108 protein-coding genes and 1 tRNA gene (1 of these 109 running past the window's edge) are annotated in these 115,343 nt (G+C 51.4%); 59 read left to right on the forward strand and 50 right to left on the reverse strand.

What is annotated here, in order from left to right; all coding sequences use genetic code 11:
* Positions 1–543 precede the first annotated feature (543 nt).
* The 8 genes from rimP to INP78_RS05145 all read left to right on the forward strand — a co-directional run bounded on the left by rimP (position 544) and on the right by INP78_RS05145 (position 10,340).
* Entirely contained in the window at positions 544–1,032 is a 489-nt protein-coding gene (rimP, locus tag INP78_RS05110) for a ribosome maturation factor RimP (RefSeq protein ID WP_194741150.1), read from the forward strand.
* 39 nt (positions 1,033–1,071) lie between these two features.
* Positions 1,072–2,538, forward strand: coding sequence for a transcription termination factor NusA (gene nusA, locus INP78_RS05115; RefSeq protein ID WP_194741151.1), 1,467 nt, complete (start codon positions 1,072–1,074; stop codon positions 2,536–2,538).
* Positions 2,539–2,605: 67 nt separating this feature from the next.
* Positions 2,606–5,308, forward strand: a complete 2,703-nt coding sequence (gene infB / locus INP78_RS05120) for a translation initiation factor IF-2 (RefSeq protein WP_194741152.1) — start codon at positions 2,606–2,608, stop codon at positions 5,306–5,308.
* A gap of 126 nt (positions 5,309–5,434) precedes the next feature.
* The gene (rbfA, locus tag INP78_RS05125) at positions 5,435–5,791 is read left to right on the forward strand and encodes a 30S ribosome-binding factor RbfA (RefSeq protein ID WP_194741153.1); all 357 of its coding nucleotides are present in this window, start codon (positions 5,435–5,437) and stop codon (positions 5,789–5,791) included.
* 18 nt (positions 5,792–5,809) lie between these two features.
* Positions 5,810–6,709, forward strand: a complete 900-nt coding sequence (gene truB, locus INP78_RS05130; protein WP_194741154.1) for a tRNA pseudouridine(55) synthase TruB — start codon at positions 5,810–5,812, stop codon at positions 6,707–6,709.
* A gap of 102 nt (positions 6,710–6,811) precedes the next feature.
* Positions 6,812–7,849 (forward strand): histone deacetylase, encoded by a 1,038-nt coding sequence (locus INP78_RS05135; RefSeq protein ID WP_228522681.1) that lies wholly within the window; start codon positions 6,812–6,814, stop codon positions 7,847–7,849.
* 48 nt (positions 7,850–7,897) lie between these two features.
* A complete protein-coding gene (locus INP78_RS05140) occupies positions 7,898–8,212 on the forward strand; it encodes a hypothetical protein (protein WP_194741155.1) in 315 nt (104 codons plus the stop codon).
* 97 nt (positions 8,213–8,309) lie between these two features.
* The gene (locus tag INP78_RS05145) at positions 8,310–10,340 is read left to right on the forward strand and encodes a TonB-dependent receptor (protein WP_194741156.1); all 2,031 of its coding nucleotides are present in this window, start codon (positions 8,310–8,312) and stop codon (positions 10,338–10,340) included.
* A 61-nt stretch (positions 10,341–10,401) separates the two neighbouring features.
* On the opposite strand, the gene INP78_RS05150 is transcribed toward INP78_RS05145, so the two are convergent.
* Complete coding sequence (locus INP78_RS05150) at positions 10,402–10,797, reverse strand: diacylglycerol kinase (protein ID WP_024930965.1); 396 nt, start codon at positions 10,795–10,797, stop codon at positions 10,402–10,404.
* A 77-nt stretch (positions 10,798–10,874) separates the two neighbouring features.
* On the opposite strand from INP78_RS05150, the gene INP78_RS05155 reads away from it, so the two are divergent.
* Positions 10,875–11,147, forward strand: a complete 273-nt coding sequence (locus INP78_RS05155) for an oxidative damage protection protein (RefSeq protein ID WP_194741157.1) — start codon at positions 10,875–10,877, stop codon at positions 11,145–11,147.
* A 61-nt stretch (positions 11,148–11,208) separates the two neighbouring features.
* On the opposite strand, the gene phoU is transcribed toward INP78_RS05155, so the two are convergent.
* On the reverse strand, positions 11,209–11,913 hold the full coding sequence (phoU, locus tag INP78_RS05160; protein ID WP_194741158.1) for a phosphate signaling complex protein PhoU: 705 nt from the start codon (positions 11,911–11,913) through the stop codon (positions 11,209–11,211).
* 72 nt (positions 11,914–11,985) lie between these two features.
* Positions 11,986–12,648 (reverse strand): ribose-5-phosphate isomerase RpiA, encoded by a 663-nt coding sequence (gene rpiA / locus INP78_RS05165; protein ID WP_194741699.1) that lies wholly within the window; start codon positions 12,646–12,648, stop codon positions 11,986–11,988.
* Between the two features lie 95 nt (positions 12,649–12,743).
* Here rpiA and ilvA point away from each other — a divergent pair, with 95 nt between their 5' ends.
* Both ilvA and INP78_RS05175 read left to right on the forward strand, forming a co-directional pair.
* Positions 12,744–14,255, forward strand: coding sequence for a threonine ammonia-lyase, biosynthetic (gene ilvA, locus INP78_RS05170; protein ID WP_194741159.1), 1,512 nt, complete (start codon positions 12,744–12,746; stop codon positions 14,253–14,255).
* A gap of 141 nt (positions 14,256–14,396) precedes the next feature.
* Entirely contained in the window at positions 14,397–15,524 is a 1,128-nt protein-coding gene (locus INP78_RS05175; protein WP_194741160.1) for a cytochrome D1 domain-containing protein, read from the forward strand.
* 62 nt (positions 15,525–15,586) lie between these two features.
* On the opposite strand, the gene INP78_RS05180 is transcribed toward INP78_RS05175, so the two are convergent.
* The 3 genes from INP78_RS05180 to INP78_RS05190 form a co-directional block, all read right to left on the reverse strand.
* Positions 15,587–15,820, reverse strand: a complete 234-nt coding sequence (locus INP78_RS05180) for a sulfurtransferase TusA family protein (protein ID WP_194741161.1) — start codon at positions 15,818–15,820, stop codon at positions 15,587–15,589.
* A gap of 22 nt (positions 15,821–15,842) precedes the next feature.
* Positions 15,843–16,160: a rhodanese-like domain-containing protein gene (locus tag INP78_RS05185; RefSeq protein ID WP_194741162.1), complete on the reverse strand. Its 318-nt coding sequence runs from the start codon at positions 16,158–16,160 to the stop codon at positions 15,843–15,845.
* A 44-nt stretch (positions 16,161–16,204) separates the two neighbouring features.
* Positions 16,205–16,280: transfer RNA gene (locus INP78_RS05190), tRNA-Phe, on the reverse strand.
* A gap of 248 nt (positions 16,281–16,528) precedes the next feature.
* On the opposite strand from INP78_RS05190, the gene INP78_RS05195 reads away from it, so the two are divergent.
* The 5 genes from INP78_RS05195 (at position 16,529) to nikR (ending at position 23,024) form a co-directional block, all read left to right on the forward strand.
* Entirely contained in the window at positions 16,529–17,419 is an 891-nt protein-coding gene (locus INP78_RS05195) for a PfkB family carbohydrate kinase (RefSeq protein WP_228522682.1), read from the forward strand.
* A 182-nt stretch (positions 17,420–17,601) separates the two neighbouring features.
* On the forward strand, positions 17,602–17,871 hold the full coding sequence (rpsO, locus tag INP78_RS05200) for a 30S ribosomal protein S15 (RefSeq protein ID WP_194741164.1): 270 nt from the start codon (positions 17,602–17,604) through the stop codon (positions 17,869–17,871).
* A gap of 303 nt (positions 17,872–18,174) precedes the next feature.
* Positions 18,175–20,295: a polyribonucleotide nucleotidyltransferase gene (pnp, locus tag INP78_RS05205; RefSeq protein ID WP_194741165.1), complete on the forward strand. Its 2,121-nt coding sequence runs from the start codon at positions 18,175–18,177 to the stop codon at positions 20,293–20,295.
* A 167-nt stretch (positions 20,296–20,462) separates the two neighbouring features.
* Positions 20,463–22,520: a TonB-dependent receptor gene (locus INP78_RS05210; protein ID WP_194741166.1), complete on the forward strand. Its 2,058-nt coding sequence runs from the start codon at positions 20,463–20,465 to the stop codon at positions 22,518–22,520.
* 99 nt (positions 22,521–22,619) lie between these two features.
* The gene (gene nikR / locus INP78_RS05215; protein ID WP_194741167.1) at positions 22,620–23,024 is read left to right on the forward strand and encodes a nickel-responsive transcriptional regulator NikR; all 405 of its coding nucleotides are present in this window, start codon (positions 22,620–22,622) and stop codon (positions 23,022–23,024) included.
* Between the two features lie 17 nt (positions 23,025–23,041).
* On the opposite strand, the gene INP78_RS05220 is transcribed toward nikR, so the two are convergent.
* Together INP78_RS05220 and INP78_RS05225 are read right to left on the reverse strand one after the other, a co-directional pair.
* Positions 23,042–23,401: a DUF86 domain-containing protein gene (locus INP78_RS05220; RefSeq protein WP_194741168.1), complete on the reverse strand. Its 360-nt coding sequence runs from the start codon at positions 23,399–23,401 to the stop codon at positions 23,042–23,044.
* Positions 23,398–23,688, reverse strand: a complete 291-nt coding sequence (locus INP78_RS05225; protein ID WP_194741169.1) for a nucleotidyltransferase family protein — start codon at positions 23,686–23,688, stop codon at positions 23,398–23,400. The genes INP78_RS05220 and INP78_RS05225 overlap by 4 nt, the downstream gene beginning before the upstream one ends.
* A 393-nt stretch (positions 23,689–24,081) precedes the next feature.
* Between INP78_RS05225 and INP78_RS05230 the strand changes: the two genes are divergently transcribed.
* The 4 genes from INP78_RS05230 to INP78_RS05245 are packed head-to-tail and all read left to right on the forward strand — an operon-like array spanning position 24,082 to position 27,815.
* Entirely contained in the window at positions 24,082–25,104 is a 1,023-nt protein-coding gene (locus tag INP78_RS05230; RefSeq protein WP_194741170.1) for a hypothetical protein, read from the forward strand.
* Between the two features lie 7 nt (positions 25,105–25,111).
* On the forward strand, positions 25,112–25,759 hold the full coding sequence (locus tag INP78_RS05235; RefSeq protein WP_194741171.1) for an NUDIX domain-containing protein: 648 nt from the start codon (positions 25,112–25,114) through the stop codon (positions 25,757–25,759).
* Entirely contained in the window at positions 25,756–26,508 is a 753-nt protein-coding gene (locus INP78_RS05240) for a bifunctional 2-polyprenyl-6-hydroxyphenol methylase/3-demethylubiquinol 3-O-methyltransferase UbiG (RefSeq protein WP_194741172.1), read from the forward strand. Before INP78_RS05235 ends, INP78_RS05240 begins: the two co-directional genes overlap by 4 nt.
* A 5-nt stretch (positions 26,509–26,513) precedes the next feature.
* Positions 26,514–27,815, forward strand: coding sequence for a histidine phosphatase family protein (locus tag INP78_RS05245; RefSeq protein WP_194741173.1), 1,302 nt, complete (start codon positions 26,514–26,516; stop codon positions 27,813–27,815).
* Between the two features lie 91 nt (positions 27,816–27,906).
* On the opposite strand, the gene INP78_RS05250 is transcribed toward INP78_RS05245, so the two are convergent.
* The 9 genes from INP78_RS05250 to INP78_RS05290 all read right to left on the reverse strand — a co-directional run bounded on the left by INP78_RS05250 (position 27,907) and on the right by INP78_RS05290 (position 36,936).
* Positions 27,907–28,245 (reverse strand): tRNA-binding protein, encoded by a 339-nt coding sequence (locus tag INP78_RS05250; RefSeq protein WP_194741174.1) that lies wholly within the window; start codon positions 28,243–28,245, stop codon positions 27,907–27,909.
* A 337-nt stretch (positions 28,246–28,582) separates the two neighbouring features.
* Positions 28,583–28,990, reverse strand: coding sequence for a type II toxin-antitoxin system VapC family toxin (locus INP78_RS05255; protein ID WP_194741175.1), 408 nt, complete (start codon positions 28,988–28,990; stop codon positions 28,583–28,585).
* A complete protein-coding gene (locus INP78_RS05260) occupies positions 28,987–29,274 on the reverse strand; it encodes an antitoxin (protein ID WP_194741176.1) in 288 nt (95 codons plus the stop codon). Before INP78_RS05260 ends, INP78_RS05255 begins: the two co-directional genes overlap by 4 nt.
* Positions 29,275–29,351: 77 nt before the next feature.
* Positions 29,352–29,906: an isochorismatase family protein gene (locus tag INP78_RS05265; RefSeq protein WP_194741177.1), complete on the reverse strand. Its 555-nt coding sequence runs from the start codon at positions 29,904–29,906 to the stop codon at positions 29,352–29,354.
* 3 nt (positions 29,907–29,909) lie between these two features.
* Positions 29,910–31,256, reverse strand: a complete 1,347-nt coding sequence (locus INP78_RS05270; protein WP_194741178.1) for a TolC family outer membrane protein — start codon at positions 31,254–31,256, stop codon at positions 29,910–29,912.
* A gap of 11 nt (positions 31,257–31,267) precedes the next feature.
* Positions 31,268–31,924, reverse strand: coding sequence for a protein-L-isoaspartate O-methyltransferase (locus INP78_RS05275; RefSeq protein WP_194741179.1), 657 nt, complete (start codon positions 31,922–31,924; stop codon positions 31,268–31,270).
* A 134-nt stretch (positions 31,925–32,058) separates the two neighbouring features.
* Positions 32,059–35,223 carry an efflux RND transporter permease subunit gene (locus INP78_RS05280; protein ID WP_194741180.1) on the reverse strand — a complete coding sequence of 1,055 codons (3,165 nt, stop codon included), beginning with the start codon at positions 35,221–35,223 and terminating at the stop codon, positions 32,059–32,061.
* Positions 35,223–36,305, reverse strand: a complete 1,083-nt coding sequence (locus INP78_RS05285) for an efflux RND transporter periplasmic adaptor subunit (protein ID WP_194741181.1) — start codon at positions 36,303–36,305, stop codon at positions 35,223–35,225. Before INP78_RS05285 ends, INP78_RS05280 begins: the two co-directional genes overlap by 1 nt.
* Positions 36,298–36,936 carry a TetR/AcrR family transcriptional regulator gene (locus INP78_RS05290; protein ID WP_194741182.1) on the reverse strand — a complete coding sequence of 213 codons (639 nt, stop codon included), beginning with the start codon at positions 36,934–36,936 and terminating at the stop codon, positions 36,298–36,300. The genes INP78_RS05285 and INP78_RS05290 overlap by 8 nt, the downstream gene beginning before the upstream one ends.
* Before the next feature lie 216 nt (positions 36,937–37,152).
* Between INP78_RS05290 and INP78_RS05295 the strand changes: the two genes are divergently transcribed.
* Positions 37,153–37,557, forward strand: a complete 405-nt coding sequence (locus tag INP78_RS05295) for a DoxX family protein (RefSeq protein ID WP_194741183.1) — start codon at positions 37,153–37,155, stop codon at positions 37,555–37,557.
* Positions 37,558–37,565: 8 nt separating this feature from the next.
* On the opposite strand, the gene INP78_RS05300 is transcribed toward INP78_RS05295, so the two are convergent.
* Positions 37,566–38,447: a LysR family transcriptional regulator gene (locus INP78_RS05300; protein ID WP_228522683.1), complete on the reverse strand. Its 882-nt coding sequence runs from the start codon at positions 38,445–38,447 to the stop codon at positions 37,566–37,568.
* 173 nt (positions 38,448–38,620) lie between these two features.
* On the opposite strand from INP78_RS05300, the gene INP78_RS05305 reads away from it, so the two are divergent.
* Positions 38,621–39,010 (forward strand): DoxX family protein, encoded by a 390-nt coding sequence (locus tag INP78_RS05305; RefSeq protein WP_194741184.1) that lies wholly within the window; start codon positions 38,621–38,623, stop codon positions 39,008–39,010.
* Positions 39,011–39,030: 20 nt separating this feature from the next.
* A complete protein-coding gene (locus INP78_RS05310) occupies positions 39,031–39,801 on the forward strand; it encodes a class III extradiol ring-cleavage dioxygenase (RefSeq protein ID WP_194741185.1) in 771 nt (256 codons plus the stop codon).
* 24 nt (positions 39,802–39,825) lie between these two features.
* Here the strand turns inward: INP78_RS05310 and INP78_RS05315 are convergent, their stop codons facing one another.
* Positions 39,826–41,184: a sigma-54 dependent transcriptional regulator gene (locus INP78_RS05315; protein WP_194741186.1), complete on the reverse strand. Its 1,359-nt coding sequence runs from the start codon at positions 41,182–41,184 to the stop codon at positions 39,826–39,828.
* A 2-nt stretch (positions 41,185–41,186) separates the two neighbouring features.
* The gene (locus INP78_RS05320) at positions 41,187–42,911 is read right to left on the reverse strand and encodes a HAMP domain-containing sensor histidine kinase (RefSeq protein ID WP_228522684.1); all 1,725 of its coding nucleotides are present in this window, start codon (positions 42,909–42,911) and stop codon (positions 41,187–41,189) included.
* 72 nt (positions 42,912–42,983) lie between these two features.
* Here INP78_RS05320 and INP78_RS05325 point away from each other — a divergent pair, with 72 nt between their 5' ends.
* Both INP78_RS05325 and INP78_RS05330 read left to right on the forward strand, forming a co-directional pair.
* Positions 42,984–43,958 (forward strand): hypothetical protein, encoded by a 975-nt coding sequence (locus INP78_RS05325; RefSeq protein ID WP_228522685.1) that lies wholly within the window; start codon positions 42,984–42,986, stop codon positions 43,956–43,958.
* Positions 43,958–44,470 carry a hypothetical protein gene (locus INP78_RS05330; RefSeq protein WP_228522686.1) on the forward strand — a complete coding sequence of 171 codons (513 nt, stop codon included), beginning with the start codon at positions 43,958–43,960 and terminating at the stop codon, positions 44,468–44,470. The genes INP78_RS05325 and INP78_RS05330 overlap by 1 nt, the downstream gene beginning before the upstream one ends.
* Here INP78_RS05330 and INP78_RS05335 read toward each other — a convergent pair.
* Complete coding sequence (locus INP78_RS05335; protein WP_228522687.1) at positions 44,467–46,146, reverse strand: phosphoethanolamine transferase; 1,680 nt, start codon at positions 46,144–46,146, stop codon at positions 44,467–44,469. The genes INP78_RS05330 and INP78_RS05335 overlap by 4 nt on opposite strands.
* Positions 46,143–46,844 (reverse strand): phosphatase PAP2 family protein, encoded by a 702-nt coding sequence (locus INP78_RS05340; RefSeq protein WP_194741187.1) that lies wholly within the window; start codon positions 46,842–46,844, stop codon positions 46,143–46,145. Before INP78_RS05340 ends, INP78_RS05335 begins: the two co-directional genes overlap by 4 nt.
* Before the next feature lie 391 nt (positions 46,845–47,235).
* Between INP78_RS05340 and INP78_RS05345 the strand changes: the two genes are divergently transcribed.
* From INP78_RS05345 to INP78_RS05360, 4 genes are read left to right on the forward strand one after another with little or no spacing between them, the layout of a single operon-like run.
* Positions 47,236–47,877 carry a thermostable hemolysin gene (locus tag INP78_RS05345; protein WP_194741188.1) on the forward strand — a complete coding sequence of 214 codons (642 nt, stop codon included), beginning with the start codon at positions 47,236–47,238 and terminating at the stop codon, positions 47,875–47,877.
* A gap of 24 nt (positions 47,878–47,901) precedes the next feature.
* Positions 47,902–49,392: an AMP-binding protein gene (locus INP78_RS05350; RefSeq protein WP_194741189.1), complete on the forward strand. Its 1,491-nt coding sequence runs from the start codon at positions 47,902–47,904 to the stop codon at positions 49,390–49,392.
* Positions 49,393–50,088 (forward strand): TenA family transcriptional regulator, encoded by a 696-nt coding sequence (locus tag INP78_RS05355; RefSeq protein ID WP_194741190.1) that lies wholly within the window; start codon positions 49,393–49,395, stop codon positions 50,086–50,088. It abuts the gene before it with no gap.
* Between the two features lie 9 nt (positions 50,089–50,097).
* The gene (locus tag INP78_RS05360) at positions 50,098–50,889 is read left to right on the forward strand and encodes an SDR family oxidoreductase (protein ID WP_194741191.1); all 792 of its coding nucleotides are present in this window, start codon (positions 50,098–50,100) and stop codon (positions 50,887–50,889) included.
* On the opposite strand, the gene INP78_RS05365 is transcribed toward INP78_RS05360, so the two are convergent.
* The 5 genes from INP78_RS05365 to INP78_RS05385 form a co-directional block, all read right to left on the reverse strand.
* Positions 50,852–51,409 carry a M23 family metallopeptidase gene (locus INP78_RS05365; RefSeq protein WP_194741192.1) on the reverse strand — a complete coding sequence of 186 codons (558 nt, stop codon included), beginning with the start codon at positions 51,407–51,409 and terminating at the stop codon, positions 50,852–50,854. The genes INP78_RS05360 and INP78_RS05365 overlap by 38 nt on opposite strands.
* A 42-nt stretch (positions 51,410–51,451) precedes the next feature.
* Positions 51,452–52,780: a cell envelope integrity protein CreD gene (creD, locus tag INP78_RS05370; protein WP_228522688.1), complete on the reverse strand. Its 1,329-nt coding sequence runs from the start codon at positions 52,778–52,780 to the stop codon at positions 51,452–51,454.
* Positions 52,781–52,879: 99 nt separating this feature from the next.
* Entirely contained in the window at positions 52,880–54,319 is a 1,440-nt protein-coding gene (gene creC, locus INP78_RS05375) for a two-component system sensor histidine kinase CreC (protein WP_194741193.1), read from the reverse strand.
* Between the two features lie 7 nt (positions 54,320–54,326).
* Entirely contained in the window at positions 54,327–55,010 is a 684-nt protein-coding gene (gene creB / locus INP78_RS05380; protein WP_194741194.1) for a two-component system response regulator CreB, read from the reverse strand.
* A gap of 73 nt (positions 55,011–55,083) precedes the next feature.
* Positions 55,084–56,037, reverse strand: coding sequence for a quinoprotein relay system zinc metallohydrolase 2 (locus tag INP78_RS05385; RefSeq protein ID WP_228522689.1), 954 nt, complete (start codon positions 56,035–56,037; stop codon positions 55,084–55,086).
* A 66-nt stretch (positions 56,038–56,103) separates the two neighbouring features.
* Between INP78_RS05385 and INP78_RS05390 the strand changes: the two genes are divergently transcribed.
* A complete protein-coding gene (locus INP78_RS05390; protein ID WP_194741195.1) occupies positions 56,104–56,700 on the forward strand; it encodes a cytochrome b in 597 nt (198 codons plus the stop codon).
* Between the two features lie 61 nt (positions 56,701–56,761).
* Here INP78_RS05390 and hemE read toward each other — a convergent pair whose 3' ends face one another.
* The 5 genes from hemE to INP78_RS05415 form a co-directional block, all read right to left on the reverse strand.
* The gene (gene hemE / locus INP78_RS05395) at positions 56,762–57,826 is read right to left on the reverse strand and encodes a uroporphyrinogen decarboxylase (RefSeq protein WP_194741196.1); all 1,065 of its coding nucleotides are present in this window, start codon (positions 57,824–57,826) and stop codon (positions 56,762–56,764) included.
* A 173-nt stretch (positions 57,827–57,999) separates the two neighbouring features.
* On the reverse strand, positions 58,000–59,427 hold the full coding sequence (locus tag INP78_RS05400) for a glutamate synthase subunit beta (protein ID WP_194741197.1): 1,428 nt from the start codon (positions 59,425–59,427) through the stop codon (positions 58,000–58,002).
* 89 nt (positions 59,428–59,516) lie between these two features.
* The gene (gene gltB / locus INP78_RS05405; RefSeq protein ID WP_194741706.1) at positions 59,517–64,187 is read right to left on the reverse strand and encodes a glutamate synthase large subunit; all 4,671 of its coding nucleotides are present in this window, start codon (positions 64,185–64,187) and stop codon (positions 59,517–59,519) included.
* A 363-nt stretch (positions 64,188–64,550) separates the two neighbouring features.
* Entirely contained in the window at positions 64,551–65,831 is a 1,281-nt protein-coding gene (gene hemL / locus INP78_RS05410; RefSeq protein WP_194741198.1) for a glutamate-1-semialdehyde 2,1-aminomutase, read from the reverse strand.
* Positions 65,832–65,894: 63 nt separating this feature from the next.
* Complete coding sequence (locus tag INP78_RS05415) at positions 65,895–66,878, reverse strand: serine protease (protein ID WP_194741199.1); 984 nt, start codon at positions 66,876–66,878, stop codon at positions 65,895–65,897.
* Between the two features lie 149 nt (positions 66,879–67,027).
* Between INP78_RS05415 and INP78_RS05420 the strand changes: the two genes are divergently transcribed.
* Positions 67,028–67,768: a dienelactone hydrolase family protein gene (locus INP78_RS05420; protein ID WP_019883731.1), complete on the forward strand. Its 741-nt coding sequence runs from the start codon at positions 67,028–67,030 to the stop codon at positions 67,766–67,768.
* A 170-nt stretch (positions 67,769–67,938) separates the two neighbouring features.
* The gene (gene gndA, locus INP78_RS05425; RefSeq protein WP_194741200.1) at positions 67,939–69,453 is read left to right on the forward strand and encodes an NADP-dependent phosphogluconate dehydrogenase; all 1,515 of its coding nucleotides are present in this window, start codon (positions 67,939–67,941) and stop codon (positions 69,451–69,453) included.
* Between the two features lie 224 nt (positions 69,454–69,677).
* Here the strand turns inward: gndA and INP78_RS05430 are convergent, their stop codons facing one another.
* The gene (locus tag INP78_RS05430; RefSeq protein WP_194741201.1) at positions 69,678–69,866 is read right to left on the reverse strand and encodes a hypothetical protein; all 189 of its coding nucleotides are present in this window, start codon (positions 69,864–69,866) and stop codon (positions 69,678–69,680) included.
* Between the two features lie 351 nt (positions 69,867–70,217).
* Between INP78_RS05430 and thiS the strand changes: the two genes are divergently transcribed.
* From thiS to ubiA, 6 genes are all read left to right on the forward strand, one after another.
* On the forward strand, positions 70,218–70,421 hold the full coding sequence (thiS, locus tag INP78_RS05435) for a sulfur carrier protein ThiS (protein ID WP_194741202.1): 204 nt from the start codon (positions 70,218–70,220) through the stop codon (positions 70,419–70,421).
* A gap of 47 nt (positions 70,422–70,468) precedes the next feature.
* Positions 70,469–71,251 (forward strand): thiazole synthase, encoded by a 783-nt coding sequence (locus tag INP78_RS05440; RefSeq protein WP_194741203.1) that lies wholly within the window; start codon positions 70,469–70,471, stop codon positions 71,249–71,251.
* Positions 71,252–71,253: 2 nt separating this feature from the next.
* Positions 71,254–71,637 carry a Co2+/Mg2+ efflux protein ApaG gene (apaG, locus tag INP78_RS05445; RefSeq protein WP_194741204.1) on the forward strand — a complete coding sequence of 128 codons (384 nt, stop codon included), beginning with the start codon at positions 71,254–71,256 and terminating at the stop codon, positions 71,635–71,637.
* An 85-nt stretch (positions 71,638–71,722) separates the two neighbouring features.
* Positions 71,723–72,928, forward strand: coding sequence for a murein transglycosylase A (locus tag INP78_RS05450; RefSeq protein WP_228522690.1), 1,206 nt, complete (start codon positions 71,723–71,725; stop codon positions 72,926–72,928).
* Positions 72,929–72,933: 5 nt separating this feature from the next.
* Entirely contained in the window at positions 72,934–73,488 is a 555-nt protein-coding gene (locus INP78_RS05455; RefSeq protein WP_194741205.1) for a chorismate lyase, read from the forward strand.
* 22 nt (positions 73,489–73,510) lie between these two features.
* The gene (gene ubiA, locus INP78_RS05460; protein WP_194741206.1) at positions 73,511–74,383 is read left to right on the forward strand and encodes a 4-hydroxybenzoate octaprenyltransferase; all 873 of its coding nucleotides are present in this window, start codon (positions 73,511–73,513) and stop codon (positions 74,381–74,383) included.
* Here ubiA and INP78_RS05465 read toward each other — a convergent pair.
* Entirely contained in the window at positions 74,366–75,931 is a 1,566-nt protein-coding gene (locus tag INP78_RS05465; protein ID WP_228522691.1) for a FimV family protein, read from the reverse strand. The genes ubiA and INP78_RS05465 overlap by 18 nt on opposite strands.
* A gap of 427 nt (positions 75,932–76,358) precedes the next feature.
* On the opposite strand from INP78_RS05465, the gene rplM reads away from it, so the two are divergent.
* From rplM to erpA, 6 genes are all read left to right on the forward strand, one after another.
* Positions 76,359–76,787 carry a 50S ribosomal protein L13 gene (rplM, locus tag INP78_RS05470; RefSeq protein ID WP_019883720.1) on the forward strand — a complete coding sequence of 143 codons (429 nt, stop codon included), beginning with the start codon at positions 76,359–76,361 and terminating at the stop codon, positions 76,785–76,787.
* A 22-nt stretch (positions 76,788–76,809) separates the two neighbouring features.
* Positions 76,810–77,202 carry a 30S ribosomal protein S9 gene (gene rpsI / locus INP78_RS05475; RefSeq protein WP_194741207.1) on the forward strand — a complete coding sequence of 131 codons (393 nt, stop codon included), beginning with the start codon at positions 76,810–76,812 and terminating at the stop codon, positions 77,200–77,202.
* Positions 77,203–77,320: 118 nt separating this feature from the next.
* Complete coding sequence (gene argC, locus INP78_RS05480) at positions 77,321–78,367, forward strand: N-acetyl-gamma-glutamyl-phosphate reductase (protein ID WP_194741208.1); 1,047 nt, start codon at positions 77,321–77,323, stop codon at positions 78,365–78,367.
* The gene (locus tag INP78_RS05485; protein WP_194741209.1) at positions 78,367–78,729 is read left to right on the forward strand and encodes a hypothetical protein; all 363 of its coding nucleotides are present in this window, start codon (positions 78,367–78,369) and stop codon (positions 78,727–78,729) included. Before argC ends, INP78_RS05485 begins: the two co-directional genes overlap by 1 nt.
* Before the next feature lie 68 nt (positions 78,730–78,797).
* On the forward strand, positions 78,798–79,190 hold the full coding sequence (locus tag INP78_RS05490; RefSeq protein WP_194741210.1) for a polymer-forming cytoskeletal protein: 393 nt from the start codon (positions 78,798–78,800) through the stop codon (positions 79,188–79,190).
* A 52-nt stretch (positions 79,191–79,242) separates the two neighbouring features.
* Positions 79,243–79,599, forward strand: coding sequence for an iron-sulfur cluster insertion protein ErpA (erpA, locus tag INP78_RS05495; RefSeq protein ID WP_019883715.1), 357 nt, complete (start codon positions 79,243–79,245; stop codon positions 79,597–79,599).
* A gap of 46 nt (positions 79,600–79,645) precedes the next feature.
* On the opposite strand, the gene INP78_RS05500 is transcribed toward erpA, so the two are convergent.
* The 5 genes from INP78_RS05500 to INP78_RS05520 form a co-directional block, all read right to left on the reverse strand.
* Positions 79,646–81,253 (reverse strand): FAD-dependent oxidoreductase, encoded by a 1,608-nt coding sequence (locus INP78_RS05500; RefSeq protein WP_194741211.1) that lies wholly within the window; start codon positions 81,251–81,253, stop codon positions 79,646–79,648.
* Between the two features lie 7 nt (positions 81,254–81,260).
* Positions 81,261–82,826 carry a polyamine aminopropyltransferase gene (locus INP78_RS05505; protein ID WP_228522692.1) on the reverse strand — a complete coding sequence of 522 codons (1,566 nt, stop codon included), beginning with the start codon at positions 82,824–82,826 and terminating at the stop codon, positions 81,261–81,263.
* On the reverse strand, positions 82,819–83,034 hold the full coding sequence (locus INP78_RS05510) for a DUF350 domain-containing protein (protein ID WP_194741212.1): 216 nt from the start codon (positions 83,032–83,034) through the stop codon (positions 82,819–82,821). Before INP78_RS05510 ends, INP78_RS05505 begins: the two co-directional genes overlap by 8 nt.
* Positions 83,035–83,206: 172 nt before the next feature.
* The gene (locus tag INP78_RS05515) at positions 83,207–85,105 is read right to left on the reverse strand and encodes a DUF4178 domain-containing protein (RefSeq protein ID WP_194741213.1); all 1,899 of its coding nucleotides are present in this window, start codon (positions 85,103–85,105) and stop codon (positions 83,207–83,209) included.
* 75 nt (positions 85,106–85,180) lie between these two features.
* Positions 85,181–86,182 carry an SPFH domain-containing protein gene (locus INP78_RS05520; RefSeq protein ID WP_194741214.1) on the reverse strand — a complete coding sequence of 334 codons (1,002 nt, stop codon included), beginning with the start codon at positions 86,180–86,182 and terminating at the stop codon, positions 85,181–85,183.
* Between the two features lie 126 nt (positions 86,183–86,308).
* Between INP78_RS05520 and speD the strand changes: the two genes are divergently transcribed.
* A complete protein-coding gene (speD, locus tag INP78_RS05525; RefSeq protein ID WP_194741215.1) occupies positions 86,309–86,680 on the forward strand; it encodes an adenosylmethionine decarboxylase in 372 nt (123 codons plus the stop codon).
* A 60-nt stretch (positions 86,681–86,740) separates the two neighbouring features.
* On the opposite strand, the gene gltA is transcribed toward speD, so the two are convergent.
* Positions 86,741–88,030 carry a citrate synthase gene (gene gltA, locus INP78_RS05530; RefSeq protein WP_194741216.1) on the reverse strand — a complete coding sequence of 430 codons (1,290 nt, stop codon included), beginning with the start codon at positions 88,028–88,030 and terminating at the stop codon, positions 86,741–86,743.
* 167 nt (positions 88,031–88,197) lie between these two features.
* Positions 88,198–89,325 (reverse strand): anhydro-N-acetylmuramic acid kinase, encoded by a 1,128-nt coding sequence (locus INP78_RS05535; RefSeq protein WP_194741217.1) that lies wholly within the window; start codon positions 89,323–89,325, stop codon positions 88,198–88,200.
* Positions 89,326–89,446: 121 nt separating this feature from the next.
* Between INP78_RS05535 and tyrS the strand changes: the two genes are divergently transcribed.
* The gene (gene tyrS / locus INP78_RS05540; protein ID WP_228522693.1) at positions 89,447–90,703 is read left to right on the forward strand and encodes a tyrosine--tRNA ligase; all 1,257 of its coding nucleotides are present in this window, start codon (positions 89,447–89,449) and stop codon (positions 90,701–90,703) included.
* Positions 90,704–90,762: 59 nt separating this feature from the next.
* Here the strand turns inward: tyrS and INP78_RS05545 are convergent, their stop codons facing one another.
* Genes INP78_RS05545 through INP78_RS05565 form a run of 5 tightly spaced genes read right to left on the reverse strand, consistent with a single transcriptional unit; the run spans position 90,763 to position 95,422 of the window.
* Positions 90,763–92,310, reverse strand: coding sequence for an RNA polymerase factor sigma-54 (locus INP78_RS05545; RefSeq protein WP_194741218.1), 1,548 nt, complete (start codon positions 92,308–92,310; stop codon positions 90,763–90,765).
* Positions 92,311–92,316: 6 nt separating this feature from the next.
* Positions 92,317–93,063 (reverse strand): LPS export ABC transporter ATP-binding protein, encoded by a 747-nt coding sequence (gene lptB, locus INP78_RS05550; protein WP_194741219.1) that lies wholly within the window; start codon positions 93,061–93,063, stop codon positions 92,317–92,319.
* A gap of 11 nt (positions 93,064–93,074) precedes the next feature.
* Complete coding sequence (gene lptA, locus INP78_RS05555) at positions 93,075–93,731, reverse strand: lipopolysaccharide transport periplasmic protein LptA (protein ID WP_194741220.1); 657 nt, start codon at positions 93,729–93,731, stop codon at positions 93,075–93,077.
* Between the two features lie 31 nt (positions 93,732–93,762).
* Positions 93,763–94,395: an LPS export ABC transporter periplasmic protein LptC gene (gene lptC, locus INP78_RS05560; protein ID WP_194741221.1), complete on the reverse strand. Its 633-nt coding sequence runs from the start codon at positions 94,393–94,395 to the stop codon at positions 93,763–93,765.
* 25 nt (positions 94,396–94,420) lie between these two features.
* Positions 94,421–95,422, reverse strand: a complete 1,002-nt coding sequence (locus INP78_RS05565; RefSeq protein WP_194741222.1) for an SIS domain-containing protein — start codon at positions 95,420–95,422, stop codon at positions 94,421–94,423.
* Positions 95,423–95,651: 229 nt separating this feature from the next.
* Between INP78_RS05565 and INP78_RS05570 the strand changes: the two genes are divergently transcribed.
* Both INP78_RS05570 and INP78_RS05575 read left to right on the forward strand, forming a co-directional pair.
* Positions 95,652–97,628, forward strand: coding sequence for a cation:proton antiporter (locus tag INP78_RS05570; RefSeq protein ID WP_194741223.1), 1,977 nt, complete (start codon positions 95,652–95,654; stop codon positions 97,626–97,628).
* 12 nt (positions 97,629–97,640) lie between these two features.
* The gene (locus INP78_RS05575) at positions 97,641–98,651 is read left to right on the forward strand and encodes an FAD-binding oxidoreductase (RefSeq protein ID WP_194741224.1); all 1,011 of its coding nucleotides are present in this window, start codon (positions 97,641–97,643) and stop codon (positions 98,649–98,651) included.
* Positions 98,652–99,432: 781 nt separating this feature from the next.
* Here the strand turns inward: INP78_RS05575 and moaC are convergent.
* Positions 99,433–99,924, reverse strand: a complete 492-nt coding sequence (gene moaC / locus INP78_RS05580; protein ID WP_228522694.1) for a cyclic pyranopterin monophosphate synthase MoaC — start codon at positions 99,922–99,924, stop codon at positions 99,433–99,435.
* Between the two features lie 114 nt (positions 99,925–100,038).
* Between moaC and INP78_RS05585 the strand changes: the two genes are divergently transcribed.
* The 5 genes from INP78_RS05585 to INP78_RS05605 all read left to right on the forward strand — a co-directional run bounded on the left by INP78_RS05585 (position 100,039) and on the right by INP78_RS05605 (position 105,710).
* The gene (locus INP78_RS05585; RefSeq protein WP_194741225.1) at positions 100,039–101,607 is read left to right on the forward strand and encodes a M48 family metalloprotease; all 1,569 of its coding nucleotides are present in this window, start codon (positions 100,039–100,041) and stop codon (positions 101,605–101,607) included.
* An 11-nt stretch (positions 101,608–101,618) separates the two neighbouring features.
* On the forward strand, positions 101,619–102,443 hold the full coding sequence (gene soxZ, locus INP78_RS05590) for a thiosulfate oxidation carrier complex protein SoxZ (RefSeq protein ID WP_194741226.1): 825 nt from the start codon (positions 101,619–101,621) through the stop codon (positions 102,441–102,443).
* A gap of 150 nt (positions 102,444–102,593) precedes the next feature.
* Entirely contained in the window at positions 102,594–103,157 is a 564-nt protein-coding gene (gene ahpC / locus INP78_RS05595; protein WP_194741227.1) for an alkyl hydroperoxide reductase subunit C, read from the forward strand.
* Between the two features lie 174 nt (positions 103,158–103,331).
* A complete protein-coding gene (ahpF, locus tag INP78_RS05600) occupies positions 103,332–104,897 on the forward strand; it encodes an alkyl hydroperoxide reductase subunit F (RefSeq protein WP_194741228.1) in 1,566 nt (521 codons plus the stop codon).
* 189 nt (positions 104,898–105,086) lie between these two features.
* Entirely contained in the window at positions 105,087–105,710 is a 624-nt protein-coding gene (locus tag INP78_RS05605; protein ID WP_194741229.1) for a hypothetical protein, read from the forward strand.
* 16 nt (positions 105,711–105,726) lie between these two features.
* Here INP78_RS05605 and INP78_RS05610 read toward each other — a convergent pair whose 3' ends face one another.
* Complete coding sequence (locus INP78_RS05610; protein WP_194741230.1) at positions 105,727–107,373, reverse strand: NAD(P)/FAD-dependent oxidoreductase; 1,647 nt, start codon at positions 107,371–107,373, stop codon at positions 105,727–105,729.
* A gap of 184 nt (positions 107,374–107,557) precedes the next feature.
* On the opposite strand from INP78_RS05610, the gene INP78_RS05615 reads away from it, so the two are divergent.
* Entirely contained in the window at positions 107,558–108,655 is a 1,098-nt protein-coding gene (locus tag INP78_RS05615; RefSeq protein ID WP_194741231.1) for a diguanylate cyclase, read from the forward strand.
* A gap of 22 nt (positions 108,656–108,677) precedes the next feature.
* On the opposite strand, the gene INP78_RS05620 is transcribed toward INP78_RS05615, so the two are convergent.
* Together INP78_RS05620 and INP78_RS05625 are read right to left on the reverse strand one after the other, a co-directional pair.
* A complete protein-coding gene (locus tag INP78_RS05620) occupies positions 108,678–109,274 on the reverse strand; it encodes a DnaA/Hda family protein (RefSeq protein WP_194741232.1) in 597 nt (198 codons plus the stop codon).
* Positions 109,275–109,299: 25 nt separating this feature from the next.
* Positions 109,300–110,430, reverse strand: a complete 1,131-nt coding sequence (locus INP78_RS05625; protein ID WP_194741712.1) for an AI-2E family transporter — start codon at positions 110,428–110,430, stop codon at positions 109,300–109,302.
* Positions 110,431–110,659: 229 nt separating this feature from the next.
* On the opposite strand from INP78_RS05625, the gene purM reads away from it, so the two are divergent.
* The 5 genes from purM to INP78_RS05650 all read left to right on the forward strand — a co-directional run.
* Positions 110,660–111,652, forward strand: coding sequence for a phosphoribosylformylglycinamidine cyclo-ligase (gene purM / locus INP78_RS05630; protein ID WP_255526783.1), 993 nt, complete (start codon positions 110,660–110,662; stop codon positions 111,650–111,652).
* On the forward strand, positions 111,652–112,368 hold the full coding sequence (locus INP78_RS05635; RefSeq protein WP_194741234.1) for a DUF3108 domain-containing protein: 717 nt from the start codon (positions 111,652–111,654) through the stop codon (positions 112,366–112,368). The genes purM and INP78_RS05635 overlap by 1 nt, the downstream gene beginning before the upstream one ends.
* A 24-nt stretch (positions 112,369–112,392) precedes the next feature.
* A complete protein-coding gene (locus tag INP78_RS05640; protein WP_194741235.1) occupies positions 112,393–113,478 on the forward strand; it encodes a DUF3108 domain-containing protein in 1,086 nt (361 codons plus the stop codon).
* A gap of 22 nt (positions 113,479–113,500) precedes the next feature.
* Positions 113,501–114,778 carry an RsmB/NOP family class I SAM-dependent RNA methyltransferase gene (locus INP78_RS05645; RefSeq protein ID WP_194741236.1) on the forward strand — a complete coding sequence of 426 codons (1,278 nt, stop codon included), beginning with the start codon at positions 113,501–113,503 and terminating at the stop codon, positions 114,776–114,778.
* Between the two features lie 90 nt (positions 114,779–114,868).
* Positions 114,869–115,343, forward strand: the start of a protein-coding gene (locus INP78_RS05650; protein ID WP_194741237.1) for a dicarboxylate/amino acid:cation symporter. The gene runs 761 nt beyond the window's last position; 475 of the gene's 1,236 nt are visible here — the first part of the coding sequence; it begins with the start codon at positions 114,869–114,871; the stop codon falls past the right edge of the window.

Raw genomic sequence — 115,343 nt, forward strand, 5'->3', positions numbered from 1 at the left:
GAACAGGGCCGTGAAACGAACTTGCGCCAATGATAGTGTACTCTTCGTATGCGAAAGTAGGTCATCCCCAAGCTCCTATTCTAAAAAGCCCTAACAGTCTCCTGTTGGGGCTTTTTTATTGCTCAAAATAAATAAGATAGAGCGCTAAAAGAAACCAGACAGCTGATGCCCTGCAGATAGCAGGCAGAAAAAAACCCGGTGCAAGCACCGGGTTAAAGTCTATTTAGAGAAACTCAAAATAGACTGCCATGAAATCTGTACTGCTTATTGTTTGCACCGCTTAGACGGTTGTTGATTAGAGTCTTCTCCCTCGTTTTATGTATAGTAAAAGAGTCACATGCTGCTGTCATTGACCCATGTGGGCTATTAAGAAATGAGCCGGAATGGCTGCTGATTTGCGGATGGTTAGCTGTGCCATGTTGACTGAGGAGTATCGTATCTGCAGCTTTGAATTTAAACGGAAATTTGGTATAATCGAAATGATAGATGGGCTTTACGCCCATTTTTTGTTTTCGGACGTAACGTTTTGAATTAAGGGTGCGTATGCAAAATTTGCATTCGGTGGTTGAAAAGACGGTTACCCAGTTAGGGTATGAGTTGGTTGATTTTGAAACCTCCAATCGTGGCAAGTTGCTGCGCGTGTTTATCGACAAGCTCACGCCTAAAGACAATAAAGACAGCGTGACGATTGATGATTGCGTGTTGGTGAGTAATCAGCTTGGCAATGTGCTCACCGTTGAGCTGGACATTGATTATGACCGTCTTGAAGTGTCGTCTGCCGGTTTGGATCGTGTGCTGAGTAAAGAAGCAGATTTTGTGCGCTTTGCCGGTGAGCGTGCGCAAATCAAATTGCGCGTCGGTATTCAGGATGATGGCCCTAAAGCGACTAAAACCAGCTTGCCAAGAAAGACTTTCTTGGGGCTGTTGCAAGGGGTTGAAGCAGGTAAAGTAGTAGTTGAGTGCGATGGCTGGGTTTATAGATTGTCGCTGGATAATATTGATAAGGCTCGTTTGAGCCCTGTCTTTGATTAATTTGTTATAGCTAATCCGTACGGTGAGTTGGAGATTACGATGAGTCGTGAATTATTGTTGTTGGTTGATGCCCTAGCCCACGAAAAAAATGTGGATAAAGAGGTGATTTTTACTGCCTTGGAGCTGGCATTGGCTTCTGCAACGAAAAAGAACCATGAAGAGGGTGCCGATATTCGCGTTGAGATTGACCGCGAAACAGGTGACTATAAAACCTTCAGACGTTGGCAATATGTGGAATACGACCTGCTGGAAAGCTCTGCTTACCAATTCGATGAAGAAGATGAGCGTGCTGCTAGCAGACAAATTGGTGATTATGCCGAAGAGCCTTTAGAGTCTATCTCCTTTGGGCGAATCGGCGCACAGGCGGCCAAACAAGTCATTTTGCAAAAAGTGCGCGAAGCTGAACGCGAACAAATGATCCAGGACTTCCTGGCGCGTGGTGAGAGCTTGGTGACTGGCGTGATCAAGCGTATGGAAAAAGGCAATGCGATCATTGAAGTTGGTCGTATCGAGTGCCTGTTGCCACGTGAAGCCATGATCCAGAAGGAAAACCTGCGCGTGGGTGACCGTGTGCGTGCCTACCTGTCTCGCGTTGACCGCGGTGGCCGTGGCCCACAACTGATTCTGTCACGTGTGGCACCAGATTTCCTCAAGCGTTTGTTTGAGTTGGAAGTGCCCGAAATTGAAGAAGGTTTATTAGAGATTCGCTCTGCGGCGCGTGATCCAGGTTTGCGTTCTAAAATTGCAGTGAAAACCAATGACCAGCGTCTGGACCCAGTGGGTACTTGCGTGGGTATGCGTGGTTCACGTGTACAGGCGGTAACGTCTGAACTCGGTGGCGAGCGTGTGGACATCGTTTTGTGGAGCATGGATCCAGCACAGTTTGTGATCAATGCACTGGCACCTGCTGAAGTCAGCTCTATCGTTGTCGATGAAGATGCGCACAGCATGGACGTGGTGGTGAGCGAAGAGCAATTGGCAGTCGCGATTGGCCGTAACGGTCAAAACGTGCGTCTGGCATCGGAGCTGACTGGTTGGAATTTGAATATTCTGACCGAAGAAGCCGCTGCACAGAAGAGCCAGGACGAATACGCCAAAATCAGCCAGCTGTTTATCGAAAAACTGGATGTGGATGAGGAAGTGGCTGACATCCTGGTGCAAGAAGGCTTTAGCACCCTGGAAGAAATCGCTTACGTACCTTTGGCGGAAATGGCTGAAATCGAAGCCTTTGATGAAGATACCATCAATGAGCTGCGCTCACGTGCGCGTGCGGCTTTGCTGACAGAAGCGATTGCCAAAGAAGAGAAGGTCGAAGAAGACACCAATGATTTGATGACGCTGGAAGGCATGGACGCGGATACGGCGCATAAGCTGGCTGCGAGCGAAATCCATACCAGTGAAGATCTGGCTGAGCTGGCCGTCGATGAGTTGGTCGAATTGACAGGAATAGATGAAGAGCGTGCCAAGTCGTTGATTATGACCGCGCGTGCACCTTGGTTTAAGTAACCTATGCGGTTAAGACATCATGCATACATCTTAATTAAAAAATAAAGTAATTGAACTGGAGCAGTACATGGCACTTTCAACCGTCGCACAATTTGCCGCAGAGCTGGGTCTTCCAACGACTCTGCTCATCGAGCAACTGAAAAGCGCAGGCGTTAACAAAACGTCTGTGGATGATTTTTTGGAAGAAGGTGACAAGGCTGCCTTGCTGGATTACTTGCGTAAAGAGCATGGTGCGGCAAATGCCCCCAAGAACAAAATCACCCTAACCCGCAAACAAAACACCGAGATCAAAAAACTCGATAGTTCAGGTAAAGCACGTACGATTCAGGTAGAAGTGCGCAAAAAACGCGTGCTGGAGCGCCCGGAAATTGGCTATGAGCAGCCAGCCGATGCGGCCTACGATGAAGCTGAAAGTGCCTTGCCTGATGTGCTGGAAGAGTTGCCAGTAGAGGTTGAAGAGGTCGTCGCTGAAGCCCCTGTGGTTGAAGAGGTGGTTGAAGTATTGCCTGAGCCAGAACCTGAGCCCGTTGAGGCCCCGGTTGCAGAGCCTGCGCCAGCCCCAGCGGTTGAAGCGCCTGTTGTGGCGAAAAAAGCGGCTGTGCTTTCTGCACAGGAAATTGCTTTGCGTGAGCATGAAGCGGTACGTGCGGCCAAACTGGCGGCGTTGCAGGCTGAAGATGTGAAACGTAAGCAGGCGTTGACCCAGCGTCGTGCTGAGGAAGAAGCAAAACGCCAGGCTGAAGCAGAAGCGGCTAAAAACAAGCCCGCTGCGACCAAGTTGTCTGAAGGCACATTGCACAAGCCAGCCAACAAAGTGGCTGACAAACCTGAAAGCAAAGACAAAAAAGCCAAGACCGATAACCGCGACTGGACAGATAACGAAAACAAAAAACGCGGTATTAAAACCCGCGGTGATGCACCTGCTGGTGGCGCCCAAGGCTGGCGTACACCAAAAGGCAAGCACCACAAATCAAGCAAAGATGAGCAACATGCATTCAATGCGCCGACTGAGCCATTGATCAAAGAGGTCATGGTGCCTGAGACCATTTCTGTGGCTGACCTGGCGCATAAGATGTCAGTCAAGGCCGCGGAAGTGATTAAAGCCTTGATGAAAATGGGCATGATGGTCACTATCAACCAAGTTCTGGATCAAGACACCGCGATCATTCTGGTCGAAGAAATGGGCCATAAAGCGCAAGCTGCCGCAGCTAACGACCCGGAAAGCTTCCTGGAAGAGGCCGATACTGTTGAAGCCGTGATGGAAGCACGTCCGCCAGTGGTGACCGTGATGGGTCACGTTGACCATGGTAAAACATCCTTGCTGGACTACATCCGCCGCAGCCGTGTGGCTTCAGGCGAAGCCGGTGGCATTACGCAGCACATTGGTGCTTACCACGTAGAAACCCCGCGCGGTATGGTGACTTTCCTCGACACCCCTGGTCACGAGGCGTTTACCGCCATGCGTGCACGCGGTGCCAAAGCCACCGATATCGTGATTCTGGTGGTGTCTGCCGATGACGGCGTCATGCCACAAACCATTGAAGCGATTCACCACGCCAAAGCCGGTAACGTGCCTATCGTGGTGGCGATCAACAAGATTGATAAGCCGGAAGCACAGCCAGAGCGCGTTAAAAACGAATTGATTACGCACGAAGTGGTGCCCGAAGAGTACGGTGGTGACACTATGTTCCGTGAAGTGTCTGCCAAAACAGGTAAAGGTATTGATGAACTGCTGGAAGCTGTTCTGTTGCAGGCAGAAGTGCTGGAGCTGACTTCTCCACAAAATACCCCGGCCAAAGGCCTGGTGATTGAAGGCCGCCTGGATAAAGGCCGCGGTCCCGTGTCTACCGTGCTGGTACAGTCTGGTGTACTGCGCCGTGGCGACATGTTGCTGGCAGGCACTGCTTATGGCCGTGTACGTGCCATGCTGGACGAAAACGGTAATGACATTAAAGAAGCCGGTCCTTCGATTCCGGTGGAAGTATTGGGCTTGTCCGACGTACCAAGTGCCGGTGAAGAAACCATTGTATTGAACGATGAGCGCAAGGCGCGTGAAATCGCCCTGTTCCGCCAAGGCAAGTTCCGTGATGTAAAACTGGCCAAACAACAAGCCGCTAAACTGGAAAACATGTTTGAGCAAATGGCTGAAGGCGAAGTGCAGACACTGAACCTGATTATCAAGTCAGATGTTCAGGGTTCTTTCGAAGCCTTGACCACCAGCTTGCAGAAACTGTCTACCAGCGAAGTACGCGTCAATATCATTCACACTGCGGTAGGTGCGATCAGCGAGTCTGACGTCAACCTGGCTGCAGCGTCTAAAGCAGTGTTGATCGGTTTTAACGTGCGTGCTGACGCCGGTGCCCGTAAACTGGTTGAAAACCTGGATGTAGACTTGCGCTACTACAACATCATTTACGAAGCGGTTGATGAAATCAAGGCGGCTTTGGGTGGCATGTTGGCACCAGAGCAAAAAGAACAAATGATTGGTACCGTTGAGATTCGCGAAGTTTACCGTATCTCTAAAGTCGGTGCTGTGGCTGGTTGTTACGTACAGGATGGTGTGGTTAAACGTAACTCCAAAGTACGTGTACTGCGTAACAATGTAATTATTCACACCGGTGAGCTGGACTCTCTGAAGCGCTTTAAAGACGACGTTAAAGAAGTCAAAAACAACTTCGAGTGCGGCCTGTCGCTCAAGAACTATAACGAGATCGAAGTGGGCGATATTCTGGAAGTCTATGAAGTCGTGGAAGTGGCACGTACCCTGTGACTTTAAAATCCGTCATGATGCGTTGTTGTCATCCAAAAAATGTTCGCTTACATATGTCTAATATGCCGCGCTCCATTTTTTTGATGACGCCTAGCCTCATTTAGTCTTTTAAAGTCAGGAAACTCAATGGCTAAAGCATTTTCAAGAAACGACCGTGTCTCAGAGCAAATGCGCCGTGAACTGGCGGATTTGCTCATGTTCGAGGTCAAAGACCCGCGTGTGCAGATGGTGACCTTGACTGGTGTTGAGGTCGCTGGCGACATGGCACACGCCAAGGTGTTTTATACGGCGCAAAAAAACAGCAAGGGCTTGCAGGCCGGGCTGGAAAAAGCGGCTGGTTTTCTGCGGTCGCAATTGGGCAAGCGCATGATGATCCGTACCGTGCCACAATTGCATTTCGTCTATGATGAATCCATAGACCGCGGCATGCATATGGACAAGCTGATCAATCAGGCTTTGTCCGATACCCCTCCGCAAGACTAATTTTTATCTTCTTTCGCCATGCAAACCAAACGCATTAAACGCGCTGTGAGCGGCGTGTTATTGCTCGATAAGCCGTATGGCTTCTCCTCCAACCAGGCCCTGCAAAAGGTCAAGTGGTTATATCAGGCGCAAAAGGCCGGGCATACCGGCACGCTGGATCCATTGGCGACAGGCGTGTTGCCTATCTGCTTGGGCGAAGCCACCAAGTTTGCCCAGCATCTCACCGACGAAAATAAAACCTATGTCGCTACAGTCAAGTTTGGTGTGACCACCACGACTGGTGACAAAGAAGGCGATATCATCCACCAGGTGGACTGTCATGTCACCCGCGCAGAGATTGAGCAGGTGTTGCCGCAATTTATGGGTGAAATTACGCAGGTGCCGCCCATGTATTCTGCGCTCAAGGTGAATGGCAAGCCTTTGTATGAATACGCGCGTGATGGCGTTGAGCTGGAGCGCAAACCACGCCAAGTGACTATTTATGCGTTACGTGTGTTGGGCTGTGCGGATAACAGTGCAGAGATTGAAGTCACCTGCAGCAAAGGCACTTACATCCGCACCCTGGGCGAGGATATCGGTAAAGCCTTGCAGGCCGGCGCGCATTTAACTGCCTTACGCCGCACGGCGACCGCCACCTACCAGATTGCACATACGGTGACTATTGAAGCACTGGAGCAGATGACCGCTGAACAACGTGATGCCTTGTTGCTGCCGGTCGATACTGCGATCACCGCATTACCTAAAGTCTTGTTGCAAGAAGATGCTGCCTATTATTTCAAACAGGGCAATCCGGTGTGGGTATCAGGCAGTATTCCGGCAGGCGAACTGCGTATTTATAGTGAGGCCGGCCTGTTTCTGGGCGTCGGTTTTCAGCAGCGTGATGGCCGCATCGCGCCCAAACGCGTCGTCAACCTCTAAGCAAGCCAATTTGGCTGCTTGACTTGCCACCGCAGCGGCAAGTTCCTACAATCATTGGATCACCCTATTTGAGCGGTATCCATGCAGCGATGTTTTTCCCCCATGATGTTGAGCCTATTGGTGCTTAGCCTGCCATGCATGCCTGCGGCGGCTGCGCAGGACGGCGCACCTCTTATCTCGGGCAAGCCGCCCATCACCATGCTTTATGACGCACGCTTTGAAGCACATGACCCAGGGCCTGAGCATCCTGAGCAAGCGGGACGTGTCCGTGCGATTGTGGAGCGATTGCAACAAAGTGCTGCGTGGCAACCCTTGTTACGCTGGCCTGCTTTTTCTGCAGCCACGCGTGCAGATTTATTGCGCGTACACAGTGCCGCCTATCTGGATTTGCTAGATACGGAACAGGCAGGTGTTCATGCTGGTGAGCACAACTTACTGAGTACTGGCGACACCGTGATTTCGCCGCACTCGTTGGCGGTGGCGACACTGGCTTCTGGCGCGGGCATGGCAGGTGTGGATGCCGTGATGTCTCAGCCATCCGCGACCGCATTTGCCCTGGTGCGCCCACCCGGACATCACGCCACCCGCGATCGCGGTATGGGTTTCTGCCTGACCAACCATATCGCTGTTGCTGCGCGTTATGCCCAGCAGCGTTACGCCATTCAACGCATTTTAATTATTGATATCGACGTGCATCATGGCAATGGCACGCAGGCGATTTTTGAGGCAGATAACAGCGTCTTTTATTTTAGTGCCCATCAGCATCCCTTGTATCCCGGCAGTGGTCGTCCGGCTGAGCGAGGTGTCGGTGCAGGGCTAGGATATACGATGAATATAGACGTGCCCCCAGGTAGCAACGAACAAGTGCTTTTGCATGCCTTGGACCAGCAACTGGCACCAGCCATGCAGCAATTTCGGCCAGAACTCATTCTGGTATCAGCCGGGCTGGATGCGCATGCGGGTGATCGTTTAGGGGCGTTGCAATATTCTGATGCGGGCTATGGCAACATCGCCACCCGCATTAAACAGCTGGCAGATGCGTATGCGCAGGGGCGTATGCTGTGGATGCTGGAAGGGGGCTATGTGCCCGTGCAAAATGCCAATGCCGTGGAAGCGATTCTTGCGGCTTTGTTGCGTTAGCGGTGGCAGTTCATTCGATTGTCATAAATATATGTTAATATATTCAAGATGTTAAAGCGTTTTTATGTCTATTTCCTGTTGTCGGTGCTGTTTGCCATTGCGCAAACCGGCATTGTCACGCATGAAATCAGCCATATCAACGAGCTGACCCAGCAGTCGCAACCAGACAAAAAACAAGGCAATGAGCCTTGTACCTTGTGTATCAGCCTGGCGCACGCTGCTGGGGCGCTCACACAAACGCCGCAATGGCATTTGCCGCCACTTTCTCAGGTTACCCTCCCCGCCGCTGCTGTTATTGCGGTCAATACTTATCATGTTGCTGTTTATTCTGCACGCGCGCCACCCTTCATTATTTCCGCCTGATTATTAAACGCGCCCTGACTGGCTTGAGCCATGTCTGGTGCACATTTATTTTGAGTGCAGTGCATCAAGCACTGTCTCTATCATGTCTGGAACTACAATGAATATGATGAAACAGATGGCGCCTGCCTGGCGTCACAAACCGCTATGGCTGGCGATGATGGCCGCATTAACAACGCCTGTATTAGCGGCAGATAACGCTTCAAATATCGATCTTGATCAGATCCCGGTGACGGGTAACCCTTTAGGGGTCGCGTCGGATGATATGGTCGTCCCGGTGTCCGTGCTTGGTGGCCGCGAATTAAGCCTGCGTCGCCAGGGCACGCTGGGTGAAACACTCAATGGGATTCCTGGAGTCACTGCGACGCAGTTCGGCCCCAATGCTTCGCGTCCGATTATCCGCGGCATGGATGGTGAACGTGTTCGCATCATGCAAAACGGCGTCGGTGTGCTGGATGCTTCTTCTTTGAGTTTTGACCATGCCGTGGGCATAGATCCGCTGATTATTGAACAGATTGACGTGGTGCGCGGACCTGCCGCCTTGCTCTACGGCGGTAGCGCCATGGGTGGCGTGGTCAACGCCATTGACCATCGTATCCCCAAAGAGTCATTGGATGGTTACACCGGCCGTGCCGAAGCGCGTTTTGGCGGGCCGGATAATACGCGTAACGGCGCGGCGGTGATGGATGTCGGTAACGGCACATTTGCATTGCATGCCGATGTCTATAGCCGTGAAACCAGCAACCTGGAGATTCCAGGCTATGCCGTGTCCAAGCGTAAAAGCCGGGCAGATGGGACACCGCGCGACAGCAAGGGCAATGGTAAGTTGAATAATAGCGATGCGCTGGCGAATGGCGGTGCGTTGGGCGCGGCCTGGACCTTTGATACCGGCTACCTGGGTGTGTCTTATGCGGACTCCAATAATAACTATGGCACGGTGGCCGAAGACAGTGTGCGCATCGACATGCAAAACAAACGCCTGGAGCTGGCGGGTGAAGTGCGCGATTTAAAAGGACCGTTGCAAAAACTCAAATTGCGCATGGCCCATACGGATTATCAGCACGTTGAGCTGGAAGATGGTGTGGTTGGAACGACCTTTAAAAATCGCGGCGTTCAGGGCAGCCTGGAAGCGACGCACGCGCCGATTGCCGGTATTAATGGGGTGTTAGGTTACCAGTTCCAGAATACGCGTTTCCAGGCCTTGGGCGAAGAGGCCTTTGTACCGAGTGTGACCACGCAAGATCAGTCGGTGTATGTGTATGAAGAGTATGCGATTAACCAGCACAAGCTCACGTTTGGTGGCCGCACGGGTCAAACCACGGTGAATTCCGCTGACAGTGCCAATTTTGGTGCTGGGCAAAACAACAGCTTTAACCCGAACAGCTTTGCACTGGGCGGGTTGTATGCGATCAATGACAACTGGAACGCGACATTTAACTTGTCACACAATGAGCGTGCGCCAAGTTATTTTGAGTTGTATGCCAACGGTGCGCATATTGCGACCGGTCAATATGAGGTGGGTAGCACGCAGCTGAAAAAAGAGCGTTCGAATGGTATCGATGCGCAATTGAAGTGGAAGTCCGGTGGCAATAGCGTCACTTTGGGCGCTTATGCCACCAGGTTTAAAAACTTTATTGGCCTGTTTAACACGGGCAACGATGTGCTGGTCGATGGTGAGCTGTTGCCGGAAGCTGAGTTCAGGGCCGTCCCTGCCTTATTTAAAGGCCTTGAGCTGGAAGGCAAGTTTGCCTTGAATGATGAGTGGGCGCTCAAGTTGCGCGGTGACTATGTGCATGCCAAAGATACGCGCAACAATCAGTATCTGCCGCGTATCTCGCCATTACGTTTGGGTGGCGGGCTGGATTATCACCTGGGCAATTGGAATGCACGTGTCGATGTCATGCATGCTTTCAAGCAAAACGATGTGGCAGAAAACGAACTGAAAACGGATGGGTATACCAACCTCAGTGCCTTGGTCGCCTTCAAGCTGCCGGTGAAATATCATGTGGAATTGTTTGCCAAAGCGAATAACCTGCTCAATGATGAAATTCGCGAGCATGCGTCTTTCCTCAAGGATATTTCGCCAGCAGGTGCGCGCTCCATCCTGGTTGGTGCAAGGGCTGACTTCTAAGGTGGATTGATAAATAAAAAAAGGTTGGCAATGCCAACCTTTTTTTATTAGTGAGTGAATATTAACCCAGCAGGATCAAGCCCCATACCACGCCCAGGTTAATCAGCGCCAGTAATACGGCCGCACTGCCAATATCCTTGGCGCGTTTGGCCAGCGCGTGACGTTCGATGGAGACGCGGTCAACCACGGCTTCTACGGCAGAGTTGAGCAGTTCAACAATCATGACCAGCAGCACGCTGCCGACCATTAAGATACGGTGCAAGGCTTCTGCTTCCAGGTAAAACGCCAGCGGAATCAATACCAGTGACAGCCAGACCTCCTGGCGGAAGGCATCTTCATGCTGGTAGGCGGCTTTAAAGCCATCCATGGAGTAGCCAAAGGCATTGATTAAACGGCGGAGTCCAGTTTTGCCTTTAAACGGGCTTTCCTGGTGGCTGGATGATTGATTGTTTTGCATGGTTTATCTCTAAATTGCGACATCACATTTTAACATGCGCTATGATAGCGCTTTTAGCAGTATAGTGAGGAACGAACATGGCAAGAATGGTGCAATGTGTGAAACTGGGCAAAGAGCTCGAAGGCATGGATTTCCCGCCTTATCCCGGTGAGTTGGGCAAAAAGATTTATATGCAGGTCTCTAAAGAGGCCTGGGCGGGCTGGTTAAAACAACAGACCATGCTGGTGAACGAAAACCGCTTGAGCCTGGCAGATGCCAGCGCCAGAAAATACCTGGCGGAGCAGACTGAAAAATACTTTTTTGGCGATGGTGCCGATGTGGCCAGTGGTTATGTCCCGCCTAGCGCTTAACTGCAAGCAATAGCCGCCAAATAAAAAGCACTCCTGAGAGTGCTTTTTATGTTTGTACGCCTTAAGACTGTGTTTCGCGCTGGATATCTTCCAGGCTGGTGTGGCGGATATCTTTGCCCTTCACCATATACACCACATATTCTGAGATGTTTTTGGCATGGTCGCCAATACGCTCAATTGCTTTTGCCACAAACAGTACTTCCAGTGACATGGAAATCGTGCGTGGGTCTTCCAGCATAAACGTAATCAGCTGGCGCATGGCGGCGCGGAACTGCTCATCCACTTGCTCATCTTGCTTGGCGACTTCAACGGTCTGGCTCACGTCCAGGCGGGCGAAAGAGTCCAGTGAAGTGCGCAACATTTCACGCACAATACCGACCATGGTTTTAATCTCGTTAAAACGCGGTTTGTACATGCGGTCTTGTTCGTAGATGCGCTGGGCCGTACGGGCAATTTTGGTCGCCTCATCGCCAATACGCTCGAGGTCGGTGATGGTTTTCACCATCATCATGATCATGCGCAAATCACGGGCTGCAGGTTGTCGGCGGGCAATGATATGGCTGCAATCTTCGTCCACTTGCACTTCCAGCGCGTTGACGCGTGTGTCACGCTCCATGACATCTTTGGCCAGCTTAACATCGGCACTGGTCAGTGCTTCCAGTGCATTCACAATCTGCTGCTCAACCAGTCCCCCCATTTCCAGAACCTTGGCACGTACCGATTCCAGTTCAACATCGTATTGCTTAGAGGTATGTTCAAATTGCATGACAAATTTTCCTAATTATTGTGCCGGTGCAGGTTACCAGCACAATATGACAACTTCATGATAATTTTGCAATTACTTTGTCAGTGTCTTGACGCCGTCAGGGGTCGCCAGTAACAAGACGTTTGCTGGGCGTGCTGCAAACAGGCCATTGGTCACAACACCGACGATGGCGTTGATTTTGGCTTCCAGTTCGATAGGGTCGCTAATGGTCAAACCATGCACGTCCAGGATCAGGTTGCCGTTATCGGTGGTGAAGTCGCGCAGTTTTGGCTGGCCGCCCAGTTTCACCAGTTCACGTGCCACATGGCTGCGCGCCATCGGCAACACTTCTACTGGCAGTGGGAACTTACCCAACACAGGCACGAATTTGCTTTCGTCACAGATACAGATAAAGGATTTGGCGACGGCTGCCACGATTTTTTCACGCGTTAATGCACCGCCACCACCTTTGAGCATGTGCATGTGCTCGGTGATTTCGTCCGCGCCATCCACGTAAATATCCAGACTGTCTACACTGTTCAAGTCAAACACTTCAATGCCGTGACCACGCAAGCGTTCTGCTGTCGCTTCTGAGCTGGCCACCGCGCCGGTGATTTTGTGTTTTACTTTGGCCAGTTCATCAATAAAAAAGTTGGCGGTTGAGCCGGTGCCCACGCCGATAATGCCGTCTTTAACATAGGTGACCGCGGCCTTCGCGACTTCCAGTTTCAGTGCATCTTGTTGTGCTTTATCCATTGCCATTTGCTTCAATCCTTGATTAATTCTTTATAATACAAACAATTCTCTATCATACACTGCAACCCTGCGGTTTTAAAATCTTAACGTATTTCATGACCATCAATTACCGCGAAAAAATCGAACACTCCCAAGTCTATGCTGTGGCCAGGCACACGCCTCTGGATGAGATGCCCAACCTGTCTGCGCGCTTTAAAAACCGGGTGTTATTAAAGCGCGAAGATATGCAGCCGGTGTTTTCGTTCAAGCTGCGCGGTGCCTATAACAAAATGGCCAACCTGTCGCCTGAGGCGCTGGCACGCGGCGTGATTTGCGCTAGTGCTGGTAACCATGCGCAAGGCGTTGCGCTCAGCGCGCAAAAGATGGGTTGCCGAGCCGTGATTGTGATGCCCACAACCACCCCGGCGATCAAGGTTAATGCCGTGCGCTCGCGTGGGGCTGAGGTGGTGTTGTTTGGCGACAGTTATTCCGACGCCTATGCGCATGCCCTCCAAGTTGAGCAAACCGAGGGCCTGACGTTTGTACACCCTTATGATGACCCGGATGTGATTGCCGGGCAGGGCACCATCGCGCTGGAAATTGTGCAGGATCATCCGGAGCCGATAGAAGCGATTTTCTGCTGCGTCGGCGGCGGCGGTTTGCTGGCTGGCATTGCCGCGTACATTAAAGCCGTGCGGCCAGACATCAAGGTGATAGGTGTAGAAGCGCAAGATGCCGAAGCCATGACCGAGTCAGTGAAGCTCGGCAAGCGTGTGATGCTGGAGCAAGTGGGTTTGTTCGCAGACGGTGCTGCGGTGAAGCAGGTCGGTGAGCACACCTTTGCCTTGGTGCAGCAATATGTAGACGAAATGATCGTGGTCGACAACGATGAAGTGTGTGCCGCGATTAAAGATGTGTTTGAAGACACACGCAGCATACTCGAACCTGCCGGTGCCTTGGCACTGGCAGGGTTAAAGGCCTACGCTGAAAAACATCAGTTGCGAGGCAAAACCATGATTGCGATCGCTTCAGGTGCCAATATGAACTTTGACCGCCTGCGCTTTATTGCCGAGCGCGCCGAGTTGGGTGAACATCGCGAGGCCGTGTTTGCGGTGACGATTCCGGAAACGCCGGGCGCTTTCAAGGCCTTCTGTCGCCAATTAGGTAACCGTAATATCACCGAATTCAATTACCGTTTTTCTGATGCCAAGCAGGCGCATATTTTTGTCGGCCTGGCCGTGCAAAATCCGGCTGAGGCGGCGGAGATTGCCAATACGCTTGAAGCGGCAGGCTTGCCAACCTTGAATCTCAGTGACAATGAAATGGCCAAATTGCACCTGCGCCACCTGGTGGGTGGTCACGCGCCACAAGCGCAAAATGAGGTGGTTTACCGCTTTGAGTTCCCGGAAAAACCAGGCGCTTTAATGAACTTTCTCGAATCCATGGGTCACAACTGGAACATCAGCTTGTTTCACTACCGTAATCATGGCGCCGATTTTGGCCGTGTGCTGGTGGGGATGCAGGTGCCGCCAGAGGATAAAGTGGCGTTTGAGCAATTCCTGCAGCAACTGGGTTACCCTTATTGGGATGAAAGCCAGAACCCGGCCTATCGCTTGTTCCTGGGGTAGGTGGTTGTAAATAGCCGTTGTGGTGGCTGTTTTCAGCCAGCCCTGGTGTGCTGATGTGTAAAAAGCAATCATGGGCCATGGTTTGTCAGTAAGTATGATTCTTGCTGGAATCATAAGCTTTAATAAAAAATCAGGAGATAAATGCAAATGTTGAATTCATCATTCGCGCGTCGTACGCGCATGAGCCTGCTGTTGTTGGCTTTGATTGCCAGCGTGGCGGCTTGTAACAAGCAGGAAGAGCCAGCCGCCGAAGCTGCTGCGCCCGCCACTGAGGCGGCAGGTGGTGTCGCTTACGTGTCTACACAAGATGCTGGCGTGAACGTGATTGACCTGGTGACCATGCAAGTCACCAAACAGTTGGATGTGAAAGCGCAAGGCCCGCGTGGTCTGGCGGTCACTGATGATGGTAAGCAACTGGTGGTGGCAACACGTGAGAATGGCAGTGTTTCCGTGATTGATACCGCCACAGGCGAGGTTGTGAAGCAAATTGAGGTCGGTAAAAACCCTGAGTTTGTTCGTGTGAGTGGCAACTTTGCATTTGTGTCGTCTGAGCCTAGCGCCAAGGGTGGCCCGCCACCTAAGCCAGGTGAGAAACCGGCGGAAGATGACGATGACGACGATGAGGAAAAAATCCCAGCCAAAATCGCCGTGATTGATTTGACCAAGGGTGAGAAGATTCGTGAAATCACCGGTGGCCCTGAAACCGAAGGGGTGGAGTTTTCGGCGGACGGTAAACAATTGGTGATTACGAATGAAGCGGATAACACCGTGACTGTGCACAATATTGAGACCGGTGAGTTACTGAAAACCGTCTCTACACATGAGTATGGCGACAGGCCGCGTGGCATTAAAGTCTCGCCTGATGGCAACACTTATTTGGCCACGCTGGAGTTTGGCAACAAGATTATGGTGATGGACAAAGACTTCAATGTGGTGCGTACAGTAGATACGGCTGAAACGCCGTATGGCATTGCTTATGACAGCAAAGGCGAGCGCATCTTTGTGGCAACCAACAAAGCCAAATTGCTGCAAGTGTTTGATGCTAAATCCTTTGAAAAGCTGAAAGAAGTGCCGACAGCTAACCGTTGCTGGCATTTCAGCTTTACGCCGGACAACAAGAATATCTTGCTGGCGTGTGGTAAGTCTGATGCTGTGCTAGTCATCGATGCTGACAAGCTGGAAGTGACTAGCCAGGTGGAAGTGAAAAACATGCCTTGGGGCGTGGTCACCTTCCCGAAAGCCATGGGTAGTCTGGAACGTGCCAAATAAGCTTATTGCTTAGCCAAAAAGAAGCCCGCAATTGCGGGCTTTTTTATTGGAATGTGTGCAATTTATGCGCTGCGTTTGCGGATCCAGAAGGTGAACACGCCTTCGGCTTCTTGCATGTCCAGTAAGGTATGGCCGGTTTGGCGGCAAAAGGCGTCAAAGTCTTTTTTTGAGCCAGGGTCGGTGGCGGTGATTTTCAGTACTTGCTCGGCCGTCAGCTCATTGAGGGCCTTTTTACAGCGCAAGATAGGCAACGGGCAATTTAAATTGCGGGCATCGAGGTCTTTATCACTATGCATGAGCATTTCCTGAATGAAGGGTTCAAGCGGCGTTGATGGGCAGTCCGGCACTTGCCCAGGCCAGAATACCGCCTGCCAGGTGTGAGACGTCCGTGCGGCCTTGTGCCAGCGCGAATTCCCCGGCGGCCACCGAGCGTACACCGCTGCGGCAATAAAATACAATTTTTTTGTCTTGTGGAAACTGGTCGAAGACTGCGGTCAGGTTGCCTAAAGGCACATGCAGTGCGCCGGGCAATATGCCGGACACCAGCTCGTGATCATTGCGGATATCAACAAGCAGCAATGACGGGTCATTCAGTAATGGGTGTAATTCATCCGGTGTTAAGTGTTTTAATGACATCAACAAACCCAGAAATATTAGGTGCCGAGAGGCAGGAAAGGAAGTGGTGGCCAGAGGCAGAATCGAACTGCCGACACGAGGATTTTCAATCCTCTGCTCTACCGACTGAGCTATCTGGCCATCAGCAATTTGGGCATGTCCCGAATTGCAAGACGCGCATTATAGCAAAGAACGCCAAGAATGCACACAAAAGATAAAAAAAATCCTGATATGCTGCATATACGTTATTTTATGCAGGTTCCCAGGCGGTCATCTGTGAGTGTGCGAGACCAGTTTGAGGCGATGCGGAAACAATCTGTGTCTGGGTGAGTCACAAAAGTCAGGGGTTGTTAATGGTGTGGGATGGTGTAGAAAATAGGATGAAGCGTATGTCGAATACCATCATGATTCTGGGTGAGGTGCTGGGGGATGTGTTTCCTGAGCAAACAATCATAGGCGGCGCCCCTTATAACGTCGCCAGGCATTGCCATGCCTTTGGGCTGGATGTGCACTTACTCACAGCGGTGGGCAACGATGTGCTGGGCGAGCGTATTCTGGCCGAGATGCAGGATTGCGGTTTGTCGATTGCCGGCGTGCAGCAGTCTGCAACCCTGCCCAGCGGGCAGGTCATGGTGCATTTGGCCGCGCACGGCCACCGTTTTGAAATCCTTGATCAGCAAGCCTACGATGATATGCAATGGTCGCCGGTAGAGGCGTTAACGACGCAGCATCCGCCGCGCCTGGTGTATCTTGGCTCGCTGGCATTAAGGCATGCGCCCATGCAGGCGCTGGCCGATCAGTGGTTGAACATGTGTACGGCGACGGTGTTTTGCGATATTAACCTGCGTGCACCGTGGTATGACGCGCACAGCCTGCGTCAGGTGTTACAGGCGGCGGATATCCTGAAGATCAACCATGAAGAGTTGCCCGAAGTGTGCAAGTTGCTGGGCCTGCCAGGCTCGCCGGATATCAATGAATTGGCGCGGCAGCTATTGATGGTGTTTGGCTTGAGTGAGATGTTTGTCACCTGCGGCGAGCAAGGCAGCTTTTGGCTGGATGCCTATGGTAACGGTTTTCGTGCGCCGCCAATGAAGTTGCAGGCGCCTTTTGTGGATAGCGTAGGCGCGGGCGATGCCTATACTGCCGTGGTGATTCGCGGCTTGCTGGCCGGGTGGTCGCGGCAGACCATGCTGACGCGCGCTGCCTGGTTTGCCGCTTCTATTTGCGGTATTCGTGGCGCGGTGCCTGCGGAGACGGATTTTTATGATGACTTTTTATAGTCAGCATCTGGGTGCGTAGCCACAAATTAATTCATAAAAACAGAAACTTAATCTGATAAAAGGCTATGCAAGGCATGGACTTGCCGATATAATGCGCGGTTGGTGTAAATTGAATGTCGGCGTGGTAAGGCAAATAGGTTGTCTGGCTGCCGCGACATTGACGCTAACTCAAAGGAAAAAAGATGGCTGTTACCGCAGAACAATCCGCAAAAATCATTAAAGAATACCAACGCAGTGAAGGCGATACCGCGAGCCCAGAAGTACAAGTGGCTTTGTTGACTAATCGTATCACTTACCTGACTGAGCACTTCAAATCCAACAAAAAAGACAACCACTCACGCCGTGGTCTGTTGGCTCTGGTTAGCCAACGTCGTCGTTTGCTGGACTACCTGAAGGGTAAAGATGTTAGCCGCTATCAAACGCTGATCGAGCGCTTGAACCTGCGTAAATAATTTGGTTTAAAGTGTGACACTTAATCCTGTTCACTTTTAACGAAATAAAAGCCGATGGCATGGTGATTGCCTCGGCTTTTTTGCTTTAAAAAATCACCAAAACGCGGTGGCTTCTGTGAGTGCGTTGCAACTGGTTGAATGGATGCAGCGTGTTGATGGAAGTCACCACAAATCAGGAAATACAGTCGTTGCGCGTGAGGCAAATGCATTGATACCGCCCAAACGCAGACACTAAATGCTGTATTTTCATTGTTGAGATTGGCTATTAGGTAGTGAATAGCCATGGTAGAGAAAAGGAAAAATATGTTTGAAATTACTAAAAAAAGCATCCCGTTTGGTGCGCATACCCTGACATTGGAAACAGGTGAAATTGCACGCCAATCTGATGCTGCAGTGATTGTTAGCTACGGCGATACCGTTGTGCTGGTGGCTGTGACTGCCAAGCGTGAAGTTAAAGAAGGCCAGGATTTCTTTCCATTAACCGTGGATTACCAAGAGAAAACCTATGCAGCTGGCCGTATTCCAGGTGGTTTCTTCAAGCGTGAAGGCCGTCCTTCTGAAAAAGAAACCCTGACTGCACGTTTGATCGACCGTCCATTGCGCCCGCTGTTCCCTGATGCCTTCTATAACGAAGTGCAGGTCGTGGCCACTGTATTGTCACTGGATCCAGAAATTGATTCCGATATCCCGGCTGTGATCGGTGCTTCTGCTGCGCTGGCATTGTCTGGTATTCCTTTCTACGGCCCACTGGGTGCGGCACGTGTAGGTTATATCAATGGTGAATACGTATTGAACCCTGACGTTTCATTGCTCAAAGACTCCGCGTTAGACCTGGTGGTTGGCGCGACTGAATCTGCCGTGATGATGGTTGAATCTGAAGCCAAAGAGCTGTCTGAAGAAGTGATGTTGGGCGCTGTCGTGTTTGGTCACGAGCAAATGCAACCAGTGATCAAGGCGATCAACGAAATGGCTGCCGAAGCTGGTAAAGATGCCTGGGACTGGACACCACCAGAGCCAGACACTGCTTTGATCGACAAAGTCGCTGCGATTGCCGCGGATGACATCAATGCGGCGTTTAAAATTAAATCCAAAGGTGAGCGCTCTTCCAAGCTGGACGAAATTAAGTCCCGCGTGATGAGCACCTTGATCACTGAAGAAACGTCTACGCTGGAAGCCAACAAGATTAAAGACGAGTTCTTTAAACTGGAAGCTAAAACCGTACGTAGCCAGATTTTGAACGGTGAGCCACGTATCGATGGCCGCGACACACGTACTGTGCGCCCGATCACTATCCGCTCTGGCGTGTTGCCGCGTACACACGGCTCCGCCCTGTTTACACGCGGTGAAACGCAAGCGCTGGTGGTGGCCACATTGGGTACTGGCCGCGACGAACAAATCATCGACGCATTGTCTGGTGAATATACTGACCGCTTCATGCTGCACTACAACATGCCTCCCTATGCGACGGGTGAGACCGGCCGTGTGGGTACGCCTAAGCGCCGCGAAATCGGTCACGGCAACCTGGCAAAGCGCGCCTTGAAAGCCGTGCTACCTAAGAAAGAAGACTTTGACTACACCATGCGTGTGGTGTCCGAGATCACCGAGTCTAACGGTTCCAGCTCTATGGCATCTGTCTGTGGTGGCTGCTTGTCCTTGCTGGACGCTGGTGTGCCATTGACAGCGCACGTGGCTGGCGTAGCGATGGGCCTGATCAAAGAAGGCAACCGCGTCGCGGTATTGACCGACATCTTGGGTGACGAAGACCACCTGGGTGATATGGACTTTAAAGTAGCGGGTACCGACAACGGCGTGACCGCGCTGCAAATGGACATCAAAATCACCGGTATCACGGCACAAATCATGCAAGTGGCCTTGGCACAAGCCAAAGAAGGCCGTGCGCACATTCTGGGCCTGATGAAGCAAGCCGTGTCTGGTGTGAACACCGAAATGTCACAGTTTGCGCCACGCATCATCACCATGAAGATCAATCCGGACAAGATCCGTGACGTGATTGGTAAAGGTGGTGCAGTGATTCAGGCATTGACCAAAGAAACCAACACCAGCATCGATATCGAAGATGACGGTACCGTGAAAATTGCGTGTACCAATGCGGATGAAGGTGCTGAAGCACAACGCCGTATTGCACAAATCACGGCTGAGGTTGAAGTTGGCCAGATCTACGAAGGTCCAGTGGTTAAGATTCTGGACTTCGGTGCGGTGGTGACTTTGTTGCCAGGTAAAGATGGTCTGGTACACATTTCACAAATCGCCCACGAGCGCGTTAAAGCGGTGGGTGATTACCTCAAAGAAGGTGATATTGTGAAGGTGAAAGTGGTTGAGCTCGATGACAAAGGTAAAGTGCGTTTGAGCATGAAAGCCCTGATCGACCCACCTGCAAAAGAAGAAGCACCAGCGGCTGAGTAAGTCGTCTGTTGTAAGAAAAAGCCCGCGTCAGCGGGCTTTTTTGTGGCTGTTTGCCAGCGCCAACCGGCAATTGCGTCAATTTACTTATAAAGGGTTTTAGGGTTTTGCCGCATAATGCCGTCGTATGAACAATTAAAAAAAAATCATACGAGAGGCGAGTGGTACACATGATAAAAAAATCAGCTATTCCTATGTTGCTGGCAGGGCTGTTTACCAGCATGCCCAGCCTGGCAAACGAGGCGCTAAATGCGGAGATGGACCTGGACGAGGTGCAAGTGCGCGCGCACTATGATAACGCTGTCGGCACCTCAGATGCGGCCAGTGAGGGCAAGGTCAATGCCAGCCTGATTAAAAACCGCCCCATTTCGCGCATTGGCGAGATTCTCGAGTTTGTGCCCGGCATGATCGTGACGCAGCATAGCGGCAGCGGCAAAGCCAACCAGTTTTACCTGCGCGGCTTTAACCTCGACCACGGCACCGACTTTGCCACCTATGTGGACGAGATGCCGGTCAATATGCGCACCCATGCCCATGGCCAGGGCTACACTGATTTGAATTTCCTGATCCCTGAGCTGGCGGGGCATATCCACTACAAAAAAGGCCCTTATTCGGCCGAGGAAGGCGATTTTTCCTCGGCAGGCGCCGCCCGCTTGCATCTGGTCAATCAGTTGCCGCAAGGCATCGCCAGTTTGACGGTCGGGAGTTATGATTACCAGCGACTGTTGCTGGCTAACTCTACCGCTGTGCACGACGGGCATGTACTCTATGCGCTGGATGTGAACCACTACGATGGCCCATGGCAGCTGGCCGAGGGTGTTAAAAAATACAATGGCTTGCTACGCTACAGCGAAGGCGATGCGCGCGATGGCATGACGCTCACTGCCATGGCGTATCACAACCAGTGGAACTCTACCGACCAGATTCCGCTGCGCGCTGTGCGTAGTGGGCAACTTGGGCGTTTTGACGCGGTTGATCCGACCGATGGCGGCGATTCATCGCGTTATAGCCTGTCGTTTTCCAAGCACCACCGCGACCAGCACGGCGGCTGGCAAGTCAGCGCTTATGCAGTACGCTCCGAGCTCGATTTATATAGCAACTTCACCTATTTTCTCAATGACCCGGTGAATGGTGACCAGTTTAATCAGAGCGAGAAACGCACCATGCTGGGTATTAACGCCAGCAAGTCCTGGCTGGGTGAGTTGGCAGGCATGCCGATGGAAAACAAGCTGGGCATACAAACCCGCTACGACAAACTCTCCCCAGTCGCACTCTATAACACCGCACAAGCACAGCGCTTGTCGCTGATCCGCTCAGATAAGGTCGAAGAAAGCAGTGCCGGATTGTTTGCGGAAAACACCCTGTGGTGGCATGAAAAATTGCGCACGGTGGCGGGTTTGCGTTACGACCGTTATCAGTTCGACGTCAAAAGCAGCATCAACGGCAACTCAGGCAACACGAGTGACGGCATTACCTCGCCCAAACTGTCGGTGATTTTTGGGCCATGGGCCAGCACCGAGTTTTTCTACAATATCGGCAAAGGTTTTCACAGCAACGACGCGCGTGGCACCACCCAAACCCGCTTGCCCAATGGCAACCCCGCATCGCCTGTCACGCCCTTGGTCGGCACGCGTGGCAGCGAGGTTGGCGTGCGTAGCGAGTGGATTCCAGGCTTACAAAGCTCGCTCGCTGTGTGGCAGCTGGACATCGATTCTGAACTGGTGTTTGTCGGCGACGCTGGCGAAACCGAGCCCAGCCGCGCCAGCCGACGCTATGGGGTGGAGTGGAATAACCACTACGTGGTGAATGACTGGTTATTGTTTGATATGGACCTCGCCCTTTCCAAAGCGCGCTTTACGCATACAGACCCTGCTGGCCAATATATCCCTGGCGCCATCAATAAAGTGGCCTCAGTAGGCGCCACCGTGACTAATTGGGGCAACTGGTTTGGCAGTGTGCAATTGCGCTATTTCGGGCCAAGGCCACTAATCGAAGATAACTCGGTACGTTCCAATTCAACCTTCCTCACTTACGCACGCGTCGGCTACCGCATCAACCCAAAAACCACCATGACGCTGGATGTGTTTAACCTGTTTAACCGCAAAGCCAGCGATATCGATTATTACTATGAATCGCAACTGCGCGGCGAGACAACCGCAGTTGAAGGCAAACATTTTCACCCGGTGGAGCCACGCTCCGCCCGCCTGACACTCACTTATAACTTTTGATTCACGTAGTTAGCGCGGCCCAATTTGCGGTATATTAAAAGCATGCGCTCCAAAGAGGGGCGCATGCTTTTTAACTCCAATGAATTGCAGAGAGAGTGTATGCGCCGCATTACTATTTCGGTCGAAGACGACCTGGCCGATGCCTTTGACCAACTGGTTGCCGTGAAAGCCTACCTAAACCGCTCAGAAGCCTTTCGTGACCTGGTGCGCAAAGCGCTGGACGAATCCGTGATGGCCGATGCCGACCACCAACAAGCAGACTGTGTTGCGTCACTCAGTTACGTCTACGATCACCACGAGCGACAGCTCGCCAGTCGGGTCAATCAACTACAACACGACCACCATGACGTAATTATCACTGCCCAGCATGTGCACTTGGATCATGATAACTGTATGGAAACGGTGATATTGAAAGGCAAAATTGCCGAGGTGGAGGCGTGCGTGAATGCGATTTCGTCACAGACGGGCGTGACGCATGCGAAGGTGCATATTATTCCTAGATAATGCTTTTGAGCATCACCCTACTTGAGATCATCAAGCAGGCGTGTGACTGTGCTCTCTAAATTAGGTAAATCATTAAACATGGTTTTCCAGACCATTTCCAGGTCAACCTTGAAGTATCCATGCGCCACTGCATTGCGCATTTCATAAGCAATTCTGAGCGGGATTTCAGGGTGTGCCTGCGCAAACTCAGGAAAGTGTTTTTGAATGTTATTGCTAGCTTCACCAATGATTTCTATATTGCGAATCACTGCATCTTGAATCAATGGGCTTTTGAGAAAACCAAGTTGATCAATATCTTCGGTGTATTGATGAATGCGCTGAATAGCCTGCTGGATGTGTGCCAGATAATCTACCAGTCTCTGCGGTGAGGACCTCATATCAGAATCGCTTCAGACATCACCTGTTGTCTGAATGACTCAGGCAAGGCACCTGGCGTTAACACATCGACTGGTACGCCAAGCAAATCACGTAACTCCATCCGAATAGCACCTATATCCATTAAGGTCATATCATGGTGGGGCTCGACCAGAATATCCAGATCGCTACCTTCAATGTCTTGTGCATGCAAAACAGAGCCAAATACGCGCGCATTGTCAGCACGATGTGCACGGACTATTTCGCGAATCGCGTCTCGGTGTTCGTTTAATGCGATGGATGGTTTCATGGTTTAAATCCTGTCGGCTGAATTTGATACTAGCCAACAATATGCAGTATTGTCAATTAACAGGATTTCTCAGCTAATCGGCGTGATAAACATGTAATTTTACTCTGACCCCAATTATTGCCCCAATTATTGTATTACTCTGACCCCAATTATTTCAATTATTTGCGAAGGTGCATATTATTCCGAGGTGATTAAGAGTGCAGGTTATTTAATCAGTCGAGTCTGAACCTGTTGATTCGCAGAGCAAAAATAAAAACAAATGAGCGCCTTAAATTACGGTGACACCATATAACTGGGCGTCTGAGCATGTATGACGTAATTGGTAGATTAATTGAAACCACAGGTAATACACGTATACTCCAACTTATTATGCATAAACGGTAACCGCTTATTATGAACATTAACTTTAAGTTTATAGGTACACTAATCTTCAAGTGTGTTCTGATATTTGGTATTCCGTACGGAATTAATGAGGTCTTAACCAAGTTTGGCTATGATTTAATTAAAAAATTTGATATCGACTTGTTGCACTACATCCTGTTGTGCGTGATTCTTGCGTTATTTGAAATTCGTAAATCACCAGGTCAAAAAAATCCCCCTAAAGAGGACTTTGCAAAAGCAATATTAATGTATGTGACTTATCTCAAGAGCTCAGGAAGGCACAAAATTGTTGTAGAGCTTAGAAATAAATTAAGTCACCTATTTCACCTGTTAAATTTACAGTCAGATAGAGAGCGACTTGGTGAAATAGCCTTCGCCTCAGCTGTTGCAACTCAAGACAAATTGTCTAAAGCTGAAATTCTAATTGATGACCTTGGTTGGTCTCTGCATTTACAAAATAGAAGTTTAGATGCTAAAAGAAATATTACATTAGCGCTTGATGAGCTTAGTCAGCTGACACCTCAGACTATTGACGAAAAGGAAAGATGTGAAGGAGCTAAAGCTAAGGCATATAGGCATTTAGCTTTTCTTTCAGAGTCAGAAAATGAAGAGTTTTCAAACCTAGCTAGCTGTGAAACTATTATCAACACACTACTTGCTGACTCTTCCTTAATGGAAAGTTGTGCGTCAAAAATTTACTGTCACCAAGCGCAGTTACTTCATGGAAAAGCTTTTTTACAAGTGAAACGAATTGGCTTGCACATAAGTGGAACTGTTATGGCTAACGAGGCGCATAAAGTTGGCGTCTTAAATAATGCAATACACGAACTTGAGAGTGCACTGCAATTATTCAAAAAGATTGATGATACTGAGCGTGTTATTAAAACTTTACTTCACTATGAAAGATTCTTTGATGCACTTGGAGAAAAGACTAAAGCTAATGCCGCTAAAGCAGAAAAAGAAAGTTATTTAACTCGATCTGGATTTGATGGATCTATACAAGATGGTGCAATCACACAATCCCAACTAGCATAAGCAACTTATGACTGAACTGATTGACATTTATGACGCAAATTTGAATCTATTGGGTTCAGAGTTAAGTTTGATAGTTCATCAAGAGGGGTTATGGCATATAACGTTTCATTTATGGCTTGTATCTGCAAATGATGGTGGAAAAGTTCTTTACCAACTTAGAGCAAAAAATTTAGATAACTACCCGGATATATTAGATGCGAGCGCTGCTGGGCATTTGCAAGCTGGAGAAACTATTTCTGATGGGGTTAGAGAGGCCGTAGAGGAGCTTGGGGTTTCTATAGAGTCAACTAAACTGCATTCTCTAGGATTTCGAGTAGAGGTTTCAGATGAGGGGCACAATTACAAAAACAGAGAATACCAAGCTGTGCACATGGCATTAACTGAATTAACACTGGATGATTTTAACCCTGACACAAAAGAAGTCTCAGGGCTGTACTGGATACCCATTAAGGAAGGAATAGACTTATTTACTGGAAAAAGCGATTCTGTTGATTGTGAGGGTATTTATTTTGATGAATCTACAGAGTCATGGATTAAACAAAAATGCAATTTATCTCGCAAGCACTTTTTACCAAGAATCCAACAATACTATTTGACCACACACATCATGGCTGAGCGGTTGCTAAATGGAGATGCAGCGTTGGCTATCTCATGAATGATTTCAATAACTACTATCAAACGGCCGCAATAAACTTTGATAAGTACAGGCTTGATGATGATTCCGAGATTGAGTCTCACACCTCATGGTTTATAAATAATTTAAATCCTAAAAATATCAAATTATTAGATATAGGGTGTGGAACTGGAAGGTACGGACTATCTTTTTATAATAAAGGGATGACAGTACTTGGAGTGGATAAATCACCAGATCAAATTCTTATTGCATCAAAGAGAATACCGACGATTTGTTCCGAAGTTTTTCAGGCTGAATTTCCTAATCAATCTTACGATGCAGTATGCTTGATTATGGTGATCCATCAGTTTAAGCCGCTTGAACTTCCTACCCTCTTTAAAAAAATTGCACATGCCCTTAAACCAGAAGGCAGGCTATGGATTAAAACATGTAGTCATAAGGATCTATCAAAGCGTCCATTTAACGATGAGTTTCCGTCAGCTCTGAAGATTAATATTGAAAGATACCCATCAATTGAATGTTTGGTAGAGTTGGCCATTAAGTATGGTTTTGAATGTTCAAGGCAAGAGTCGATCTGCAATGAATTCAACCTGTCAGGAAATGAAATACTTCAGCGATTTAAGGGTAAGCATAATTCCACGCTCTATTTAATGTCAGAAGGTGATGTCGCTGCTGGATTGAGCTTGCTTGAAACAAAATACGATAAGCATAAAGATTACTCCTTCACGCATTCACATACTTTATTAGAGTTTAAAAAACTAAATAATTAACTTAAATGAGAGCTGATTTTTTTGGTAAAAATGTGCACATTGCTAGACATGTTGAAACTAATAAAAACGTATTAGGAATCCATGGCTCATCAGATGAATGCTCAATGTCTGAGCATACAGTCAAGCAATTGAATTGGCTTGCTAGATATATTCAATCTCATAACATCAAGAGAATCATCTTTGGAAAAACAACACAATGCGAATTTACAAGTGATTGGTTAGCCAAAGAACTCAATATTGAACAACACGCATTCGAAATAGCACCGTTTAATATGGGTGATTATGCTGGGTTAACGCACACTCAATTGCGGGAGAGAAACTTAAACCTCTCAATTGCAATGGAACAGTTCCGATATAGAGTCCTACCTTACAAGCGAACTCTACTTACTGAATTAGACGATCCTGATTCAATGTCTCAAGAGCTCCTGCTATGGTCTGAGAGCGTTCCTAAAAAATTCTTGAATGATTCAATTTACATTTTATCAAGCTCTCTCGTAAATAAACTGCTCAACTTCTCCAAAGGTGTTCTACCAAATAGTGATTTGTATTTTAATATTGGGTTCGATACATCTTGCGCTATAAATATTCATTCATGGCGTAATTCAAAAAAGCAGTGGCCTTATATTGAACACAAAACGTTGACTACTAGACTGGGTAATGTTGTTGTTGCTGAGCATAAACCAGCCTTGTCTGCATTTAAAAAATCCACAGTTATTATCTACCCAGGGGTTTTTGGATGCTCTAGGTTTGGACCTTATAATTTGTTTAATCGATTGGCTAAAAGATTAGCTCAGATGGGAATAAGATGTATTATTTTTGACCCAATCGGATCAGGTGAATCGTCAGATATTTATCGATCTTTAGAAACAGAAATTGAGAGCCTAAATGCTGTCGTGGGGAGCTACTCCCGAACCAGTTATTTAACTATTTGTGCTCATAGCATTTCAGCAAACATTGTAAGTCGACATAATTTCGATGCCGCATTAAAAAGACATTTTATTTCGCCGCTACTTAATATTTCAAAATTGAAAAAGTTGTGGGGAGTTACAGATAAGCCTTTCTCGCGCCATGGTTTGAACTTCTCGGGAAGTTTACTTGATGGATTGAGAATGCAAGAAAATAGTAATACTTCATATTATTTTGGAACAAATGATGAGTACGTAGATTTATCTCAGATAAACGACCTATCAAGAAATGCGCAAGTAAATGTCTTTAAACTAGCTGGCCATAATTTCTCTGAAGTTGATACATCTATCGATTTAATTAACTTGATTTCTGAAAATATTAAAGCTGAAAATACTCAATAAGCACCCACCGTAGGCCTTCAACCAATTAGCCCTTGCCTCAACTTACATAAGAAATTGATGGAGTACCTATCTGACACTTTGTTGCAAACAATTATAGTAGCTTTGTACCCAGCGGGACTTCGTGTTCAGGTACACATAAAGTCACTCTTCCATCCGCATCATGAAAGCCAGTCACCAAGCATTCTGACATCAATGGGCCGATTTGCTTGGGCGGGAAATTCACTACGGCGACCACTTGTTTGCCGATCAGGCTTTCTGGTGTGTAAAGCGCGGTGATTTGGGCGCTGGATTTACGCACGCCGATTTCTGGGCCAAAGTCGATCTGCAGTTTGTAAGCAGGTTTGCGAGCCTCGGCAAATACTTCGGCTGCAATCACGCGCCCAACTCTTAACTCCACTTTGGTAAAGTCGTTCCATTCGATTTGATTCATATCACCATATCCTTAAAGATCATCTGGCGATGATCGTTGAAGCTTTAAACCAACGTTAATGGGCGTATTCTGCAAGTATTTATTTCCAGAGTATTTCAACGTGCGTGGTGTGCTAAAAAGGTGTCAATGATTACCGCATTTTTTGCGGTAATTAAAAGAACTGATTACCGCATGAGGGGATTCTTGCTAATGGGTTGATGGGGTCGGAGTAAAGTGATTCGCTTATTTTCAATGGGTTAATTGAACTCAGCCTGCATCGAGTCATTGCGTCCAATCTTCCATTTTGGTGACTGGTGGGGTCAGAGTAAAGTCATTAACTTATTTTCACTCAGTACATTCATTGCGTCCAATCTTCCATTTTCAAGCCTTCAATCCGCTCAAAATGCTTGGTGTTATGCGTCACTAAAATCAAGTTTTCGGAAAGTGCATGGGCGGCGATCATGACATCTAGGTCGCCAATGGGTAGGCCGGTTTTGCGCAGTTGGGCGTTAATGGTGCCGTATAAATCTGCGGCCTGTGTGGTCCAAACTAATGTGGGGGTGGCTTCTAGCAGCAGATCAATCGTGGCGTTGCGTTTGTCGTTCTCATTAAGTAAGGCTTGCCCGAAGCGAATTTCAGCGCGAGTGACCACAGAAATAGCTAATTCATGGGCTCTTAATGTAGATTCAACGCGCTGCTGCAATCCGATATGTTGTTGCCGCGTAAAGTAGCCAATAATGTTGGTGTCCGCCAAATAGCGAATCATGATTGTATGTTTGCTTGAGGATTGGCTTGGTCGTCGTCAGCAAACGGGTTGCGCGGTGGTGCGTAGCTGCGTTCAGCTAAAAAATCGTCTGGCAAAGGATTTTCTTTCAGCATTCTAAACAGCGTATCTAATTTAGATTCGTCGTTGACCACAGGCTTTAAGGTAATTTCGCCTGTGATTTCATTTTTGCTAATCCACATTTCGGTTGCATCGACACGAAAAGCCTTGGGTAAGCGCACGGCTTGGCTGTGACCTGTATTAAACACTTTGGCGGTGGCTTGCATGATGCACTCCTATTTGTATCTACATAATCATAGATACATTAGCACATTTTTTGTTCATCAGCTATTTGGTAGCGTGTTTATCTGATCAGCGCCGACACTGCCTTGAACTGCGCATGCCTGGCGCCTTGCATAGGTTCAAACAACATAGACTCTGTGTTTGTAATGATGCAACCTGCTGCGCGTAGTCTTTCAATCGCGTTTTTGCGGTTGGCCTCACTGCGTGAAATCACGGCGTCTTCAACGATAAACACCTGTTTGCCCGCAGCGAGTGCATCGAGGGCTGTTTGTAATACGCAGATATGGGTTTCCAGTCCGAACAGCACCACTTGCGGCGCAACGCTGATGGAGGATTCCTGCAAGGCGGGTTCATGCCAGGCAGAGAAGGCGAGTTTGGCGGTGCGTGGGGTGTATTCGGGTAGCAGGGCTTGCAGCGCTGGCAACGTCTCGCCTAGTTTTTCCGGGTACTGCTCAGTGACCCATAGCGGAATATTCAGTAATTGCGCACCTTGCAGCAGGCGCTGGATGTTTTTGACCACCGTTGCCATGGTGGCTTCTGGCATCGCGTCACACAGCCGCGTTTGCACATCAATCAATATCCAAACAGCTTCTGTGCTGGCAATTGCAGATTTCATGGCTTATCTCTTGGCGAGTTGTTGGTCTATGTCTTGTAAATCGGCTTCGGAGACGATGCCGCTGGCGGTTTTCAGGCGGATGATATTGACCAGGTAGTTATAGCGCGCCTGCAATAAATCGCGGTTGGCGCTGTAATACTGTTGTTGCGCATTAAGCACGTCGACGCTGGTACGTATGCCGACTTCGTAGCCCAGTTTGGTGGAGTCGAGCTGGCTTTGGCTGCTCTTGAGCGCTTGTTCCAAGGCTTTGACCTGCGCAATGCTGGTGCTCAGGTTGAGGTAGGCGCGTTGTGTTTCGAGTGAGGTCTGGCGCATGGTGTTTTGCAGGTCATCCAGCGCTTTTTGCCGGTTGTAGGCTGCCTGGCGCACGCGCGAGGTGACTGCACCCCCTTGGTAGAGCGGCACGGAGACTTCCACGCCTATGCTGGCACTTTTCAGGTCGGCGCCAAACCCATACTGGCCGCCGTTGGCGTAACTGTCCTGATAGTTCGCGACGGCATCCACCGTTGGGTAATGCCCGGCCCGCGCGATTTCAATATCCTTTTCATTCACCTGCACCGTTTCTTGCTGTATCTGGAGTGTCAGGTTGCTGGCATTGGTCACGTCTTGCCATTCCTGCATGGGTTTCAGGCTAGGCGCGATCTGTATATCGTCGCGTACATTGGCCAGTTGTTCAGGCAATTTGCCAGTAATCGCCTGCAGGCTGCGTTTGGCGATTTCCATGTCGTTCACAGCCGATAAGGTTTGGGCCTCGATGAGGTCGTCACGCGCTTGCGCTTCGTTGACGTCGGTGATGGTGGCGGTGCCCACATCAAAGTTGGCCTTGGCCTGTTGCAACTGGCGTTGAATAGCCGCTTTTTGCGCGGCCATGAGGGTGATGCGGTCTTGTGCCAGCAACACCTCAAAATAGGCCTGAGTGGTGCGTAACATCAGGTTTTGTTGCGCCAGATGATATTGCTTGTCGGCAATGCTGACTTGCACTTTGCTCTGGTCTATGCGCTCCAGATTTTCTTTGCGGAAAATCGGTTGCCTGGCTTGCAGTTGGGCCTGGTAGCCCTCGAAATTATTGCGGCCGCCCGGGAAGGGGGCCGGGCTGCCAATGATTTTTAAATCGGTACGATTGGCATTGGCGCCAGCAGTTAAATTGACTGATGGCCGATAAGCCGCCTTAGCCTGCTCAATGATTTCCTGCGCGGCCAGATTAGCGCTACCTGCCGATGCCAGCACCGGGTCGTTGGCTTTGGCTTCCTGGTAAATGTCGACCAGGCTTTGTGAGGCTGCAAACGCCAGTTGTGGCAGCCCTGTGCTGCTCACAAGCACTAATAACCGGAACCAGGAAGTGATCGACATGGATATGCGCTTTAGAATGAGAACGCTTGTGCCTGCGGTGCGTTTTGCAGTTCTGTCAGGCTGGTTTCAAACAGCACATCTTGCTTGTAGCTGTGCTCTGCCAGGCGCTGAATCAGCGTGGCCTGCATCACGGGTGCCTGGCCGAGGACGATGAGCAGTCTGCCACCGATGCTGAGCTGGTAGCGCACGCCTTCAGGCTCTACCGGGCTGGACGCAGTAAAGACAATCGCATCGTAAGGGGCTTGTGATTCGTAACCATTGTGGCCGTCTAACTCGATGACTTGTGCGTTTTGAATCCCTTGTTTGGTCAGGTTGTGTGTCGCCAGGGCAGCCAGCTCCGGGAAGATTTCCAGTGCCGTCACTTGCGCGCAATGTTGCGCCATCAAGGCCGCCAAGTAGCCGCTGCCAGCGCCTACCAGTAATACTTTATCTTTGGCTTGCAGTTGCAGTGCCTGCAAAAAACGGCCTTCTACTTTGGGGCTCAGCATTTGCTGGCTGTGTGCCAACGGGATCTCGATATCGGCAAACGCCAGGCCGCGGTAGGCTTCGGGCACAAAGTTCTCCCTTGGCATATTGTTCAACGTCGCCAATACTTGCGGGTCCAGCACCTCCCAGGTGCGAATCTGTTGCTCAATCATGTTAAAACGTGCGGTTGCCTGATCTGTCATGTCTTGAATCCCAATGTCGATTATTGATAAGCCGTATTATAGGGCACTTCTATAAATTCAATTTGCGTCGCGATACTGCGTTGCTCATAAAAAATGCTTCCTGACATATAAGCCATATGCGGCGTCATCATTTTTTAATCGCGCCGTGATTGCATGGCGCTTGCCGTGAGTCCGGCCCAGAATGTATACAGGGCCGGCACAAACAAAATGGTGAGCACGGTGGCGACGGCTAGCCCGCCCATAATGGCCACTGCCATCGGGCCAAAGAACACGCTGCGGGTGAGCGGGATCATGGCCAAAATGGCGGCAGCAGCGGTTAACACAATCGGCCGGAAGCGACGCACGGTCGATTGCACCACGGCTTGTTCCAGCGAGGCACCTTCGGCAATATCCTGTTTGATCTGATCAACCAGGATCACCGAGTTACGCATGATCATGCCAGACAAGGCAATGCTGCCCAGCATGGCGACAAAGCCGAACGGCATGTTGAAAATGAGCAGCGCGAAGGTGATGCCTATCATGCCCAGTGGCGCGGTGAGCACCACCAGAATCACGTTAGAAATACTGCGCAATTGCAGCATGAGCAGCGTGAATACCACGGCTAAGAACAGCGGCGCGCCTTTCGCCACCGATGCGGCGCCCTTGGCCGCCTCTTCAATCGCACCGCCGGTTTCTACCGTCACGCCTGCTGGCAGTTGCTGCAAAATGGGCGCTATGGCCTGCTGAATTTGCGCAGACACCACGGGCGCCTGCATATTGCCGCGTAAATGCGCACGCACGGTGAGTGAGGGCACGCGGTTGCGTCGCCAGATCACGCCTTCTTCAAAGCCGTGGTGGATATTGGCTACCTGCGCCAATGGCACACGCTCGCCGCGCTGGCTTAATACCGTGAGTTGCGCCAGTTGCGATAACTTGGCGTGGTCTGCCTGGCTGCTACGCATGACCAGGTCTATGCGCTCGTTACCTTCCCTAAACTCGCTGACCATCTGCTCAAAGTATTGGGTATTCAGGAGCTGTGCAATGTCTGTCGAGCTCACTCCCAGCAATCTGGCCTTGTGCTGGTCGATGTCGACATGGATTACTTTGCTTGGCTCTTCCCAGCCCAGTTGCACGTTGCGCAGATGCGGATTGGCACGCATGGCCTCTGCAATTTTGTGCGCGACGTCTCGAATCGCTGGCAGGTTTTGTCCATCGACCCGGAACTGCACTGGGAAGCCAACGGGCGGGCCATTTTCCAGGCGCAACACCGAGGCGCGCAATTGCGGGAAATCGTGTTCAAACAAACTCAGCAAGTCGTTACGCAGGGCTTCGCGCTGTTCCAGGCTATTGGTCAAGATCACCAGTTGCGCAAAGGCGCGATGCGGCAGTTGTACATCGAGTGGCAGGTAGTAGCGCGGTGCGCCAGAGCCGACGTAAGACACTACATTTTGCAGTGCGCCATGTTTTTTTTGCCAGCCTTGCAGCCATTGTTCCAGTTGGCTGACGGCGGTATCTGTTGATTGGTCGCTGGCATTTTCGGCCAGGCGCAAGTCGACCACGACTTCGAGTCGCGTGGAGTCGGGGAAAAACTGTTGTTGTACTTTGCCAAAGCTGAGCATGGATACCACAAACAGGCCGATGGTCGCCACAATGACACTGCCTTTGTGTTGTACGCACCAGCTAATGATGCTCTCCAGCCGTTGGTAAAACGGCGTTTGATAGAGGCCTGCATGATTGTGAGTGCTTGCTTCGATATTTGTGTTTGCTTCGGCGTTTTTGATTGCTACGCTGTGCTGACTGGCCTTGGGCAGTAAGTGGTAGCCCAGAAAAGGAATCACAATCACGGCGGCAATCCACGACAAGGTGAGCGCAATGGCAGAAACCTGGAAAATGGAGCGCGTGTATTCGCCGGTGGACGACACGGCGGTGGCGATTGGCAAGAAGCCCGCCACCGTGACCAGGGTGCCTGTGAGCATGGGCATGGCGGTGGAGGTATAGGCGAATGAGGCTGCTTGCAGGCGGTCCCAGCCTTGTTCCATTTTGGCGGCCATCATTTCAACTGCAATGATGGCGTCGTCGACCAGTAGGCCGAGTGCCAGAATCAGCGCCCCCAGCGAGATTTTGTGCAGGCCGATGTTCAGCCAGTCCATGAGCAGGAAAGTGCCTGCCAGCACAATGGGAATCGCCACCGCGACCACAATGCCGGTGCGCCAGCCTAATGACAGCAGGCTCACGGCCAGCACGATAATCAGCGCCTCGCTAAGTGAGCGCACAAAGTCATGGACCGAGTGTTGCACGATATCTGGTTGTGAGGTGACCAGGTGTAGTTGCACGCCGACCGGTAACTGTTTTTGTACGCTGGTGATGGTGTGTTGCATGGCTTCGCCCAGCGCGATGACGTCACCGCCTTGCTGCATACTGACGCCAATCAACAGGGCCGAGGTGCCGTTAAAGTGGATGCGCTGTGCAGGCGGATTGGCATAACCGTGTTTGATGGTAGCGATGTCGCCCAATGTCAGGTTCTGGTTGCCCGCGCGAATCGGGAACTGGCGCAGCTCTTCCAGCGTCTGTAAGCGCCCACTCACGCTCAGGCGGATTCTCTCTGGGCCGGTATCAAAGGTGCCCGCGCCGACGACCGCGTTTTGCTGTTGCAGCAGTTGCGCTAATTGCGCCGGGCTGATGCCAAGGGAGGTCAGTTTCTGGTTAGAAATCTCGATAATGATTTTTTGTGGCTGCTCGCCAAATAAATCGACTTTTTCCACATCGGCCAGTTTGAGCAGGCGCGCACGCACCCACTCCGCCTGTCTTTTTAATTGTTGCTGCGTCAGGCCGTCGGCTGTGATGGCATACATGGTGCCGTAAACATCGCTAAACTCATCGTTAAAGGTCAGGCTTTGCAGGTCACTGGGGAAGGTATGGCGGATATCGCCGATTTTTTTGCGCACCTGATACCACAGCTCGGGGATTTTCTCCGAAAAGGTGTTGTCGCGAATAACGATAAACACCACCGATTCCCCGGGTCTGGAGTAGCTGCTGGTGTAGTCGATAGACGGTATTTCTTGCAGTTTTTTTTCGATTTTGTCGGTGACTTGCTGTTCGACCTCCAGGGCAGAGGCGCCAGGCCAACTGCTGCGGATCAGCATCACTTTAAAGGTGAAGGGCGGGTCTTCTGATTGACCAAGGTGGGTATAGGCCAACACCCCGGCCAGCACGGTCAGGATAATAAAATACAACACCAGGACCTGGTTTTTGAGCGCCCAGGTCGACAGGTTGAAGCCTGGAGAGGCCTGCGCTTCGTCGCTGTGGTGTGGCGTGCTCATTAGCGCAATACCTCTGGACTTGGCGTCACGGCTTGTACACGCATGCCTTCGGTCAGCGTGTGTATGCCTATGGTGGCGATGGTTTCACCTGCCTGCAGGCCGCTGGTAATCTCGATGCCGTTTTCAGTGAGTGCGCCTGTTGTCACCTGGCGTAAATGAGCCTGATGCTTGGCGTCAATCACCCATACACCGGCTTGTTCGCCATGGCGGGTGACGGCAGTGGAAGGCACGATGATGGTAGGGGCTGTGGTGGAAGGCGCAAAACTCACTTGCGCCGTCATGCCGAGCTTGATGCGCTGATCGGCATTGAGCAGTTGAATGCGCAGGTCAAAGGCGTGGGTTTGGCTATTGGCCGCCGGAGAGATTTCACGGATGCGCCCTTGGTAGCGCTGTGGCATATCGCCCAAACTGACCTGGGTGGCGTCACCCACATGCAGGCGGTCTATCAATGTTTCTGGTACTGCAATCATCACTTCCAGCATTTGTAAGTCATAAATTTGCGCAATGGTTTGCCCGGCGGCAACCACCTGACCTGGCTCGGCCTGGATCATGCCAATCACACCGGCGCGGTCGGCCACCAGTTGCGTATAGCCGGTCTGGTGCTGGCTGACGGCAGCTTGTGATTTGGTTTGCGCCAGACGCGCCTGGGCAGTTTTGACTTGCGTGTCGTAACTGTCTAGCGCCGATTTTGAAATAAATTTCTGGCTATATAACTGCTGGCGGCGCGCCAGTTCTGCCTGCGCCAATGCCAGGTTGGCTTGTGCAGTTTGCACTTCGGCATCCGCCGCTTGTGCATTGAGGCGGCTGTCGTTAGGGTCGAGTTGAGCGATTAGCTGGCCTTTTTTGACGGTCTCACCGACGTTGACTGCGCGTGAAATGATTTTGCCTGCGATGCGAAAGCCGATATTCGACTCATAACGTGTTTTCACTTCACCGGTATAGCTGGCGCTGGCCTGGTGGCTGGCGCTGCCTACGGTCATCACCCATACCGGGCGCGGTGCAGCGGCCTCTTCGGTTTGCTGCTGGCAGGCGCTGGCAAGCAGGGCCAGGCAGAGGCTAGTCATCATCAACGGCTTATTCATGTGTCGTTTCTTTCATTAATCCATGCATGCACATGCTGACCATCGCCTGCATGCGCGCCTCTAGCGGGCGCCAGTTAATCCAGGCGTCATCTGCCAGGTTGATTTGTAGCGCACACAGGCCATGCATGGCCGCCCAAACGGTTTGTGCAATCAGCACCGGGTCAGTCAATGTCGGTTTAAACACGCCCGCATGCCAGGCGCTGGTGACCACGTCTATCAGTTGCGAGTAAGCATCCTGCTCGTGGTTGTTTTGCTCAATGCTCGAAAACGCCGGGTCGCAGGGCAGATGCTGGGTCATAAACATCATGCGGTAATGGTTGGGGTTGGTGAGCGCGAACTGCACATAATGTTGCCCAAATTGCAAAAAACGCTGTAACGGATCGCTGATGCTGAGGGTCGATTTTAAGGATTGTGCCAGTTTGATCACATCTGCGTCTACCACCGCTCTTAATAACTGGTCTTTGTCGCTAAAGTACAGATAGAGGCTGGTGGCCGAGTAGCCGACCTGCTGCGCCACGGCACGCATGGTCACGGCTTCTACGCCCTGGTGAATAAACAGCTCGCGCGCCGCATCCATGATGGCGGTGCGTACGGCCTGTTTTTCAGCGCTGGTTTTAACCTTAGGTGGCATGCAAATACATGGATTGTTTAATATAACATCGTTAACTTAACATTGTTATTTTTAAATGTCAAATCGTGCTGGTGTTTCTGTCGAGAATGGTTCAGAGTAACAAATGTGATACATATTTGGCAGGAGTTGGTGCTGAGCCGATATGCATCACACCGATGCCTGATTCGCTGACCGGGCGATGAGGCACGCGTTCAATAATGACAAGGAGCGATCAGTATGAATGTACGGCAGCGTTGGGTCAGTTTTTTGGGGCGTGTATTGTTATCTTTGATTTTTATTATTAGCGGCATCGCCAAAATCATGGACCCGGCCGGGACCATTGCCTATATTGAAAGTGCCCACTTGCCTTTGCCGCAGGTGGCTTATGTGGTGGCGCTGGTGGTTGAGTTAGGCCTGGGCATCGCCCTGTTGGTCGGCTTTAAGGCGCAGTTGGCCGCCGCGGGCATCGCCGTGTTTACCTTTGTCACCGCCTTGATGTTTCACAGCAATATGGCCGACCCGATGCAGGTGATTATGTTTCTTAAAAATATCACCATTATTGGTGGCCTCTTAGTGATTATTGCGTTTGGCCCGGGCGGCTACAGTATCGATGGCGGTAAACGCGTCACACTTATGGAGTAGGACTCCGCTTAGGCGGCCGTGGGTTGAAACCACTGCCGCAAGTGCTCAATTAAGGCCAGCGCATTGGCCGACACCTGCTTGTGGTAAGGATACATGGCATAAATGCCCGCCTGCTGCATGCGATAGTCTGCCAGCACTTCTACCAGACGGCCACGTAGCAAATCTTCCAGCACATAAAAAGCCGGTAGGCCGGTAATGCCCAACCCGGCCACGGCAGCGTCGCGCAAGACCTCGCCGTGGTTAGATTTTAAGTGCGCGTGAATCGGGATACGGTGTATCTGGTCATGTTCGCTGAACAGCCACTCACTGGCGCGGTGCGTTAAACATGCATGTTTGGACAGTGCCTGCGGCGAGGCGGGCACGCCATGGCGCGCAATGTAATCCGGGCTGCAACAATAACGCATTGCCGCGTCTTCGAGCTTGCGCGCCACCATGCCGTCTTCGGGTTGATCGGTCACCCGTATCACCATGTCATAGCCTTCGCTAATCATATCCACATGCCGATTATCTGCATCCAGCCACACATCCACCAAGGGGTGTTGTTGCATAAAAGCGGTGAGCGCTGGCGCCAGCCGCAGGTTGGCGTAAGACAATGGCACAGAGATCTTGAGCAAGCCACGTAGCGCATCCGAGCGATTGCTCACCTCTAATTCAGCATCATGGATGGCTTGCAAAATGTGTTGCGCGCGCTGAAAAAACACTTTGCCGGTTTCTGTTGGCGACAGTTTGCGCGTCGTGCGCAGTAGCAATCGCACGCCCAGACGGGCCTCCAGCGCGATGATGCGACGGCTGACCAGTTGCTTTGAGATGCCCAGTGCCTGGGCTGCGCTGGTGAAATTGCCGTGTTTTACCACTTCGACAAAAAAATGCATTTCTTCTAATGAGGCCATAGATTGTCAACCTATATGAGACAGTTTTACTAATTTTAGTGGGATTATCATTTTTTTGTTTCAGGAATACAATGCCATTCATCAGCTAAACCAATACCGTCACTATTTTCTCAGGGAAGTGTGCGATGTCCGGCTGATGATCACATCGCACAAACAACATAAAGGAGCACAACATGAACGCAATCCAATCCGCAGCCAGTGTGGCTGGCCGTATTTTGTTATCACAGATTTTTATTATCAGCGGCTTGAGTAAAGCGGCCAACCCTGCGGGCACCATCGGTTATATCCAGAGCGTGGGTGCACCATTGCCCGAGGTGGCTTATGCCATTGCCTTGTTTGTTGAGCTGGTGCTGGGTGTTGCTTTGCTGGTGGGCTACAAAACCCGTCTGGCCGCTGCCGGGATTGCTATCTTTACCGTGGCAACTGCGTTTATGTTCCACAACAACCTGGCCGATCAGATGCAGCAAATCATGTTCCTGAAAAACCTGACCATTGTTGGTGGCTTGCTGATGGTGGTGGCGTTTGGCGCGGGCGCATTCAGTGTGGACAACCGTCGCCGCTAATCTAAACGGAGTGAATTGGTATGACGACGCTGTTTGTCTCGCATGGTGCGCCTACGCTGGCGATTGAGCCGGGTAAAACCGGCCAGTTGCTGGCGGAGATTGCCGCTAAGCTGCCCAGGCCGGAGGCCATCCTGGTGGTGTCTGCGCATTGGGATACGCGGGTGCCTACTGTGAGCCTGGCCACACAGCCGGAAACCATCCACGATTTTGCCGGGTTTCCACCTGCTTTGTATGCCAAGCAATACCCGGCACCGGGCGCACCTGCGCTGGCGCAACAAGTGGCAGCCTTATTGCAGTCGCACGACATCGCAGTGCAAGCGCATCCCCAACGCGGGCTGGATCATGGCGCCTGGGTGCCGTTGATGCTGATGTATCCTGAAGCAGACATACCGGTCACCCAGTTGTCGATTCAGAGCCGCAGCACCCCCGCCCAGCAGTTTGCGTTGGGGCGTGCGTTACAAGCGCTGCATGCGCAAAATGTGCTGATATTGGCTTCTGGCGCCATCACGCATAACTTATCGGACTTTTTTACCAGTGACAGGGAGGCGGCGCCTTTGCCCTATGTTGCACCGTTTGCCGACTGGATGGCTGAACGCATCGCGCAGCAGCAATGGACAAGCATGCTCAATTACCGGGCCGATTGCCCACAGGGCGTGCGGGCGCATCCGAGTGAGGATCATTTAATGCCTTTGTTTGTGGCCGCGGGCAGTGCAAACGGCGTTGCAAAACGGTTTACGCCAGAAAACACCTACGGCATTTTAGCGATGGATGCTTACCTCTGGGCTGAATAACCATGACATGCCGTCAATGGGGCATTAACGTAAGCCGTATTGGTTGAGTTTGTTCCACAGTGAGCGCTCACTGATTTCAAGCAGTTTGGCTGCCTTGGTTTTGTTACCCTGGCAGGCGTCCAGCGCTTGTAAAATCAGGCGGCGCTCTATGGTTTCGGTTGCGCGCGGGATAGACAGGTCATTGCCTTCGCTGTTTGCCGTGCTGGGTTCGCTGCTGGCTGGTGCAAGTGATTGCGTAATATCGGCGGGTAAGTGTTGTGGCTGTATGGTCTGGCCCCCAGCCAGAATAGCGGCGCGTTCCAGAATATTCTCCAGTTCGCGCACATTGCCAGGCCAGCGATATTGCTGCAAGCATGCACGGGCGCTTTCACTCAGCTTGCCCTGGCGTTTATGCAGAAAGTAGTCAGCCAGCAAGCCGACATCTTCGCCGCGCTCACGCAGTGGCGGCACTTGCAGTTGGATTACGTTCAGGCGGTAATACACATCCTCACGCAACTTGCCTTCTTTGACTGCTTGCAGCGGATCACGGTTAGTGGCTGCCACCACGCGCACATCCAGTGCAATCTGCCGGTTGCCGCCCAGCTTTTCCACCACGTTTTCTTGTAGCACGCGCAATAACTTAGACTGTAACTGGATAGGCATTTCGGTGATTTCATCCAGAAACAGCGTGCCGCCATTGGCCAGTTCAAACTTACCAACACGCTCTTTCACCGCGCCGGTAAACGCGCCTTTTTCATGCCCAAATAATTCGGATTCCAGAATGTCGACCGGAATGGCGGCACAGTTGACGGCCACGAAGAGCTGCGATTTACGCGGCGAGGCATCGTGCAGCGCTTTTGCCACCAGCTCTTTACCGGTGCCGGTTTCGCCTACAATAAACGCCGTTGCACGCTCTGGTGCCACTTGCTGGATCATTTGCTTGAGTGATTGCATGGGCGCGCTGTTGCCTATGAGTCCGGTCACCGCTGGCTGGCTGGCTTCCTTAAAAAAAGCATTTTCCAGCTGGATGCGGTTGACCGCCAGGGCTTTCTGGATGGCAATTTCCAGGGTCTCGAGCTCAAACGGGCGCAGAATATAATCGCTGGCGCCCAGTTTCATGGCTTCGACCGCGGTTTTGATCTCCCCTTGCGCTGTCACCATGATAAATGGCAAGCGCTCATATTGTTTGCGCAACGCTTCCAGCAATTGCAGGCCATTCATGCCTGGCATGTGCAGGTCACTCACGACCAGGTCAATTTGCTGTTGTTGTATGAGCTCCAGCGCTTCGCGGCCATTGCCCGCAGACAGTGCCCGATAGCCCGCCTGGCGCAAGCTGATTTCCAGTAACCTGCGCATATGCGGTTCATCATCTACAGCCAAAATAGTATGTTGCGGGGTGGACATGGTTATGCGGTCGCTAATGGGAGTGATAAGTTAAATTGGGCGCCTTGCCAGGCGCTGGTGCTATAGCTGATTGTACCATTGTGCGCTTCTATGATTTGCTTGACGACGGCCAGCCCGAGGCCGACGCCGCCAGCGCGCTGGGTAAAAAAGGCTTCAAATAAATGGTCTTGCTGTGCTGGTGGGACGCCAGGGCCATTGTCCGCGACAGTCATGTGGGCATGTGAGTCGTCGGCTTCCAGTTGCAGGGCAACCTGGCCACCTTCCGGCAAAATCTGAATCGCATTCATGAGCAAGTTAACCAGCACTTGCGTCATCTGGTCTTGGTCAGCGTCAACCACTACAGTTTGCGTGGCGTGAAATATGAGTTGAATCTGCTTGGCCTGCGCCTGTTTTTGCAGCATGGCAACGACGTGCTGCAAATGCGCTTGCAGGTCTAATGGCGTTTTATTGGGTGGACGTGGCCGCGCCGTATCAATCAGGGCGCTGACCAGTTTATTCAGGCGTTCGGTTTCAGAAATAATAAATCCGAGCACCTCGCGGCCGTCTTCACTCAGCTGCGGCTCCCTGAGTAAGACGTCGGCCGAGGAGCGCATGATGCCCAGCGGCGTTCTTACCTCGTGGCTCATGGCGGCGGCCATTTCGCCGACCACGGCTAATTTTGCCGCGCGGGTGAGTTGCTGTTCTGACTCGGCCAGGTCGCTGGCCATTTTCGTGAATGCCTGATGCAAGGATTGCACCTCGGCCGGACCGCTGGCGGCCGGTGGTTGGCTGCCGGGCTGGCGAAAGCGTTGAACATAACGCGTGAGTGTTTCTAGCGGACGGCTGATATTTTGCGCCAGAGGCCGCACCAGTAATAACGAGAACACCAGAATGGCGCCGAGCAAGGCAATAAAAATCATGCCCAGGCGGTGTACAGGCGCAACGGCCACATCGTGGTCTTTGTTCAGGTGTATCTGCCAGCCATTGAGTGGCAAGCGGCTGGTTATCGCCGCTTTGGCATGCAGGCTGTGTTTTTGATCTGACCACAAGCGGGATTGTGCGAGCATGTGTTGTTTGTTGTCCAACAACGCCAGCGCTGTGCTGTGTTGCGCAGCATGGTTTAGCACGTTTTCAATGACTTGCCAGTTAAAGGTCGCAATCAATTGACCCATGGGCTGTAACGTGTTTTGTGAAAAGATCGGCGCGGAAATCATCAACTGGTGATTGTTGAGATGATAGATGGTAATGGTTTGGCCATTGTCGCGAAACGACATCCACACAGGTGGCGTGTGTAGGGTCTGGCCAATATTGGCGGGGCGGCTGGAGGCGACAATATGTGCCTGTAAATCTGCTACATCCAGGCTGACATATTGCTCTGCGTAGCTATGCCGAGTCTCGGCCAAAAAGATGGATAGCCGCTTATCAATGTCGCCAATCAGCATGTCCTGCATGATGGCGAGCTGGCTCCAGCTACGCACATTCTGTACGCGTTCGTTCATGACGCGGTCAACGTGCTCTGCCACCGCGTTACCCGTGGTTTGCAGGTCGTGCTGAATTTCAATCCGCAATGCCTGCCTGGCTTGGTAAAAGCTCAGCAGGCTCACTAAAAGCGCGGGCAGCAGGCCAGCCAGCAAAAATGCAATTAAAAGCATTTTGCGGATAGTCAGGGGTGAATGAAAGCGCATGAGATGTGAGAAAATAGAGGTTAAATGTTTTTTGCCGAAACGGTCATCCATTAGCCATGTCATCGATTAGCCATGTATAGATCAGCTATATTAAGCAGTCTGCTCAGGGTCATGCTCAGTGTAATCAGCCTGTGTATGCTATGCAAGTCAGTTGTGGCTGAAGAGGATGACTCCTTCTGGCGTGGTTTTCACGTCGGTGGTTACACCAGCATCGATGCGCGTTTGCCGCGGACTGAAGCCGCACAACTCAAGCTGAATGAAGTGAGTATGATCGTGACCTGGGACCAAGGTACCCGCGTCAAGTTTTTCAGCGAGCTGGAGCTGGAAAACCCGATTTCTTATGATCATCATGATGGCTTCAATACCAAGCAGAGTTATCTCGACCTCGAACGCTTTTATTTTGACTATAACCTCAATGAAAAAGCCAATGTTCGCCTTGGCCGCTTTCTGACTCCGGCCGGCCGCTGGAATCAATTGCATGCGCCACCACTGGTGTGGACTGCCAGCCGCCCCCTGGTTACAACCCGTTTTTTTCCATCGAGTATCAATGGCGCCATGCTGTTTGGCAGTTTGCCGATCAGCCATATGGATATGGAGTATCAGGTCTACGCGGAAGCATTGAAAGACCAGCGTCAGGACGGTGATGAAATCATCCATCGTGAGGTGAAAGGCGCGCGCCTCGCATTTAATAATATTCTTGGTTTAAGTGGCAATAATGCAGGGCTCAACACTTTGGGTCTGAATGTCATGAGCTATCAAAAAGATATACCTGGCTCGCCGACCTACCACTTATATGGCCTGGACTTCTTGCTGGAATTTAATCGCTGGGAGTTCAGCGGTGAGGTGTATGAGCGTAAAACCTCAGGCGGTGATGATGGCGGCAGTGGCGCTTACCTGCAAAGCGCCTATTCGCTGGGCAGTGAGTGGTACTGGATCACGCGGCTGGAAACCTTGCATGAGGTGGACAGCAAGAATGCAGATCGCTGGGTGCTGGGCATGACCAAGCGCGTGAAGCCAAACCAACTGCTGAAGTTTGAGTTTATTGGCGGTAGCGGTGAATACGAAGATGTACCGCGTGGCTTTGTGACCTCTTTTGCGGTGATGTTTTAATGCAGTTCAGTACGACATTCATGATGCGTCATTGGCTGTATGCTGTCTGGGTAATTGGCCTGTTACTGGCCGTGCCTGCAGTGGCCGTTGAGGATAACCGCACGATTGCGGTGATTGTGCCTGCGCAAACCGGTCTGGCGCCTGACATCCATCCCGATGAGCTGGGGCTGATTTTTTGGCGCAAGAAACTTTATGCCTCGCATGGGCAGGCTTTGCACCCGGTGAATTTGCATAGTGAGCACCCACTGCGCTTAAGGTTCTCGCAGCAAGTGTTGCATAGCACGCCGAGATCACAGGTGAGCTATTGGAACGGTCTGTATTTTCACGGCGTGCAGCCGCCTTATACCGTGCAGTCAGAAGAAGCTATGATCCGTTATGTGGCTGAGACCGATGGCGCCATTGGCTATATCGACGCGTGCCATGTGGATGAACGCATCAAGCCCTTGTTTTGGCTCACCCCCAGCAAGCTGACGTCAGAGCCGCCAGCCTTGCGTTGCGATAGTAGTAATTAGTGCGTACTTGCTTTGATAGGATGCAAGTGTTTGCGCTGTTCCTCTTGTAGCTCACGGTTTTGTGCCAGCCAGCCAAACTCGGCATGGCATACTTCTGATTTGAGTTCGTAAGCAGTGAGCAAGGTACAGAACACATCATCATGACTCAGCGGATAGTTCTCATAAGGTGCAATTTGCGGCAGTTGGTAATCAAAGTGCTGGCCTACCCATAAAATCGCCGGTACGTGGGTTTGTTCTTTAGGCGCAATCATATAAGGCGCTGCGTGCAAGTAAATACCGTGCTCACCGAGTGACTCGCCATGATCCGCGACATACAGCATGGCGGTTTCGCGATGGCTGTCATATTTCTTCAGGAACTGAATCACCTCTGACAAGAAGTAATCCGTATACAAAATGGCGTTGTCATAAGAGTTGTCGATCTCCTGTCGTGAACATTCTGACAAGCGGCCGGTTTTGCAAATAGGCGTGAATTTTTTGAATTCATCTGGATAGCGACGATAGTATTCTGGCCCATGGTTGCCCATCTGGTGCAGCACGATCAGGATGTCATGATCTTTGTTTTTTTCAATAAACTTGTCCAGTCCGCTCAGCATGCCGATGTCGCGGCATTCATTGTCATCGCACACCGGGTTGTGGGCCGGGGAGCGGAAGTCTTCATAAGGGACGCGCAAGGCGACGCCTTTGGAGTCCGAGTTGTTATCCCGCCATAACACCTTGACGCCTTCACGGTTTAACACATCCAGCGCGTTCTCCATATGTAAGGCTTTGTCTTCGTCGTATTGCTTTCTGGTCAGCATTGAAAACATGCACGGTACAGACACACCGGTTGATGTCCCGCAAGAACTGACTTGCTTGAAGCTCACGACATTTTCTTTGGCTAATCTGGGGTTGGTGATGCGGGGGTAGCCATTCAATGAAAAACGATCAAAACGCGCAGTTTCGCCAACAACCATAATGATTAATTCATGGTGCTGATCTGCTTCAATATTACGCACGTCCAACGCTGTTTTTTGCAACCCGACGATATGGCGCGAGAATAACTTCTGTGAGCCCCACTTAATGAGCGAATAATGAAAAAAAGTGGGGTTGGCATACATACGCACCATTTTGTGTTCGCGTATAAAAGTCGCGTAATCTGCTGTAAATGGAATGATCACCAAGACCATGCCCAGAATTAATAGTGCAATATGTTTCAGCCTGGTTAGTATTGCATCGCGCTGGAAAAAGCGGGCGGGTATTTTCTTGATCATGATGAATGCCGGAAGCACGCCCAAGACCAGCATCTTGATTACAAATCCCCATGACAGCAGCCCCATCACCTCCTGGGTGTCTGTTTTGGCTGCATTGTCCAGCATGACGTGGTCAATAATGACACCAAACTCATCCATGTAAAAAGCGGCCCAGGCGGCAGACAGCAGAATGATGGCCAGCACCCAGCGTGCCGATTTGCCATGGCTGAGCAGCATCAGCCATAAGGTGATGCTAAAAGTAAAAAACAGGCTGATACTGATGATGAAACCCGCGTTATGTGCGTTCCAGGGGTAAAGATTGAGCAGGTGTTCAAACAGGGCGTGGTTGCTGGTGAGCATCAACCACAGGCTCGCGCCCCAAATCAGGCAGATTTGCGGGGTGAACAGCGCACGTAGCATGCGGGTGAATATTGCGAATATCTTCATTCAATACGACTCTTGGAAAAAGTGAATACCATTAATAACCAGCCGCACATCAGCCAGAGCGAGGTCAGGGTATGCGATAAAAAGTGGGCGCCTCTTATTTGCTGTACCCAACCCAAGGTAAAGCCAACCGCGAGCCCGGCAATAGCGACGAATAAGGCTTTGCGGGGCGCTTGTGGCAACCACAGTAGGCTGAGTGCGGCCAGCCACACACCGCAGGTTGTATGCCCAGCCGGAAAGCAGTGACCTGCCTCCATCGCCGGATGGGCCATAAAGGCCGGTACCCAGGGCGCGCTTCCGCCATACCGTACGACGTCCCAGGGACAGGCATGTGGCATTTGGTGTTTGAGCACAGAGACAACGCTGGCATTCAGCAAGGCTAAAAAAACAATCCAGCGTAATTGATGGCGTGTGGCCGCAGAGATCCGATGGTTTAACCAGTGTGCAGGTAGCCAGGCCAGCGCCAGCAAGCACAGCCAGATGGCTGTAAACAGGTGCTTGGCATACACATGCATGACGGTTTCATACAAGAAGTTATGCTTTTGGGTAAAGGCGTGCTGCGCAAAATCAAATTGCTGGTCAGCCAATGACAGGTCGATAGACGTGGCATTCGCCAGCCAGACGATGCCAATCGCGAGGGCGATCCAAATGCACCAAAGTGCTGCCAACGTTGGCTTAGGTAACCAGGGACTTTTTATCATTTCTATTTTGTGTTGATTGCAAAAATGCAATGGGTTGTTATTTTTTGAAAATAGTTGATAGTCAGACAAGCGTCAGAGTACATCATTTTTTCAAAAACTCCGACCATAAATGCAAGCGGTGTGCCACTATATAATTAAGTTGATGTACGGCTACTTAAGGTGCTGATTTTGTTGCAGAAATTAATGTGTCTTGTTGGTAATGAAAATGATTTTCTTTTGAGGTTTATGCAAAAAATGCAGGTTATGAATTAAATGTATGGCAATCTATCTGCAAAAAGTGCAGGGTGTGGTTGCCGTGGTTAATCGTAACTACATGATTATTATGAGTAATTGACGCTGGCATGGTGCTTGCAATTAGCTGAGCAATATTGTTGTCAGCGAGAGAAATGACATGCTGCATTCAGAGTCAAATACATCGTTCTATCATGCGTCATCTGCTTATGAGTTGAGAAACTTTGCCCAGGCGAAAAGGTATCAAGTGAATGAGATTACGGGTCATTTGGTTGAGCGAGGCGCGCCATGCCGCCAGGAGGTGGAGGCGTTTATTGCCGCGGTTTTCAAGCAAGTTTATGGCGCAGAGGTGAATCACTTTATGCCGCAATTAGTCGCGTTGCGGGATGCCAGCGGCGTTTTGATGGCCGCGTTTGGCTTGCGTAATGCGGCGCAAGAGACATTGTTTCTTGAGCAATATCTGGATGAACCGATTGAGCAATTGATATCGCGCCAGCTCGGCAGAAAGATAGGCCGTGAAGAAATTACCTGTATTGGCAATCTGGCGGTGGCTAATCCACGCAATGCCGGGGTGCTGATTGCGCATGTGATTCAACACAGTTTGAGCATGAACTTGCCGTGGGGCGTGGCGACCGCGCATCACAGCCTGCAAAATGGCCTCATTAAAGGCGGTGTCGATCTGTTCCCGCTGGCCATGGCCAACCCGGAGCGATTGAGTGCGGAAGAGCGTGCCAAGTGGGGCAGTTATTACAAACATACCCCGCAGATTGTCGCCATTCGTGGTGTGGCTGATCCTTTGTAATCTCCATATTAAGTGTCAATCATCATGCTATTACAACAGATTCAGGCGCAGGCAATACAAGCACCGACACGTGTCGCCCTCGAGGGGCAATCTACGCAGCTGACTTACAGTGCGCTGGTGGCTGAAGTTGCACGCGTGTCTGGCGACTTGAAGGCGCTGACAAATCAGGCCAGTGTGGCATTGGCGCTGGATAACAGCCCGGCCTGGATTGTGCTGGATTTGGCGATACTGGCCGCTGGCTGCAGCAACGTCCCCGTGCCCGCATTTTTTACTGCCGCGCAAAAACAGCATGCGATTGCGGATGCCGGAGTCAGTCTGGTATTCACCGATATGCCCGCAGTCTGGCAACAGCTTTATCCAGGCAGTACGCTGCTTGCTGAATGGGTAGTGGCTGATCAACCCGTGGCCGTATTACGCATACATGCCCACGATCGCTTGGCAGCAGCCGATAAAATTACCTATACCTCTGGCACCACTGGCGCGCCCAAAGGCGTGTGTTTGTCAGCGCACACCATGTGGCAGGTAGCGAGTTCTATTGCCACCCTGATACAGCCAGGCGCCGCTGATCGCCATTTCTGCGTACTGCCGCTGGCCACCTTGCTGGAAAACGTGGCGGGTGTTTATGCCAGCCTGATTTCAGGGGCGACGGTGGTTGTGTATCCATGCCAGGCGGTGGGTTTTACTGGTAGCCAGTTTGATATCAGCCGCTTGTATCAAGGCTTGCAAGGCAGCCGTGCGAGCACTGCGATTCTGATTCCTGAATTGCTACGTGCGCTGGTGATGTATATGCAAGCCGGACAGGAGCTATTGCCACAGCTGCGTTTTGTGGCCGTTGGTGGCGCCAAGGTGGTACCCGAATTGATTCTGCAAGCCCACGCGCTAGGCTTGTCTGTGTTTGAAGGTTATGGATTGTCCGAGTGTGCGTCGGTGGTTGCACTGAATACGCCACAGTCACACAAGCCTGGCAGTATAGGCAAGCCCTTGCCCCATGTGCAGTTACGCGTGGATATGACAGGTGAGCTTTGGGTAAAGGGCGCTTTGTATCACGGCTACACCCAGCCCGAAGGTGGTATTGCCACGCCGGAGCTGGACGAAGAAGGCTATCTGGCCACCGGCGATCTGGCTTATCAGGATGAAGATGGGTACGTTTATCTGTCGGGCCGCAAAAAAAATATGTTTATTACCTCGTTTGGGCGCAATGTGTCGCCTGAGTGGGTGGAGAGTACATTGATACACCAGCCAGCATTGCAGCAGGTGTGTGTATTTGGAGAGGCGAGGCCGTTTAATGTGGCGATTGTGGTACCTCAGCCACAGTGCAGCGCTGAGCAGGTAGCGCAGGCCATCGCGCAAGCGAATCAACAGCTGCCGGACTACGCGCAGGTGGGGGATGTGGTGTTTGCCGACCAGCCATTCAGCCCGCATAACGGACAACTCACGGCCAATGGCCGCTTAAAACGTGATGCGATTGCAGCCGCTTATGCGACTGATATCGACACTATCTATGAAGGAATTTAAATGACTTTTTATCAGCAATTATTAAACGCGACCGAGCAGGAACGTCAGGCATTGATGACCTTGCCGCTGATTGTGCAAGGCGCACAAGGCAATATCACGCTGGAGACTTATCGCGCATTTCTCACCCAGGCCTATCATCACGTCAAGCATACGACGCCTTTGCTTATGGCCTGTGGTGGTCGACTCAGTGGTGAATACGAATGGCTGCGTACGGCGATTGGTGAGTATATCGAAGAAGAAATGGGTCATCAGGAATGGGTGCTCAATGATATTGCCGCGAGTGGTGGCGATAAAGAGTCCGTGCGTCATAGTGCAACCGCTGCTGATGCCGCCTGTCATGAAACCGAAGTGATGGTGGCCTATGCTTACGACATGATTAATCGCGTCAATCCACTTGGTTTCTTTGGCATGGTGCTGGTACTGGAAGGCACCAGCACGGCAGTGGCTACCCAGGCGGGTGAAAAAATCATGCAGGCGCTCAAATTGCCTAAAAAAGCCTTCAGCTACCTGTTTTCACACGGCTCGCTGGATCTCAGCCATGTGACCTTTTATGAGAGCCTGATGAACCAGGTGACCAAGCCAGAAGACCAACAGGTGATTATTCATGCTGCCAAGCGTTTTTACCGCTTGTATGGCGATATTTTCAAGCATGTGGCGGCACAAGCGGCCAGCCAACCGCTGGTTGCAGCCGCTTAGGAGTTAGTCATGGAGTTACGCAACCTGCATGTGGTGTTAACAGGCGCAACCGGTGGCCTGGGTACTAAGCTGGCCCTGGCGCTCGCTGCGCAAGGCGCCGTGGTCGGGCTGGTCGGGCGTGATCCGGTCAAACTGCATGCGCTGCAAAAAAGGGTCGCTGCCCAAGGGGGCACGTCGCATATTATTGTTACCGATCTTGCGCAGCCCAATATGGCCAGCCAGGTGTTAAAACAATCGCTGCGTGAAATGGGGCATGTAGACCTGCTGATTAACAATGCCGGGATGATTGAATTCACCGAGTTTGCGCAGCAAACAGAAGTCAGCATCGATAATATGGTACATACCAATGTCACGGCGACGCTGGTATTAAGCCGTGAGTTTGTGGCTTACTTTTTGCAACGTGGGCGAGGTCACCTGGCGTTTGTCGGCTCCATCTTTGGCTCACTGGGCTTCCCGCATTTTGCTACCTACTGCGCGAGCAAATTTGCCGTGCATGGTTTCAGCCAGGCCTTGCGCCGCGAATTAGTGGATACCAATATTGGCATCACCTATATTGCGCCACGCGCGATAGCCACCCCCATGAACGATGATCGTACCAATGCCATGTGGCAGGCCTCTGGTCAAGCCGTGGATAGTCCACAAGTGGTGGCGGATAAAATTGTGCGGGCATTACAGAAAGATCAACAAGAGCTGTTTATCGGCCAGCCGCAAAGTTTCTTTGCCTGGCTGAATGGTTTGGTGCCCAGGTTGGTGAATATTGGTCTTAAACAACAGGTTGCTTTGGCGAAAAAGTATTTATAAACGCAGTGCGAGATGGTTGTTGCGTCAGTAATACATTGGGATTGATGTAGAACATTCTTTTCCATCCTTGTTTTTCCAATGTGATTTCTGCCGGGTGAGGTATCAGGCTGAGAATGCTGTAATGCAGGTGAGGTGCTTTTCCTCTGGCATTGCCGCTGTTCCCTACCGTGCCAATAAGACTTCGCTGGTTAACCAGCGCCAATGGGTGGGTTTCTATGGCCTCTAAATGTGCGTAGTAGTGAATGCGCCCTTTGGGCGAAAGAATCGCGACCACATTTCCGCCTCTTTCAATGCTTCCTGTGAAGATGACTAATCCGATACTTGCCGAAAGCACCGGGGTTTTATTGCGGGCAAAAATATCGATCCCTTTGTGAACGCCTGATTTTCCCCAGGGGGCAAACCAGTAACTGTCATGATTCCAGTCTTTGGTGGATGCATATTGCACAGGAATGACTGCGTTCTCTGGCATGATGCTCGCCAAGATTACGCAAATGATGAAACCGTAAAAAATCTTTTTCATTGCTTGCCTCACTGTGCGGGCGGCAAGCGCCGCCCGGAAATGTTATTGATTACCGAGTGCGTACCAGTTCACTTTACGGGTCACCACCATGGTGAAGGTCAGCAAACTGAATATCAGTAAAGAGCCCATCAACAGCGCGTTGTCTTCCGAGATCAGGATGCCGTACAAGGTCGCGTATAGCAGACCAAGTTTGAGAGAGAACACCATGCCATAACGGCGGTTCTGCATGATATTAGCCAGGTAATAACCAATCAGACTGATACAAGCGGTGCTGGCAATCAGGTAGGCATAGCTGAAGCCGATATGCTCCGCCAAAGAAACCAATAGCAAATAAAATACCGCCATGGCTAAACCAACCAGTGTGTATTGCGCGGGATGGATGCGTAGTTGTTTCATCACCTCAAAAATAAAGAAGCCAGCAAAGGTCAGCCCAATAAAAAGTAAGCCATATTTCGTTGCTCGATTTGACAGGCTGTAGATGTTGACTGGTTCAACAAAGCCGACACTGATGGCGTCAAGGGGCAGGTTGGCAGACGTGTGGTTTAAACTGGAAAGCAGTCTCTCTTGGATATTGCTGGCGAGTGATGAGACTTCCCATTGGGCATCGAAGCCTTTGTCGCTAATATGCTGGCTGCTGGCATCTGGTAAAAAATGACCATCAAAATGCGGGTGCTGCCAACGAGAGTGCAAGCGAACATTATTTTTGTCTGCTAGCGGGATCAGGTTGAATTGTTGCATGCCGCGCAGGTGCAGATTTAGCTTGAAAGAAACGAGGCCTTGCTCTGCTTGTAAGTTACCCAGCTCAGAATGGATGCCTGCACCCAATAAAGGTAACTGTGTGCCTTGTTTCAAACTGAGTGTTTGGGCCCCCCAATGCAACACCGGTTGACCATCGATACCACGGGTGTCGCTGAGCCCGATACTTAACATGGCCTGGCCAAAGCGGATGCTGCCGTTTGCATGCTGGGCCTGCACTTTGATTTGGTTTAAATTGAAGCTGCCTACAATATCCCCATTAAAGCGATACATGAGTGCTTTGAAAATACCTCGTTGCTTATAGTTGTGCGCAAAATCGCCAGTGACGGCCAGTGTGTTTGGTAGCAGGTAGAGATACTTTTCATCCTTGCCCTCAACTGTCTTGATGTTTTTATCTGTCCCTATCGTTTCCGTGTAATGTTCGGTATAGGGAATCACTAAGACGGGCCCGGTCAATGTTTGGGCTTCTGTGGAGGATTTTGCGATATTGCTTTCTACCTCTGCTTGCCTGGCCTGACGTTCGAGAATCAGGTCATTCACATAGCCCAATGCCAGCGACATGAGTAAGATCAGTGCCAATATGCCTAGGGATTTATATAAAAATGGTTTTTGCATTGCAAACTCCTTAACTAAGAGAGCTTGCAGCATAGTGTTGGCCGGTGAAGCCTTGTTGTGCTGAATGTGAGCTGAGTGTGAAGTGGCGTAATGAAAGGGTTATGCAGGCCAGTGCAAGCTGGCAATGACACCCGTAGGCGTGGCATTTTTGATGGAGAAATGACCATGATGCAAGGCCATGATTTGCTGTACAAAGTTCAGGCCTAGCCCTGTGCTTTTCTGGCCAGCATTCGGTGTATTTTCGGGTCTGGGCAAAGAGTAAAATTTCTCTTTAATTTTATCCAGCGCATACGCCGGGATGCCATAGCCCTGGTCCTGAATATGAAGCCAAGTACCATCATGGTCTTTGGCTAAGCTGATATGGATGCTGCTGTGGTCCGGACTGAAGTCGAGCGCGTTTTCCAGCAAGTTGCTCACCGCCTGGCCGCATAAAAATGCATCGCCTGCAATGAATAGTGATGGGGCGGTTGCTGTGTGTAGTTGAATATTTCGTTGTCTGGCACGGTCTTGTACCAGGCGAATTTGTTGTTCTACTAGCGCAGGCAAGTCTATCCTGATCGGGTGAAGCAGAGTCTGTTGCTGCTCGAGCGCAGCCAGTCCCAGGATGTTTTGTACCATCAGCTGCAGGCGACTGGTTTGCAGCTTAATGCTATTCAGAAAGTATGTGCGGTCTTGTACTGGCATCTCTGGTGTAATGAGTTCTGTGGCCGCTTGGATGGCTGTCATCGGGCTTTTTAGTTCATGAGTGAGCTGATGTATGGCTTCTTGTATGTGCTGGTGACCATCCAGTTCTTCTCGCATCCTGGTCATGGCCTGTGCCAGTTCTGCAAGTTCGTCATTACGCGAATCAGGAGGGGCGGCTTTTTGACCTTTTGCCACGGCCATTGCATAGTCTCGTAAACGATGAATGGCACGGGTAAACCGCCATGTAAATAACATCCCCAAACATAAAGATAGTGCGAATAAGAGCAGACCCCATTGCATGATCTTTTTCTGTGCATGCAAGATAAATGGCTGCATGGTGCTATTCGGCTTGGCGACGGTGAGCACCCCAATCAGTTTGGTGTTATCCATGATGGGGGCTGCCACATACATGACGGTATTACCATCAGGATTTGTCCGGTCTACAGGCGTCGTGCGTGCGCCATAACGGTTTCTTAATGTCAGATAGACATCGTTCCAATGCGAGTAGTCTTGACCCACTGCGGTATGGTCAGAGTCAAAGACGACCATGCCGTTTGTATCTGTGATGTATACCCGATAATCGGCGGAGCGTTTCGGTACTCCCCAGATATTGGCCATGCCAGGTTTCTGTTGATAGTCATGCAGACTACGCGCAAATTGACCATGTTGAATCACGCCTTGCTTCAGGTCATTCTTGGCTAGTTCGGACAACACATTGGCCGTGTCTACCAAGGTATCTTCCATAGCCTGGCGCACACCAGGTTTTACTTCGTCTACGAATACGGTCAGGACAAACCATGCTGCCAGGCCTACCAGTAAGAAATATCCCAGAAAGATTTTAAGGCTGATTTTCATTGCGGGTTTAAGGTAGCAGACTGTATCCCATTCCGCGGTGGGTCACGATGAACGATGTACCAGGTAGATTGTGAGTGAGCGAGATTTCACGTAGCTTGTTGCGCAGGGTTTTAACATGGGTATCTACGGTACGCTCCATAGAGTCTTCTGCGGATTGCCAAACCGTATCCATCAAGGTGGTGCGTGAAAAAACACGATGTGGTTGAGAAATTAATGTCTTGAGCAAGAGAAACTCATACCGGGTCAGTTGTAATAATTGTTGCTGATAGTAGATGCGGCTACTTTGTTCATCCAACTGAAATCCAGCAACGACTGGTTCTATGTCTGGATGCAACCGTCGTTGAATGGCCTTGATTCTGGCGACCACTTCTCGCGGGCTAAACGGTTTGGTCACGTAATCATCTGCGCCAATTTCCAATCCCAGTATGCGGTCTACCTCATGATTGCGAGCCGTAAGAAATAAAACGGGCGTGTTGCAAAAACGTCTTAGCTGTTTGCAAACCTCAAAGCCAGTCATGTCTGGTAGCCCGATATCCAGAATAACCATATCAAATGATTGACGCTTCAGTATATCCAGTGCTTGTTGTCCCAGCACCACATGTTTAGCCTGCATTTGTTCAGCATGGCAAGCATACAGTATGGTTTCTGCAATCGAAGGTTCGTCCTCGACGATTAAGATTGATAATGACATGGCTGCATTGTAAAACAGAATGTTTCACTGATACCAGCCAGTAAAGCCCGATTACTTTTGGTTGGCTTGACGCTTACTCCCACTCTAGTTGCGGGTAAACCACATTGACATTGCGTCGGTTGGCAATGTCGAATAATTGCCATTTGTCGCGCTCGCTGGCGGCGGCGGTGTCCATGGTCTGCTCCATGCTAATGCCTTTTTTAATGCTGGTGCGTATGTCAGCCAGCAGTAAATTGAGATACCTGAGTGCATTACCAAGCATGGTTGGCTGGTCATTGCTTTCCAGGCCATGTCCGGGGACGATGAGGGTGTAATGTGACTGGTTGATCTGTTCGAGTGCTGCGATCAGGCCTTTGAGATCGCCTTCTACCACCGGGGTGCGTTGGGCGAATAGCAAGTCGCCGGCAAACAAGGTATTGGTCTTTGTATCCAGCACGATTAAGTCGGTGTGGGTGTGGGCAACATGTTGTGCTTGCAGTTGTAGTTGTCGGTCGCCCAAGTCCAGCGTGAGCTTGTTGTGGACTGGTGTATCTGGCGTGACTGTGTTGCTGACTTTGCCCGCTTCACCGAGCAGGCGCGCATTGAGTTTTTCATATTGTTCTTTGCGTAGCAACATGGTGTTTGCCAGCTTTTCATGGCCGACAAAATGGGTGGTGCCGTTTTGAAAGGCGGCATTGCCGTAGGTGTGGTCGGGGTGCACATGGGTGTTAATCACATAGCGTATCGGCAGTGGGCTAATCGCTTTGATGGCTTGCAGTAATTGCTCACCAGTATGTTTACTGCCGCCAGTGTCAATCACGGCAATGGCTTCGCGGCCAATGACGACGCCAATATTGCAAATGTCGCCCTGATAACCGTCATCGATATCCAGATGTTGGCCATGATGCACATACACACCTTCGGCAACTTTTGTTAGCTCGAAAGTGTCTGCCTGCACATGACTACAAATCGTTACAAAAGCGAATGTAACACCGACACACGATAGCTTGATTTTTGATAACATGACGACTACCCATGAATGTTTCATACATCATAATCAAATCATTCATGATGACAAAGTGACTACTGTCACAAGTAATTTCAAGGAGAAAACATGCGTTCCACGCAACGATATACCAAAGTTGCCGTTATTTTGCACTGGCTCATCGCGCTTGCGTTGATTGCCATGTTTGCCCTCGGTTGGTACATGGGCGAGTTACCGAAAGATGGCCCCAAGCAAACTGCTTTTGATTTGTTCGATCTGGGTATTTATACCTGGCAAATGGAAGAGCCCGCCAGTGCCAGAACCTTGTATTTCAATTTGCACAAATCGCTGGGATTCACCTTGCTGTGGCTGATCCTGTTCCGGGTTTACTGGCGTATCAGCCACACACCGCCTGCTATGCTTGCCAGCTATTCGGCATTAGAGCGCAAAGTCGCCACAGGTGCGCACCATTTGCTTTATTTGCTGATGGTTGCCTTGCCTTTAAGCGGTGTGTTGATGACCTTGTATAGCAAGTTTGGCTTGAAATGGTTTGGGCTGGAAGTCTTTGGCGGCCTGGATAATGCCGATTTGCGCGATGTATTCAAAGAGTCTCACGAGTTATTCGCTAATATTCTGCTGGTCGTGTTTATCGTGCATGTTGTCGGTGCGCTCAAGCACAAGTGGATTGATAAAGATGAGACGATGTCTCGCATGTCTTTAAAATAGCACGTGAACAGACAATAAAAAACCGCCAATCTTTGATTGGCGGTTTTTTATTAAGCATGTATTACAAGTGGTATTGCGGACTCAGTTTGCGTAGTGTTTCCAGCATGCAGGCAGCATGCTCGGGCGGCGTCCATTGCGTGATGCCATGACCCAGGTTGAACACGTGGCCATGACCATTGCCGTAGCTGGCGAGGATGCGAGCGACTTCTTTTTCAATCGCAGCCGGTGAGCTTAGCAAAATGGCTGGGTCCATATTACCTTGCAAGGCAACCTGGGTACCTACACGCTGGCGTGCTTGTGCGAGATTGACTGTCCAGTCCAGGCCTAATGCTTCTGCGCCAATCGCCGCTTGTTGTTCCAGCCACAAGCCCCCACCTTTGGTGAAGACGATGCTGGGCACCGTTTTACCTTCCGCGGTCTTGGTCAGTCCAGCGACGATTTTCTGCATATAATTCAGCGAAAATTCGATGTAAGCGTCATGCGACAGCGCGCCGCCCCAGGAGTCAAAAATCATCACCGCTTGGGCGCCTGCAGCAATTTGTGCATTCAGGTATTGAATCACTGTTTGTGACGTGATTTCCAGAATGCGATGCAGCAATTCTGGTCTGGCGTAGCCCATTTTCTTGGTATTAAGAAAATCGGTACCGCCTTTGCCTTCGACCATATAGGTGGCCAGCGTCCATGGACTGCCGGAGAAACCGATCAGCGGCACACGGCCATTGAGCGCTTTGCGGATGCTGCTGACGGCATCAAACACGTATTGCAGTTTGGCCATGTCTGGCACTTCCAGTTTCAGAATATCTTCTTCAGCCTGCAAGGTACGCTCAAATTTCGGGCCTTCACCTTCTTCAAAATACAAGCCCAGCCCCATGGCGTCCGGCACGGTCAATATGTCGCTAAACAGAATGGCCGCATCCAGTTGTGGATAGCGGTCCAGTGGCTGCAAGGTCACTTCTGTTGCAAAAGACGGGCTTTGGCACAGTTGCATAAAACTGCCTGCCGTCTTACGGCTTTCTCGGTATTCTGGCAGGTAGCGCCCAGCCTGGCGCATCATCCAGACCGGGGTGTATTCAGTAGGTTGGCGCATCAGTGCGCGCAAAAAGGTGTCGTTTTGCAGTTGAGTCATTTGATTTAATGGTGAGCGCCTAATGAAGCACGGGCAGGTCAACAAAATGTAAAAGCATGATTATAAAGGCCAAGCTGATGTTTCACCTGAAAGAATGTGGTTTTTTTGCGTTATGACAAATAAAAAACGCCGATGAAGGTCATCGGCGTTTTTGGATTTGCCAGTGGGCTGTATTAGCGTGGCAGCGTAGAGCTGCCCATCAGGAACGCATCTACTTCACGCGCACACTGGCGGCCTTCACGGATCGCCCAAACTACCAGGGATTGGCCGCGGCGGATATCGCCAGCAGCAAACACCTTGGCTTTGCTCGTTTTGTAGCAGCCTTCGCCATCAGTGGTGGCTTTGGCATTGCCGCGGTTGTCTTTCTCTACACCAAATGCATCCAGCACTTTTTGTATCGGTGAGACAAAACCCATGGCCAAAAATACCAGGTCAGCTTTGATGGTGAATTCGGAACCTGGTACTTCTACCATTTTGCCGTCTTTCCACTCAACGCGTGCGCCTTTGAGCGCGGTCAGTTTTCCGTTCTCGCCGATCAGTTCTTTGGTTGTGATAGACCAGTCGCGGTCTGCGCCTTCTTCGTGTGAGCTGGAAGTGCGCATTTTGAGTGGCCAGTTTGGCCATACCAGGGATTTATTTTCCTTTTCTGGTGGCTGCGGCATCAACTCAAATTGAGTAACGCTAGCGGCGCCATGGCGGTTAGAGGTACCAACGCAGTCAGAGCCGGTGTCACCACCGCCGATAACAACGACATGTTTGCCTGTGGCTTTGATCTGGTTAGGCACCGTGTCACCGGCCACCATTTTGTTGTTTGGGGTCAAAAAGTCCATGGCGAAATGCACGCCATCGAGCTCACGGCCTGGCACTGGCAAGTCACGTGGCAATTCAGCACCACCGGCCAGGATCACGGCATCAAAGTCACGCTCAAGATCTGCTGCGCTGACGTTCTCACCGACGTATTGATTGACTTTGAACGTCACGCCCTCGGCTTCCATTTGGGCAACGCGACGATCGATATTGGATTTGTCCAGTTTGAAGTCAGGGATGCCGTAACGCAGCAAGCCGCCGATACGGTCATTTTTCTCGAACACGGTGACGCTGTGGCCCGCGCGAGCTAACTGCTGCGCCGCTGCCAGGCCTGCGGGGCCTGAGCCAACCACGGCAATGTTTTTGCCGGTTTTGTTCGGGTTGATCTGCGGGGTGACCCAGCCGTTTTCCCAGGCTTTATCAATAATGGCGTGCTCAATGGACTTAATGCCCACGGCGTCATTGTTGATGTTTAAGGTACAGGCTGCTTCACAAGGGGCCGGGCAAATGCGGCCGGTGAAATCAGGGAAGTTGTTGGTGGAGTGCAATACATCAATCGCACTGCGCCAGTCCTGGTGATAGACCAGGTCATTCCAGTCAGGAATGATGTTGTTGATTGGACAGCCAGTCGTACAGAAAGGAATGCCGCAATCCATGCAGCGCGCACCTTGCTGTTTGGCCTGGTCGTCTGTCAAATGCAGGACGAACTCTTTGTAGTTTTTGACGCGATCTTTGACTGGCAGATTTTCTTCTGACAGACGGTCAAATTCCATGAAACCTGTGACTTTACCCATGTGAAATCATCTCTTCCCTGTTGCTTGCTATGGACGCAACCTTGAATAAGGCCCCGCGAATACGCGGGGCATTTAATTAACAAAAACGATTAAGCGGCTTGTTTGGCAGAAGCGGCTGCCATTTCGGTCAGTGCGCGTTTGTATTCATTCGGGAATACTTTAACGAATTTCGCACGTGAAGCAGGCCAGTCAGCCAGCAAGTCTTTGGCGCGCGGGCTGCCTGTTAATGCCAAGTGCTGCTCAATCAGGCCCTTCAGAATCACTTCATCAGGTTGGCCCATGTGCTGCACTTTACCAACATCGGCTTCTGCGGCTTCCACTTTGTCCAGTGACACCATGCTCATGTTGCAACGTTGGGCAAATTTGCCGTCAATGTCGTAGACATAGGCGATACCACCGCTCATGCCCGCTGCAAAGTTCTGGCCGGTTGGACCCAGTACCAGCACGGTACCGCCAGTCATGTATTCACAACCGTGGTTACCCACGCCTTCAACCACTGCAGTTGCACCAGAGTTACGTACGCAGAAACGTTCGCCTGCAACGCCGCTCAAGAAGCTCTGGCCGGTGGTAGCACCGTACATGACGGTGTTGCCGACAATAATGTTCTCGTAAGACAAGCCACGGAAAGTTGCGGGCGGTTTGATAATGATGCGACCGCCACACAAGCCTTTACCGACGTAGTCGTTACCTTCACCTGTCAGCTCAAAGGTGATGCCTTTAGCCAGGAATGCGGCAAAGCTCTGACCGGAAGTCCCTGTAAACTTGACGCTGATGGTGTCATCCGGCAAGCCTGCATGACCATAACGGCTGGCGACTTCGTGTGACAACATGGTGCCCACGGTACGGTTGGTGTTGACGATAGGTAGCGCGATGCTGACTTTTTCGCCTTTTTCCAACGCTGGTTTTGCCAGTTCAATCAATTGATTGTCCAGTGCTTTGACCAGGCCGTGATCTTGTACATCATTGTTTTTGCGTGACACGCTGGCTGGCATTTCTGGCAGGTGGAATACCTTGCTGAAGTCCAGGCCATTGATTTTCCAGTGCTCGATACCGGCTTTCATGTCCAGCAAGTCTGCGCGACCGATCAGGTCATCAAACTTGGCAATACCAATGCTGGCCATCAATTCACGCACTTCTTCAGCAACGAAGAAGAAGTAATTGACGACGTGCTCTGGCTGGCCAGTAAATTTCTTGCGCAGCTCTGGGTCTTGTGTCGCCACGCCAACCGGGCAGGTGTTCAAGTGACACTTACGCATCATGATACAGCCTTCAACCACCAGTGGTGCAGTGGCAAAGCCGAATTCATCTGCACCCAGCAGGGCGCCAATCAATACGTCACGGCCAGTTTTCATCTGACCATCCACTTGCAACACGACACGGCCGCGCAGCTGGTTCAATACCAGGGTCTGCTGGGTTTCGGCCAGGCCGAGTTCCCATGGCGTACCGGCATGCTTGATGGATGAAATTGGCGAAGCGCCAGTACCACCGTCATGACCTGCCACCACAATGTGGTCGGACTTGGCTTTTGCCACGCCAGCAGCGACAGTACCAATACCAGTTTCTGATACCAGTTTCACTGAAATAGACGCTTTTGGATTGGCGTTTTTCAGGTCATGAATCAGCTGCGCCAAATCTTCAATCGAATAAATATCGTGGTGAGGTGGTGGTGAGATCAAGCCTACGCCAGGCACTGAGAAACGCAGTTTCGCAATGTATGGGGAAACTTTATGGCCTGGTAATTGGCCGCCTTCACCCGGTTTAGCACCCTGCGCCATCTTGATCTGAATCTGGTCGGCGCTGCTTAAGTATTCAGCTGTCACACCAAAGCGGCCGGAAGCCACTTGCTTGATGCGTGAGCGCATGGAGTCGCCAGCCTTCAAGGCGACGTCGGCTTCAATCAGGTCAGAGCCCAGTACTTTGGCAATGCTGGAATCCACTTGTACCGGAATAAAACGTTTAACGTCTTCACCACCTTCACCAGTGTTGGACTTACCGCCAATACGGTTCATCGCAATTGCCAGTGTGGCGTGCGCTTCGGTAGAGATGGAGCCCAGTGACATGGCGCCAGTGGCAAAGCGCTTGACGATGTCTTTGGCCGATTCCACCTGATCCAGCGGAATCGCTTTGCCTGCCGATTTGATTTCGAACAGGCCGCGCAAGGTCATGTGACGGCGGGTCTGGTCGTTAATCAGAGCGGCATACTCTTTATAAGTGTCATACTGACCAGTACGGGTCGCATTTTGCAGCTTGCTGATGGACTGTGGTGTCCACAAGTGCTCTTCGCCGCGGACGCGGAAGGCATATTCGCCACCGGCTTCCAGTGCATTAGACAATACCGGGTCGGTACCAAAGGCCTGGCTATGCAAGCGCACGGTTTCTTCTGCGACTTGCTCCAGGCCGATGCCTTCAATCTGGCTCACGGTGCCAGTGAAGTAATCGTTGACGAATTGGCTGTTGAGGCCGATCGCTTCGAAAATCTGTGCGCCGCAGTAAGACTGGTAAGTGGAGATGCCCATTTTGGACATGACTTTGTACAAGCCTTTGCCAATCGCTTTGACGAAGTTTTTGCCAGCTTTTTCAACATCGCTGGTCATGGTCTTCATGGTTTCATACACCAACCATGGGCAAACTGCTTCGGCGCCGTAACCTGCCAACAGGGCGAAATGGTGCACTTCACGTGCAGAACCAGTGTCAATCACTAGGCCTGTGCTGGTACGCAAGCCTGCTTTAACCAGGAATTCATGGGTTGCAGAGCAGGCCAGCAGCGCTGGAATCGCGATGCGGCTGGCAGACACGCTGCGGTCAGACAGAATTAAGACGTTGTAACCGTCATGTACGGCTTTCTCAGCCTGGTCATGCAAGATGTCCAGTGCCTGTTTCATGCCTGCTTTACCTTTGGCAGCGTCGTAAGTCAGGTCCAGTACGATAGACTTGAACTGGCCTTTGGTCAGGGACTCTATTTGTTTGAGTTTTTCCAGGCCGTCCAGGCTTAGTACCGGTTGGCTGCTTTCCAGGCGCAATGGCGGGTTGGTTTCATCCACTGCCAGCAGGTTAGGTTTCGGGCCAATAAACGTCACCAAAGACATCACCAACTCTTCACGAATCGGGTCAATTGGCGGGTTGGTCACTTGTGCGAACAGCTGCTTGAAGTAGTTGTACAACGTTTTGGCTTTGTTGGACAGCACTGGCAATGCCGCGTCGTTACCCATGGAGCCAGAACCTTCTTCGCCGTTATCCAGCATAGGCTGCAACACAAACTTCAGGTCTTCCTGTGAGTAACCAAACGCCTGCTGCGTATCCAGCAAGTCAGAGTTCAGGGTGACTTCGCCGTTGCCAACATTTGGCAACTCGGTCAGGTGGAAGCGAGTTTGTTCAATCCATTGGCGGTAAGGCTTGGCTTGGGCCAATTCTGTTTTTACTTCTTCGTCATCAATGATGCGGCCTTGCTCCATGTCTATCAGCAACATTTTGCCTGGCTGCAAGCGCCATTTTTTAACGATTTTTTCTTGTGGGAAGGTGATCACACCCATTTCAGACGCCATCATGACGATGTCGTCTTCTGTCACCAGGTAGCGTGCCGGGCGCAAGCCGTTACGGTCCAGGGTGGCGCCGATCATTTTGCCGTCGGTGAACGCAACCGCAGCCGGGCCATCCCATGGCTCCATCAGTGCTGCGTGATATTCGTAGAACGCGCGGCGGTCCTCATCCATCAATGGATTGCCAGCCCAGGCTTCCGGGATCAGCATCATCATGGCGTGCGGCAGGCTATATCCACCAGCGACCAACAGTTCCAGGCAGTTGTCGAAACAAGCGGAGTCGGACTGGCCTTCGGCGATCAATGGCCACAGTTTTTCCAGGTCTTCGCCCAATACGGCAGACTTCATGGTTTCGTGACGTGCCGCCATCCAGTTAACGTTGCCTTGTACGGTGTTGATTTCACCGTTGTGCGCAATCATGCGGAATGGGTGGGCCAGATCCCAGGCCGGGAACGTGTTGGTAGAAAAACGCTGGTGCACCAGGGCTAATGCCGAGACCACGCGCGCATCTTTCAGGTCTGTGTAGTAGATGCCTACTTCGTTCGCTAGCAACATGCCTTTGTAGACAATGGTGCGGGAAGAGAATGAAGGCATGTAGAACTGCGCTTTGTCTTGCAGGTTGAGCGCGCGAATCGCATGCTCAATACGCTTGCGAATGACAAAACATTTGCGTTCAAAAACAGTGCTGTCAGTGGCCGTGCTGGCAATAAATACCTGGCGCATCACTGGCTCAACGGCACGCGCGGCATCCGCGATGTTGCTGTTGTCCACAGGCACATCGCGCCAGCCCAGCAAGGTCTGGTTTTCTTCAGCGATGATTTGCGCAAAAATGGCTTCGCATTTGGCGCGGTTGTCTGCATTTTGTGGCAGGAAAGCCTGGCCCACGGCGTATTGGCCTGCGGCAGGCAGGGTCATACCCAGCTTGGCCGCTTCTTCGCGCATGAAGGTGTCAGGCATTTGCATCAGCAAGCCAGCGCCGTCACCCAGTTTAGGGTCGTAACCGGTCGCACCACGGTGCGTCAGGTTATCCAGCAGTTGCAGGCCCTTGGCGACGATATCGTGGCTCTTTTGGCCTTTGATATGGGCCACAAAGCCCACGCCACAGCTATCCTTTTCGTGGCGTCTGTCGTATAAACCCTGGGATTGGGGAGCTAAACCAAACTGGTCGTCCAGAGCGGTTGCGGGATCTTGAGAAACACTCATCACGTTGTTGTCAGACTGCATGTCCATTGCCAGATTCTTCACTTACAAAACATTTGGAGGAACCTTCAATGATACCGTTAAAGTTTAGCAATTTCAATTGTTTAGCCTGCGTTAAATAACGGATAAATCCATTTTTTTATTTCAATTGAGAATGGTTTTTATTTACCATTAAAAATCGCAGTAAACAGCGTTGAAAAGACAATTGTGTCTGGCGAGATTGAGTGGGTGTTTGTGAGGATGGTGCTGTTTTTATTTAGAAAAACAGGTTTTTGCGCTAAAAAATAAATCTGGAACGCGGATTGCCTTCAGATATTTGAAAAGGCGTGATTAGCGGCATTTGATACAACCTGCACGCAGGCGCGTACAGGTTGTTTTCAGGTCGATTTAGAGGCTGGCAAAAGCAGTGGCTGCTGCTTGTACGGTTTGGGCAATATCTGCGTCGGTATGTGCGGCTGAGACAAAGCCCGCTTCAAACGCGGAGGGGCCAAGATAGATGCCGCTGTCCAGCATGCTATGAAAGAATTTGTTAAAGGCATTTTTATCTGCCTGCATCATCTCGGCATAACTGCTTGGGTTGCTGGCGCTGAAATAAAGGCCAAACATGCCGCCTACGCTTTGTGCGCTAAAAGTCACGCCTGCGGCTTTGGCCGCTTGCGTCAGGCCATCCGTCAGTTTGGCTGTTTGTGCCGTCAGTTTTTCATAAAAGCCGGGGGCTTGCACCAGTTTTAAGGTGGTCAGGCCTGCAGTCACTGCAACTGGGTTACCAGACAGTGTGCCTGCCTGATAGACCGGGCCTAATGGTGCTAGTACACCCATAATATCTTTACGGCCGCCAAAGGCACCCACTGGCAAGCCGCCGCCGATGACTTTGCCCAAGGTGGTCATATCAGGCGTGATGCCATACAAAGCCTGTGCGCCGCCCAATGCCACGCGGAAGCCGGTCATCACTTCGTCAAAAATCAGTACGCTACCGTGCTGGGTACACAGTTCGCGCAGGGTTTGCAGGAATTCCTGTTGCGGCACAATCAGGTTCATATTGCCGACCACGGGTTCCAGAATCACACAGGCGATTTCATCACCAATGCTGGCGAAGGTGTCTTTGAGCATTTGCGTGTTGTTGTAGTCCAGCGTCAAGGTGTGGGCAGCCACTTCTGGCGGCACCCCGGCAGAGCTTGGCTCGCCAAAGGTCAGCAGGCCGGAGCCTGCCTTCACTAATAAAGCATCGGCGTGGCCGTGGTAGCAGCCTTCAAACTTGATGATTTTGCTGCGCTTGGTGAACCCGCGCGCCACGCGGATGGCGCTCATCGTCGCTTCGGTGCCGCTGCTGACCAGGCGCACTTGCTCCATGCTGGGCACCAGGGTGTTTAGCAGTTCGGCCATTTCCAGTTCGAGGCCGGTCGGTGCGCCAAAACTCAGGCTGTTGGCGGCCGCTTGTTGCACGGCAGCAATCACCTCGGGATGCGCATGCCCCAAAATCATCGGCCCCCAGGAGTTGATATAGTCGATATATTCCTTGCCATCGACATCCCACAGCTTGGACCCCAGGCCTTTTTTAAAGAAGATAGGCGTGCCGCCCACGCTGCGAAACGCGCGCACTGGCGAATTGACGCCGCCGGGGATCAGTTGCTGGGATTTTTCAAATAATTGCTGGTTGCGAGAGGTCATGGATAGGCAATCTGGTAAACATCAAAAAAACGTATTCTATCAGAGCGCGCGGGCTTGATCATGCTAGCGCGCCTGGCTATCTAGCTGCTGGATATGTTGCTCGGCGTTGCTGAGTAATGTGGCTTGCTGTGTCTGTTGTGCCAGGATGGCGAGGCCGCGCCAGGCGTCAATATGGTCTGGCTGCAAGCCGGCTGCGCGTTCGTAGGCTTGCTGGGCCGGAGCAGCTTGCCCTTGGCCATGTAGCGCACTGCCCAGGTAAAAATTAGCCTCCGCCGATTGTGGCTCTTGCGTAAGCCATGCGCGCGCAATGCTTTCTAGCGCCTGCCAATCTCCCGTTTGATAAGGCTGTACCACTTGCATCCAATACGGGCGCGCCTCTGCGGGCGCATCCCAAAAGGCCGTGGCATCGGGCGTGGTGGTGGTTGCGGCGCTATGTTGCATCAAGTTTCGTATCCACTCCACTGGCACGCTGTAAAAATAAGCATCTTTGCCCGGGCTTTTAAAGGTGCTTAGGGATACGAGCTCACCCGCACGGTTGAATGTCGGGCTGCCACTGGAACCCATGATAAAGGCAGCATCCGTGCGCACAATCAGGCTGCCATCGTAAGGATATAAGGCGCGGACCTTGCCTGCGATGGTCTGTGGTTTGGGCGGGCCGCCCGGAAAGCCAATCGAAAATACCTCGTCGCCATAATGCAGTGAGGCGACTGAAGCGAGTTTGACCGCTGGTAATTCAAGATATTTAAATTTCAGCAGGCAGATATCGTGTCGCCAGTCGGCAATCATCTCGACCGGGCTCATGCTATCGCCAAACTTGGAAATGCTAATGCCGTTGCTGTTTGCGACCACATGGCAATTGGTGGCGACGGTGTCTTTATCGACGACGACACCGCTGCCGACACCGTGGCCGCCGCTATTGGTCAAGGCATGCACTTTGACTACCGAGGCTTTGAGGTGGTAAACCAGGTCCAGGTCGGGCTGGGCATGTGCCGCCTGTGTCAGCAGGCCGTAAGCTATCAATGTAAAGATGTTGGGCAATAAGCGCATATAAACTCCAATGACAGGCTGCAATGGTGATTCCAATCCAATTTCGACCCGAAAATGCAAAAAAAATGCATTCCAGCCCACAAAGCCGTGAAAAGGCATGCAAACAGCGCTAGAATAGCCGATATTTTTGATTGTCTTAAGGATTTACCATGCTGATTACAAGCGAAATCGTCGATTTGAACACTCCGACCGGGGTGATGCGTACTTATGTTCATCGTCCAAAACACGATGGCAAGGTGCCAGCGGTTTTGTTTTACTCTGAAATCTTTCAGCAAACTGGCCCAATTGAGCGTGCTGCACGCTTTTTAGCCGGTCATGGCTATGCCGTGCTGGTGCCGGAAGTGTTTCATGAGTTGAATCCGATTGGCACGGTATTAGGTTATGACGACGCTGGCCGCGACAAAGGCAATGCCGACAAAATGGCCAAAGACGTGCAAGCGTATGACACCGACAACCGTGCCATGATTGATTACCTGAACGCTCAGGCCTGGTATGACGGCAACCTGGGGGCCGCAGGCTTCTGTATTGGTGGCCACCTGGCTTTCCGTGCGGCTTTACAGCCAGAAGTGAAAGCAACGGCCTGCTTCTATGCTACCGATTTGCACACCAATATTATTCCTAACAAACCAGGCCAGCACAGCATGGAGCGCGTCAACGAGATCAAAGGCGAGCTGCTCATGATCTGGGGCAAGCAAGACCCGCATATCCCGGGCGATAAGCGCGCCGAGCTTTATAACCGCTTTGCCGCCTTGCCTGGTTTGCATTACACCTGGCATGAATTTAACGGGCAACATGCCTTTATGCGCGATGAAGGTGAACGTTATGATGCGCAGTTGGTCAACCTGGGGTATCAATTGACCTTGCAAATGTTCGGAAACGTACTCAAGTAAGTGATAGCTAGCAAACTTGAGTGAAAGAAAACTACGGTGCTGAATATAGTATGCCAGTTGCGAATTTCAACACAACGAGCATGCAATATTCAATACATACCTTAGTCCAAGCACAGGCCAAAAGCCTGTGCTTTTTTTACAACTAAATTAACCATTTATTAGAGATAACTATGACTACAAAAAATGCGGATATTGGATTGGTGGGATTGGCAGTGATGGGCCAAAACCTGGCACTTAACATTGCGGATCACGGCTATACCATTGCGGTCTATAACCGTGACCCAAAAAAAATGCTGAACTTCATTGAGGAATGCAAAAAGAACGAGCCTTCGCACGAGCGCGTGGTTGGTCATGCCGATCTGGCTTCTTTTGTATTGAGCATCAAACGTCCTCGTAAAATTGTGCTGCTGGTGAAAGCCGGTAGCGCGACTGACGTGACGATTAACGCTTTGCTGCCATTTTTGGAGCAGGGCGACATTATTATTGATGGTGGCAATGCCTTGTGGACAGATACCATCCGTCGTGAAAAAGAGCTGGCTGCCAAAGGCATCGAGTTTATTGGCTCTGGCGTGTCCGGAGGTGAAACCGGTGCGCGTTTTGGCCCTTCATTGATGCCATCTGGCACCCGTAAGGCCTGGTCTAGCCTTGAGCCAATCTGGCGTGATATTGCGGCCAAAGTTGACCCAGTGACCGGCGCACCTTTAGAAGGTGGCACACCAGGCAAACCGGTGGAAGGTGGTTTCTCTTGTGCGGAATATATCGGCCCTGACGGGGCTGGCCATTATGTGAAAATGGTGCACAACGGCATTGAATACATCGATATGCAGTTGATTTGCGAAGCCTACTGGTTGATGAAAAACTTGTTGGGCATGCCAGCCGATGAAATCGGTAAAGTATTTGCCGAGTGGAACAAAGGTGAATTGTCCAGTTTCCTGATCGAAATCACTGCCGATATCCTGCAACAAAAAGACCCTGCGGGCAAAGGCTTCCTGGTTGACCAAATCCTGGATACCGCCGGTCAAAAAGGCACAGGTCAATGGACCGCTGCCAACGCGCTGGAGCTCGGTGCGCCTGCGAACGCAATTGCTGCCGCGGTGTATGCCCGTGCGTTGTCCAGCTTGAAAGAAGAGCGCGTAGAAGCGAGCAAAATCCTTAAAGGTCCGGCGATTGTGCAAGAGAAAGACAAGGCCGCCATTATTGAAGCAATCAAGAATGCCTTGTATTGCTCCAAAATCTGCGCTTACGCACAAGGCTTCCAACTCATCGACAAAGCACAAGTGGCTTATAACTGGAAACTCAACTTCGGTGAGATTGCCCAGATCTGGCGTGGTGGTTGTATCATCCGTGCGCGTTTCCTGCAAAAAATCACCGATGCTTATGCATTGAATTCACGCCTGAAAAACCTGATGCTGGATCCATACTTCACCAATGCGATGAACGATGGTCAGGCCGGCTGGCGTAAAGTGATTGCGCTGGCAGTGACCAATGGTATCCCGGCGCAAGGCTTTGCCGCGGCGTTGGCATATTATGATGGTTACAGAAGTGCAGATTTGCCTGCAAACCTGTTGCAAGGTCAGCGTGATTACTTTGGCGCGCATACTTATGAGCGTAAAGACCAACCGCGTGGTCAGTTCTTCCACCTGGATTGGCCAGAGGCGGGTCGTCCGCAATTGGCGATTGAGTAAGTGCTTTGTTGGGCACCCGCAATGGTGCCCGTCTCACGGGCAAATAAAAAAGATGGCGCTAGTCGCCATCTTTTTTTGTGGAATGATCAGAAGCCCTGTTTTAGGGGAAGCAAAGCCAGCTACAGGCTGAGTTCAGATCAGTGTATTGAGACTCAACGCATGTGTCTGCATTGAGTAAAAATCGTGACCCGAAACCGGGCCTTGCGCCAGCGAATGCTGCGTGATTAAACGCAGTCGCAGCTGGACTCTAGAAAGCGGTGTAACTCGTTAATGGCTTTCGTGTGTTGCTGTGCTTCAATGGCTGCCTTGGCATCTGCCAGGTTGGCGGCAGAAGGGTTCAGGCTTGGTGCATAAATTTCGTCCACTAAAAAAAGCTTGGACGGAGTGGCTTGGTGTGACTGAGCGGTTTGCATTTCAATATTCCTTTTGGGATTTCCAATATTCGGGGCACAAAACGACGAATTGTGTTCGTCGTGCATGTGGCGCCAAAATTAACAAAAAGTTCCTTGTACAGCAATGTGAACTCTGCCGTGATGACCAAACTTGTCAATTTCTTACGACATATTTGTATTGCTACAACATACAAGCAAACATGGTGCCATGTTTCCCCACCTTAACGCATGCCCATCCGGTTCGGATGACAGGCTTTAAGCACGCTTGTGCTTGCACCACACATGAAAAAAGACCGCGCACGAAAAACTGAAAGCCAAATGCGCTGATTTTTCGTAAAATATCGGCTTGATTAATCAAAAATGAAGAGCGGCATGCAAATTTTTGTCAACGGTAAAGCCACGGTACTGCCCGCTGAGGCCATGAGCGTGCTGGCGCTGGTGGAGCATATGCAGCTCACCGGCAAGCGCATTGCCATTGAGCGCAATGGCGATATTGTGCCGCGCAGCCAATTTGCCGACGTGCAGTTGCAGGCGGATGATAAATTGGAAATTGTAGGCGCCGTTGGTGGCGGCTAGTCATTGATTGCCTGGTATTGAAAAGAATGGAATAGAGAGTTTTGAATATGAACGACGCTTTGGTCATCGCCGGTAAGCCTTATCAGTCCCGTTTGTTGGTGGGCACCGGTAAATACGCCGATTTTACGCAGACACGCGCTGCGATTGACGCCAGTGGCGCTGAGATTGTCACTGTTGCGATTCGCCGCACCAATATTGGCCAAAACGCTAATGAGCCCTCGTTGCTGGATTATTTGCCACCTGGCGAGTTTACCTATCTGCCAAATACGGCTGGCTGTTACAGTGCGGAGGATGCGGTGCGCACCTTGCGCCTGGCGCGTGAGTTGCTGGATGACCATAAGCTGGTCAAGCTGGAGGTGCTGGGTGACCCTAACACCTTATACCCGAATGTGACTGAGACCATTGCCGCGGCCAAAACGCTGGTGAAAGAGGGATTTGAGGTCATGGTGTATACCTCGGATGACCCGATTATTGCCAAGCAACTGGAAGACATCGGCTGTGTCGCCGTGATGCCGCTGGCCTCGTTGATTGGTTCCGGCATGGGCATTTTAAACCCGTGGAACCTGCAGATTATTATTGAAAGTGCCAAGATCCCGGTGCTGGTCGATGCGGGAGTCGGCTGTGCCTCTGATGCGGCGATTGCCATGGAGTTGGGTTGTGCCGGAGTGTTGATGAACACGGCGATTGCTGCGGCGCGTGACCCGGTGCTGATGGCTAGCGCGATGAAAAAAGCGGTTGAAGCGGGTCGCGAGTCATTCCTGGCTGGGCGTATGGCGAAAAAACTGTATTCTGCCAGCCCAAGCTCCCCAACCACAGGCATGATAGGCTAATCGTGACGGATACTGGCTTATATGCATGTGAAGTGTCGGTGGTTACCGAGTATTTGGCCGCGCAATCGTCACCCGAGGCGGGGCAATATGTCTATGCCTACACCATTACCATCCGCAATACCGGTAAGACGCCGGTGCAACTCATCAGCCGTCATTGGGTCATTACTGATGCCATGCAGCAAGTGCGCGAGGTGAAAGGGCTGGGTGTGGTGGGTGAACAGCCCTTGCTGGCACCTGGTGCAGATTACAGTTACACCAGCAGCGTCATGTTCAGCACGCCCAGTGGCGAAATGTATGGCACGTATCAAATGGTGGCGGTGGATGGTCACTGGTTTGAAGTGGATATCCCGACCTTTTGGTTGCATCAGGCTGCCGGTTTGCACTAAGCGTGTTGATTCGGCTGACTTAATCCGGCGTATGCATACGCCATATATCGACATTGCAAAAAATAACACAGTGATAGCCAACCATATGCTTAAACTTTGCCAAGCGATTGTGCTGGCCTCCATGTGCTTGCTAGCGAGTTGCCAAAGTGTGCCGCCCGCGACCAACCCCCCCGTCACCAAACCAATCACACCAGCTAAGCCGCCTGAAAAACCAGCGGCGAGTAATGTGCCGACGCAGCCTTATGCTCTGTTAAAGCCTGCCAGTTGGGCAGAATTGCCCGGGCTGGCCAAAGAGGACTGGGTTACAAGCTGGCGCGCGTGGATGCAAGGCTGCCAGGGACTCAAAAACAAGCCTGACTGGCAAGCCGTCTGTGCTGTGGCTTTGCTGGTCAAGGCCGATGATGCCGTTGCTATTCAGGCTTATTGGCAGCAATATTTCAATGTATATCAGACACAGCAGCCAGAAGGTGCGTCGCAAGGTTTGATGACCGGCTATTACCAGCCGGTATTAAAAGGCGCCCGCACCGCCAGCGCCCGCTACCCGGTGCCGCTGTATAAAACGCCAGGCGACCTGATTACGGTGAATTTGTCCGGGCTGTTCCCGGAGCTCAAATACAAGCGCGTGCGTGGTCGCCTGCAAGGGCAGTCATTAATCCCTTATTACGCACGGGCCGATATTGAGCAGGCGCCATCGCCACTGGCGGGCAACGAGCTGTTATGGGTCAATGATGCTGTTGAAGCGTTTTTCCTGCAGGTGCAAGGTTCGGGTATTGTCGAGCTTGAAAACGGCGAACGATTGCCGGTGGGCTACGCGGACCAAAACGGCCATCCATACCAGTCCATCGGCAAGTTGTTGGTCGAGCGTGGCGAGATGGTAGCGAGTGAAGCCTCCATGCAAGGCATTAAAACCTGGGGCCAGCAACATCCAGATGAATTGCGCGCCTTGCTGGATGCGAATCCTAGTTACGTATTTTTTAAATTTTTACCTGCAGGGTTGTCCGGTCCGCTAGGGGCGTTGGGCGTGCCATTAACCGCAGCGCGCAGTATTGCGGTCGACCCGTTTTATATTCCATTGGGTGCGCCCGTGTACCTGGCGACCACGTACCCAAATTCAGACACACCCTTGCAGCAGCTGATGCAGGCGCAAGATACCGGCGGTGCCATTAAAGGCGGCGTGCGGGCGGATGTCTATTGGGGTGAGGGCGAGCCTGCAGGCAAGCTGGCAGGCGCAATGCGCCAGCAAGGGCAGTTGTGGGTGTGGTTGCCTAAAACATTCCCCTTGCCGCACTAGCTGCCATGCATCGTGTTCAGGACAGGCAAGACTCTGGCTGGCAAGCCCACGTTGTCGGCCACACGCCTTTGCGTCCGTGGTTGCAGGAGCGCGGGTCATTAACGGCGCGCTTAAAAAAACAATATCCCGATTTTGCTGTGCAGGTATTGTCGCAAGGCTGGCGCAAGCCGAATATCGACGAACGGGTATTATTAAGATTGCCAGCGGCTACCCATGCCTGGGTGCGCGAAGTCATGCTGATGGGCGAGGGACAGCCGCAGGTGTTTGCGCACAGCGTCATTGCCCGCAAGGATCTGCGAGGGGCATGGTGCCAGTTGCGCAAGATTGGGCGTGTGCCGTTGGGTGCGGCGCTGTTTGCCAATGCCAGTGTGCAGCGTGGCCGATTATACTACCGCAAGCTGTCACCTGCGCACCCGCTGCACCAGGCTTTTTGCCGTCATGCCTGCGTGAAAACGTCACAGCGGCTATGGGCTAGGCGCTCATTGTTTTGTCTGCGGCATTATCGCTTGCTGGTCACGGAAGTGTTTTTGCCATCCTGCGCCCGGCCATCTGTTCGTTAATCCTTATCAGGAATCCTTTTTTATGCGATCACTCGCCCAATGGCATGCTTATTACCGGCTGACGCGGCTGGACAAGCCTATCGGCATCTGGCTGCTGTTATGGCCTACCCTGTGGGGGCTGCTGATTGCCGGACAGGGGCGGCCGCAATGGTGGGTGGTGTGCGTGTTTGTGCTGGGCACGATACTGATGCGTTCAGCCGGATGTGCATTGAATGATATTGCCGACCGACATTGGGACGGCGCCGTGGCGCGCACCCATCAGCGGCCGCTGGCGACAGGGGAAATCTCTGTCAAGGAAGCCTACCTGGTCGCAGCGGGGTTATCGTTGCTGGCGTTTGTGCTGGTGTGTACGCTGGGCTGGCAGGTCGTGTTATGGTCTGTGCCTGCGCTGTTTCTCGCCGTCAGTTATCCTTACACCAAGCGCTTTTTTGCGATTCCACAAGCCTATCTAGGCATTGCCTTCGGCTTTGGCATCCCGATGACCTTTGTTGCCTTGCAGGGGCAGGTGCCTACGGTCGCCTGGTGGCTATTGCTGGCTAACGTCTGCTGGTCGGTAGCTTATGACACGGCTTATGCCATGGTCGACCGTGAAGATGACCTCAAAATAGGCATCCGCTCGTCGGCCATCACCTTCGGCCGTTTTGATGTGCTGGCGATTATGGCGTGCTTTGCCGTCATGCTGCTGATATTGGCCTATGTTGCGCATATACTTGCGCTGGGCTGGCCGTTCTGGCTGGGCTGGGGCGCGGCGGCTGTGCAGTTATGGCGGCAATATAGGCTGATTCGTCACCGGCAACCCGGCGATTGTTTCAAGGCGTTTCTGGAGAATTTCTGGATCGGTGCGGCATTAACTGCCGGGCTAGCAGTCAGTTATGGATTAGGCGGACTTGCGTAATGTTGAAGGCTCATCCAGCTCAAAGGTGAAGTCTGTCCAGTATTGGAACGGTGTGTGTTCAACTGGTGCCAGAATATAAAGATCTTCTGACAGTTGCTGCAATTCGCGCAAATTACCATTGATCGGTTCTTCATGGTCAGTCGTTTTTGGCGCTGGCGGTACTGCAGGCAGGTTTTGTGTCTGGCAGGCAATTTCCTTCAATAGCATCAGGTCTTCAAACACGCTGCGCTCAAAGCCCATGCGTGGCACCAGTCGCGTGTTGTAAACCAAGTCATCAATCAAGGCAATCACCTGCGGTGTGCCCCAAGCCTGCTGTAAAGCCTTCATCACGCGCGGGAACGATTCAATGCCTTGCTGCTTCAAGTCCGGCGCATGCTCCACGTTGAGGTTGAAATGCTTGCGACATTCACCAGCCACAATATCAAACTCTTGCTGCTTGCCTTCTTTAGATAACAAATCCAGCAAATACAGCCACATCCAGGGCGAGGATTTCGGGTGCTTGGCCAAATGCTGCTGCAAATGATCAATCGCCTGATTCACCCGGCCATGTGTAAACAGGCGTGAGGCATCTTGCATCACTGTCTGGGTGCTTTGCTGTGAGCTCACTTTCTGCGGTACGCCGTGTGGCATCACCGCATCATCGTTGGCATGCATGGGCACCGATTTTAACCGGCTGCTTGTTTTGGTCGGTGTTGGCGGTTGTGTTGGCGTATGCAGGCGGTTGGCGTCACTCGTCTGCTGCGTTGGCAATACAGTGGCGGAAAAAGATTTGCCGCTTAATGGGCGCGTTGCCGGGCCGGATGTACCCTCGGTCGGTATGGATGGCGCATCACTTTGCTTGGAGCCGCGGCGCGACTTCATCACTTTGGGTACGGCGGCGTGGCGGCGTAACCAGTCAGCAAAGAAAAAACCGCTGGCAATCAGCGCCAGCCCCAGGGCGATGACCAAGGTGCGCAATAAATGGTTTTCGTTTTGCAGGTGGATCAGCTGGGTTTTCAGCGTCGCCAGGATATCTGCTTGCGCCAGGTTGCTGGCATACAATACATCAGACTTGGTTTGTAGTTGTTTGAAGTTGTGCTGCAAATCATTGATTTGCGCTTGCAGTGCGGTATAGGCCTCCACCGGGATAGCTGGTGGCGCGGGCGGTAATGCTACGGCTTCTGGTTGAGTGGCCACCGGCTCAGGCGTTGTGTTGCTGACAGGCGGCGGCACAGCTGCCATGGCGATGGCGACGGTATTGTCGGGGTGAATAGTGACAATTTGTCGCGAGTGCTGGCAGCGATCCGTGAGTGTCAGCGTCAGGGGGCTGGCAATGGCGGCATCAGACCACAGCATTAAAACGCCCTGTTGGCTACCCAGTGTGGTGTACTCCAGGTGGACTGGGTTGGAATCTGCTGAGGCTTGTTTGGAAGATTGGCTCAGGCTGAAGCAGCTGATGTCAGTGTTGGCCTGCACCTGATTCAGCGGCAGTTGTGCCAGCAGTGGCTGGCCTGGCGCAGACTCAATGGTCAGTGCGCCGAACTCTGCAGCTTGCAGCAAGGGCGTCAACGCAAACAGCAGGGAAGCGCAAAGCCCTCGCCAGCTGGCAGCGTGAATATATGGTTTAGCTTTGTATATGCCCGAAAGTATCAAAATTATTTTTAGTGTCGGTGCTGCTGTTTAGTTAAATGGCGATGGCTTAAATCAGTTCAGTCGCAACAAGTAAACGGGTGCAGAAAGTCAAAACTTGAGCTAATATAGCACCCAGTTGCAATTATCCTTGAAAAAACAAGGCTTGTTTGTGATAAAAGCACGTTTTATGTCAGGTAATTTGCATAATTGATGGCAAAAAAGCCACAAAATTGCTTGCCTTAGTCAGCAACCTGATGCCATCAGGCGGGTTACGATTATTTTAGAATAATTCGTTGACAACCTTTCTCAAGCTGACTTATAATCCGCCCTCTTAATTTATACGCTATAACTCGGTAGTTATAAAATGAAAACTTTTTCAGCAAAATCGCATGAAGTACAACGTGACTGGTTCGTGATCGACGCCACTGACTTGGTATTGGGTCGTTTGGCCAGCGCAATCGCTCATCGCCTGCGTGGTAAGCATAAAGCTATTTACACACCACACGTGGATACTGGCGACTACATCATCGTAGTCAATGCGGACAAAATTAAAGTAACCGGTAACAAGGCTGGCGACAAGTTGTACCACCGTCACTCCGGTTACCCAGGCGGTATCACTACAACTTCATTCTCAAAAATGCAAGATCGTTTCCCAGGTCGCGCGTTGGAGAAAGCTGTGAAAGGCATGTTGCCAAAAGGTCCTTTGGGCTATGCCATGATCAAGAAAATGAAAGTGTATGCGGGCGACAAGCACGAGCACATTGCGCAACAACCGCAACCATTAACCATCTAATTTAAGACGATTAGGATAAAACATGATCGGTAAATACAACTACGGCACCGGCCGCCGCAAAAGTTCAGTGGCACGTGTGTTCCTGAAGTCCGGCAGTGGCAACATCGTGGTCAACGACAAGCCAGTTGACGTTTACTTCTCACGCGAGACTTCTCGCATGATTTTGCGTCAACCACTGGAATTGACTAACAACACAGCCAGCTTTGATATTCTGGTGAATGTGCATGGTGGTGGTGAATCCGGTCAAGCGGGTGCAGTGCGTCATGGCATTACCCGTGCGTTGATTGACTACGATGCAGCTTTGAAGAGCGCATTGTCTCACGCTGGTTTCGTGACACGTGATGCACGTGAAGTTGAACGTAAGAAAGTCGGCCTGCGTAAAGCGCGTCGTCGTAAACAGTTCTCCAAACGTTAATTTCCAACGTTTGTTACAAACCTGTTGTGCAAAAAGGTCGCATTGGCGGCCTTTTTCATTTATATTGTTTAACCTTTTATGCATGAGTCGTTGTTGAACGCGCATCTGGTTTAAAGATATGGAAAAAATCAAAGTTGGCATTGTAGGTGGAACGGGTTATACCGGTGTTGAGTTGCTGCGTTTGCTGGCAAGGCATCCTAATGTGCAATTACAAGTGATTACCTCCAGGGGTGAGGCCGGGTTGCCGGTCGCCGATATGTTTCCCAGCTTGCGTGGTGTTGTGGACTTAAAGTTCAGCGATCCGGCCACGGTCGATTTAACCCAATGCAATGTGGTCTTTTTTGCAACGCCACATGGTGTCGCGATGGCGCAAACGCCTGCGCTGGTGGCGGCAGGTGTGAAAGTGATTGATCTGGCGGCGGATTTCCGTCTGCAAGATGCCGTTGAGTTCGAAAAGTGGTACAAGTTACCGCATAGCTGTACGGACGTGCTGAAAGAGGCCGTGTATGGTTTGCCTGAGCTGTATGCCGCTGATGTGCAGCAGGCACAAGTCATTGGTAATCCTGGTTGCTATCCGACGACGGTATTGCTTGGCCTCGCACCGCTACTGGAAAACGGCTGGATTGATTTCTCTGTGCCTATTATTGCAGATGCCAAATCCGGCGTCTCCGGTGCTGGTAGAAAAGCCGAAGTGGGCACCTTGTTCTCAGAGTCCAGTGATAACCTGAAAGCCTACGGTGTGGCTGGCCACAGGCACCATCCCGAAATTCTGGCCCAGTTAAAGAAACTGTCCGGTAGCGAAGTGGTCAACCTCATATTCGTCCCGCATTTGATTCCGATGATTCGTGGCATGCTGACCACTTTACATGTCAAACTTAACGCACAAGGCAAGCAACAGGCGTTGCAACAAGTCTATGAGCAACGTTATCAGGGCGCTACGTTTGTCGATGTGATGCCTGCAGGCTCACTGCCTGAAACACGCTCAGTCCGCGGTGCTAACGTTTTGCGGATGGCACTATACCCACAAGCGGGCGATTATGTCACAATCGTTGTCGTGCAGGACAACCTGGTTAAAGGTGCTTCTGGCCAAGCCGTGCAGAATATGAATTTGATGTTTAACCTGGCGCCGGATGCCGGTTTGCAAGTGCTGCCGTTGTTGCCATAATGATCCGGCCGATACGCAGAAGACTGAGAAACCATTTTGGCCTGACCGCCAAGCAGGTGGCAGTACGCTCGCACAGGCCCTGGTATTTTCAAAGCATGCTGGCGGTTTCTTATGTCCTGATTGGTTTTGCATTGGCCTACTGGGTGGTGCATGATGATGATGGTGAGCATATACGCCAGCGTTTGCGTCAAGTGACCACCGAAAATATTGAATTACAGAAAAAACTGATTGCCTCGCAGCGTGAGTTGCAAGTAGAGCTGGCCACCAGTAATAACCTGGCCAAGACGCTCACAGCGCAGCAGGATGAAAGCATCAAACTGAAAGAAGAATTGGTGTTTTACAAGAATATGACCAAGCGTTAGCAGGCTGCATGATATGGCTGATGCTTAATGGACATCGCCATTTAAGATAATTCGGAACAGGAAGTAGCATGTTTTTCAAAAAAAGCGTTCAAATCGATAGCCACATTGATACCCTGATTGGCCATGAGACACAAATCAATGGCAATATGCAGTTTGCCGGAGGCTTGAGAGTCGATGGTTTGATTGCCGGCAATGTGATTGAAAAACGTGAACACCCCAGCACTTTGATCATTAGTGAAAACGGGGCGGTGACAGGCGCGGTAGAAGCTTCTAAAATAGTTTTGAATGGCATGATACGCGGCCCGGTCAGATCCTCTGTGTTTATCGAATTGCAAAGCAAGGCACGGATTGTGGGTGACTTGTATTACAAGTCACTGGAAATGCACACCGGTGCAGTGATTGAAGGAAAACTGATTTACCTGGGCGAGCAGGCAGAAACTGCCGAACCAGAGGCGACTTGAAATTAAATTTTTCGTCGCCATATTGTTATTGAGAATTTGACAGGAGTCTATGATGACCGCAGAAGCTACCCTAGAAATGCCAGTACCGCTGGTATTCACCGATAACGCCGCCAAAAAAGTCAAAGAGCTGATTGACGAAGAAGGCACCCCTGACCTGAAACTGCGCGTGTTTGTGAGTGGCGGTGGCTGCTCAGGTTTCCAGTACGGTTTTACTTTTGAAGAAGAAGTGAACGACGATGATACGCAAGTGGATAAAGACGGCGTGACGTTGCTGATCGACCCGATGAGCTTGCAATACCTGGCCGGTGCCGAAATTGATTACACCGACAGCCTGCAAGGTTCACAGTTCGTAATTCGTAACCCGAATGCCACCACGACTTGCGGTTGCGGTAGTTCGTTCTCGGTATAAGTCGTATATGAACAAAACAAAAGCCGGGTGAATCCCGGCTTTTTGTTTATGTGGTCGAGTGATTGTTCTTGCCCAAGATGTTTTTAGCGGCCCTCACGCCTTGGGCAAAGGCCTCTTCAAAAATAGATATCCCGGCAGCATCTGTATGCGCAATGTGTAATTGCGGGTGCGTGTGATTCAGTAACTGGCGCGCTTGATTGGTCAGAAAGCCGGGTTGAGGGTAAGTCATGGCGTGTCCCCAGCGCCAGATGTCCATATTCAGGATGTGTTGCGATAGCTCAGGGTGTGCTTTTTGCAAGTCTTGCACAATACTGGTTTGCAAAGACGTCCATGTCCCTGCATATAACTGTTGGCGGGCCTGGTGTTCATCACTATGTGCCAATGCCCGGTAGTAAGTGAGCACTAACTGGTCATGATAGCGTTGTGTGTCTTGATGATTGGCGACAACATAGCCCAGTCCAGCGCTGTCATATAACACATTGTCCCAGGCCAACGGCAAGTTGCCGTTCAGTTGATCCGGCTGGTTGATACTGAGATTAGCGACTAGCCATGGCGCATGTCTGATTGTCTGTGCTGCTTGTGTGAGGCTGGGGTCATTACGCAATACATAAGGCAGGGTATGTAGCGGAGACGCATAGATAACATGGTCCGCAATCCAGCGCGTGGTTTGTTGTGTGGTCAGGTCATAGACGTCTACTGTCACGTGATGGGCTTCGAGTTGAATAGCATGGACCAGTTGACGGGTATGTATGGCGTCCTGTTGCGGGTTGGCCAGTTGCTGCGTTAGCCATGCATTGCCTTGTGGCCAGGTGAGCACCTGGTCTGTGTCGGCATTGGCCGCTTGTCCGCGCCTTGAGGCAAAGTAATGTATGCCTGCCCAGGCAGAAATGCTGGTATGAGGCATGCCGTAATCATCACGGCAGGCGTAATTCACGTACCAGTGCAAGGGTGCGCTGTGCCATCCCTGGCCATGCAGATATTCTGCCATTGTGATGCTATCCAGCATGGTGAACTGAGGGTCATGCGAGGAGGCTGCCAGTGGGATAGTAAACGCCGGTTTGTTATCGCGACCAGTGGCCTCCCTGAACACCTGCATTTGTTTTTCAAACGCTTGTATTTCTGCACGCTCGCGGTGGCCGAGTCCGTGATCCGGGCGTAAGCCTTCTTGCCATTGACCATGAATAAACAAGCGTTCTTGTGGTGCAAAGCATAAGTAGCGTTCTTGGTATAGCGGGCGGTGGCTGTCTACATTGGCGGTGATCGCCCCCGTTTCGGCAAGAAACTGCTTGAGTAGCACGTTGTCATGGTTGGGCAACGGCAGGTAATGTGCCCCCCAGGGGTAGGCGCTTATTGTATTTTTACCACTGCGCGCGTTACCGCCTACCTCAGCCTCGAGCTCTAGTAGCGCAACATCATCCATCTGGTGTTTTTGCAAATACCACCCGGCAGCCATGCCGCTGACGCCGGCACCGACAATCGCTACCTTGGTCCGCTGTGTGCTCGAGAAGGCCGGGAAGTCTGCCTGTCTGAGTTGATGTCCGGCCATATGATTGGGGCCCAGCAATGTTCCGCCAAACTGTGTTGGTGTGCTGCGTTGGCAATGCATCAGGGCCGGGCTGAGAGCCAGACCCAGCAGAAATGTACGTCTATCCATTCGTCAGTCACGGCCCTTGGTGATGCCACTCCTGCTCGTAGTAATGCACCAGTTTCTGGTTGTTCAGGCGGTTCACCTCGGCTGGCACTGCCTGCATATCCAGCGGAAATTGGAACAGTGTGGTTAATGTTTCGGGCGTCATAAAACGCAACCCGCTCACCGCTATTTGCTGCGGGGGATGATAAGGTTGATGACTGGCAATCACATATCCCCACTCACCAAAGGAAGGAACCAGCGTATGGTAGGGGCTGGTGAGCAAGCCCACGCTCTGGATGGTATTAACGATGCACCAGTAGGACTGGCGTGCATACAGCGGTGAAGTTGATTGGATCACTGCCAGCCCGTGCTGGGATAAATGCGCTGCAACCAGTTGATAGAAACTGCTGCTATAGAGTTTGCCTAAGGCAAAGTTGGTCGGGTCAGGAAAGTCCACGACAATAAAATCAAAGAAATCTTTTTGTTGATCCAGCCAGACGAACGCATCCGCCGTCACAACACTGACTTTTGGCGAAGAAAATGCGTGTGCATTGAGCTGGCTGAGGCGGATATTATGTTTGAATATATCCGTCATTTCACGGTCCAGATCCACCAGTGTCACGTGCTCTATCGTGGGATACTTTAATATTTCGCGCAATGCCAGCCCATCGCCGCCACCCAGGACAAGTACGTTGCGTGGCTGCTTGATTGCGCTGAGTGCAGGATGCACCAGCGCTTCGTGATAGCGATATTCATCGCGTGAAGAGAATTGCAAGTTGCCATTGAGAAACAGCCGGGTGTCATCGTGCCATTGTGTGAGCACAATGCGCTGATAGCGTGTAGTTTTTGAAAAAATGACCCGGTCTTCAAACAGCATTTCCTCGCTGTAACGGGTGAGGTGTTCTGCAAATAACAGTCCGGCAATTAAGCTCAAGCCAACGAGCAGGCATTGCCATAGCAGCAGCCGTGGCCGTTGCAATTGTTCGCGGAACAAGTGAATGGCCCACAGGGCGACTAATACATTCAAGAGTCCAAAGACCAGGCTGGTGCGCATCAGGCCCAGGTGTGGGACCAGTAACAGTGGAAACGCCAGTGAGACGGCGAGTGCGCCAAGATAGTCAAAGGTCAGGACACGGGAGACCAGCTCCTTTAATGACAGCGATTGCTCCAATATGCGCATTACTAAGGGGATTTCCAGGCCGACCAGCATGCCAATAATAAATACCAGCAGGTATAGCACGGCCTGAAAAGCGACATTGCCGTTATAGCCTATTTGTGCAAATGCCAGAAACAACAGGGCGGCCGAAAAGCCGCCGCTAATCGCGACCAGTAGCTCCAGCTCAATAAACCGCCTCACCAGTGCGCTGGTGATGTATTTGGAAGCCCAGGAACCTGCGCCCATGGCAAACAGGTAAACGCCGATTACGGTCGAAAACTGGGTGACGGAGTCGCCGAGTAAATAACTGGATAATGTGCCTGCAACCAGTTCATATACCAAGCCACAACTGGCAATAATAAACACAGACGCAAAGAGCGCCTGCCGCATCGCCCGGTCGGGATTGCCGGGCCGGTGCGATGGACCTGCAGGATTAACCATGGATAGCTGCTGCAATAATCAGGGCAATTCCCAGGCACATGGCGGCGACAATAATCGCCAGGGATAAGTTGTTTTTTTCAACCACCTCTCGCCACAAATCATAAGGGGTGATTTTGTCCAGCACAACAAAGCATAGCCAGAAAATAATGACCCCCAGCAGTGAAAAAATGATGGAGTTCTGCAAGTTGGTGAAGAGTAGAGTGTTCAACGCAATTCCTTTCAGCTTATTTGTGTTGCGATTCGTGGGAGCTGCCTTTGTTGACGCGCACAGAGTCGCTGCTTGTCCATAAAGGTTCGCCGTAGTACTGTAGTTTGCAAAAATAGGCGATTGCCAATACAGCACTGAGTTTATATATTTTTAGCCACATAAGGGTGTCCGGTTATCCATTCAGAGGGTGATCACTGTCAGCCCAGCGCCGATGTTCAAATTGCGTTCTGTAATGATAAAAGAGGGCAGGCCCAATGAGCAGGAAGATGACCAAGGTCCAGAAATTTCCCCAGAGAGGGACGTCTGAAATGATGCGTACGGATTGAAATTTGCCCCGAGTCTGGATGTCTCCGCTACCATCACTTTCCGCTTCAATTTGCAGTTGGTATTTGCCTTTAGGCACAGCACTGAAAATGATTTCTGCATGACTGTCATTTTCACGCCAGTATTCGCCGCCGTCATAACCTGAGTAATCGCTTATTTCACGGTTGGCTGAATAGGTCAGGCCACTCTCCAGGCCAATCAGACGCACAGTCGAATACAGCCAGCTATTACTCAGGGCACCATCCAGCTCAATGATGACATTTTGTTTGGTTGGGAATATATAAAACGGATCACTTTCGACTTCGCTTGTCACCGTGTTGTAGCGCCCATAAGAGCCAGACCAGTCATCCGACGGGTTGTTTGCGATTTGCATGGATGTGCTAAACACTACTTGTTGGCGTGCGTGCATGACAAATTCAAGCTGGATGAAAATGGCCGCGACCATAAACAGCAAGGTAGCGTTGCGCCAGGCTGACACCGATTGGCCATAAGGATTGGGTTGGTTGGCAAAGACCCCCTGCGTTTTCGGCAGGTTTAGTGGTGTTTTGAATGCGGATGCAACTTGCTCCGGGGTCAGGTATTCGCCCTGACTCCAGTTGATTTCTTTACCTTGTAGTTCTTTGCTTAATAGGTAGGGCGGAGCAATAAAGTCTTCAATGGTTGCTGTGTCCCCCAGTTGTACCTGCCAGTAAAATTCGCCCGCGACGATCTCCACCTTGCTTTTGTATTTGGCAAAGTGCTGGTACGTATTGCCTGCGTGCAGGGCTTCGGGGCCACGGCTATATCGTGCATTGAGTTTGGGGGCGTTCAGTAAGGGTTTGAGGATATTCCAGTGTCCCTGGCTGCACACCAGCCAGCGAAAACCATAACCAGAATGATGTAGTAAATATTCTTCCCATGAGAAGAGTGTGCCGTATGCCCTGGTTGAGCGTTGGAGATAGCCGGTCACCGTAAACGCGGCCTGCTCAAAATGCCCTACACTGCCCAGCGGGAGTGTAGGGCTACCTAATAGTTTTAGTTTCTTTTGATATTTGAGTAATGTGGCCACCTGGCTGTGGCCGGCATCCAGCACAGCCGTGCAATGCGGGCAGGTGACGGTTTGTATGTTTTGTAGGCGTATAGACAGGCTGCCGCCACATTGCGGGCATTGTAACTGGCGTGTTGGTGTTTTGATGCCAGCCATCTCCATGTCACGCAAATGAGCAAGGTGCAAGTGCTCAAGGGCGACGGGCATGCCTATGAACAGAGTGGGTGCTTGCTCTCCGCTAAACTCTAGAGTGGCATAGGTTTGTGCATCACTTAGTTCTACAAAGTGACTGGTTTTTCCGGTGATCAGTGCTTTAGGTAATTCGCCCTGGCCAGCAATACAATCCGCTTGCTCAATCCGCGTTACCGTGAGCCGTTTGCCCTGGATGGGTACACTTAATTCAGGCTGGTAACGTGACAATGGCAGGTCTGGCACAGCGCTTTTGTCGGCCTCAAAGCTCATGATATAGGCGCCGGATGACTCGGAGAGCCAACCTGTTTTTCCTGAGTCAAACAGCACGTGCCACTCGTTCCACACACCGCAGGCATGTTGGAACTGTACGCGGCCAATGACGCTAAAATGCGCTTGCAGATGGTAACCGCTGGAGCCGATCTGCAATAAGGTATTGTCAGGCAATAACTCCGCCATTTTGCCTAGGTTTTCAACGTCCTGGTCTTGGCGTAACAGGGTACTGCGACAATGTTCGCAGATAACCAGCAAGGAACTGCCTGCACGAAACTGTACTTTTGCCCCGCAGGCGGGACATTGGCTATAACGGATCACAGCAGATTGCGCCTAGTTGAGCTTGCTCAGCAACTCGGCTTTTTTGCTATCGAATTCAGCCTGGGTCAAAATGCCTTTGCCGACAAGCGCATGCAGTTTTTCCAGCGTGGACACGATATCATCTGCAGCGATAGGTTGCGAGGCGGCAGGTGTGGTTGCTGTCGACAAGTGATTTGCCATTGTTTGTGCCATGGCCATGCCTGCGCCCATACCGGCGCCTGCTCCGGCAACGCCTGCCTCATTTTGTGCTGCGAGAGGAATGGATTCGGCGACCTGAAACTGACTAAATTTGCTTAAATCACCGACGACATTCATGCTGATGCGTTTATCTAGGATGGTTTGCAGTTCTTCAGGCAGTGAAATGTTTTCGACCACCAGGTTATCCAGCGTTAGGCCATAGCGTGCAAACAATGGAGACATTTGGGTCGTGAGCAGGGTCGCTAAGGCATGCTGATTGGCGGCCATGTCAATAAAAGGTAACTTGCTATTGGCGAATATCTGGGTCAGCTCGGCAATGATCAGGTGGCGCAACTGTCCATCCAGCTCGTCTGCGGTATATTCAGCCCGTGTGCCGCAAACCTCTTTGTAAAACAGTGTGGGATTGGTCAGGCGATAACTATACATGCCAAACGCACGTAACCTGACCATGCCAAATTCCGGGTCACGCAAGGTGATCGGGTTGGAGGTGCCCCATTTGCGGTCAAGTTGTAAACGGTTGCTAAAAAACAGAACATCCGATTTGAAGGGGGATTCAAACAGCTTGTCCCAGTGTTTGAGGTTGGTGAGTACCGGCAGGTTCTGGGTGTTCAGCGTATGTAAACCAGGACCAAAATTGTCGGCAATTTGTCCTTCGTCTATGAGTAACACGCTTTGCGAGTCACGCACTGTTAATTGTGCGCCATATTGAATTTCCATATCCATCATGGGATAACGGTAGGCAAGTATGCCATTACTGTCTTCCGTCCATTGGATAACATCAACGAATTGTTTTTTTACGAAATCGAATATACCCACTGCTGCTCCCTGTTTGTTTTTATTAGGATGGCCATGGTCAGAACGCAAATTACTATACAATGCCAATCGACCAATTATTGTTAATATACTTCAAAATCGTGATAGATGTATTGCATCCGTTAGCATATGAAAAGATTAGCGCATAGTGGCCTGCATTTGATCGCCAATTTGCATGGTGTTGAAGCGGGGGTGAGTGTGATGACTAGTCTGCCTGCCTGCAAAAACCTCTGCCGACAGGCGGTGAAAGATGCCGGTTTAACCTTGGTTGGCGAAAGCTTTCACGATTTTGGTGAGGGGCTGGGGGTCACTGGTGCGCTGGTGCTGGCTGAGTCGCATTTGGCCATACATACCTGGCCTGAGTCTGGGTATGTGACGCTTGATGTCTTTGTGTGTAACTACACAGCTGATAACTCTGACAAAGCGAAACAGGTTTTTGAGACGTTGATCGAGGCGTATCGCCCGCAGCGGGTGCAACGGATTGAGTTGCCACGTGAGTAGATGGATTGAAATAAAAAACGCCGGTATCTCCGGCGTTTTTTATTGGGTAATACAGTGCTGTTAGCGCTGATGCAGCGGCACAAACTCTCTTCTCTCTGAACCGACATACAACTGGCGCGGGCGGCCGATTTTCTGGTCGGGGTCTGCATTCATTTCGCACCATTGTGAAATCCAGCCTGCGGTACGCGCCAGGGCAAAAATGGCGGTAAACATGGAGTTGGGGATGCCCATCGCACGCATCACGATGCCGCTGTAGAAGTCGACGTTTGGATACAGTTTGCGTGAGACGAAGTATTCATCTTCCAGTGCGATTTTTTCCAGTTCCATCGCCAGTTTGAACATCGGGTCATCGTGCAGGCCCAGTTCGTTTAATACTTCGTGACAGGTTTTACGCATGATGGAGGCGCGTGGGTCCATGTTGCGATAAACGCGGTGGCCAAAGCCCATGAGGCGGAAGCTGTCGGTTTTGTCTTTGGCGCGCTTGATGAACTCACCAATGCGGCTGACATCGCCGATTTCTTCCAGCATATTCAGTGTGGCCTCGTTGGCGCCACCGTGTGACGGGCCCCATAAGGAGGCAATCCCCGCCGCGATACAGGCAAACGGGTTGGCGCCGCTGGAGCCAACCAGACGCACAGTCGAGGTCGAGGCGTTTTGTTCGTGATCTGCATGCAGGATCAGGATGCGTTCAAACGCACGGGCCAGGATAGGGTTAGGCACATATTCTTCGCATGGGGTGGCGAACATCATGTGCATGAAGTTTTCAGCGTAACCCAATTTGTTTTTGGGGTACATGAATGGCTCACCGATATTGTATTTGTAGCTCCAGGCGGCGATCGTCGGCACCTTGGCCAGCAGGCGCATGGCGGCTACTTTGCGCGATTCCGGGTCTGCCACGTTGTTATTGTCGGGGTAAAACGCTGCCATGGCGCCGACGACGGCAATCATGACGGCCATCGGGTGGGCATCACGGCGGAAACCGCGGAATACATTGCTCATCTGGTCGTGCAGCATGGTGTGCTGGCGGATGGTGCCGACAAACTCTTCACGCTGTTGCAGGTCTGGCAATTCGCCATTGAGCAGCAGGTATGAGACTTCGAGGAAGTCACAGTTTTCTGCCAGTTGCTCGATCGGGTAGCCACGGTAATACAGCAGGCCTTGTTCACCATCGATAAAAGTGATGCCCGAGTTACAAGAGGCGGTAGACATAAAGCCGGGGTCAAAGGTGAAGTAGCCGTGTTTGCCCAGGCTGCGGATGTCGATCACATCTGTGCCTAAAGAGCCTTTTAAGACGGGTAATTCAATTGCAGCACTGTCGTTGTCAAATGTAATGGTCGCTTTGGTAGCCATAACGTACTCTGTCTTTAAGTCTAGGTTGTCTAAATTATACGCAATCGTTTTTGAATATGGGCGCTTGTGCAGAAATGAGCATGGAAAAGTTAAAAAATCGTCTTCAATCCTGCACCAGTTTAAATCAAACGTTGAGTGCATTCGCACTGCTTTAGGGTGTCTTTGGTTTAATTTGGGTAAATTGCACCTAACACTCGTGGCCCTGCTGCGCCGGTAACGGCGGGCAGGTTGCCGGGTTGGTGATCCAGGCAGCGTTGCGCCAGCCAGGCAAAGGCAACGGCTTCCACCCAGTCGACCCCAATGCCGAGTACGTCGGTGCGTTGCACCGGCAGTCCGCATAGGATTTGCAGCCGGTCTATCAGGGCAAGGTTATGCGCACCGCCGCCACAGGCATAAATCTCGGTGGCACCGCTACAATGTTGCTTTAAAGCCTGGGCAATGGTCACAGCGGTTAATTCCAGCAGCGTGCGGGCGACATTCTGAGGTGTATCCGCATGGGCTTGCAGGTGTGCGTTAAGCCAGGTTTGGTTAAACAGATCACGTCCGGTGCTTTTGGGGATGGGGAGCGCAAAATACGGCTCGGCGAGCAATGCGTCCAGTAAGGCTTGATTGACGCTGCCGCGCACGGCCCAGGCACCTCCGGCATCATACGTCTGGCTGGTGTGTTGCAGGGTCCAGGCATCCATGAGCAAGTTGCCGGGGCCGGAATCAAACCCGGTCACGCTGCCACTTATAGGTAAATCACTCAGGTTGGCAATGCCGCCAATATTCAAGATCACGCGATGGGTATCAGGTGCGGCAAAGATTGCCTGGTGAAAGGCTGGCACCAAAGGCGCACCTTGTCCGCCAGCGGCAATGTCGCGGCTGCGGAAGTCGCCGACCACGGGGATGCCCGTGCGCTCCGCCAGGCGCGCATGATTGCCCAATTGCAAAGTATAGGCCTGGCCGTGCGCTAAATCGGGGCAGTGGCGTATGGTTTGCCCATGGCAGCCAATGGCCGTCACGGCCTCTGCGGATACTTTGGCGGCTTGCAACAACCCCTGGACGGCGGTGGCGTAGAGGTCGGCCAACTGGTTAGAGGCGATGGCTGCAGTATGTAGTTCGTTGACTGCTGGTGTATGCAAATCCAGCAGCAGTTGCCTGATCTCTGCTGGGTAAGGCAGGAAAAACTGGCTTCGTTGTTGCAGATGGCCGCCTTGTTGTTCGACCAGCACTGCATCCACCCCATCCAGACTGGTACCAGACATCAGGCCGATAAACAGGCGTGTTTGAGTGGGCGGGGCAGAAAAATTCATAAGGCATAAGTGTAACACTGCTCATGCCTTGCTTACAGAAATGCCTGGGATTACGTTAAAATAGCCGTTTTACTTTCGTGACGAAGCGTGCGCAACGCGCGCCTCAAAAAAAAGAATCTTTATGACAGACGTAAACCAAGCTTCAACGGTAAACCAGGCCTCAACGGCGGCTGAAGCCCTGAGTCCAGACATTGTAAATGCGCTGGCGATTATCAAACGCGGTGCCGATGAGTTGTTAATTGAGCAAGAGCTGATTGAAAAGCTGAAAACCGGCAAGCCTTTGCGTGTGAAAGCCGGGTTTGACCCGACCGCACCAGACTTGCATTTGGGTCACACCGTGCTGATTAACAAATTGCGCCAGTTGCAGGATCTGGGGCACCAGATTTTGTTTCTGATTGGTGATTTTACCGGCATGATCGGTGACCCGACCGGCAAAAGTACCACGCGCCCACCGTTAACCGTTGAACAGGTCAAAGCCAATGCCGATACCTATTCTGAACAGGTGTTCAAGGTTTTGGATCCGGCCAAAACCGAAATTGTGTTTAACTCCAAGTGGTTAAGCGACCTGGGAGCGGCAGGCATGATCAAGCTGGCAGCCAGCCACACGGTGGCCCGTATGCTGGAGCGTGATGATTTCTCCAAACGCTTCAAAGGCAACCAGCCGATTGCGATTCATGAGTTTTTGTATCCTTTGTTGCAAGGCTATGACTCTGTCGCGTTGCAGGCAGATTTGGAACTGGGTGGTACGGACCAGAAGTTTAACCTGCTCATGGGTCGTGAGTTGCAAAAGCAGGCGGGGCAGTCACAACAATGCGTATTGATGATGCCATTGCTTGAAGGCCTGGATGGCGTCAACAAGATGTCCAAGTCTTTGGGCAACTACATTGGTATCAGTGAAGCGCCTGAGACTATTTTTGCCAAAATCATGTCAATTTCTGATGAACTGATGTGGCGTTACATCGACCTGCTATCGTTTGCTAGCCTGGAAACCATTGCTGAGTGGAAGGCGCAAGTAGCTGGTGGCGACAATCCGCGCAATATCAAGGTTGGGTTCGCGCAGGAAATCGTTGCCCGCTTTCACGGCCAAGCCGCGGCTGAAAAAGCCCTGCAAGACTTTCAGACGCGCGCCAAAGGCGGGATTCCTGACGATGTGCCTGAGGTAGAGGTGAGCATCGACGGTGATAGCATAGGCATCAGCCAGTTGCTCAAACAGGCAGGCCTGGTGGAAAGTACCAGTGAAGCCATGCGTGCGGTGCAGCAAGGCGGAGTGAAGCTGGATAGCGTGAAGGTCGACGACAAGAACTTGCCGGTTGCCAAAGGAGCGACCGTGGTGGCGCAGGTGGGCAAACGCAAGTTTGCCAAAATCACCATCAAGTAAAAGCGCAAGTAAAAGCGTTAGCCACCCATGAAAAAGGCCGCATGTGCGGCCTTTTTTGTTTATAACGATTTGCGTAAATTAGCGGGTGGAATATTCAGTGATTCACGGTATTTGGCGATGGTTCGGCGCGCAACCACAATGCCTTGTTGCGCCAGGGTGTCGGTGATCTGATTATCAGACAGCGGTTTTTTCGGGTTTTCTTCGGCCACCATTTGCTTGATCAGGGCGCGAATCGCAGTCGCTGAACAAGAGCCGCCGGCATCGGTCGCTACCGAGCTGCCGAAGAAATATTTCAACTCAAACACACCGCGCGGTGTGAGCATGTACTTATGTGTGGTGACGCGTGAAACCGTACTTTCGTGCAGATCCAGCTCTTCGGCAATTTCGCGCAATACCAAAGGGCGCATGGCAATTTCGCCATGCTCAAAAAAGTTGCGTTGCCTGTCTACAATCGCCTGTGACACGCGCAGGATGGTCGAAAAGCGCTGCTGGATATTCTTGATCATCCATTTTGCTTCCTGCATCTGGCTTTGCAGGTATTGCCCTGAGCTTTCACGGTTGCGCTTGAGAATATCCGCATAGAGCTGGTTGATGCGCAGCTTGGGGATCACGCCGTCATTGAGCGAGGCCATCCAGATGCCTTTGATTTTTTTGACCACGACATCGTGCTGGATAAAGTGGTCATGGCTAAAGCTGGCAAACTCGTTGCCGGGTTTCGGGTTTTGCTGGCGAATCAGTTGCTGCGCACCTTTCAGGGCAGTTTCGTCGCAACTGAGCAATTTGCGTAGTTTGACAAAGTCCTTGTTGGCCAGCAAGGCCAGGTGGTCTTTGGCAATAGCGATGGCGGTACGCAAATAAGGCGTATCTGCGGGCAGTACTTGCAGTTGCAGTAATACGCATTCGCGCAGGTCTCTTGCACCGACGCCAATCGGGTCCAGGTTCTGGATCAGTTTGAGCGCAGTTTCCAGTTCCAGTAATTCAACTTCCAGCTCCAGTGGCAGGTTGTCGACCACTTCCTGCAGGTCTTGCTCCAGGTAGCCGTCGTCATTAATGCTGTCCAGCAACAGTTTCACCAGGCTCATGTCGCGTTGTGACAGGTGGGCCAGCTGAATCTGGTTCATCAGGTGTTCGCGCAGGCTGATGTTACTGGCATCCTGGCGTGAGAAATCGCTATCTTCATCATCGAGGTTGTTGCGGCCAGCTTCATCCCAGTTGCTGGTGCTGCCAAACTCTTCGTAGTCGTCTTCAAACTCGGGCGGTGAAAATTCTTCGCTCAGGTTAGCTTGTTCGCCTTCGTTACCGCCGAGTTCTTCGTGCAACTCTTCGCGCAAGGTCTCTGCTGGCGCGGTAATTTCTGTCTGCGTCGCGACATCAAACGAACTTGCATCAGGCAGCTCAGATTCTGTTGCCCCGGTTGCGGTAGGGGCGTTATCTTCAAACTCGCCTTCTTCACCATCGGCCATTTCCAGCAGCGGGTTTTCCTGCAGGATGGTTTCCAGTTCCTGGCTCAGCTCAAGCGTGGATAATTGCAGCAGACGGATAGACTGCTGCAATTGCGGCGTCAGCGCCAGATTTTGCGAAATACGTAATTGCAGGTTTTGCTTCATAACGGGTTACAGCCTAAAATTTTTGCCCAGATAGACCTCACGTACGCCTTCGTTCTGAATGATTTCGTCTGGCGTGCCAGCGGCAAACACCGCGCCCTCATTGACGATATACGCCCGGTCACAAATATCCAGGGTTTCACGCACGTTGTGGTCTGTGATCAAAATACCAATATTCTGGCTACTCAGGTAGCGGATGATTTTTTGAATCTCAATCACCGCAATCGGGTCAATCCCGGCAAACGGTTCATCCAGCAGGATAAATTTCGGGTCTGTGGCCAGGCATCGTGCGATTTCCACACGGCGGCGCTCACCGCCTGACAGGCTCACCGCCTGGCTGTGGCGGATATGCTGGATATGCAATTGATCCAGCAATGACTCTAGCCGTGCTTCGCGCTCCTCTTCGTTGTAAGGGCGGGTTTCCAGGATCGACAGGATGTTGTCGGTAACGGACATTTTGCGAAAAATAGACGCCTCTTGTGGCAGGTAGGCCAGGCCCATGCGGGCGCGCTCGTGCATGGGCGCGCGGCTGACATCGGCGCCATTGAGCGTGATCTCACCATCGTCGAGTGCCACCAGGCCTACAATCATGTAAAAACTGGTGGTTTTGCCCGCACCATTGGGGCCTAGCAGGCCAATCACTTCGCCACTGCGTAACTCCAGCGTGGTGTTTTTCACGACCGTGCGGCCCTGATAGGCCTTCTTCAGGCGGCTGACGTGTAAATGGTTATGATCTGATGGAGCGGTTGTTTGCATAAGGCCAGTCTTTACGGTTGCGCTTTCGCGGGCTCACTATTGGTGTCGGCAGGGGCCGGTTCCACTTTGATTTGCAGTGAGCGATTCATGCGCAGTCCTTGCTGCGAGGTTGGCTTGTTATCAATCACAGGTGGCGTGGTTTTGTTTTTGGGCTGGATGGTCGCCTTGACGCGGCTGCCAGCCGTGCCATTCGGGTTGGCTTTGGTGCCGCCGATGACTTCGGCATATTCTGCATTGGCGTCGTAGCTGATGTAGTCGCCGGTGACGACGTCTTCGCCGCGTTTGACCCAGGCGTTGGTGTAGAGCTGGACCTTGTCCATGCGGGCGTTGTATTCAATGCGCTGACCGCTACCTTGCATCCACTCGTCTTTGCCGGTACGTTTTTGTTTGAAGGTGGTCGGGTTGCCGGTGCAGGTGCTGTGCTGAAAGCCATCCTGGTCTTCACGCACGATCATTTTGTCTGCCTTGATTTGCAGCGTGCCCTGGTTAAGGATCACATTGCCAGTGTAAATGCTGATTTTTTTGGCATCGTTCACCGTCACCGTGTCGGCTTCCAGCTCAATTGGCTGGTCACGGTCAGACTCTTCAGCCAGCACGCTGGTTGACCACTGTAGCAGTGCCCATAAGGTCAAGCAGGTGGCAAAAAATAATGGCTTGTGCGTGTTCAACTCATTTCTCCAGAATCAACGACCCTTGTGATTACCTATGTTGGTGATTACCTGTTTTGGCCTTCGCTGCCGGGCGTGCAGTTTTGGCGACGGCGGGTGGGCGTACGTAATGTACATGCACCCGGTTAAATAATTGCATGGTGCCTGCCTTGTTATCAAAACGCATACCGGTCCCTGTAATCACCGTCGCCGGGAGTTGGCGGATGGTGACCGGCAAATCGGTGTATGCGAGGTCTGTATCCGGCTCCAGCGTTAAATGCTCGGTTTGCAACTGCATTTCAGGTTTGTCCAGCGTGCCCTGGCGTATCACCTTGACCTGCTGGCTAAATTCGACCAGTTTACCATTGGCCGAGACTTTGCCATGCTGGCCATGAATTTGCGTATAAGGTTTATCCTGCCCAAACTGGGTGAAGCGCGGGCGTTGTAATTCGGTGTAGTCGTTATCCGGAAAATGGCGCATTTCTGCGGCTGCCAGCACGTATTTAGTCTTGCCGGTGGCGTCGGTGCGCGTACTGACAAAGTTATACAGCATGTAATCCGGGTCATGACGACTCAATCGGCTCAAGCTCAGAGCCTGCTCCTGTACGGTCTGGTTAATCCAGAACGTCAGTAGCGCTAAAAACAGCATGAGTGCAATCGGCAATAATATCGGGTGTTTAAGCATGCGGGAGTTCCAGGTACTAGTCAGCCTAAACGATTTTTGCCTTGAGTAAATCGTGCATGTTAAATGCGCCCACCAGTTGCTGTTGCTCGTTCACTGCCATAAACCCATTAATTTTATATTGTTCCATCAGGTTGACTGCTTCAACCGCCATTTGTTGCATGCCCAATAAACGGGGCTGCGTATTCATCACGGTTTTGATTGATTGTTGCGTATCGGTGTCGCCTTGCATAAACAGGCGGCGCAAGTCACCGTCGGTAAACACGCCGATCGGGTGTTGTGCGCTATCCACAATCGCCGTAAAGCCCATGCCCTTGCTCGATATCTGTGCAATGGCTTCCTGTACGGTGCCATGCTCGCTGATGGCTGGAATGGCATCACCCGTGCGCATGACATCTTTAATGCGTACCAGTAGTCGTCTGCCCAGACTGCCGCCTGGATGTGACCGCGCAAAGTCCTCGGCAGTGAATTCGCGCAAATCAAGCACGCAAAGGGCCAATGCATCGCCCAACGCTAGCGCAGCCGTGGTGCTGGCAGTGGGTGCTAGCCCCAGCGGGCAGGCTTCGTGACTGACGGCGGCACTTAAATGCACTTCTGACTCACGCGACAAGGTGGAGTCTTCGCTACCAGTAATGCTCAGGATGCGGGCGCCGATACGGCGGATGGCCGGCAAAATATTGATGATTTCATCACTTTCACCTGAGTTGGAGAGTGCAATAACAACATCTTCAGCCGTGATCATGCCCAGGTCGCCATGGCTAGCCTCCGCAGGGTGCATGAAAAAAGCAGGTGTGCCCGTGCTGGCCAGGGTGGCCGCAATTTTGCCGCCAATATGGCCTGATTTGCCCATGCCGGTGACGACGATGCGGCCGCGACAAGTGAGAATCATGCTGACCGCGGCTTCAAACTCGCTGCCGATACGGTCTGCCAGTTGGCGGATTTCATCTGCTTCGTGCAGCAGTATGCCTCGTGCACGCGTCACGATGTCTGGACTTTTCACGAGGTGGACACCTGATTTTGCTGTGTTCATGGCGGGTTAGTATAGCAAGTGACGCCCCCGGCAAGAAAGCGAAACACCGCTTTTTTACGGTTTTTTTATTAGCGGGCACATTTTTTGCATAAAATAGTGTTTTGTGGCAGGATGCATCATCCTGAAACAGGATTGTTTCAAGCGTCATCACTGACGATGCGTCATAATATATGTTCGCTGGCTGATATAACGTCCGCACGGCCTGACATTAATGCTTTAGAATTTTTGCATGTTTGATTCCCTGATCCATTTATTATTACTGCTCACCAGCTCGGTCTTCGCCGTCGGCTTGTTCCGCATCCTGGGTTTGCCCGCGATGCTGGCTTACTTCATGATCGGCATTGTGCTCGGCCCGCACGCGCTGGGTTTGCTGGAAGACGAAGAAACTGGCCGCCAGGTGGCTGAGTTCGGTATTGTGTTCCTGATGTTTAGTATCGGCCTCGAGTTCAGCCTGCCTAAACTGTATGCCATGCGCAAAACCCTGTTTGGCTTGGGCGGTGGGCAGGTGGTGCTGACCTTGCTGGCCAGCCTGGTCCTCGGCAAACTGGCTGGCCTTAGTCTGACCTCTGCGTTCATTATTGGTGCAGCTATTACCATGTCTTCGACCGCCATCGTGTCCAAAATCCTGATGGAACGTGTCGATTTAAACTCCAGGCACGGCCGTTTGAGTATTGGCGTGCTGCTGTTCCAAGATCTGGCCGTGATCCCAATTCTGGTGCTGATCCAGACACTGGGTTCGCACAGCGATAACTGGCTGGATGTGCTGGGGCTGACCTTGTTCAAGTCTTCCATCCTGCTGTTTTTGCTGTTCAAGTTCGGCAAAAACATCCTCAACTTCTGGTTCGAGCTGGTGGCCAAACAGCGCTCGCGTGAGCTGTTTGTGCTCAATGTGTTGATGGTGACTTTGTTGATGGCAGCGGCTACCAACTTTGTCGGCTTGTCATACGCCCTGGGGGCATTTGTCGCAGGCATGCTGATTTCAGAAACCAAATACCGTTACCAGGTGGAATCTGATATTGCGCCTTTCCGCGATATTTTGCTGGGGCTGTTTTTTATCAGTGTCGGCATGTTGCTGAACGTCTCTGTGCTGGTTGAGCATATCGGCCTCATTATTTTGCTGCTGATTTTGTTCCTGGTGTTCAAGATCGGCCTTATCGCACTGTTAACCAAGTTCTACGGCTTTGAGATGGGCGTAGGCGTGCGTACCGGGATTATTCTCGGTCAGGCGGGTGAGTTCAGCTTTGTGGTGCTGGCGCTGGGGTTGCAGACCAACCTGATTGATGGCGATTCCTTGCAACTGGTATTGTCTGTGGCCGTGCTGTCTATGTTGGTGGCGCCATTTATTATCCAAAAAAATGGCCGCATCGCACGTGCGTTGGTTAAGAGTTACAGTCGCAACAGCATTAAAGTGGTGGATACCATACAAGAGCATAGCCAAGACTTGCGCGACCATGTGATTATTTGCGGCTATGGCCGTAGCGGCCAGTATCTGGGACGCTTCCTGCGCGAAGAAAATATCCCTTATGTCGCACTCGATATGGACGCTAGCCGCGTGCAAGAAGCGGCCTCAGCCGGTGAAAATGTGATTTATGGCGATGCCGGGCGGCGCTCTGTGTTGGAAGCGGCTGGCTTGGCCAGGGCCAAGGCGGTGATCATCAGTTACGCTGAAACACGCGGCACCATGAAAGTGTTGCATGTGATTCAAGAGCGCAACCCTAATCTGCCAGTGATTGTGCGTACGCACGATGACAGTGAAATGGATGCATTGCGAGATGCCGGTGCGGCCGAAGTGGTGCCGGAAATCCTGGAAGGCAGCCTGATGCTGGCCTCACATGCGCTGGTGACCTTGGGTATTCCGCTAAATCGCGTGGTTAAACGTATCCGTTTGTTCCGCGAAGAGCGCTACAAAATGTTCAAAGGCTATTTCCGCGGCGTGAGTGATGCAGATACCTCGACTGCCTCATTGCCACAATTGCATTCGGTAGAAGTCTATAAAAATTTCTATGCGCATGGCTTGCGGCTGGATCATATCCCGTTTGGTGACTTTGCCGTCGAGGTTAAGCAATTGCGCCGACCCAATATGCCAGAGCCTATCTCTCCCAGGGATGATATCGTGTTGAATGAAGGCGATATCCTGGTCTTGCTGGGTAGTAACGCCGCCCTGATTGCGATGGAAGTCTATCTGATTTCCGGCCGCAAACCATAAGGCATAACGCCATTGGCTAAGCGTTCAGTCGTGGTCGTTGGCGGGGGCATCGTCGGATGCCTGACCGCCATGCAATTGTGCAAGCAAGGCCATGCGGTCACGCTGGTCGAGCGCAATATCGTGGCCGCACAAACCTCTGGCGAATCCTCATGGGCCGGGGCTGGCATCGCGTTCCCCTTGTTGCCGTGGTTTTATCAGGATGTGGTCAATGAATTGGCGCTTGCCGGTGCGCGCGCCTATCCGGCAGTGAGCGCTGAGCTGTTTGCCGACACCGGCATAGACCCCGAATGCAGCCAGAGTGGCATGTTGATTCAACCGCCATTTGACCAACAACAAGCCATAGACTGGTGTACGCGGTTTGGCCTGGCGTATGTGCTACAAGGCGACAACCTGTTGATTCCCGAAGTCGTGCAAATCCGTAATCCGCGCTTATTACAATCCCTCAAAGCTTGGCTGATCAAGCATGGTGTGACCTTGCGTGAACAAACGCAACTGGTGCCCCTGCAAGAAGGCAACGCACGCATCACCAACTGGCAAACTACCACTGGCGAAACGTTATCTGCTGACGCATTTGTCGTGACTTCTGGCGCCTGGAGCTTTGAGTTGCTCAAACAAACCAGCGCAAGCCTGGACATCAAGCCCATGCGCGGACAAATGCTGCTCTACCAAATGGAGCCCGGCCTGTTGCCGCATATTCTGTATCGGGATGGTTTTTACATGCTGCAACGGCGTGATGGTCATCTGTTGGCCGGGAGCAGCCTGGAAGATGTAGGCTTTGATACCGGCGTGACCGATAGTATGCGGCAGGAAATGCTGCAAAAAGCCGAGGCGATATTACCCGCTTTGCGCGGGCAGCCGATTATCAAACACTGGAGTGGTTTGCGTCCAGGCACACCACATAATATCCCGACCATAGGGCGGCATCCGCAGATTGAGAATTTATACCTGAACACCGGGCATTTTCGCTATGGCGTGACCATGGCACCGGAATGCGCGCGGCGGATTGCGGCGTTGTTGGATTAAGCAGGGAAGGTCATTCTTTTTGTTGCTCAGCCATATTCATTCACTCTGCGTCATTCCGGCGTAGGCCGGAATCCAGGCAAGGTGAGATAGCTGTAAAAGGTTGTTCTTTAGATTGGTTGTTGTAGGGTGGGCATGAATGGCCACGTGGTTGTGGGTGTTTGTGTGGTTGCTTTTCGCCTTTTTGGCGAGTTACTTTTCTTTGCTTGCACAAAGAATAAGTAACCAAAAGAAAGTGCACCCCAGCTTCCGCTTTTTTCCTGCGCTACTCGGCTTGCCGGGCGCCCATCGAAACTCAACCTGGCAGCTCACACAAAGCGTGAGCTGCTGCGGGATTCGAACAGCCGATGGCCGAGGACTCCCGCCAAGCCTGCGTTGCTCGGCGCGGCAGATGGGGACCCCGAATACCATGCGACTGCGACCATCGATGGTTATTAAGATAAAGAATTACTTTTTTGAACTGTCCAAATTTAGGCGATGTGAGTTTGGCGAGAATAATCCCATCCCATCACGCTGAGTAGCGGAGACAAAATAAGAGTAGAGGGAGCGACTGTCTGAGCTCCGCGACAAGCCACGTTCTGTGTGGCTTGTTAGGGCGAGTTTCGTGACCGCTTATTTTGTTGAGCAACGCAAGGGAGCCGAAGGCCGTGATGGCTGGGTGCCCTCTTCTTTGGTTACTTTCTGAGGGGCAAGCATCAGAAAGTGACTCGCCGAGAGGCGAAAAAGAGTGTTTATTTCTCTCAGGAATTTTGAACTCAAACGTGCAGGGCTTGAAGTGTTAGAGCTAATCGTTCGCTACCCAATCCCCACTCTTCCCCCCATGCTTCTCCAGTACTCGCACACCTTGTATCGTCATGCCTCTATCAATCGCCTTGCACATATCATAAATCGTCAGCAAGCCAACTTGCACGGCTGTAAGTGCTTCCATTTCTACACCGGTCTGACCTGTAGTTTCGCATTGCACACGGCAGCTGATGCTGTGTTGTGTTTCATCTGCCATAAAACTGACATCGACCCGGCTTAGGCTGAGCGGGTGGCAGAGTGGAATCAAATCGCTGGTTTTTTTGCTGGCCTGAATGGCAGCGATGCGGGCGATGCCGAGCACGTCCCCTTTTTTGGCATTGCCTTGCAGGATGGTTTGCAGCGTGGCCGCTTGCATCACGATGTGGCCTTCGGCAATGGCGATGCGCTTGGTATGGGCTTTGTCGCCGATGTCGACCATATGCGCGTGGCCTTGGGCGTTGAAATGGGTGAGTCCTGAGATTGGTTTGGTCATGGGTTTGGCTAGGATGAAAAAGGATGAACTCAAGCGATGAAGTCGCTATCATAACAAGTTTGGGTAGTTGGCACAGGCTTGTGATGCGGGCCTGTCATTTCAAACGCTGGAATCATGGTTTTAAAACACATTCAACATGCTTATCAACAGAGTCGTCGTCGCTGGGTGCGCGGCTTGCTGCTGTGCGGCTTGTTGCTGGTGCCGGGGGCGACCTTGTTGGCCAATTATTCTACCGGCGTGTTTTCTGGCAAGCCTTATGAGCCGGATGATCTTGACCTGAGTTTGCCATCGGATTCGTCTAATCAATTACCTGAGTTGGGCGATGCATCACAAACGGTGTTGTCACTGCGCGATGAAGAAAAAATTGCGCACCAGATTCTCAAACAGGTTGCCACCAGCGAGGATGTGCTGGATGACGCCGAAGTGACGGATTATTTGCAGGCACTGGGGACCCGCCTGGGGGAAAGCAGCCCCGACCGGCAACAGAAGTTTTATTTTTTTGTGGTGCAGGATAAAACCATTAACGCGTTTGCCATGCCGGGCGGTGTGATCGGTGTGCATACCGGTTTGTTTATGGCCGCCAATAGTGAGTCCGAGCTCGCCAGTGTGCTAGGGCATGAGATCGGCCATGTTACCCAGCATCACCTGGCACGCATGCTGGCGTCACAAAAGTACGATATGTTTAAGAATATCGCGGCGACGGCGTTGGCCTTATTGATCGCGCGTTCTAACCCGCAGGTGGGCATGGGCGCCATGACGGCTGCCTCGGCCGCCGGGATACAAAAACAGCTGGATTACACGCGTGAGCATGAGCGCGAGGCGGACCGCGTGGGCCTGACCATTTTGCAGGATGCCGGATTTGATGTGCGCGCCATGCCCGCTTTTTTTACCACCATGCAGCGGGCGACACGTTTTGCCGATGGTGGCAGCATGCCCAGCTATTTGCGTACCCACCCGCTCACCAGTGAGCGTATTGCCGATATTGGTAACCGCGTGCAAAACCTGCCTTACAAGCAGGTGAATGAAAGCCTGACCTTTTTTCTGATGCGGGCGAAAATCCGCGCTTTTCAAGGCGCGCCGCAACAAATGGTGGAGGAGTTCCAGAATAATATTAATGAGGGCCGCTACCAGAATGAGATGGCCGAACACTATGGCCTGGCGTATGCATGGTTGCGGGCGAACCAGGCCAAAAACGCACAGGTAGAGGTGGATTGGCTGGTGCAGCATGGAATGGCTAATCCTTATCTGGTGACATTAAAAGCCGTGACCCTGGCCAAGCTGGGGCAAGTCGCGCAGGCACAAGCACAGTTTGTGCAGGGCTTGCAGCAGTACCCCAAGCATAGAATCTTGGCACAAGGCGAGGCTGAGTCTTTGATACGGAGTAATCAATGGCCGCAAGCGGTGACTTTTATCCAGAAGCAACTGGAAACTTTTGCTGATGACCCCAAATTATATGATTGGCTGGCGGCGGCGTATCAGGGGCAAGGCAAGCAGATGTTGCGGCATCAGGCCTTGGGCGAAAGCTATGTGCGCAAATATGATTTGCCGCGCGCGATTGACCAGTTTGAAATCGCCAGCAAAGCCAAGGATGGCGATTTTTATCTGCAATCGAAAGTCGAGGCGCGACTGAAAACGCTCAGGCAGCAGCTTAAGCTTGAGCAGGGCGACGATAAAAACGGATGATTGGGGGGCGTATGCAAAACTCAACGCAGTTGCAAAGACGGGCGTGGTTGAAAGCGGGTTTGGCCTTCGTCGCGCTACCGTTTTGCTTGCTGGCGCGCAAGGTGGAAGCGGCGGCCTGGTTTGCCCAGGCCTTTGAGGCTAAGCAAACCGCACAGGTGATGACGGCGTTTCAAGCCACGGCGGTGCCGGTGTCACCAGACTTGCAGATTGACGCGCCGCAAAAAGCAGAAAATGGCGCCGTGGTGCAAGTTGAGCTCACGAGCAAGCAGGCCGCGGGCAATGTGAGTAGTTTGCGCTTGTTGGCAGATGCGAATCCGACGCCGTTGATTGCCAGTTTTGAGCTGGGTAAACAAGTGCTGCCAAAGTTGGTGACACGTATCAAACTGGCGCAGTCGGGTGAGGTGATTGCCCTGGCGCAGCAGGCGAGCGGGCAGTTTCAGCAACAGCGTCGCCAAGTGATTGTGCTGGAGGATGGCTGTGCTGGCAGTGAGCGTGAAGAGCCGTTTGCGAGCAGCATGAAGATGCGCGCGCGGTTACTGGATGATGCGTCGCTTGGCACAAATATCACCGAGCTTAAAATCATTATTTTGCATCCCATGCGCACTGGCCGCAGCAAAAATGATGACGGCCAGGTACTGCCTGCGCATTTTATGCAACTGATGCAGGTGGTGCTCAATGGGCAAGTGATTGTCGATGCGCAAACCGGCACCGGCATCTCACGTAACCCTTACTTTACCTTTTATATTAAAGAGGCCAAGGTGGGCGATGTGATTGCGGTAAACTGGCAGGATAACCTAGGGTATGAAGGCCATGGTCAGGTGACTGTATCTGCCTAAGCGTTTTATTTGATAAATTAAATTTATTGATAAAATTAAAATAATCAATTTTACATATTAAATATGTATGCTTAAAATGCATCCATTCGCTGTTGATTAGCAGCAAATTTTTAATTAACCCGTGTTTTATAAATCATAAAGGAGAACTACATGTCATTGATTAACACACAAGTACAACCATTCAAGGCGCAAGCATTCCACAACGGTAAATTTATCGAAGTGACTGAAGAGTCTTTGAAAGGCAAATGGTCTGTGTTGATTTTTATGCCAGCAGCGTTCACTTTCAACTGCCCAACAGAAGTTGAAGATGCGGCTGACAACTACGCAGAGTTCCAGAAGGCTGGTGCTGAAGTGTACATCGTGACCACCGATACCCACTTCTCCCACAAGGTTTGGCACGAGACTTCACCAGCAGTAGGCAAGGCAAAATTCCCACTGGTTGGCGACCCGACACACCAATTGACACGTGCATTTGACGTGCATATTGATGAAGAAGGTCTGGCATTGCGCGGTACATTCGTGATCAACGCTGAAGGCGTGATCAAAACTGCTGAAGTGCATAGCAACGAAATTGCACGTGATGTAAAAGAAACCTTGCGCAAGTTGAAAGCAGCACAATATACCGCTGCTCACCCAGGCCAGGTTTGCCCAGCCAAATGGAACGACGGTGCTGCCACATTGACACCATCATTGGACTTGGTCGGTAAGATCTAAGTTTAGTGTTTTGAGCAATGCCCTGCGCAAGCAGGGCGCTCAGGTAAAGTCACTCATCCATTGGTGGTTTTACCTGAGCGAGCTTCCCCCAACCATTTTTAATTGCCATGCGTCATGGCCACGGCTGACTGTCGCCGCAAGGTACAGAAAGCACGTGAATTTGGAGAATAAAAAATGTTAGACGATACCTTAAAGACACAACTGCAAACCTACCTGGGCATGCTGCGTCAGCCTATCCGTCTGATTGCCTCCCTGGATAACAGCGACAATGCGGCCAAAATGCGTGAGTTGTTGCAAGAAATCACAGCCTTGTCCGACAAAGTCAGCCTGGATGAAACCGGCAACGATGCGCGCAAACCTTCATTCGTGATCGCCAAAGAAGGCGAAACCCACGGCGTGCGTTTCGCGGCGATTCCATTAGGCCATGAATTCACTTCACTGGTGCTGGCGTTGCTATGGACTGGCGGCCACCCACCAAAAGTGGAGCAGGATGTGCTCGACCAGATCAAGGCGCTGGATAGCGATTTGAACTTCGAAGTGTATATGAGCTTGTCTTGCCATAACTGCCCGGACGTGGTGCAGGCGACCACACTGATGACCGTGTTTAACCCGCGCATCAATGTGACAGTGATTGATGGTGGCTTGTATCAGGACGAAGTCAACGCACGCAACATCATGGCCGTGCCTGCGACTTTCCTGAATGGTGAGATGTTTGCTTCTGGCCGTATGCTGGTGGAAGAAATTTTGGCCAAAGTGGATACGGGCGCGGTGGCTAAAGAAGCTGAGAAAATCAGTGCCAGAGAGCCATTTGATGTGTTAGTGGTGGGCGGTGGCCCGGCTGGTGCATCCGCAGCGATTTATGCAGCGCGTAAAGGCATCCGTACTGGCATTGTCGCTGATCGTTTTGGTGGTCAGGTCAACGATACCTTGGCGATTGAAAACTTCATTTCTGTCAAAGAAACCGAAGGGCCAAAACTGGTGGCGGCGCTTGAAGAGCATGTCAAAACCTATGACGTCGATATCATGCCGCTACAGCGTGCTGTCGGCCTGACTGAGCCTGCGAAAACCGACAACAAGCATGCTGGGTTGATTGAGGTGAAACTGGAAAATGGCGCCACCTTGCGCAGCAAATCTGTGATTCTGGCCACCGGCGCGCGTTGGAAAAACCTCAACGTGCCGGGTGAAGTGGAATACAAAAACAAAGGCGTGGCTTATTGCCCGCACTGCGACGGCCCGCTATTTAAAGGCAAACATGTAGCGGTGATTGGTGGCGGTAACTCTGGCGTAGAAGCGGCGATTGACCTGGCGGGTGTGGTCGGTCATGTCACGTTGCTGCAATTCGACACCGAGCTTAAAGCCGATGCCGTGCTGCAGCGCAAACTGCGCTCACTGCAAAATGTGACTATTTTGACCAGTGCGCAAACCACGGAAATTACCGGCGACGGTACCCGTGTCAATGGCCTGACCTACACTGACCGCGTGAGTGGTCAGAGCAAGCATGTGGCGCTGGAAGGTGTGTTTATCCAGATTGGCCTGGTACCCAACAGTGACTGGTTGAAAGGCACGCTGGACTTGAGCAAATATGGTGAAATTGAAATTAACAACCATAATGCGACCTCATTGCCTGGTGTGTTTGCGGCAGGGGATGTGACAACGATTCCTTACAAGCAAATCGTCATTGCCATGGGTGAAGGTTCAAATGCAGCGCTGGGTGCATTTGATTATCTGATTCGTCAGTAGTTTTGTTGCCATTAAACAAGCGGCCACCAACAGGTGGCCGTTTTTTTATTTAAAGTGAGTTTTGCAGGTATCCGTCGTTTAATTTTTCCAAGTATTGGTAGTGAACTTGCATAAATAAGCATATATTCATAAAGCACGTCTATGCTATTTGATAATCCCGTATTTATAACCATACCTATGGAGTTGATTATGAAAAGAACAATAGAGTTAACTTTACTAACGATACTTTCTTTATTGATGCTACCTAATGCGTATGCGGCGAATCTGTTGACTGGAGAAGTCACTTTTGATAACAGTACCAACTTATACACTTATACCTATACATTAGACACTACCACGCTCCTAGACCATACTGTCAATATTGGTATATTGCAAAATCTTGGTATTGATTGGAGTCACCCTCTTCCTGTTTCACATACAGAACCTGTTCTAGGTGACTGGATATTTAAGATGACTGCGGGGGGATTAAGCAATTCAGGCTCGCTAAATATATATGGCACCTTCTGGACTTGGGAGCACAATTATTTTTCTGAGTCAGTTAGCAATGTTGGAAATTTAGTTTTTTCAATCACTACACCTAGAGGCGTTAATACATCTACTGCCAATAATTACTTTATCTATAATGGAGGAGCCACCACAGGGCCCAGCGAGAATGCAGGATTTATAGAAATAGGGCATATTGTTGGCCCTGAATTCATAAATTTTACTCCCCCTCCATTGCCTGTACCTGAGCAACAAGTGTACGTAATGATGATTGTTGGATTGGGATTGATTAGGCTTATACGATTCTTAAGAGTCCAAACGGCTCTTTAAGGATTGTACGTCTTTGCTAAATGGAGGTAAGACTCAAGCTAACCGCCTCTGCCACTTTAATGCCATCCACCGCGGCCGATAAAATACCCCCTGCATAACCGGCGCCTTCACCACAGGGGAACAAGCCTTTGGTGTTGATGCTTTGCAGGGTGTCGTCGTCGCGTTTGATGCGAATGGGGCTGGAGGTGCGGGTTTCCACACCGGTGAGGACGCCGTCGGCCAGGTCAAAACCTGGCACTTGTTTGGCAAAGGCTGGAATCGCTTCACGGATGGCGCTGATGGCAAACTCGGGTAAAACGCTATCGAGATTGGTTAAATGCACGCCGGGCGTGTAAGACGGTGTGACTTCGCCAAATTGGGTGGATGGGCGATTGGCCAGAAAGTCGCCAATCAATTGCCCCGGCGCCGAGTAATTGCTACCACCCACGACATAGGCCTGACTCTCAAGCTGGCGCTGGAATTCGACGCCAGCCAATGGATGGCCTGGGTAGTCGACTTCTGGCGTGATGCCGACGACGATGCCGGCATTGGCGTTGCGTTCGTTGCGGCTATATTGGCTCATGCCGTTGGTGACGACGCGGTTTGGTTCAGACGCCGCTGCGACGACCGTGCCGCCCGGGCACATACAAAAGCTGTAAACACTGCGGCCATTGCTGGCGTGGTGCACCAATTTGTAATCGGCGGCGCCTAACTTTTGCAGAATATCGTCGCTATAGCTTTTGCCATAGCGTGCGCGGTCAATCAGACTCTGCGGATGCTCGATACGGAAGCCAATCGAGAACGGCTTGGCTTCGACATAAATACCTTTGGCATGCACCATTTCAAAGGTGTCGCGCGCGCTGTGGCCAACGGCCAGCACCAGATGCTGGGTAGCAATAAATTCGCCGGTATGCAGCGTCACGCCCTGCACTTGCTGGTGTTCAATTGCAATATCCGTCACGCGGCTTTCAAAGCGGATTTCACCGCCGAGGCTGATGATAGTGTTGCGCATGTCTTCCACCATACCAACCAATCTGAAAGTCCCAATATGCGGATGGCTGACGTATAAAATTTCTTCCGGCGCCCCGGCTTTGACAAACTCCTGCAACACTTTGCGACTGTAATGCTTGGTGTCTTTAATCTGGCTATACAGTTTGCCGTCAGAAAACGTGCCCGCACCGCCTTCACCAAATTGCACATTTGATTCAGGATTGAGTTCACGTTTGCGCCATAAGCCCCAAGTGTCCTTGGTGCGTTTGCGCACCTCTTTACCGCGTTCGAGCACAATCGGCTTGAACCCGGCCTGGGCCAGAATCAGTGCTGCAAATATGCCTGCCGGACCAAAGCCGACCACCACTGGGCGTGCTGCTGAGCCGGTTTGTAGTGTGTTCGGCTGTGTTGCAACAAAGTGGTAATTGGTGTCAGGCGCAGGTTTGACGTGTGGGTCTTTTTTAAAGCGGGCCAGTAATTTGGCTTCGTTTTTGACCGTGACATCCAGGTTGTACACATACAAGATGGCATGTGATTTTCGGGCATCGACGCCGCGTTTAAAAATCTCAAAGCTGATCAGTTCGCTTTCCGGTATTTCGAGGCGTTTAAGAATGGCGGCCCTGATTTGGTCGTCCTGGTGCTTGAGCGTGTCTGCTAGCGCAATCGGTAGTTTGATTTCAGTAATTCTGAGCATGATGGTGGATAGTGGTTATCTATCAAAAGTGTATTTTATTATAATCAGACTAGTCGTATCATAGATTTTATTCGGCTTAGATTTAATCTACGCAAAAAAATGACGATATAAACTTCGTATGTTTAACTACAAGCGACGAATACTTATCCCGTTAATCATTGCTGCTGCACTTTTGTGCGTTTCAATGATATGGCTGTTTATTGCCATGTATCAGCTTGTCTATTATTCAGAACAAAAAGATATTGTAGACAGGCAACGCTACGACATTGTGGCCTTGGGCAAGGCCATTACCAATGCCGAAAGTGGGCAGCGCGGCTATTTGCTCACCGGCCATACCCTGTTTCTTGATACGCTGGAACAAGGGCGTACAGAGACCAAGCAGGTGATGGCCAAGCTGGAGAAGCAGTCATTGGATTTCCCGGAGGTGCGGTCCGGCCTGGAAACTATCAAACAATTGGTGCACCAGAAATTTGATGTGATGGATCAGAGTATTCAGGTGCAACTCCATGCGGGTGAATTTGCATCGCATTTGTCACTCACTAAAGATAAAAGCCGTGAATTGATGAAGCTGATTGATGATCAGCTCGACGAGATTGACAGCAAGTTACAACGGCTCAGAGAAGGCTTTGAGCAGGAAATCCGCAAGCGTATGTTTGCCTCTGTGATTGGCGCCATTTTGCTGGGGGTGCTGATTATTGGCGTGTTGCTGTTTTCTTATCGCAGTACCACAGAGTTGCTGGAACAGGTGCTGGAAAATCAGGCCGTCGCCAAACAGGCCAGTCATCAGGCTGATCACGATTTATTAACTGGCTTGCCTAACCGTCGCAGCGTCGATGTGCATCTGGCCAATACTTATCAATTGGCCAGACATACCTCTAAGCAGTTTGCGATTCTGTTTATGGATCTGGATGGCTTTAAGCTGGTGAATGATAAATATGGCCATGGCGTGGGCGATGCCCTGCTCATAGAAGTGGCCGATATGTTTAAAAAAGTGCTCAGGCAATCGGACTTTCTGGCGCGCCAGGGCGGGGACGAGTTTGTGCTGGTGGTTGGCAGTTATTTATATCGCCACGAATTAACACAGCTGGCCGAGCGGCTGATTAAATTATTTGCCCAGCCGGTGATGGTGCGCGGAATTCCGCTGGAGATCGGCGTCAGTATCGGCATTGCCGAATATCCGCACCATGGCAAGCATGTGAAACAACTGCTGCATGTGGCGGATAAGGCCATGTACGACTCGAAGAAGAACGGTAAAAACCGCTATAGTTTTGGGTCGGAGTAAACGCGGTCATCGCGCATGCTGGTCAGGTATCCTGCAGCATTTTTTTCAGTGACTGCACCGTGACCGCTTTTTTGGTGGTGAGCGACCATTCATCTAGTGCTTCTACCACGGCCATCAAGGTGGGCAAGTCGCGGCGCAAGTAACGCAAACAGTAAGCGATCACTTCGTCTGGTAATTTCATACTGCGATCACGAGCATGTGCGCGTAGCGCATCGGCTTTTTCATCATCACTCAGCGGATGTAGCTGGTAGACCAAACCCCAGGCCAGGCGCGTGGCCAGGTCATCACGCAGGCCCATTTGTGTCGGCGCGTGGCTGCCCGCTGTGACTAACATGCCGCCTTCTGCCTTGATCTGGTTGTAGGTGTCAAACAGCACAATTTGTGACTCTTCATCTAGCGTGTGTACGTCATCTGCAATGTGCGCGCCCATCTCTTGCGCGGCCAGTAGCAAGTGGCTTTTACCACTGCCTGATTCGCCCCACAGGTAAATAAAACGGGTGGGCGCCTCACCTGCCAGCACGGCGTGCACACTGGCGAGCGCCTCCTGGTTTTGGCCGACAATAAAATTATCAAAACTCGGCGCAGCCGGTGGTTGAATATTGAGTAACAGTTGTTTCACAGCAGTTATTTCTGGTATCTGGAAATCATTCGTCCAGGGTTTGAATGATTTGCGGTTGGCTGCTCAGGTAAGCCTCACTCCGCAAATAACTTTGTTTGGTATGGCGCAGGCCAACCGCAATCGCCGCACTGACGGGTAATGCCAGCAGCACACCGGCAAAGCCAAATAGCTGGCCACCGGCCATCAAGGCCAAAATCACAATCACCGGATGCAGGCCAATGCGGTCACCCACTAGTATCGGGGTGAGGATAAAACTTTCGACCAACTGCCCGACGCCAAATACCAGCAACACCGGCACCACTTCTGGCAGCGAGGCAAATTGTAGCAGTGCCAGCACGACGGCCAGCACAAAGGCCAACGCAAATCCCAAATAGGGCACAAAGCTCAGTAAACCGGCAATCATGCCGATAGAGAGTGCCATATCGAGGCCTGCCAGCCACAAGCTGACGCTGTAAAACACACACAATGACAACATGACGGACAACTGGCCGCGCAAAAATTCGGCGACCACACGGTCAATTTCAACCGACATGCTACGTACGCGGCCTATCCAGTCACGCGGAATCAGCTCGCCGATCTCAGCCACCATATCATCCCAGTCGCGCAAAAAGTAAAACAGCACCACGGGTAGTAAGCAAATATTGGCAAAAATGCCAATCAGGCTCAGGCTTTTTTGGCCCGCGCTGAGCAAGAATGACCCTATCATGCTGCCAGCGGTTTGCCAGTGTTCGGTGATCAGCTTTTGCACATCGGCGTGATTTACATCGAGGTGAATACCAAACCGTTGCAGCAGCCAGGGTTCGACCTGCTGGTGAAAGTGATCGAGTAGCAAAGGTAGCCGTTGCGCAATCAGCAGTGATTGTTGTTGTAGCAAGGGGATAATGATCAGCAGCAAGCCGGTCACCGCCAGAATCACGCCCAGCATCACCAGCAAGGTCGCCAGTGTGCGGCCAATCTGCCAGCCATTAATGCCAGTTTCACTGAGGCGGTCTACCAGCGGGTCCAGCATGTAGGCGATCACGGCTGCTGCCAGAAATGGCGTCAGGATAGGCTCCAGCAGGTAAAACAGGTAGATAAAAACCGCCGTCACAATCCACCAGCGGTGATCGCTGACAAACTGGGTGGCGACAGATTTCTGATGATCCTGGTCTGACATGGGCATGTGTGACACATCCGCACAATCCGGCATAGGTCGAAGCGGCAAGATGCGTTAAAATAATGATTATTTTAAAATTATACTGAATTTCAACGCTGTATCGCGCTTTGTTGCAAACATCTGCGCGACTTGCCAGTGTTGACTGATTAATCGCATTGAAAGAAACGAGAGCACCTTGACGACTTCTTCTGATAAAACATCACTCACTTACCGCGATGCCGGTGTCGATATGGAGGCTGGTGACGCCTTGGTCGAGCAAATCAAGCCATTTGCCAAACGCACCATGCGCCCTGAAGTGATGGGTGGTATTGGCGGTTTTGGCTCGCTGTTTGCCATGCCTAAAAAATTCAAGGAACCCGTACTGGTTTCAGGCACCGATGGCGTGGGTACTAAACTCAAACTGGCTTTTCAGCTCGACAAACATGATACCGTGGGTATCGACCTGGTGGCCATGAGTGTCAACGATATTCTGGTGCAAGGTGCTGAGCCGCTGTTTTTCCTCGATTATTTTGCTTGCGGCAAACTCGAAGTCGGTACCGCTGCGGCCGTGATTAAAGGTATTGCCCAAGGCTGTGAAGAGTCTGGTTGTGCGCTGGTGGGTGGTGAAACGGCTGAAATGCCGGGCATGTATCCAGCCGGTGAGTATGACCTGGCCGGTTTTGCCGTGGGTTGCGTAGATAAAGCGAATATCATTGATGGATCTACCATCAAGGCGGGTGATGTGGTGTTGGGCCTGGCTTCCAGTGGTGCGCACTCCAACGGTTATTCACTGATCCGCAAGCTGATTGAAAAGTCAGGTATCGATATGGAGTCTGATTTCCACGGCCGCCGCTTTAAAGATGTGGTGATGGCACCAACCAAATTGTATGTGAAATCTATCCTCAAATTGCTGGACACCTTGCCAGTGAAGGGTATGGCCCATATTACCGGTGGCGGTATCACTGAAAACATTCCACGCGTGTTGCCAGAAGGCCTGACAGCGGAAGTACAGAAGTCCAGCTGGACCTTGCCACCGTTGTTCAAGTGGTTGCAGGCGCAAGGCAACATTGAGCCGATTGAAATGTACCGCACATTTAACTGCGGTATCGGCATGGCGGTGATTGTTGCGGCTGAGCATGCAGAACAGGCACACGCAGTGCTGGCAGGCGCAGGTGAGACGGTGTACCGCATTGGCCAGATTCGTGCGCAACAGGCAGGTGAAGCACCAACCGTGGTTGTTTAATGTTGATTGGTTTAACGCTGCGTTTCAGCAATCATAAGCACTATGTGGCCAGTCTGCTGGCCACCATGCTGCTGTTGGTGTCGCCATTCTTATCGGCCGCGCCCAAGCAGCTCACGCTGAAATATGATTTGCTGCAACAAGGCATCACCATAGGCACCATTAAAGACCAGTTACGTGTGACGGGCAACCGTTACCAGATTGCTTCTCTGGCTGAGGGTAAAGGCATTTATAAGCTCATGGGTGAGCGCACACTTTCTAGCCAGGGCCAGGTAGTGGTGAATACGTTGCGGCCCACTCGATTTGAGTCGCGGCAATCCAAACATCCTGATAAAGCACTGATCAGTGAGTTTGACTGGTCGAAAAAAGTGCTCAATATGCAAATTAAAGATGAGCAGGCGACCGACACTTTACCCAAGGGCACGCAGGATTTATTAAGCGTCATGTATTGCTGGATGTGGCAGCCGCCCAAGGCCAAACAGATTAATTTTTCGGTGGCTAATGGTAAGAAACTTGCCCCGCATAGTTTTGTGGTGACCGAGGAAAACACGCCGTTGGAAACAGCTGCAGGTACGTTTAACGTGATTAAACTCACCGATACGGACGGCGAAAAAACCTTGTATCTGGCTAAGGATAAAGGCTATTTGCCGGTCAAACTGGTGGTGCAGGATGATGGCAAACGCATGGAGCAGGTGATCACCAGTATCACCGGTCAGTAGTTCTCCAGCGATAGAAAGCGCGTGATGCAAGCATCAGGTCTGCGACACTGGATTCAACAACATGTTTCATGGACATTGGCGCTGGCACTCTGTGTGTCACTGTTGCTGCATATGGTTGTGTTGAGTGAAGTGAATTGGCGCAACTGGTTTGTGGAAGATGCGCCACAGCAGACCGTGCTGCAAGCGCGACTGTCACCGCCTCCCACTCAAACAGCGCCTGCCGCGCCCATCAGCAAACCACGGCCCGCAGCGATGAAACCAGTATCACCGTCGCCAAGGGCACCCGCCGTCAAGCCTGAGCCTCCAGCGGAGTCTGCTGCCGACGTGACCGCGCCTGCATCTGAGTCACCCACGGCGGCTGAACAGGCTGCTGCGATCACTGAGGAAGAATCGCAAGCGAAATTGGCAGAAATTGCTGCCTGGCATGAAATGGATCAACCGGCGGCTGTGGCAGATGATGCCAGGCCGACGCCTTACCAGCGTGTGAGTACTGCGTTTGTGGTGTATGTGAATGGCGAAGAGCGGCCCGCGGGCAGTGCCAGTATTGACTATGCACAGGATAGCCCCGGCCATTACACGCTGCGTTGGCTGGTTGAGGGGCGTGGTCTGTTAAAATTGCTCTATCCCTCGCTGGAGCAGCAAAGTACAGGCGAAGTCGGGCCAGGCGGTTTGAAGCCGCATGTTTACCGTTATGCGTTTGGTAGCCGTGCCAGCAAAACATACGAAGCCAAGTTTGACTGGGAAACCAATGTGATTACCCTAAAAACAGCTAAAGGCGAGCAGCAGCGGGATTTACGCGTGAATACGCAAGATATCCTCAGCTTTATGTACCAGTTTATGTTTGTGCCACCGCTGCAGGAAATGCATGTGACGCTCACTAATGGCCGCCGCGTTGGTGAGTATGAATATAGTTTTGAAGGTGAAGATAGCCTGGTGATTGATGATCGAACCATTCAAACTGTGCATATTGTGCATACACGTGGTGACACTGACGAAAAAGTAGAACTTTGGCTGGCCAGCGATTACCGCTATGTGCCGGTCAAAATCAAAAAACTGGAGAAAAACGGCATGGTGATCGAACAAGTCGCCACAAAGTTAATCACCGAATAATGTAGGTATTTGAAAGATTCTGATGAACCAATCCCTGATGCGCCAGACGGCGATGTTATTAAACGACATGCTGAAATTCGAAAGCCCGGCCGATGCCAGGCTCAGCGAATTTTTTCGTCAACACCGTGAGTTAGGCACCAAAGACCGCGCCTGGGTGGCTGAAACCGCTTATGGGGTGTTGCGTCGTTATCGTTACTTGCGCGAAGTCTCGGTGAGCGAGGCCGACGAACAGGAAGATACACGTAAACTGATTATCGCCTGGATGCTCAAAATTGAAGGCAAAAGCATCCGTGACCTGGATGAGATGCTGGACGAACGCCAGAAAGAATGGGCGGTGACCATCAAAGCCAAAAACAGCGAAGGCTTTGCACCTGCCGTGCTGGCAGATGTGCGCGACTGGTTCTGGCTCAAACTGGTAGAGCAATACGGCGAAGCCGAGGCCATGACCATCTGCCGTAGCATGTTTGAACAAGCCAGCCTCGACTTGCGCGTGAATACGATTAAATCCAGCCGTGAAGAAGTGCTGTCACGTATGCTGGCCGAAAACACGGTTAAAGATAACGTCATTACGCCCACGCCTTATTCCCCGGTGGGTATCCGTATGGGCGCGCGTTTGAATATCGGCAAACATATCCTGTTCACCGAAGGCAAAATTGAAGTGCAGGACGAAGGCAGCCAATTGCTGAGTTATTTGGTCGCCCCTAAACGCGGTCAGATGGTGGCCGATTTATGTGCGGGTGCCGGTGGTAAAACCCTGGCTCTGGGCGCACTCATGAAAAACACCGGTCGTTTATATGCGTTTGATGTGTCTGAAAAGCGCCTGAATAACCTTGGCCAACGCTTAAAGCGCAGTGGTTTATCTAACCTGCAAGCACAGTTGATTAATAACGAAAACGACTTGAAACTCAAGCGCCTGAACGGCAAGTTCGACCGCGTGCTGGTCGATGCACCCTGCAGCGGTTTGGGCACTTTGCGCCGCAACCCGGATTTAAAATGGCGCCAGGCCGAAGAAGATGTGGCTGAGTTGAACGTCAAGCAAACCAATATCCTCGCCCGTGCCGCCAAATTGTGTAAGGCCGGTGGCCGTGTCGTTTATGCAACCTGTAGTCTGTTGCGTGACGAAAATGAAGCGATTGCCGAAGCGTTCTTGCAAGCGCATCCGGAATTTAAATTGGTGCCCGCCAATGAGGTGCTGGCGCAACAAAATATTGTGCTGGATACGGGTGATTATCTGAAACTGTTGCCGCACTTGCATGGCACCGATGGCTTTTTTGCGGCGGTGTTTGAAAAGACCGCTTAAGTGTAAAAGTTGAGGTGGCGTAAGCCGCCTCTTTTTATTCAGGGCTGCGAGCCGCTAGTGGGCACGTCATTATAAGGTTGTTTTACAGACATGAAGAAACTCGGACTCAATGGGCAAATCTTCCTCGCCGCGACGCTTGCGGTGGCGCTGGGGATTGGTGCGCATGGCAACAACGTCGATCATGCCTTATATGCTGCCAACCTGGTCGGCACCCTATTTATCGACCTGCTCAAAATGGTGATGATTCCACTGGTGTTCTGCGCGATTGTCACCGGCATTGCCAATTTGCGTCAGCATCGCCAGATGCATGTGGTGTGGAAAACCACCTTGCTGTTTTTTGCCACGACGACCTTGATCGCTGTCGTCATCGGCCTCGGCGCCAGTCATTTGTTCCAACCCGGCGCAGGCCTGCATCTGGATATGTTTGCCGATGCCATGCAGCAGTTTGAAACCAAGCAGCTCACCTTGCCTGAGTTTTTCACACAATTCTTGCATGGCATTTTTATGAATCCGTTCAAGGCACTGGCAGAAGGCAATATTCTGGCGATTGTGGCGTTTGCGCTGG

The sequence above is a fragment of the Methylophilus sp. 14 genome (assembly GCF_015354345.1).
In the GTDB taxonomy this organism is placed as follows: domain Bacteria; phylum Pseudomonadota; class Gammaproteobacteria; order Burkholderiales; family Methylophilaceae; genus Methylophilus.

Bases quoted from the DNA above. Each gene is read 5' to 3' on its own strand.
- rimP (WP_194741150.1), top strand. From the start codon at position 544: ATGCAAAATTTGCATTCGGTGGTTGAAAAGACGGTTACCCAGTTAGGG.
- nusA (WP_194741151.1), top strand. From the start codon at position 1,072: ATGAGTCGTGAATTATTGTTGTTGGTTGATGCCCTAGCCCACGAAAAA.
- infB (WP_194741152.1), top strand. From the start codon at position 2,606: ATGGCACTTTCAACCGTCGCACAATTTGCCGCAGAGCTGGGTCTTCCA.
- rbfA (WP_194741153.1), top strand. From the start codon at position 5,435: ATGGCTAAAGCATTTTCAAGAAACGACCGTGTCTCAGAGCAAATGCGC.
- truB (WP_194741154.1), top strand. From the start codon at position 5,810: ATGCAAACCAAACGCATTAAACGCGCTGTGAGCGGCGTGTTATTGCTC.
- INP78_RS05135 (WP_228522681.1), top strand. From the start codon at position 6,812: ATGATGTTGAGCCTATTGGTGCTTAGCCTGCCATGCATGCCTGCGGCG.
- INP78_RS05140 (WP_194741155.1), top strand. From the start codon at position 7,898: ATGTTAAAGCGTTTTTATGTCTATTTCCTGTTGTCGGTGCTGTTTGCC.
- INP78_RS05145 (WP_194741156.1), top strand. From the start codon at position 8,310: ATGAATATGATGAAACAGATGGCGCCTGCCTGGCGTCACAAACCGCTA.
- INP78_RS05150 (WP_024930965.1), bottom strand. From the start codon at position 10,797: ATGCAAAACAATCAATCATCCAGCCACCAGGAAAGCCCGTTTAAAGGC.
- INP78_RS05155 (WP_194741157.1), top strand. From the start codon at position 10,875: ATGGCAAGAATGGTGCAATGTGTGAAACTGGGCAAAGAGCTCGAAGGC.
- phoU (WP_194741158.1), bottom strand. From the start codon at position 11,913: ATGCAATTTGAACATACCTCTAAGCAATACGATGTTGAACTGGAATCG.
- rpiA (WP_194741699.1), bottom strand. From the start codon at position 12,648: ATGGATAAAGCACAACAAGATGCACTGAAACTGGAAGTCGCGAAGGCC.
- ilvA (WP_194741159.1), top strand. From the start codon at position 12,744: ATGACCATCAATTACCGCGAAAAAATCGAACACTCCCAAGTCTATGCT.
- INP78_RS05175 (WP_194741160.1), top strand. From the start codon at position 14,397: ATGCAAATGTTGAATTCATCATTCGCGCGTCGTACGCGCATGAGCCTG.
- INP78_RS05180 (WP_194741161.1), bottom strand. From the start codon at position 15,820: ATGCATAGTGATAAAGACCTCGATGCCCGCAATTTAAATTGCCCGTTG.
- INP78_RS05185 (WP_194741162.1), bottom strand. From the start codon at position 16,160: ATGTCATTAAAACACTTAACACCGGATGAATTACACCCATTACTGAAT.
- INP78_RS05195 (WP_228522682.1), top strand. From the start codon at position 16,529: ATGTCGAATACCATCATGATTCTGGGTGAGGTGCTGGGGGATGTGTTT.
- rpsO (WP_194741164.1), top strand. From the start codon at position 17,602: ATGGCTGTTACCGCAGAACAATCCGCAAAAATCATTAAAGAATACCAA.
- pnp (WP_194741165.1), top strand. From the start codon at position 18,175: ATGTTTGAAATTACTAAAAAAAGCATCCCGTTTGGTGCGCATACCCTG.
- INP78_RS05210 (WP_194741166.1), top strand. From the start codon at position 20,463: ATGATAAAAAAATCAGCTATTCCTATGTTGCTGGCAGGGCTGTTTACC.
- nikR (WP_194741167.1), top strand. From the start codon at position 22,620: ATGCGCCGCATTACTATTTCGGTCGAAGACGACCTGGCCGATGCCTTT.
- INP78_RS05220 (WP_194741168.1), bottom strand. From the start codon at position 23,401: ATGAGGTCCTCACCGCAGAGACTGGTAGATTATCTGGCACACATCCAG.
- INP78_RS05225 (WP_194741169.1), bottom strand. From the start codon at position 23,688: ATGAAACCATCCATCGCATTAAACGAACACCGAGACGCGATTCGCGAA.
- INP78_RS05230 (WP_194741170.1), top strand. From the start codon at position 24,082: ATGAACATTAACTTTAAGTTTATAGGTACACTAATCTTCAAGTGTGTT.
- INP78_RS05235 (WP_194741171.1), top strand. From the start codon at position 25,112: ATGACTGAACTGATTGACATTTATGACGCAAATTTGAATCTATTGGGT.
- INP78_RS05240 (WP_194741172.1), top strand. From the start codon at position 25,756: ATGAATGATTTCAATAACTACTATCAAACGGCCGCAATAAACTTTGAT.
- INP78_RS05245 (WP_194741173.1), top strand. From the start codon at position 26,514: ATGAGAGCTGATTTTTTTGGTAAAAATGTGCACATTGCTAGACATGTT.
- INP78_RS05250 (WP_194741174.1), bottom strand. From the start codon at position 28,245: ATGAATCAAATCGAATGGAACGACTTTACCAAAGTGGAGTTAAGAGTT.
- INP78_RS05255 (WP_194741175.1), bottom strand. From the start codon at position 28,990: ATGATTCGCTATTTGGCGGACACCAACATTATTGGCTACTTTACGCGG.
- INP78_RS05260 (WP_194741176.1), bottom strand. From the start codon at position 29,274: ATGCAAGCCACCGCCAAAGTGTTTAATACAGGTCACAGCCAAGCCGTG.
- INP78_RS05265 (WP_194741177.1), bottom strand. From the start codon at position 29,906: ATGAAATCTGCAATTGCCAGCACAGAAGCTGTTTGGATATTGATTGAT.
- INP78_RS05270 (WP_194741178.1), bottom strand. From the start codon at position 31,256: ATGTCGATCACTTCCTGGTTCCGGTTATTAGTGCTTGTGAGCAGCACA.
- INP78_RS05275 (WP_194741179.1), bottom strand. From the start codon at position 31,924: ATGACAGATCAGGCAACCGCACGTTTTAACATGATTGAGCAACAGATT.
- INP78_RS05280 (WP_194741180.1), bottom strand. From the start codon at position 35,223: ATGAGCACGCCACACCACAGCGACGAAGCGCAGGCCTCTCCAGGCTTC.
- INP78_RS05285 (WP_194741181.1), bottom strand. From the start codon at position 36,305: ATGAATAAGCCGTTGATGATGACTAGCCTCTGCCTGGCCCTGCTTGCC.
- INP78_RS05290 (WP_194741182.1), bottom strand. From the start codon at position 36,936: ATGCCACCTAAGGTTAAAACCAGCGCTGAAAAACAGGCCGTACGCACC.
- INP78_RS05295 (WP_194741183.1), top strand. From the start codon at position 37,153: ATGAATGTACGGCAGCGTTGGGTCAGTTTTTTGGGGCGTGTATTGTTA.
- INP78_RS05300 (WP_228522683.1), bottom strand. From the start codon at position 38,447: ATGGCCTCATTAGAAGAAATGCATTTTTTTGTCGAAGTGGTAAAACAC.
- INP78_RS05305 (WP_194741184.1), top strand. From the start codon at position 38,621: ATGAACGCAATCCAATCCGCAGCCAGTGTGGCTGGCCGTATTTTGTTA.
- INP78_RS05310 (WP_194741185.1), top strand. From the start codon at position 39,031: ATGACGACGCTGTTTGTCTCGCATGGTGCGCCTACGCTGGCGATTGAG.
- INP78_RS05315 (WP_194741186.1), bottom strand. From the start codon at position 41,184: ATGTCCACCCCGCAACATACTATTTTGGCTGTAGATGATGAACCGCAT.
- INP78_RS05320 (WP_228522684.1), bottom strand. From the start codon at position 42,911: ATGACATGGCTAATGGATGACCGTTTCGGCAAAAAACATTTAACCTCT.
- INP78_RS05325 (WP_228522685.1), top strand. From the start codon at position 42,984: ATGCTATGCAAGTCAGTTGTGGCTGAAGAGGATGACTCCTTCTGGCGT.
- INP78_RS05330 (WP_228522686.1), top strand. From the start codon at position 43,958: ATGCAGTTCAGTACGACATTCATGATGCGTCATTGGCTGTATGCTGTC.
- INP78_RS05335 (WP_228522687.1), bottom strand. From the start codon at position 46,146: ATGAAGATATTCGCAATATTCACCCGCATGCTACGTGCGCTGTTCACC.
- INP78_RS05340 (WP_194741187.1), bottom strand. From the start codon at position 46,844: ATGATAAAAAGTCCCTGGTTACCTAAGCCAACGTTGGCAGCACTTTGG.
- INP78_RS05345 (WP_194741188.1), top strand. From the start codon at position 47,236: ATGCTGCATTCAGAGTCAAATACATCGTTCTATCATGCGTCATCTGCT.
- INP78_RS05350 (WP_194741189.1), top strand. From the start codon at position 47,902: ATGCTATTACAACAGATTCAGGCGCAGGCAATACAAGCACCGACACGT.
- INP78_RS05355 (WP_194741190.1), top strand. From the start codon at position 49,393: ATGACTTTTTATCAGCAATTATTAAACGCGACCGAGCAGGAACGTCAG.
- INP78_RS05360 (WP_194741191.1), top strand. From the start codon at position 50,098: ATGGAGTTACGCAACCTGCATGTGGTGTTAACAGGCGCAACCGGTGGC.
- INP78_RS05365 (WP_194741192.1), bottom strand. From the start codon at position 51,409: ATGAAAAAGATTTTTTACGGTTTCATCATTTGCGTAATCTTGGCGAGC.
- creD (WP_228522688.1), bottom strand. From the start codon at position 52,780: ATGCAAAAACCATTTTTATATAAATCCCTAGGCATATTGGCACTGATC.
- creC (WP_194741193.1), bottom strand. From the start codon at position 54,319: ATGAAAATCAGCCTTAAAATCTTTCTGGGATATTTCTTACTGGTAGGC.
- creB (WP_194741194.1), bottom strand. From the start codon at position 55,010: ATGTCATTATCAATCTTAATCGTCGAGGACGAACCTTCGATTGCAGAA.
- INP78_RS05385 (WP_228522689.1), bottom strand. From the start codon at position 56,037: ATGAAACATTCATGGGTAGTCGTCATGTTATCAAAAATCAAGCTATCG.
- INP78_RS05390 (WP_194741195.1), top strand. From the start codon at position 56,104: ATGCGTTCCACGCAACGATATACCAAAGTTGCCGTTATTTTGCACTGG.
- hemE (WP_194741196.1), bottom strand. From the start codon at position 57,826: ATGACTCAACTGCAAAACGACACCTTTTTGCGCGCACTGATGCGCCAA.
- INP78_RS05400 (WP_194741197.1), bottom strand. From the start codon at position 59,427: ATGGGTAAAGTCACAGGTTTCATGGAATTTGACCGTCTGTCAGAAGAA.
- gltB (WP_194741706.1), bottom strand. From the start codon at position 64,187: ATGCAGTCTGACAACAACGTGATGAGTGTTTCTCAAGATCCCGCAACC.
- hemL (WP_194741198.1), bottom strand. From the start codon at position 65,831: ATGACCTCTCGCAACCAGCAATTATTTGAAAAATCCCAGCAACTGATC.
- INP78_RS05415 (WP_194741199.1), bottom strand. From the start codon at position 66,878: ATGCGCTTATTGCCCAACATCTTTACATTGATAGCTTACGGCCTGCTG.
- INP78_RS05420 (WP_019883731.1), top strand. From the start codon at position 67,028: ATGCTGATTACAAGCGAAATCGTCGATTTGAACACTCCGACCGGGGTG.
- gndA (WP_194741200.1), top strand. From the start codon at position 67,939: ATGACTACAAAAAATGCGGATATTGGATTGGTGGGATTGGCAGTGATG.
- INP78_RS05430 (WP_194741201.1), bottom strand. From the start codon at position 69,866: ATGCAAACCGCTCAGTCACACCAAGCCACTCCGTCCAAGCTTTTTTTA.
- thiS (WP_194741202.1), top strand. From the start codon at position 70,218: ATGCAAATTTTTGTCAACGGTAAAGCCACGGTACTGCCCGCTGAGGCC.
- INP78_RS05440 (WP_194741203.1), top strand. From the start codon at position 70,469: ATGAACGACGCTTTGGTCATCGCCGGTAAGCCTTATCAGTCCCGTTTG.
- INP78_RS05450 (WP_228522690.1), top strand. From the start codon at position 71,723: ATGCTTAAACTTTGCCAAGCGATTGTGCTGGCCTCCATGTGCTTGCTA.
- INP78_RS05455 (WP_194741205.1), top strand. From the start codon at position 72,934: ATGCATCGTGTTCAGGACAGGCAAGACTCTGGCTGGCAAGCCCACGTT.
- ubiA (WP_194741206.1), top strand. From the start codon at position 73,511: ATGCGATCACTCGCCCAATGGCATGCTTATTACCGGCTGACGCGGCTG.
- rplM (WP_019883720.1), top strand. From the start codon at position 76,359: ATGAAAACTTTTTCAGCAAAATCGCATGAAGTACAACGTGACTGGTTC.
- rpsI (WP_194741207.1), top strand. From the start codon at position 76,810: ATGATCGGTAAATACAACTACGGCACCGGCCGCCGCAAAAGTTCAGTG.
- argC (WP_194741208.1), top strand. From the start codon at position 77,321: ATGGAAAAAATCAAAGTTGGCATTGTAGGTGGAACGGGTTATACCGGT.
- INP78_RS05485 (WP_194741209.1), top strand. From the start codon at position 78,367: ATGATCCGGCCGATACGCAGAAGACTGAGAAACCATTTTGGCCTGACC.
- INP78_RS05490 (WP_194741210.1), top strand. From the start codon at position 78,798: ATGTTTTTCAAAAAAAGCGTTCAAATCGATAGCCACATTGATACCCTG.
- erpA (WP_019883715.1), top strand. From the start codon at position 79,243: ATGACCGCAGAAGCTACCCTAGAAATGCCAGTACCGCTGGTATTCACC.
- INP78_RS05500 (WP_194741211.1), bottom strand. From the start codon at position 81,253: ATGGATAGACGTACATTTCTGCTGGGTCTGGCTCTCAGCCCGGCCCTG.
- INP78_RS05505 (WP_228522692.1), bottom strand. From the start codon at position 82,826: ATGGTTAATCCTGCAGGTCCATCGCACCGGCCCGGCAATCCCGACCGG.
- speD (WP_194741215.1), top strand. From the start codon at position 86,309: ATGAAAAGATTAGCGCATAGTGGCCTGCATTTGATCGCCAATTTGCAT.
- gltA (WP_194741216.1), bottom strand. From the start codon at position 88,030: ATGGCTACCAAAGCGACCATTACATTTGACAACGACAGTGCTGCAATT.
- INP78_RS05535 (WP_194741217.1), bottom strand. From the start codon at position 89,325: ATGAATTTTTCTGCCCCGCCCACTCAAACACGCCTGTTTATCGGCCTG.
- tyrS (WP_228522693.1), top strand. From the start codon at position 89,447: ATGACAGACGTAAACCAAGCTTCAACGGTAAACCAGGCCTCAACGGCG.
- INP78_RS05545 (WP_194741218.1), bottom strand. From the start codon at position 92,310: ATGAAGCAAAACCTGCAATTACGTATTTCGCAAAATCTGGCGCTGACG.
- lptB (WP_194741219.1), bottom strand. From the start codon at position 93,063: ATGCAAACAACCGCTCCATCAGATCATAACCATTTACACGTCAGCCGC.
- lptC (WP_194741221.1), bottom strand. From the start codon at position 94,395: ATGCTTAAACACCCGATATTATTGCCGATTGCACTCATGCTGTTTTTA.
- INP78_RS05565 (WP_194741222.1), bottom strand. From the start codon at position 95,422: ATGAACACAGCAAAATCAGGTGTCCACCTCGTGAAAAGTCCAGACATC.
- INP78_RS05570 (WP_194741223.1), top strand. From the start codon at position 95,652: ATGTTTGATTCCCTGATCCATTTATTATTACTGCTCACCAGCTCGGTC.
- moaC (WP_228522694.1), bottom strand. From the start codon at position 99,924: ATGACCAAACCAATCTCAGGACTCACCCATTTCAACGCCCAAGGCCAC.
- INP78_RS05585 (WP_194741225.1), top strand. From the start codon at position 100,039: ATGGTTTTAAAACACATTCAACATGCTTATCAACAGAGTCGTCGTCGC.
- soxZ (WP_194741226.1), top strand. From the start codon at position 101,619: ATGCAAAACTCAACGCAGTTGCAAAGACGGGCGTGGTTGAAAGCGGGT.
- ahpC (WP_194741227.1), top strand. From the start codon at position 102,594: ATGTCATTGATTAACACACAAGTACAACCATTCAAGGCGCAAGCATTC.
- ahpF (WP_194741228.1), top strand. From the start codon at position 103,332: ATGTTAGACGATACCTTAAAGACACAACTGCAAACCTACCTGGGCATG.
- INP78_RS05605 (WP_194741229.1), top strand. From the start codon at position 105,087: ATGAAAAGAACAATAGAGTTAACTTTACTAACGATACTTTCTTTATTG.
- INP78_RS05610 (WP_194741230.1), bottom strand. From the start codon at position 107,373: ATGCTCAGAATTACTGAAATCAAACTACCGATTGCGCTAGCAGACACG.
- INP78_RS05615 (WP_194741231.1), top strand. From the start codon at position 107,558: ATGATATGGCTGTTTATTGCCATGTATCAGCTTGTCTATTATTCAGAA.
- INP78_RS05625 (WP_194741712.1), bottom strand. From the start codon at position 110,430: ATGTCAGACCAGGATCATCAGAAATCTGTCGCCACCCAGTTTGTCAGC.
- purM (WP_255526783.1), top strand. From the start codon at position 110,660: ATGGAGGCTGGTGACGCCTTGGTCGAGCAAATCAAGCCATTTGCCAAA.
- INP78_RS05635 (WP_194741234.1), top strand. From the start codon at position 111,652: ATGTTGATTGGTTTAACGCTGCGTTTCAGCAATCATAAGCACTATGTG.
- INP78_RS05640 (WP_194741235.1), top strand. From the start codon at position 112,393: ATGCAAGCATCAGGTCTGCGACACTGGATTCAACAACATGTTTCATGG.
- INP78_RS05645 (WP_194741236.1), top strand. From the start codon at position 113,501: ATGAACCAATCCCTGATGCGCCAGACGGCGATGTTATTAAACGACATG.